Genomic DNA, 115343 nt, shown 5'->3' on the forward strand with positions numbered 1-115343 from the left:
TATACCCATGCACTGGGTGATCCGGCGGATATCGAGGCAATCATGGCGGCGCGGCAGAATTCGCAGGATCGCGGTGCAGGCAGTGGCGTTTCGGTTGAGCGTATCGAAGAGCTGGAAGCGCGGATTGCCGCGCTGGAAGAACGCCTGGCGCGCCTCGAATAATCCCGACAAATACATTGTAGGAGTGAGCCTGCTCGCGATAGCGGATTGTCATCCAAATCTGATGTGCCTGACACACCGCTATCGCGAGCAGGCTCACTCCTACAAGGGATCTGCGTTTTACTCGCCTTCCCAGTAATCAACGCCATCCGCCTGCCGTGCCACGGCAACGAAGCCCGAGGCATTGCCCTCGGCATCAACCGTGAAGTTATCCATCACCGCGTATTTGTTCGAATCCGGGTATTCGCAAATTTCCGGCTGCTGCTGAGTACTCACCGCCAGATAGCGCAGTTCGGCCTGGCTGGTATTGATGATCTGATGCGCCTTCTCCGGGCCGCCCGGCGGGCAAGCGATCACGTCGCCTTCGCGGATCGGGAAACGCTCGGCGCCCAGACGTACTTCGCCCTCCCCGGCTACCACGTAGAACATCTCTTCATTGACCCGATGGCTGTGAAACGGACTGCCGCGCATGCCCGGTGGCAAGGCGTACAGGCGATAGCCGAGCTTCTGCGAACCCAGCTGCTGACCCACCCGCGCCATGCGCTGCTGATAACGCCCGGCAGTTTCGCCTTCCGGGGCCAGGGCATCGGGCAGGGGTTCGAGTTCGACCCGATGCAGGTTGAGGATGGGTGGGTGCATGGAGACCTCGGTCACGGTTTTTGTGGTGGGCAAGTCTGTGCTTGCTGGGGAAAGGCAGTATAGGCAAGGTTCTGGTCTGAATCCGTTGTGAGGCCATCGCGAGCAGGCTCACTCCTACAGGGTGAACGCATTCCAACTGTAGGAGTGAGCCTGCTCACGATGGGGCCGGTAAGGCCCCTACACAACTTACTGATCAGCTGCGGGCAAACGCCACCGCCGCCGCAAACTGCGCCTCATTCGGCCGCACGCCGGTATACAGCACAAACTGCTCCAGCGCCTGAATGGCAATCACCTCAAGCCCGGTAATCACCCGCTTGCCCTCAGCCCGGCCAAGCACGATCAACGGCGTCTCCGACGGAATCGCCACCACATCAAACACCGTTTCGGCAGCCTTGATCACCTCAGGCGTAAACGCCAACTGCCCCGCTTCCGGCCCGCCGTCCATGCCCACCGGCGTCACGTTGATCAGCATCTGCGGGCGCTCATCACCCAGCTCAGCCTGCCAGCGATAACCCAACGAATTCGCCAGCGCACGCCCGGCGCGCTCGTTGCGGGCGACGATCAGACCGTTTTTGTAGCCGCCATCACGCAAGGCACTCGCCACCGCTTTGGCCATGCCCCCGCTGCCACGTAGGGCGAAGGTCGATGCCTTGGGCACCGCGTGGGTTTTCAGCAACTGCTCAATGGCAATGTAATCGGTGTTGTACGCCTTGAGATGGCCGTTGGTGTTGACGATGGTATTGATCGACTGGATCGCCGCTGCCGACGCATCCAGCTCATCGACCAGCGCAATGCACGCTTCCTTGAACGGCATCGACACACCACAACCGCGGATGCCCAAGGCACGAATCCCGCCGACTGCGCCGGTCAGGTCTTGGCTGCTGAACGCCTTGTAATAGAAGTTCAGGCCCAATTGCTCATACAAATGGTTATGAAAACGCAGACCGAAATTCCCCGGGCGTCCCGACAGGGACATGCACAGCTGGGTGTCTTTGTTTGGGTTCATCTGCATGAAACTTCTCCTTCAAACGCACTTTCGGATGGACGGGATTAGCCAGCCCATCGGGTTCTGAACGATCATAGAGGCCTGTTTTAAACGTGCTGCGCGGGCCTCGCGCGGCCCGGTAAAGAAGCCGGTACAGACCTTACACAAAATTTACCCAGCGGCTGTGCTGATTTTCCGAATTTCGCTGTCTTAGAAGTATCCCCGCGACAACTGTGGGCCTGGTGCAGGCCCTGCCGCCGGGTCGAAGAACCGAGGATTTATCATGATTCGTAAACTCCCTATCGTGGCCCTGCTGATCGGTGCTTTTGCTGTCGCAGGGCAAGCGGAAGCCCACGGCGGCAATTACTGGCAAGGCCCGGCGGTGTTTGGCGCGATCGTTGGCTCGGCCATCATCGGCTCGGCGCTTATCAATCAGGATCGCCCGGTGTATGTGCAGCAAGCGCCGGTGTATGCCGCCCCGCCGCCACCGGTTTACGTGCAGCAGCCACCGCCACCGGTCTACTACCAGCCAGCGCCGGTGTATGTGCAACAACCGGTCTACGTGCAACCGGCCCCGGTGTATTACGGCCCGCCTCGCGGCTACTACGGTCGGCCACACTACTACGGCGGTCCACGCTGGTAAACGCAACACAAAGCCCCGCTTTTATAGCGGGGCTTTTTTATGACCGTTGGTCGGCCTGCGTCTGAAAAAATCTCGCGAAGGTCGCTGTGAGGACAGTTTCACCGGCTAAAGTCGGCATGATTGACTCGAGCGTTATGGTCTTTTCCACAAAACGGTCATTTATTTGTCATGACGGAACCGCAATCTGAATCCGTCCGTAAACAACAGGTTGATAAGAACAAGGACGATTGTATGCCAACACAGAACCCGCACCGCATCGTCGGCCTGTGCACCTCCAGCAAGGTGTACAGCGCGCTGACCGAGCTCAAGCACCTGGAAGGCCACCGCTGCGCCAAGTTTCTTTCGCTGCTGGCGGAGAATCTGGTGCACAAAGGTTTGCTCAACGAGCGCGAAGTCATGCACATGCTCGATCAAGTGGTCGATTGAGCCCGCCCTCAACGGCGTCAATGACCACTATCGAAAGCGTTGATTGTCCGTAGAAGCGGCAAATCTCTAAGGTAGCTCCATTGATAGATGGAGGTACTCGTCATGGCTCAGGTTCAAATCATGTCCGTTATCGGCAGCGCCGTTCCCGCCTCGCTCAGAGCCTCGGGCTTGCTCGCCTGCTGGTATCTGATGCGCGACGGCGAAGCCATCAGCGGTCCGCTCACCTCACTGCCTGCCGCACAGGCACTGTCGCAAAAGCTCGTCAGCGCGCCGTTTCACGCTTAAGGCAGTTGCACCTTGGGCTTGGTCTCGGCAAACAGCGCCCAGCTCGACATGAACAACGCCGCGATCAGCGGCCCGATCACGAAGCCGTTGAGACCAAACACCGCCAGGCCGCCAAGGGTCGAGATCAGAATCATGTAGTCGGGCATTTTGGTGTCCTTGCCCACCAGAATCGGCCGCAGTACGTTATCCACCAAACCGATCACAAATACCCCGAACAGGCCCAGCACTACGCCTTGCCAGATCATCCCGCTGAGCAGGAAATACGCCGCCACCGGCGCCCATACAATCCCCGCGCCGACCGCTGGCAGCAAGGACAGAAACGCCATCAACACCGCCCACAGCAACGCGCTGGGGATGTCGAGAAACCAGAAAATCGCTCCACCCAAAGCGCCTTGAGTCACTGCAACCACCAGGTTGCCCTTCACCGTCGCGCGAACCACGCGGTTGAATTTCAGTTGCAAGCGCCGTTTGTGATGTTCTTCCAGCGGCACCGCACTGCGCACCTTGCGCGCCAGCTCGGCGCCGTCACGCAGAAAGAAAAACAGCAGATAGAGCATGATGAAAAAACTCACCACGAATTCGAATGTGCCCTGGCCAAAACTGAAGGCCTGACTGGCCAGCACCTGGCTGCCCTGCATGGCCGATTTGACGATTTTCTCGCGCAGGCCGTTGAGTTCACCCATGCCAAAACGGTCGAGCAAGTGCTGAAAGTACGGTGGCAGGCTGTGCTTGAATTGCGCCAGATACGCGGCGATGTCCAACTCGCCGCTTTCGATGTTCTTGTAGACCGCCGCCCCCTCCTGCACCAGCAGCACACTGAGAATGATCACAGGCAGAATCGCGATCACCAGGCAGACCGCCAAGGTACACAAGGACGTCAGGTTGCGTTGCCAACCGAATTTCGCTTGCAGCCGGCGCTGCATCGGCGCAAACACAATGCCGAGAATCACCGCCCAGAAGACCGCACCGTAGAACGGCAGGAGGATCCAGATAAACGCCACCGTGACCAACAACAGCAGTACGGTGAGGGATTTGAATTGAAGGCTTTTTTCGTTCATGTCCGATCCATGTCAGTCAGGCGTCGTGCACGCCCCGATGCTTAGTCAACCGGGGCCTGCACGAGTGCCATCTTTATTCATGGAGCATAGTTGCGGATCAGCGCTAGCCGGTCAGCGAACCGGCAATTTGACGATTTCAGCGGTGCTCAGCACATCGCCGAAGGTGTCTTCCACTTCCGCCAGCGCAGCCTTGTGCAAGGCATCCTTGTCGATAGAGTCACCGTTGGCGCGGGTGATCGCACGGGTTGCCGAAGCATCCGACGCGACGATCACCTGATAGCCTAGCGGCGCTGCGTCCCGTGCAGCACCGGCGACACAGGCGTGTGTCATCAGGCCGGCAACAATCACCGTCTCGATGCCCGATTTCTTCAGCCGTTCGTTCAAGTCAGTGCTGCCGAACACGCTGACCGTGGTCTTTTGCAGCACGACATCCTTGGCACGTGGCTGCATGTCCGGGTGAAATTTCACGGTTTCGCCATCAATGGCAAATACCGGCGAGCCGGCCGGGGCCACATGCTGAACGTGGTACACGGGGATCTTGTGGCTGTCGGCAAACGTGATCAGTTCACGGGTATTTGCCAGCGCTGCGGCACCATCCGGGATCGGCATCTTGCCGGTGAAATACTCATTCTGAAAATCGATTACCAGCAACGCGGACTTGCTGGCCGGTAACTGGTTGACCGGCGTGGCACCGGACATGGCGCGGATGGTCGGGTGGCTGTCTGCCAATGCGCCAGTGCTGGCCAAGACGCCAGAAAATGCACAAGCGCTGAGAAAACGACGAGTAAAACGCTGCATGGAGTTTGCCTCTGTTCAGTTGAGTGATGAAGCAAGCTTAAGCAGGCCACTGCAGATCGAACACAGTGAAACCGGCACATGATCTGTGCTGTTTTTGCACAGATACGCCGCTCGACCTAAACATAGATCCAGATCAATAAGCCTCGCCAGGCTCCGCATTACCCTGCCGCGCTTTTGCGACCGACACCGCCATGACCCCGACCCTCGCCGCACCCGAATTGCTCGCCCCCGCTGGCACCCTGAAAAACATGCGCTACGCCTTTGCCTATGGCGCCGACGCGGTCTATGCCGGCCAGCCGCGATACAGCCTGCGGGTGCGCAACAACGAGTTCGATCACGCCAACCTGGCGCTGGGTATTCGTGAAGCCCAGGCGCAGGGCAAGCGCTTCTACGTGGTGGTCAACATCGCCGCGCACAATGCCAAGTTGAAGACCTTCCTCAAGGATCTGGCGCCGGTGATCGAAATGGCGCCGGATGCACTGATCATGTCTGACCCGGGCCTGATCATGCTGGTGCGCCGGCATTTCCCGCAGATGCCGATCCACCTCTCGGTGCAGGCCAACACGGTGAACTGGGCGAGCGTCGAATTCTGGCAGCAACAGGGTTTGAGCCGGATCATCCTGTCGCGGGAATTGTCGCTGGAAGAAATTGGCGAAATCCGCGAACAGGTGCCGGGCATGGAACTGGAAGTGTTCGTTCATGGCGCACTGTGCATGGCCTACTCCGGGCGTTGCCTGCTGTCGGGCTACATGAACAAACGCGATGCCAATCAGGGCAGTTGCACCAATGCCTGTCGCTGGAAATACTCGGCAAAAGAGGCCACGGAGAATCAGCTCGGCGACATCGTCCAGACCTTCCAGCCCGAGCCGACCCTGGGCCTCGGTGCGCCGACCGATCAAGTGTTCCTGCTCCAGGAAGCCAACCGCCCCGATGAATTGATGCCGGCATTCGAAGACGAGCACGGCACCTACATCATGAACGCCAAGGACTTGCGCGCGGTGCAGCACGTCGAGCGCCTGACGCGCATGGGCGTGCATTCCCTGAAAATCGAAGGCCGGACCAAATCGCACTTCTATTGCGCGCGCACCACCCAGGTGTATCGCCGGGCGATTGACGATGCGGTGACCGGGCGTGAGTTTGATCGCAGCCTGATGACGGATCTTGAGTCACTGGCGCAGCGGGGCTACACCGAAGGTTTTCTGCGTCGGCATGTGCATGACGAATATCAGAATTACCAGAACGGCAGTTCGGTGTCGCAGCGTCAGCAGTTTGTGGGTGAATTGACCGGGGAGCGGCGCGGGCGGCTGGCCGAGGTCAAGGTGAAGAACCGTTTTGCCCTTGGTGATCATCTGGAATTGATGACGCCCAAGGGCAACTTCCATTTTGATCTGCATGAACTGCTCAACCTCAAGGGTGAAGCGATTGAGGTGGCGCCGGGGGATGGGCACACGGTGTATCTGCCGATTCCGGATGCGGTGGATCTACGCTTCGGGTTGTTGATGCGGGATATCGGTAGTGCCTAAGGAGCTCCTCACCCTAGCCCTCTCCCAGAGGGAGAGGGGACCGACTGGGGGATATTGGAGAAATCCACTCGGTTCTGCGGCTGATACAGTCTTCGCGAGCAAGCTCGCTCCCTCAGGGAAATGCGTTCCAATGTGGGAGCGAGCTTGCTCGCGAAGGGGCCGGTAAATCCAGCACAAAACCCAGGTTCAGCGCCGATCATCGGACAGCGGCGTAGGCTCATCCGCCGGCGGTACCTCTTCATCATCCGCCGCCGGATCCTTCCAGTCCTCCGGCCGGTCGGCATCACTCAGCGGATCGCGCCCCGGACTCATCCCCGGCGGCGCATCGTGATCGGCCAGTGTCGGTTCATCCGTGCCGGGCAGCGGCCGGGTCGGATCGGTCGGTAGCACGCCACCCTGAAACAGCAAATCATTAGCCATCACACACCTCACCAAGGAAGTCCGGAAAACCCGGGCCGTACAACTTGGAATCAGCCCTGCCGGCAGCGTGCTATCGAACAGACCGACGGCGATCAACCCCGAGCGGAAAACCGGTCGCGGCTGTTGGTCAGGTGCAGCCACATGGCAGCCCGCGCGGCATCCGCATCCTGGCGCGTGATCGCATTCAGAATTGCCTCGTGTTCAAGATTGGCCAGTTGCCCCAGTTTGCTCAGGTCTGCCGCACCGCGCTCGGCGGCGTTAAGCCGGTGACGCGGGATCATCGCGCTGCCCAAGTGCTGCATGATCTCGCTGAAGCAGACATTGCCGGTCGCCTCGGCGATCAGCAGATGAAAGCGCCGATCGGCCTCGACGCAACTGTCGTTGTTGTCCAACAGGCGCTGATAGTCATCCAGCGCCTGACGCATTTGCAGCAATTGCTGCTCCGTACGCCGTTGCGCCGCCAGCGCCGCCGCCTGCGTTTCCAGACCAAGGCGCAGTTCGAGAATGCTGCGCACGCCGAGCGCCGTGTCGACGTTTAGGCGCAAGCCCTGCTCCGCCGCGCGCTCGATGACGAACGTGCCGATGCCGTGGCGCGTCTCGACCAGCCCCGAAGCCTGCAATTTGGAAATTGCCTCGCGCACCACGGTGCGGCTGACACCGTGTTCCTGAACGATGGCGTTTTCCGACGGCAGTTTGTCACCGGGGGACAACTGGCCGAGCAGGATGCTCTGGGTGAGTTTCTCCACCAAATCATGCGCGAGGTTGTGCGCACGTTTACGGGCGGGGGCGTCGAGGTCTTCTGGCATGGTCAATTCCGGTATTCGGTGCTTGCGGATCGTAGCACCGCGCAGATGCTGGCGAGATTGATTTTAGCGCAGCAACTTGTATGACAACACTCAAATACAAGTATACAACCTCAAACCATCCTGACGATTAAGGCGCCGCCCCGATTGATCACACCGTCCGATAAAAACCAATAAACATTGGCGATAAACGCAATAAAGCATAAAAAATGGCCACACAGACGAAAATAATCGGCCCTAACCACTTGTAGGACAAAAAATCTCAGTTGTATGATGTCTATCAACAACGCAGCACCTGCCCTACCCCGCATAAAAATAATCAGTGGGAGAAAACCAAGTGAAAACCTCCATCTCCGGGATGAACGAGGGCGTCGATTCGACACTCGCGTCCGCCATCTCGAAAGTCAAACGCCACGTCCTGCCGCTCTTCGTGATCATGTTCATCGTCAATTACATTGACCGGGTGAACATCGGTTTCGTCCGCACCCATATGGAACACGACCTGGGCATTGGTGCCGCCGCTTACGGCTTCGGCGCCGGGCTGTTCTTCATCGGTTACGCGCTGTTCGAAGTCCCTTCCAACATGCTGCTGCAGAAAGTCGGCGCACGCATCTGGCTGACTCGCATCATGCTCACCTGGGGCCTGGTTGCCGCCGGCATGGCGTTCATCCAGAACGAAACCCACTTCTACGTGTTGCGCTTTTTGCTTGGTGTGGCCGAGGCCGGGTTCTTTCCGGGCGTGATCTATTACTTCACCCGCTGGCTGCCCGGCGCCGAGCGTGGCAAGGCCATTGCGATCTTCCTCAGCGGCTCGGCCGTGGCCTCGTTGATCTCCGGCCCGTTATCCGGCCTGCTTCTGCAGATCAACGGGCTGGGCATGCACGGCTGGCAGTGGATGTATTTCATTGAAGGGATGTTCTCGGTGGGCCTGTGCGTGTTTGTCTGGTTCTGGCTCGACGCCAAACCTCACGACGCGAAATGGCTGAGCCGTGCCGAGCAGGACGCACTGGTCAACGCCATCGACGCGGAACAGAAAGCCCGCGAAGCCGCGACGCCGATCCGGCCATCGATGGGCAAATTGCTCAAGGATCGCCAGATCATTCTGTTCTGCCTGATCTACTTCTTCATTCAGTTGACGATCTACGCGGCGACTTTCTGGCTGCCGAGCATCATCAAGAAAATGGGCGAGATGAGCGACTTCCAGGTCGGCCTGTTCAACTCGATTCCGTGGCTGCTGTCGATCATCGGCATGTACGCCTTCGCTTCGTTCTCGGCCAAGTGGAAACACCAGCAGGCGTGGGTCGCCACCGCACTGTTGATCGCCGCGGCGGGGATGTTCATGTCCACCACCGGCGGGCCGATCTTCGCTTTCGTTGCGATCTGCTTTGCCGCGCTGGGTTTCAAATCCGCGTCGTCGCTGTTCTGGCCGATTCCGCAGGCGTATCTGGATGCACGTATTGCCGCGGCGGTAATCGCGTTGATCAACTCGGTGGGCAACCTCGGCGGGTTCGTCGCGCCGACCACGTTCGGCCTGCTCGAAGAACACACCGGCTCGATTCAGGGCGGCCTCTATGGCCTGGCTGCGACCTCGATCATTGCTGCAATCATCGTGTTCTTCGCGCGCACTGCACCGAAACCTGTTGCTGAAATTCCCGTGGTCGATGCCGCGCCAAAGCATGCCTGACTTTCACTTTTAAAGAATGCGCCTTAAAAGGATAAAAACATGACCGCACACGACACCGCCAAAGCCCCGATCATCTCCGACATGCAGGTCATCCCGGTGGCCGGCCATGACGGCATGCTGCTCAATCTGAGCGGCGCCCACGGGCCGTTTTTCACCCGCAACATCGTTATTCTCAAGGACAACGCCGGCCACACTGGCGTCGGTGAAGTGCCCGGTGGCGAGCGCATTCGCCAGACCCTGGAAGACGCGCGCAGCCTGGTGGTCGGCAGCCCGATCGGCAGCTATCAGAAGATCCTCAATCAAGTTCGCCAGACCTTCGCCGACCGCGATGCCGGCGGTCGTGGTCTGCAGACGTTTGACCTGCGCATCACCATCCACGCGGTGACGGGCCTCGAAGCCGCGCTGCTCGACCTGATCGGTCAACATCTCGATGTACCGGTGGCGGCTTTGCTTGGCGAAGGCCAGCAACGCGACGAAGTGAAGATGCTCGGCTATCTGTTTTACGTTGGCGATCAGCGCGAAACTGACCTCGCCTATCGCAGCGAACCGGATGCCGACAATGACTGGTTCCGCGTGCGTCACGAGAAGGCCATGACTGCCGAAGCCGTGGTGCGCCTCGCCGAAGCGGCCCATGGGAAATACGGTTTCAAGGACTTCAAGCTCAAGGGCGGCGTACTCAGCGGTGATGCGGAAATCGAAGCGGTAACGGCACTGGCCGAGCGCTTCCCGGAGGCGCGGATTACCCTCGATCCGAACGGCGCGTGGTCACTGAAAGAAGCCATTCGTTTGTGCCGCGATCAGCATCAGGTGCTCGCCTACGCCGAAGACCCGTGCGGCGCGGAAAACGGGTATTCCGGTCGCGAAGTGATGGCCGAATTCCGCCGTGCCACGGGGCTGAAAACCGCTACCAATATGATCGCCACTGACTGGCGTGAGATGGGTCATGCGATCCAGTTGCAGTCGGTGGACATTCCACTGGCCGACCCGCATTTCTGGACGATGCAGGGTTCGGTGCGTGTGGCGCAGATGTGCCATGAATGGGGCCTGACCTGGGGCTCGCATTCCAACAACCACTTCGATATCTCGCTGGCGATGTTCACCCATGTCGCCGCTGCCGCGCCGGGCGAGATCACCGCCATCGACACCCACTGGATCTGGCAGGACGGCCAGCGCCTGACCAAGGCCCCGCTGCAAATCGTCGACGGACTCGTGCAAGTGCCAAAAAAACCGGGGCTGGGCGTGGAGCTGGACATGGACCAGGTGGCCAAGGCCCACGAGCTGTATAAAGGCATGGACCTCGGCGCGCGGGATGACAGCGTGGCGATGCAGTTTTTGATTCCGGGATGGAAGTTTGATAACAAGCGGCCGTGTCTGGTGCGCTGATGCCTCACTGATAACTGTAGGAGCTGCCGAAGGCTGCGATCTTTTGATTCTGTTTTGAAGATCAAAAGATCGCAGCCTTCGGCAGCTCCTACAGGGTTTGTGTCAGCTTGATAGTTGCAGCAGCCAGTTTTTGAAGGCGAGCATCGCCGCTGTTTCAGGGCGCGACTGCAAGCGCGTCAACCAGTAACTCCCCGTCGTAATCTCAATCGCAAACGGCTGACAAATCGCATCCGCCGCCAGTTGCCGGGCGAACATCAGTGGCGGCGCCAATGCCACCCCACTGCCCTGCAACGCCGCTTCCATCATCGCCAACGAAGAATCGAACACTATGCTTTGCGGCGGTGCTGCATGAGTCGCCAACCCGGCTGCCTCAAACCACTGCGGCCATTCATCGGTGCGATAGGAGCGCAGCAACGTCTGCTGCAAAAGATCACCCGGCGAATGCAATCGCCGGGCGATGTCCGGCACGCACAACACCGACAGCGGTGCATCGAGCAAACGCGTCGCCTCAATGCCATGCCACGCGCCTGCACCGAAGCGAATTGCGTAATCGAGACCTTCAGCGGCGACATCCACGCGATTGTTGTTGGTCGACAGCCGCAAATCTATGAGCGGATGTTTCGCCCGGAAGTCCGCCAGCCTCGGCAACAGCCAACCCACGGCGAAGGTGCCCACCGCACCGACCGTCAACATTTCGCGATACTGTCCACCAGCGAGGCGTTCGAGGATCTGCGCGATGTGATCGAACGACGTGCTCAGCACCGGCAGCAAGGTTTCGCCTTCGCTGGTCAGCATCAGCCCACGGGGCAGGCGTTTGAACAGCGTGACGTTGAGTTGCGCTTCCAGGCTTTTGACCTGATGGCTGACAGCCGCTTGCGTGACACACAGCTCCACAGCAGCGCGGGTGAAACTCAGATGACGCGCGGAGGCTTCAAAGGCGCGCAGTGCGTTGAGCGGCAATTGCGGTCGAATCATGCCCAGTCCCAAATTTTTCTAATGGCTCGTGCGAGTTTTCGTCGTTTGTCGATTGGTGCCGCTCTGACTAAATTGGCGGCGCTGATCAGTCACCCAACCCGGAAAACGCCCGCAGTGTAGCGGGATAACACTATCAACACTCATGGAGAGTGGTTCATTCATGCCATCCATTCAATCGAGCAAAGTCATTTCCTGTGCTGCTTTCAGTCTGCTTGTTGGCGCCAATACCTGCCTGGCCGCCGTGCCCGGCGATGCGCAACTGTCTGCGCTGGTCGACGCCGCAGTGACCCCGGTGATGCAACAACAGAACGTTCCTGGCCTCACCGTGGCGCTGACCGTCAACGGCAAAGCGCATTACTTTAACTACGGCGTCGCCAGCAAAGACACCGGGCAGAAAGTCAGCGAAAACACCTTGTTTGAAATCGGCTCGGTAAGCAAAACCTTCACCGCCACCCTCGCCGGTTACGCCCAGGCCACCGGCAAACTGGACCTGTCGACCAAGGCCAGTCAGCTCTGGCCTGATCTGAAAGGCAGCGCCTTCGACAACATCAGCGTGCTGCAACTGGGCACCTACAGCGCCGGCGGTTTGCCGCTGCAATTCCCGGACAATGCGGACTCGTCTGACAAGATGCTCGGCTATTTCCAACAGTGGAAACCGGTGTATCCGGCAGGCAGCCATCGCCAGTATTCAAATCCAAGCCTTGGGTTGTTCGGTTATCTGGCGGCGAAAAGCCTCGGCCAGCCGTTTGATCAGGCGATGACACAAACCCTGCTGCCGAAACTCGGTTTACAGCACACCTATCTCAGCGTGCCTGCCGAGCAAATGGACCTGTATGCGCAGGGCTACGACAAGAATGGCAAACCTGTGCGCGTCACACCGGGTGCGCTGGACGCACAAGCTTATGGGGTGAAAACCAGCGCCGTGGACATGCTGCGTTACGTGCAGGCCAACCTGAAACCGCAATCGCTTGAAGCGTCCCTGCAAAAAACCATCGCCAATACCCACACCGGTTATTACACCGTCGGTGACATGACTCAGGGTCTGGGTTGGGAAATGTATCGCTACCCGATCAGTCTCGAGCGCTTGCTGGCCGGCAACTCGACGGAAATGGCCATGGAAGCGCACAAGGTGCAGTGGCTGAATCCGCCGCAACCGCAGCCGCACGATGTGTTGATCAACAAGACTGGCTCTACCGGTGGTTTTGGCACTTATGTGGCGTTTGTGCCGAGCAAGGACATTGGCATCGTGATCATGGCCAACAAAAACTTCCCGATTCCTGAGCGGGTGAAAATCGCTCACAAAATTCTTAGCGCTGTTGCTGACTGAAAATCAAAAGATCGCAGCCTGCGGCAGCTCCTACATTGACCGAGTCAAAACCCGGTCCTGTAGGAGCTGCCGCAGGCTGCGATCTTTTTGCTGGCAAAAAAATGAGCGATCCTGGTGAGATCGCCCATTTTTCAGAGCTCGCTTACGCGATCAGTCATCCGGCATTTCCGGCGGCTTGGCGGGTTTCGCAGGCTTGGCGGGTTTGGCGTTCTTCGCGCCTTTGGCAGGTTCCGGCGTAGCAGCAACCGGCGCCTGAGCCGCAGCGGCCGCTTCCTTCTCGGCCATCGGCATGGCATCGATGGTGTCGAAGATCTTCTTCAGATCCACCGACTTCGCTTCATCCCCCGACGCCGAGAGTTTGGTCTCGCCGTCCTTGCCCACCAGAAACACTTTCGGATACGCCCCGGCACCGAGCTTCAGCGAGCGCAGCAGCGCCATGGTGTCTTGCTGGCCCATGTCCTTGCCGTCGAGCTGGCCGGACATGTTGAGGATGGTGTAGACCTTGATGTTGCGGTCGGTGACGCCCTTTTTGTTGGCCGGATCCTCCAGCGACTTTTTAAGGGCTACCCACACAGGGTCGACCGTGCTTTGTGCGATCACGATCAGCGGTCGGGCGCGGCCCAGGTCCCCGGCGATGGGCGAATCGTTGTCAGCGGCGAACAAGGGGCCGGCAATCGCCAGCAAGAGTGTCAGGGTCAGTGACCTGATGAGCATGCGCATCTCCTTTTGATATCCACGCTCTAATGATTGCGCATCGTGGCGATTGTTCCGGGACAGCCCGGCAAATATCTTCCGCCTAGTCAGAAGCTTAGGACAGGCGCGACATTGCGCAACATATCCGAGGTGATCGCAACGCGGATTTGATTACCTTTTATGACCACATTAGGGTGGTGGTTCTGCCAATGGAATGGAGTTGACCCGTATGCACATCGATTACCTGTGCGATCACCCCGAATTGATCGAAGAACTGGCCACGCTCAACTTCAAGGAGTGGGGCGAGTTTCGTCCCGGGCAAACCGTCGAACACCGCATCGAACACATGCGCGATTCCTGCGGCAAAGGTGCCGTGCCGAGTGTCGTGGTAGCGCTAGAGGGTTCGCGGCTCCTGGGCGGTGCGCTGCTGATCGAAAACGATTTGAAGCTGCGCCCGAACCTGACGCCTTGGCTGGCCGGGGTTTACGTGAAGGCTGAGGAGCGCGGTCGCGGGATTGCTTCGCAACTGGTCAATCGAGTGGTCGCGGAAGCGACGGCGTTGGGTGTGCGGGAGTTGTATCTGTACACCGACACGTCGCAGTCGCTGTATGCGCGGCTGGGCTGGGAAGTGGTTGAAGAATTGGTCTACGACGAGTTGCCGGTGACGGTGATGAAATACACCACTCGCAATCCCTCATGACAAATAACCTGTAGGAGCTGCCGAAGGCTGCGATCTTTTGATCTTGATCTTAAAAACAAGGATCAAAAGATCGCAGCCTTCGGCAGCTCCTACAGGGGACATTGTCAGCAGGCGTTAAAAAGCCAGTTTGTAACCGATCAGTACCAGCATCGTCGCCAGGCACGGGCGCAGCACTTCATCGGAGATGCGTCCGGTCAGGTGGCTGCCGAGCCAAATGCCTGGCAACGAACCCACCAGCAAGAAGCCCAGCACACTCCAATCCATGTTGCCCATGCTCGCGTGGCCGAGACCTGCGACCAGCGTCAGCGGCACGGCGTGAGCGATTTCAGTGCCGACCAGACGGCGGGTCGGCAGCAGCGGATAGAGAATGAACAGCGCAACAGTGCCGAGGGCGCCTGCACCGATCGAGGTCAGGGCGACCATGGTGCCGAGGATCAGACCGGTGATTACGGTCATCACGTTCAGGCGCGAACCACTCGGGTTGTAGTTGCCACCGGCGCGTTTGTGGGCGAACTCGAGCAAGCGTTTCTTGAAGAAGATCGCCAGCGCCGTGGCGAACAGGACGAAGCCCAGCGCCTGTTTGATGATGGCGTTCATCGCGTCCGGCGCGGTGTGCAGGGTGCTGAGGAACCACAGGGTCATGGCCACCGCCGGCACGCTGCCGAGGGTCAGCCAGCCGGTGATGGCCCAGTCGATGTTTTTATTCTTGCGGTGAACGAGCACGCCACTGGATTTGGTAATGGCGGCGTACAGCAGGTCGGTGCCCACCGCCGTTGCCGGGTTGATGCCGAACCACAACAGGATCGGCGTCATCAACGAACCACCGCCGACACCGGTCATGCCGACAATAAAACCCACCACCAGCCCGGCAATCACCAGGCCGAAATTCGCCAATTCCATTAACACGTCCAGAAAAACGACAGGAAAAATCTGGCCCGCAGCATAGCGATTTTTCTTATAACCACATATATCGATGCGGTCTATCGTTATGCCATATCGAACTCACCACTCTTTCCACTGTGGGAGCGAGCCTGCTCGCGAATACGTTGTGTCAGTCGACACATGAGTTGAATGATCCACCGCATTCGCGAGCAGGCTCGCTCCCACAGGGGTCGTGGGGGTGGCTGATGAATCAATGCACCCGCCGCCCCGGTTTGAAGCTATGGTTTTTGTTGATCCACACCGTGGCCAGTGCGATCAGCGACAGAATCAGCAACGCCCACGGAAACGACATCGCCCCCGCGCGATCCAGCAACAACCCACCAAACAAGCCGCCACCGGCAATCGCCACGTTCCATGAGGTGGTGAGCATCGCCTGCACCACATCGACATGTTCACCGGCCGAATCCGCCGCCGAGGTCAGCAGCAAAGTGGCCGAGCCGCCAAACGACAGCCCCCATACCGCCATGCACATATAAATGACCAGTGGTGACGGCGCTGCCAGCGCCAACACCAATGCGGTCAACGCAAACACCGCAAGGCTGATCAACGTCAGCCAGCGCAGCCAGCGATCCACCAGCACGCCGATGATCCAGATCCCCACCAGCGAACACAGGCCAAACACCAGCAGCACCAGATCAACCCGATCAGCCAGCCCGGCCTGCATCAGAAACGGCGCGATGTAGGTATAGAGAATGTTGTGCCCGAGCATCCACGTCAGCACCACGAACAGCACCGGTCGCACACCCGGCAAACGCATCGATTCGAGCAGCGGCAGACGCTCCTCGCTGGTTTGCCCCGGACGATCCGGCACGGCGATGACAATCCACGCCGCCAGCACCAGAGCCAGCGCCGACATGATCCCGAAAGACGCGCGCCAGCCGATCAGATTGCCCAGCCACGTCCCTGCCGGCGTGCCCAGTGACAGCGCCACCGGCGTACCGAGCATGGCCATCGCCAGCGCCCGCCCCTGCTGATGCACCGGCACGATGCCGCGCGCATAACCGGCCATGATCCCCCACGACAACCCGGCCGCCATCCCGGCGAGGAAGCGCGAGGCCAGGGTCAAACCGTAATGACTGGAAAACGTGGTGACGGTGTTGAACAGCAAAAATCCGCCAACGGTCATCAACAACACCCGCCGCCGTGGCCAGCCGCGCGTGGCCACGGTCAGCGGAATCGCCGCGACAATCGAACCCAGCGCATACAGCGTCACCAGTTGCCCGGCGAGCACTTCACTGACGTTGAGCCCGGCGCCGATTTGCGGCAGCAGCCCGGCGGGCAGGGTTTCGGTGAGGATGGCGATGAACCCGGTCATGGCGAACGCCAGCAACGCGGCATAGGGCAGTTTGTCCACTCGGGCGGTGCGGTCGACGCGAGTGAAATCGGCGCTTGCGGGGTCGGTCATGACGGGTGCAGCTCCTTTTTGATCAATAGTGGCGACGGATTGTATACAAAAACAACTTTCACTATTGGATCAATGTGGGAGCTCCGCACTCATTGCACCGGCAAGAAATTCAGGAACAGCAAACTCTGCGCGTAGTTAAGGCCGATCCGCCGATACCGCTCATCAAGCATCTGCGTGATCAGGTCCAGTCGCGCAACGATTTTGCCGAACTCGGTGGCAAAACTCAGGTTGCTGCCCTCCTCCGAGATCTCGTTGGAAAACAGCAGCGGCTGGCCTTCCTTGTTCTGTCGCTGGGACAAAATCCACGTGGCTTTTTCGATATTGCGAGCAGCGTTGTGAACGAACGTCGGGTTGATCGCATCGGTCATGTAGAACTCGGTGCGATTGCCATGGGCGGTAACGAGCATGCTGCCGATCGCATAGATAAATGCACCGACGCGGTCACCGAGAAACTCCGGGCTCATCGCATAGCTGAGCGCCGCCAGGTCCTTTCGGCCACCCAGCACCGGCAGCGGCTGTTGCTGCTCGATGGCCAGGCGAACCTGTTTCACCGCGGCATGGATGTTGAGAAAACCCGACTTGCGCAGCTCATCCGGGTTGCGCAAGTACAGCTTGCCTTGCAAGCGGTAGAGACTGCTGAGGTTGTCGCGCATCGCCAGCGTGGCCATGCGGTCGACGCTGGTCTGCAGGAACTCCTGCGGCTTCCCTTCACGCATCTGGTTGAAGAAGCCGTTGCCGTCCTGGTGACTGCAACCGCTGAAAAACAGCGTCGACAAACACGCCAGCAACAGGCACGGGCGGCGGAAAAAAACAGCGATCAGGGCAAAAGCTCTCGGCATGAAATCTCGAACGGGCACATTCCTGTGCGGCGGGAGTCACCGCATCCTGGCCATGGATAGAGCCGCCGATTGCGAAAAAGTGCAGTGGTGCATGTGATCAGCCGACCTTCGGCACTTTCCCTTCCGCTAATTAGTCTGTCTTTATTGTTGAAATAAACGATTAATCAGCTATAAATCTTCACTGCGCATACAAATAGCATGACTAGTTATCCTGTAGGAGCTGCCGCAGGCTGCGATCTTTTGATCTTGATTGTCAGAAGCAGGATCAAAAGATCGTCCCAACGCGGCCCGAGCCTTCGGCAGCGCCTACACGGCATCGGCGCCATTTTGAAAACAACAACAAAAAGGAAGGTCAACCATGCTTCAATCCCGTCACCTGCTCTCCGGCCTCGGACTGTCCCTGATGATCGCCACCCTCTCTGCCAACGCGGCCGGCCTCAGCGCCGAACACAAAGCCTTCGGCAAAACCAATGACGGCACGCCCGTCGAGCAATACATCCTGCGTAACAGCCACGGCATGCAAGCCACCGTCATCACCTACGGCGCGACCCTGCAATCGCTGAAAGTGGCCGACAAGCACGGCAAGTTCGACGACGTCGTGCTCGGCTTCGACGATGTGCAGGGCTACCAGAAAGGCACCGCGTACTTCGGCGCGACCATCGGCCGCTTCGGCAATCGCCTCGCCGAGGGCGCGTTCGAACTCGACGGCAAGCGCTATCAAGTGCCGCAGAACGACAAGACCAACGCGCTGCACGGCGGCACGCAGGGCTTCGACAAGAAAGTCTGGAAGGCACAGGAAACCAAGAACAAGGACTCAGTCGGCGTGACCCTGACCTATCTCTCGGCGGACGGTGAAATGGGCTTCCCCGGCAACCTCACCACCGAAGTGACCTATCGCCTCACCGACAACAACGAACTGCGCATCGACTACAAGGCCAGCACCGACAAACCGACCGTGCTCAACCTGACCAACCACAGCTACTTCAACCTCGCCGGCGCCGGCAATGGCGACATCCTCAAACAGGTTGCGACCCTGCACGCCAGCCATTACACCCCGGTCACCGCCAAACTGATCCCGACCGGCGAACTGGCACCCGTGGCGGGCACGCCGATGGACTTCACCAAGCCGACCGCAATCGGCACGCACATCAAGGCGGATCATCCGCAGTTGAAATTTGCCGAGCCGAAACAGGGTGGGTTCGATTTCAACTGGGCGCTGGATACCAAGGGCGATATCGGCAAAGTTGCTACTGAGGTGAGTGACCCGCAGTCCGGTCGCGTCCTGCAGCTGTTCACCACGGAACCGGGTGTGCAGTTCTATACCAGCAACTTCCTCGACGGCACGGTCAAGGGCAAGGGTGGCAAGGTCTATCCGCATTGGGGCGCATTTACCCTGGAGACCCAGCATTATCCGGATTCACCGAATCAGCCCGACTTCCCGAGTACTCGGCTTGATCCGGGGCAGACTTACAGCCACAGCGTGGTATTGAAGTTCTCCGCGAAATAACCTGCCATCACACAATATTGTGGAGAGGGAGCTTGTTCCCTCTCCACAAGTACTTAATCGTGCCCAGGCGTTGATCGCAGCCAACCAGAACTCCCCTCAAACCAGTCAGCTCTGCAGCCACCAATTCAGAAGCGTTTCATCATCTTCGTCATCAATACTTTTATAGATATTGGCGTAATACCATTCGAGCCCCGTTTTCTCGCGAAACCGATCAAAAAACTCATTGATTTTGTCCATGCCGTTGCTTGAAGGCACAGCCAGCGAGAGATTGCCTTCGAAAACGCCATCAAGCGTTCCACCCAGCTCACGGCCAACATCAGTTTCGAGTTGTGCAATGACCTCCTCGGGAATGTAGTCGGCGTAGATATGAATACAAAAATTCCCTCCGCGCTTCAGGACTTCGGCGTGGGTGTTTTTGTTCTTGATCGAGATGACGTCACCTCGAGCCAAATTCAACGCAAGACCAGGTGAAGACAGCAGCTCATAAGTATCCGAGCCCATCGCAATAGCAGGGAGTTCCTCGAATACAGGGCTATCGTCATTTGATACAAACACCTGAATCAGAACAGGCAATTCTTTATCGTCCATATGGCGCTCCACAACTTCCACGTTCGACACATGACATGCCTTCTTTCACGTAACCGCTATTTCCCGCACTCAGGTTACACGATGCGCCCTCAAGATCTACGTTGACATCGGCCAGGTTGCCGCCATTTGAGGTGGCCACATTTTTATGCCCCAAGTGCATGTCATCAGGATTTGTTGAGGTATGCCCGCACCGCCAGCACTTGTAAACGCCCACCGGCTTACTTTTATCGATGAGTTTTTTGCGACATGCCCCCTGCCCTTTTCGACTGCCTCCGCCGACCTTACTCGCAGCGATATCTTGAGGCGAGGCTCCGGCGCCGTCTTTCAGGGCGCGCTTGGATGGCGGTTTCTTCACCAGCCCCAAAAGGTCTACCCATTGGGTTGGGTTAGGCGCGTATTGATGAAGGTTTATGCCACCCATCAGACCTATAGGGTCCTTTGAGATGAAGCGACCTACATGGGGGTCGTAGTACCTGTATCGGTTGTAGTGCAAGCCTGTTTCATGATCATGGTACTGACCTTGGAAACGAATTGGATTGCTCAGCGACCTGCCGGGTCCCACTTTTGAATCTGGCGCAGCCGATTGCCTTGATGACGAACGACCTCACGATGTAGATCATCTCGCTCCAATCAAATTGATGCCCAGACTCACCCAGTCGAGTAGTTCGCGCTGCTTGCTTTTGGCGAGGGTCACAATATCGCCAAGCGCATCAACCAGCGCCATGATGTTGCCGACGACAGGCAGCCGCAGGCTGCGATCTTTTTTGCTTTTTGAACCCCTGCGCTATCCTGCTGCCCACTAAAAGGTATCGACACATTCAGCAAGGAGGTTTGCATGCGTACCCTCGAATTGGCCGGCGTTCAGGTTCCAGTCATCGGTCAGGGCACCTGGCGCATGGGCGAAGACCGCTCGGCGCACCAGCGTGAAGTCGCCGCGCTGCGCACGGGTATCGAGCTGGGCATGACCCTGATCGATACCGCGGAAATGTACGCCGAGGGCGGCGCCGAAACCGTCGTTGGAGAGGCCATCGCCGGCCTGCGCGATCAGGTATTTCTGGTGAGCAAGGTCTACCCGCACAACGCCAGCCGCAAAGGCATCCCGCAAGCTTGCGAGCGCAGCTTGCGGCGGCTCGGCACCGATTACATCGACCTCTATCTGTTGCATTGGCGCGGCCAGTATCCGCTGGAAGAAACCGTCGAGGCGTTCGAACGCCTGCGTGAGGACGGCAAGATCGGCCGTTGGGGCGTGTCGAATTTCGATGTCGATGATCTTGAAGAACTGTCGAGTTCAGCCTGTGCTACCAATCAGGTGCTCTACAACCTCGAAGAGCGCGGTATCGAATTCGACCTGCTGCCGTGGTGCCAACACCAGCGCCTGCCGCTGATGGCCTACTGTCCAATCGGCCAGGGCGGCGCGATGCTGGCTGAACCGGTGCTGAATGAAATTGCCGCTCGTCATGGTGTAACCCCCGCACAGGTTTCGCTGGCGTGGATTCTGCGTCAGGATGGTGTGATTGCGATTCCCAAGGCTGTGCGACCGGAGCACGTGCAACTCAATGCACAAGCCGCGCAACTGCAACTGGAGGTCGGGGATCTGGCGGCGCTGGACCAGGTATTTCAAGCGCCACAACGCAAGCAGCGGCTGGCCATGGTTTGAGCCAGCGGCTGGCGAGGGCTTCGCGATGAGAAGCACTGATCAGTACGACCCATTCAACCTGCAACGTTTTGTCCAGGCCCAGGACCCGGTGTTCGAGCGCGTGCAACGCGAACTCGATGAGGGCCGCAAACGCAGCCACTGGATGTGGTTTGTGTTCCCGCAGTTCGCCGGCCTGGGCGGCAGTGAAATGTCGAGGCGCTACGCCATCGGTTCGGCCGAGGAAGCCCGAGCCTATCTGGCTCACGAGTTGCTCGGTGCGCGCCTGCGTACTTGCACGCAGTTGGTACTGAAGGTGCAACAGCGCTCGATTGCGGAGATTTTCGGCCATCCCGACGATCTGAAGTTTCACTCCTCGATGACCCTGTTCGCCCAGTTTGCCGCTGATGACAGCGTGTTCACGCAAGCACTGGAACGCTACTTCCACGGCATTCTCGATGAATGGACACTGCAACTGCTCGACTCAAAACAAGCCCAGTTGCCCCCCGATCAGGGTTGAGAAATCGTCGTCGACAAACGGCAGAATCGCGTCCGCCACCGGTTGCAGTTGCCGGGTGATGTAGTGGTCGTAATCGATGGCGGCGCGGCGCACTTCCAGCGGCTCCGGCCCGGCCAGGGTGATGACATAGCTGATCCAGCCACCGTTCTGGTATTGGCGCGGCCGGCCATGCCGGGCGTTATAGTCATCGGCCAGCCGCGCCGCACGCACGTGCGGCGGCACGTTGCGTTCGTAATCGTCGAGGGTGCGGCGCAGGCGCTTGCGGTAGACCAGGCGATCGTCGAACTCGCCGGCGAGGGTTTTGCGCACGTAGTCGCGCACGTAATCCTGATAGGGCTTGCGCTGGAAGATCCGCTCGTAGAGTTCCTGCTGGAATTGCCGGGCCAGCAGCGACCAGTCGGTGCGCACGGTTTCCAGGCCTTTGTAGACCATTTCGTCGTTGCCGTCAGCGCGGGTGACGAGGCCGGCATAGCGCTTCTTGCTGCCCTCCTCCGCGCCGCGAATGGTCGGCATCAGAAAGCGTTTGTAGTGAATTTCGAATTGCAGTTCGAGGGCACTTTCCAGGCCATATTCATCCCGCACATGCTCGCGCCACCAATCGTTGACGTGCTTGACCAGCGCATGACCGATGTTCGCCGCTTCTTCCTGTCCGTGCGGGCGACGCAGCCAGACAAACGTTGAATCGGTGTCGCCATAGATCACCGCGTGGCCCTGCTCTTCGATCAACTTGCGCGTGCGCAGCATGATCTCGTGACCGCGCAGAGTGATCGATGAGGCCAGCCGCGTATCGAAAAAGCGGCATCCGCTGGAGCCGAGCACGCCGTAGAAGGCGTTCATGATGATCTTCAGTGCCTGCGACAACGGCGCATTGTGTTCGCGCTTGGCGGTCTCGCGGCCCTCGGCAACGCGCGAGACAATCGAAGGCAGGCAATGCCGGGTGCGCGAGAAACGCGCGCCACGGAAGCCCGGCACCGAGTCGGCGTCATCCGGGTGCTGCAAGCCTTCGATCAGACCGACCGGGTCGATCAGAAAGGTACGAATGATCGATGGATAAAGGCTCTTGTAATCGAGCACCAGCACCGATTCGTACAGGCCCGGTTGCGAGTCCATGACAAACCCACCGGGGCTGGCCTGCGGCGGATTGGTGCCGAGGTTCGGCGCAACAAACCCCTGTCGATGCATCAACGGCATATACAGATGGGTGAACGCCGCCACCGAACCGCCGCTTCTATCCGCCGGCAGTCCGGTGACGCTGGCGCGCTCCAGCAAAAAGGTCAGCAGTTCGGTCTTGGCGAAGATCCGCGTGACCAGTTCGCAGTCCTTGAGGTTGTACTTGGCCAGCGCCGGTTTGTCCTCGGCGAACATGCGGTTGATTTCGTCCATGCGCTGGTACGGGTTGTCGATGGCCTTGCCTTCACCGAGCAGGGTCTGGGCGACGTTTTCCAGACTGAACGAGGGGAAACTCCAGGTCGCCGAACGCAGGGACTCGATGCCATCGATGATCAACCGCCCCGCCGCCGAGGCGAAGTAGTGATTGCGGCTGCCGTGTTCGCGCCATTGCATTTCTTCGCCGCCACGGCCGATCTTCAGCGGCACGCCGAGGCGCCGCGCGTGTTCGTGGAGGATGCGCAAATCGAATTGCACGACGTTCCAGCCGATGATCGCATCGGGATCGTGGCGGGCGAACCAGTCGTTGAGCTTCTTCAGAATGACGGTGCGCGAGTCGCAGTATTCGAGATCGAAATCGACCCTGCTGTCGTCGCCGTTCGGCGCACCGAGCATGTACACCTGACGTTCACCGCAACCTTCCAGGGCGATGGAATACAACTCGCCGGTTTCGGTGGTTTCGATGTCGAGCGAGACCAACCGCAGCTTCGGCCGGTAATCGGGGTCAGGTTTGAGATGGGCGTTAAGCAACACGCCGTCGGCATCGGGCGTGCCGCTGAACCGCACCGGCGCGGTGATGAAGCGCTCCATCAGGTAGCGCTCCGGCGGACGCACGTCGGCCTCGAAGACATCAACACCGTTGCGGTCAAGCGCGGTTTCCAGGCGCATCAACTGGCCGTGTTGCTGGCAATACAGGCCGAGTACCGGGCGATGTTCGAAATCCTGCAGGGCCAAGGGGCGCAGTTCGACATTCTTTTCGTCGTGCAGCAGGCGTTCGGCCGCTTCGCGCTGCTCGGCAGGGATAAACGCCACCGACGGCTGATGCGGCAGGCGCACACGGCGCGGCCCGGCGTCGGTCGCCAGCCAGAACTCGACTTCGGTGCCGGCCGGAGTGTCGCGCCAATGCCGGGTCAGGACGAAGCCCTGCTGTAAATCCACCACTGCGACCTCAGGAATTGAATCAGAGGGGCATTCTACGCGGCATTGCGCGGGATGGCCCTGACGATAAATCGCCACCGGCTGCGGAAAAAACCGGCAAATGACGTTTTTTGCGTGTTATCTGCCGCTTTGCCACCTTGCTCTGCGCGCTTGCGTCTACGATGCTTGGATAACAACGACAACACCTGAGTAACCGCCATGAAGACCGTCGCCCAACTGCTCAAGCTCAAAGATCAGAAAAATCAGGAAGTGCACCAGATCAAACCTGATCACATGGTGCTCGAAGCGCTGATGAAGATGGCCGAAAAAAACGTCGGCGCCTTGCTGGTGGTCGAAGACGATAAGGTGGTCGGCATCATCAGCGAACGCGATTACGCGCGCAAACTGGTGTTGCACGGCCGCTCATCGGTCGGCACGCCGGTGCGCGACATCATGGTGGCGAACGTGATCACCGTCGACACCCATCAAACCGTCGACACCTGCCTGGGCATCATGTCGGACAAACGCCTGCGCCACTTGCCGGTGGTAGAGAACGGCAAGTTGATCGGCTTGCTGTCGATCGGTGACCTGGTCAAGGAAGCAATTGCCGAACAGGCGGAGTTGATCAAGCAGCTGGAGCAGTACATCCGCGGGGAATAAATCCCTCAACATCCCCCAATCCCCTGTGGGAGCGAGCCTGCTCGCGAAAGCGGTCTGTCAGTAAAAAATGTTACGACTGACAAGACGCTTTCGCGAGCAGGCTCGCTCCCACATTTGGTTTTGTGGTGGATTCAGGCGGGCCAATGCCGGGCGAAGACCGGCGCCAGCACCGGGTGCCGATCAATCCGTTGCAACCACGCATAGAAACCCGGTCGCGCCTGACGCAAATGCTCGCGGCTGCCGGCCCAGCGCGTCACCACCGCCGCCAGCACATCCAGTGCCCCCGGTGTTTCGTCATCCAGATACAACTCGGCGGAAAACTGGTCGGCAAACACCTCCCAACTCCAGTGCAAGCGCTCACGCGCACCAGCCATCAGGTTTTGCCGTGACGCTTCATCAGGCATCACCAGCCAGCGCTCCGGATAATCGATGACACCGATCGCTGCGTAACAATTGCTGACGATGTAGACCAGACCACGAATCGCCTGATCACGATCATCCGCCTGGGCAGGCAGCAGGCCTGACTTGGGAAACGTCAGGCCCAGATGAATCAGGATCGCCGCGCTCTCGGTGATGGCGCTGCCATCGGGCAGTTGCAAGGTGGGTATCTGCTTCAGTGGATTGAGCTGGGCCAGCGCCTCGGCGGCTTCGGTGCTGGCTTCGATATCAATGAAGCGGTAAGCGATCTGGCACAGCTCCAGCGCCGCTTCGATGGCGGCGGCGCCTGAGTTTCTGTGCCCGTAGAGCTGGTACATATCCAATCCCCCCGAAAAGGCCATTGCCACAGGGTAGATGGCTGTAGCGTGGGTGTAGAAATAATCTGCCTGTGTATCGGTTTTGGCACGGTTTTCCCATGCACTCGCGACTTGCGAATTCAAACCTCGCAAAACAGCGCTGGCGGTGCCCATCCCGCACCAAGAGCAATCATCGAACGCTATCCGCGTTCTTGTAAGGTGCGATAGCGAACCAAAAGTTCGCGTATCCGAGCTGGCAACAAGGAGTTCACCGCGTGCATCTTCAAACGCTTTGCCCCGCCTCTGTCTTTTTGCATCTACTCGCCCAACGCCAGGTTCAACTGAACAGCGGCGATCGCCTGAACGTTTACTTTATTACCTGAGCCCATCGGCCTAGCTATGTGCTCGGTGCCTTATTGAGCGCCGAAACAGCGAGCTATTTATTTTTTAAATACAACCAAGAAAGCTGTTGCGTGAATGCGCTTTGACTGAACAACAGCGTGATTGTCGAACAATAACTTCAACAACAATTACAACTGCACCAAAAGCGCTCTCGCCACTGCAACTAAGCAGAACTTCAACGCTTGATTTCATTTAAACAAAAACAAGGAACATGCCCTGTGACCCGCTAAAACATTGAGCCGCACCAAATCAGTCCGCCGCGCACCATCTCGTACCCCGGCCGACAACAGAGCAGCCGCTCTATCCCGCTGATCAGCGTGATACCGCGTTCCGTCTGACTCGCCTCTGAAAAAGCCCCGCGCAACGGGGTAATGGAAACTTGTGCGCCGCAGAAAATTCCGCGAGCCAATAAAACTTATATAAATGCGACATGGGTAACACTCATGAAATAACTGCTCTACATTTCGGCAACATCTGGCACAGCGGTTGCAAAACAGAATTCGAGCAATCAACTGTAGGAGCTGCCGCAGGCTGCGTTCTTTCGATTTTGCCTTTAAAGATCAACATCAAAAGACCGCAGCCTGCGACAGCTCCTACATAGAACAGCACCAGGGAATGGCCAATGAACAGCCAAAGTCGATAGCTTTAAGCCAGTAAGTTTGCACAAGCCTTGTTTACCGGATAGTTGAACTATCGGCTTCTGCTCACCTTGAAGAAAGTTGCACCCACCCACTCGAACATCCCCCGGATGTTCGGACGGCACCTTATTGCCCTTCATCAACCCGAGGGAGCTTTAATGAACGATGCGGTAAAGCACAGATCCCTGCCGGGGCCGTTACGGGAAGCGCCGATCCCGCCGGTTTCGGGCAGGCCGGCCTTTAAAGCCAATACCTCGCAACCCGGCGGTCTGAATAAACAGCAGATGGTGTTGCTGGTGGCTGTGTCCGCGCTGATACACGGCGGCGCCTGGTGGTTTCTCCAGCAGTCCAGGACAGAGCCATTGCCAACGCCGCCGCAGATTCCGGAAATGACCGTCGAGCTGACCAGCCCGACACCACCGGCACCGCCGACACCGGAACCGCCACCGCCGCCGCCTCCCCCGCCGGAACCGGAACAACCGGTGGAAGACGAGGACGCGGTCAAGCCACCGCCCAAACCGGTGGAGAAGCCCAAGCCGATCGAAAAACCGAAACCGGTCGAGAAGCCGAAACCGGTGAAAAAGGTCGAGCCGCCAAAAGCTCCGCCCGCTCCGGCACAACCGGCAGCACCTGCTGCGCCGACCACACCGAGCGCGCCACCGGCCCCCGCCGCCGCGCCGGGGCCGGTCAAGGAGTCGGCAGCGATTTCCGGTCTCGCCAGCCTCGGCAACCCGCCGCCGGAGTACCCGTCGCTGGCACTGCGGCGCAACTGGGAAGGCAGCGTGGTGCTGCGCATTCAGGTGCTCGCCAACGGTCGCGCCGGCTCGGTGACGGTGACCAAGTCCAGCGGCAAGCCGCAACTGGATGACGCTGCCGTCGCTGCGGTGAAGAACTGGAAATTCATCCCGGCCAAACGCGGTGACACGCCGATCGACGGCTTCGCCACCCAGACCATCGATTTCAAATTGCCGCAATAACCGAACGCTCAATCAACGCACAACCGAATAACGCAAGCGAGGTGTAACCATGAACGATTTGTCTTCGATGATTGTCCCCGGTGTCCTCTGGGGTCTGGTGCTGTTTTCCGTGGTCAGCTGGGCGATCCTGCTGGTCAAGTCGGCGCAGTACCTGCGGCAGAAAGCGCAGAACAAACAGTTCAGCAAAGCGTTCTGGGGCGCGCCGGATCTGCTCACCGCCGCCGAACACGCCAGCCAGTATCCGGGCTCGCTGGCGCGCATCGCCAGCAGCGGTTTCGAAGCCTTGCTGGTGGAAGAATCGCCGCGCACCACGCAGCAATTGGCGCACACCATCAACCGCTCGGATCGCCTGGAACGCAACCTGCGCCAGCAGATCCAGAAGGAACGCCGCTCGCTGGAAAACGGCCAGGCGATCCTCGCCAGTATCGGCAGTACCGCGCCGTTCATTGGCCTGTTCGGCACCGTGTGGGGAATCATGGAAGCGCTGAAAAGCATCGGCGAAACCGGTTCCGCCAGCCTGGAAGCGGTGGCAGGTCCCATCGGTCACGCGCTGATCGCCACCGGTGTCGGTATCGCCGTCGCAGTGCCGGCGGTGCTGATTTACAACTTCTTCCTGCGCCGTCTGAAGCTCGCCTCGGCAGACATGGATGACTTCGCCCACGACTTCGACGCCCTCGCCTCGCGCAGTGCGTTTTCCATCAGCCGTCAGGCCATCGCCAGCAAAACCACAGCCGCCGTGCGGGAGGCCAGCTGATGTCGTTCTCCACTCAAGACAGCGATGAAGTGCTCAGCGAAATGAACGTCACGCCGCTGGTCGACGTGATGCTCGTGCTGCTGGTGGTGTTCATCGTCACCGCACCGCTGATGACCAACGCGATCAAGGTGAACCTGCCGAAAACCGACGCCGTCGCCCCCGCCGAAAAGAAAGACCCGGTGGTAGTCAGCGTCGATCAGGACGGCAAGTTCTATCTGGCCAAGACCGAACTGGCCCCTGAATCGCTGGAAGCCAGCCTCAAGGAGGTCAAGGCCAAAGACAGCGAGGTGCGCGTGCAGTTGCAGGCCGACTCCGCCGTCAATTACGGCCAGGTGGCCAAGGCCATGGCGTCGATCGAACGCTCGGGCATTACCAAAATATCGGTGATGACCACCCACTGAGTGCGGTGGCGGACGCGCCTTTCGAGACGCGTCCGCCACCGCCCGCTGAATCCTGTCGCAATCAGCCGACCGAAAAAACGCCCTGCGTCTTCGGAGGGGATCGGCTTGCTTGAAGAAAGTGGTTTTCCGCACGCGGTATCACCGAAAGCGGAGCAATGAGGGGCTCACAAGGCCAATTCGATAACGTCTAAAAAGTCGGAAATAACCATGCTGATGAACACTCCACGCTTCACGCTCAAACCCTTGGTGGCCACGATTTCTCGCCACCGTTTTGTTCCGTTGTATCTGGTGGCCATGGGGATGGGCGCCGGCACTGTGCAGGCGGCCGAGGACGACAACGCTAGCGTCCCGGCAGCAGCGGCGGTGGTTGCGCCGACCACGCAACTGCAACGGGTGGAAGTGACCGGTTCGGCGATTCGCCGGGTCGATGCGGAAACGGCGGTGCCGATCACCATTCTCAAGGCCGATGAGCTGCGCAAACAGGGCGTGACCACCACCGCCGAACTGGTGCAGCGCATCACCGGCAGCCAGTCGATCAACAACAGTGCCGGCTCGGTCGGCGCGGCCACGGGTGGTGCTTCGTTCGCCGACATGCGCGGTATCGGCGCGAACAAGACGCTGGTGCTGCTCAACGGGCGGCGCCTGGCCAACAACGCCTTGTCGGGCACCAACTCGGCCGGCGGCGCGGTGGATCTGAACATGATCCCGTTTGCCGCCATCGAGCGTGTGGAAGTGCTGCGTGACGGCGCCTCGGCGCTGTACGGCACCGACGCCATCGGCGGCGTGATCAACTTCATCACCAAAAAATCCCTGACCGACGGCCAATTGACCCTCGGCGGTGAAACCCCGACCCACAGCGGTGGCGGCCAAACCAAAGACATGAGCGCGAGTTGGGGCTACGGCGATCTGCAAGAAGACCGCTTCAACGTCCTCGGCGTGTTCAACTACAACAAACAGCAGAACCTCGACGCCAACGACCGCTCCTTCGCCACCGACTACGCCCCCCGGCGCGGTCTGGATCAGACCTCCGGCACCGCGTTTCCCGGCAACTACAGCCAGAACGGCAACGCCACCAACCCGTTGGCCAACAGCAATTGCAACGGCCCCAACCTGATTGCCCGCGACGGCTTGTGCCGCTACAGCACCCGTGAATTCATCGACCTGGTGCCACAGACCGAGAAGACCTCGTTCTTCGGCAAGACCACCGGAAAACTGGCCGACGATCACAACGTCAATCTCGAATACTTCTGGTCGCGCAACAATAACGCCACGGCGGTCGGCCCTGCGCCGCTGACCGGCCTGAGTCTCGACGGCTCATCGCCCTATTACCCCGGCAACGGCATCACCCCGGCGCCGACCGACTTCGCCCTCGACCCGACCCAACCGGTCGATGTGAACTGGCGTGAAACCGCGGCCGGCCCGCGCGAATCGAAAGACCAGAACACCAGCCAGCGCTTTTTGCTCAGCTTCGATGGTCTGGTCGGCGGCTGGGATTACAACGTCGGCGCCTCGTACAACCAGAACAAAATCGTTTCCAGCGTCACCAGCGGTTATGTCAGCGATCAGGCGATGATCGCCGGTCTGGCCAGCGGTTTGCTCAACCCGTTCGGCCCGCAGTCTGCCGCCGGTCAGCAGTACATCGACAACGCGGCGTACCACGGCGCCTATACCACTGCTGTGGGTCGTGTAGCCGGTTTCGATGGTCGTATCAGTCGTGAAATCGGCGACTGGTTCGGCGCCGGCCCATCCGGTCTGGCGCTGGGCGGCGAGTACCGCAAAGAGAAATTCCATCAGGACTTCGAACAGTTTGCCGGTGACATCCAGAGCCTCGGTATAGACCCGGCCGGCAGCGTCGAAGGCGACCGCAGCGTGAAAGCCGCCTACGCCGAAATCAACGTGCCGGTGCTCGACAGCCTCGAACTGTCCGCCGCCGTGCGTCACGACAAATACAGCGACTTCGGCAGCACCACCAACCCGAAATATTCGTTCCGCTACCAGCCGTTGAAAGAGCTGGTGGTGCGTGGTGCCTACAGCGAAGGCTTCCGTGCGCCGTCGCTGTACGAGCTGTATTCGCCGCGCAGCATCACCTTCACTCAGGGTTACTACAACGACCCGGTGCTGTGTACCGGCGGTGTGGTGCAACCGGGCGGCAACGGCGGCCGCGATTGTGGTCAGCAGTTCCTCAACCAGATTGGCGGCAACGAAGATCTGGCGCCGGAGAAGGCGCGCAACGTGACCCTGGGCTTTGTTTATCAGCCGATCAGCAACCTCTCGGTGGGTCTGGATTTCTGGTGGATTCACATTTCCAACCAGATTCAGCCATTCCCGGAATCCACTGTGTTTGATCAGGCCGGCAGCTACCCGGATCGCTTCGTGCGCAACGCCGACGGCACGCTCAACTACATCGTCACCGGCAACGCCAACCTCGGCATCGTCGAAACCAACGGTGTCGATGTGTCACTCGATTACCGCTTCCCGAACACGCCATACGGTCAATTCGGTCTGGGGCTGCAAGGCACCTATGTTGACGAGTACGACTTCCAGAGCACCATCAAAGGCCCGTTCACCGACAAGGTTGGCGACTTCGAGGGTGACGGCGTGATCGCGCGCTGGAAGCACAACCTCACCGGCAGCTGGACCTTCGGCGCGGCGCGGGCGGCACTGACCAACCGCTTCACCACCGGTTACAACGACTACGATCGCGATACCCACGCGCGCGTGGCGTCGTATTCGGTGTGGGATCTGTCGGCCGGTTACACCTTCAACAAGGTGCTGGATGTCGATGCCGGGATGAAGAACGTGTTCGACCGCAACCCGCCGTTCTCCAACCAGGCCTACAACTTCCAGAGCGGCTACGACCCGCGCTACACCGACCCGCTGGGCCGCACCTTGTTTGCGCGCATGACTTACCACTTCTAACCGGAAACAGAACACATCTCCCCCTGTGGGAGCGAGCCTGCTCGCGAAAGCGGTGGATCAGCAAGAGAGATGTCGGCTGACAAGACGCCTTCGCGAGCAGGCTCGCTCCCACATTGGGTCCGTGGACTTTCAGGGATTTTCAGGAGTGATTTCATGAGTTTTTTGCGCAACATGACTGGCCTGCTGCTCGGCAGTGCGCTGCTGTGCACCGGCACCTCGGCGCTGGCCGGTGGCAGTTATGCGCTGACGGTGTACGGCGAGGCGCCGAAGTATCCGGCGAACTTCCAGCACTTTGATTTCGTCGATGCCAACGCGCCCAAGGGCGGTTCGCTCAGCCGCGCGTCGATGGAAATCGGCCAGTACAACTACATCAGCCCGTATGCCGATCAGGGCATCTCCGTGGTGCAGGTCAACGACTGGGTGTACTCGCCGCTGGCGTTCCGTTCACTCGACGAGCCGTACACTGTTTACGCATTGGTCGCGCAACAGATCGAGCGCGACCCCGAAGGTTTGTGGGTGCGCTTCACCCTCAATCCAAAGGCACGTTTCGCCGACGGCACGCCGATCACCGCCGAAGACGTGCGTTACACCTACAACCTGCTGATGACCAAGGGCAGTCTGAGTTATCGCCAGCAATACGCCGACGTGCAGGACGTGTTGATCGAAGGCCCGCGACAGGTGCGTTTCACCTTCAAGAACAACCTCAACCGCACGTTGGCGCTGGATCTGGCGACCATGCGCATCGTCCCCGAGCATTGGTGGCAAACCCGCGACTTCGCCAATGGCGGCGGTTTCGAGCCACCACTGGGCAGCGGCCCGTACCGCGTGAGCAAAGTCGACGCCGGGCGCAGCATCAGTTTCCAACGCGACCCGGACTGGTGGGGCAAGGACCTGCCGGTGAGTCGCGGGATGTACAACTTCGACACCCTCACGGTGAATTTCTACGGCGACACCGACGTCGCCCGGCAGCTGTTGCAGGCCGGCGCGTTCGACTACAACCGTGAGTTTTCCTCGTCCGGTTACGTGGTCGGCTACGACAGCCCGGCGTTGCGCGACGGTCGTTTGCAGCAGTCGATTCTGGCGCCGGAAAAACCCACCGCCGCTCAGGGCTTCGTGTTCAACCTGCAGAACCCGATCTTCCAGGATCGCCGCGTGCGTCAGGCGATCAGCCTGCTGTGGGATTTCGAGTGGACCAACAAGCAGATGATGCGCGGCTTCTACGTGCGCCAGAACAGCTTCTGGCCAAAGAGCGAAATGGCCGCCACCGCGCTACCTGATGCCGAAGAATTGAAAATCCTCGAACCTTTGCGCGGGCAGGTCCCCGACGAGGTTTTCACCACGGTGTATCAAGCGCCGAAAACCGATGGCAGTGGCTACATCCGTGACAAGCAACTGCAAGCACTAAAACTGCTCGCCGAGGCTGGCTGGACACCGCAACACAATCGCCTGGTCAACGCTGCCGGTGAGCCGCTGGAGTTCACCTTTCTCGACGGTCAGGGCGGCTTCGACCGCATGCTGCTGCCGTTCAAACGCACCCTCGCGCAGATCGGTATCACGCTGAATCTGCGCCGGATCGATTCGGCGCAATACGTCAACCGCCTCAACGCCCGCGACTACGACATGATCGTCACCAGTTTCCCGCGCAGCGGCGATCCGATCGTCTCCCCTGGCCGCGAGTTGTACAGCCTGTATGCCTCGCAAAGTGCTACGCAAGTCGGCAGTTCCAACTCGATGGTGCTGGCCAATCCGGCGGTCGATCAACTGATCGACGGGCTGGTCCAGGCCAATACCCGCGAAGCCATGGTGCATTACGCGCGCGCCCTCGACCGGGTGCTGCAATGGGGTTATTACATGATTCCCAACTACTACTCCAAAGGCACGCCGACGGTGTATCAGAACCGCTTCGGCATGCCGCCCGTACAACCGGCGTACGACGAAGGCCTCAACACCTGGTGGGAGGTATCGGCCAAGGCGCTGACCACCCAGCAGATGCACACTCAGCTTGCGGGGGGGCCAGTGACATGCTGCGTTATTTGAGTCGACGTTTGCTGCTGATCATCCCCACGCTGTTGTGCATTCTGGTGGTGAACTTTCTCATCGTGCAGGCTGCGCCGGGTGGTCCGGTGGAGCAAGCTATCGCGCGCCTGCAAGGCTTCGGCGGGCACAGCATGGGCGGCGGTGGCGAGGTCGCTGCGATTGGCGGTGCGGGCCGCAGCAGCCGTGGCCTCGACCCGGCGCTGATCGAAGAAATCAAACACCATTACGGCTTCGACAAACCGCTGCACGAACGCCTGTGGCTGATGCTGAAAAACTACGCGCAACTGGATCTGGGCAGCAGTTTCTTTCGCGGCGCCAAGGTCACCGACCTGATCGTGCAGAAGCTGCCGGTGTCGCTGTCGCTGGGCTTGTGGGCAACGCTGATCACCTACCTGATTTCGATCCCGCTGGGCATTCGCAAAGCGATCAAAAACGGCAGCGCGTTTGATGTCTGGAGCAGCACGGCGATCATCATCGGCTACGCGATGCCGGCGTTCCTTTTCGCGATTCTGTTGATCGTGGTGTTCGCCGGCGGCAGCTACGTCAACTGGTTTCCGGTGCAGGGCCTGGTCTCGGATAACTTCGACAGCCTCAGCACGTTGGGCAAGGTCGGCGACTACCTCTGGCACCTGGTGTTGCCGGTGACGGCGCTGGTGATCGGCGGCTTCGCCACGCTGACGATCCTGACCAAAAACAGCTTCCTCAACGAGATCAGCCGCCAGTACGTGATCACCGCGCGGGCCAAGGGTCTGACCGAGAGGCGAGTGCTCTACGGCCATGTGTTTCGCAACGCGATGCTGCTGGTGGTGGCCGGTGTGCCGTCGGCGCTGATCGAGGTGTTTTTCGCCGGTTCCCTGCTGATCGAAACCATCTTCAACCTCGACGGCCTCGGGCGCATGAGCTACGAAGCGGCAGTGTCGCGCGACTATCCGGTGGTGTTCGGCGCGCTGTTTCTGTTCACCCTGTTCGGCCTGCTGATCAAGCTGATCGGCGACCTCTGCTACACCCTGCTCGACCCGCGCATCGACTTCTCGGCGAGGACTGCCTGATGTTCACACTTTCTCCTCTCGGCCAGCGCCGCGTGGCGCAGTTCAAGGCCAACCGGCGTGGGCGCTGGTCGTTGTGGCTGTTTATCGGTCTGTGCCTGATTTGCCTTGGCGGTGAGTTGATCGCCAACGACAAGCCCTTGGTGATCCGCTACCACGATGCTTTTTACTTCCCGATCCTCAGCGATTACCTGGAAACCGACTTCGGCGGCGAGCTGCCGTTTCAGCCGGATTACGCCAGCGGTTACGTGCACAAGCTGATCGAGGATCAGGGCGGCTGGATGCTGTTTCCGCCGATTCCGTTCAGTTACGACACGGTCAATTACGACCTCAGCGAACCGGCGCCGAGCCCACCGTCCTCAAGCAACTGGCTGGGCACCGACGATCAGGCGCGCGACGTATTGGCGCGGGTGATTTTCGGCACGCGGATTTCGATTCTGTTTGCGCTGATTCTCACCGTCATCAGTGCGTTTATCGGCATCGTCGCCGGGGCGTTGCAGGGTTATTACGGCGGTTGGGTCGATTTGCTCGGGCAGCGTGTGCTGGAGATCTGGTCGGGGTTGCCGGTGCTGTACCTGCTGATCATTTTGTCCGGATTTGTCTCGCCGAGTTTCTGGTGGCTGCTGGGGATCATGGCGCTGTTTTCCTGGCTGGCGCTGGTTGATGTGGTGCGCGCCGAGTTCCTTCGTGGGGGCAATCTCGAGTACGTCAAAGCCGCGCGGGCACTGGGCCTGACCGACAACGAACTGATGTGCCGGCACATCCTGCCCAACGCGATGACCTCCACCCTCACCTACCTGCCGTTCATTCTGACCGGCGCCATCGCCACCCTGACCGCGCTGGATTTTCTCGGCTTCGGCATGCCGGCCGGCACCGCGTCGCTGGGCGAATTGATCGGGCAGGCCAAGCGCAATCTGCAAGCGCCGTGGCTGGGGCTGGCGGCGTTCTTTGCCTTGGCGCTGATTTTGTCTTTGTTGGTCTTCATCGGTGAGGCTTGCCGTGATGCGTTTGATCCACGATCTTGATCCAAGGAGCTGAGATGAACGACAACCTGATTGAAATTCGCGATCTGCGCGTGGCCTTCGCCGGGCAGGAAGTGGTGCACGGGGTGAACCTGGACATTCGCCGTGGCGAGTGCCTGGCGCTGGTCGGTGAATCCGGCTCGGGAAAGTCGGTAACCGCGCATTCGATTCTGCGTTTGTTGCCGGGCAAGAACGTCAGTAGCAGCGGCGCGATCCGCTACAACGGCGTGGATTTATTGCACGCCAGCGAGCAGCAGATGCGCGGCTTGCGCGGCAACCGCATTGCGATGATTTTCCAGGAGCCGATGACCTCGCTGAACCCGTTGCACACGGTGGAAAGGCAAGTCAGCGAAGTGCTTGAGATTCACAAAGGTCTGAAGGGCCGCGCTGCACGTGAGCGGACGTTGGAGCTGCTGAATCTGGTCGGCATTCGCCAGCCTTTGCAGCGTTTGAAAGCCTACCCACATCAGCTTTCCGGTGGTCAGCGGCAACGGGTGATGATCGCCATGGCGCTGGCCAATGAGCCGGAACTGTTGATCGCCGATGAGCCGACCACGGCGCTGGATGTCACGGTGCAGCAGAAGATTCTCGAGTTGTTGATCGAGTTGCAGCAGCGGCTGGGCATGTCGTTGTTGCTGATCAGCCACGACCTCAATCTGGTACGCCGCATCGCCCAGCGCGTGTGCGTGATGCGCCAGGGCGAGATCGTTGAGCAGGCCGATTGCGCAACGCTGTTTGGTGCGCCCCGGCATCCTTACAGTCGTCTGTTGATCGACGCGGAACCGAGCGGCGCGCCGGTGCCGAGTGAGTACGCTCACAACCTGCTGGAAGTCGATGATTTGAAAGTCTGGTTTCCATTGCCAAAAGGGCTGTTCAGCCGCCAGCAGGATTACATCAAAGCGGTGGACGGGGTCAGTTTCACCCTGCAACGCGGCAAGACGTTGGGAATTGTCGGCGAGTCGGGTTCGGGCAAATCGACACTGGGTCAGGCGATCCTGCGACTGGTCGAATCCGAGGGCAATATCCGTTTCGGCAACAAGCAATTGAGCCTGCTCAATCAGCGTCTGATGCGGCCATTGCGGCGGCAGCTTCAGGTGGTGTTTCAGGATCCGTTCGGCAGCCTGAGCCCACGGATGTCGGTGCAGCAGATCATTGCCGAAGGCTTGCTGACTCACGGTATCGACACCGAGGCCGAGCGAGAAGCAGCGGTGATTCGCGTGCTGGAAGAAGTCGGCCTCGATCCGCAGAGCCGGCATCGTTATCCCCACGAGTTTTCCGGTGGCCAGCGCCAGCGCATCTCGATTGCCCGTGCACTGGTGCTGGAACCGGCGCTGATTCTGCTGGATGAGCCGACATCGGCACTGGATCGCACGGTGCAGAAGCAAGTGGTGGAGTTGTTGCGGCAATTGCAGATCAAGCATGGGTTGACCTATTTGTTCATCAGCCATGACCTGGCGGTGGTGCATGCGTTGGCGCATGACTTGATGGTGATCAAGGATGGCAAGGTGGTGGAGCAGGGTTCGTCGCGGGAGATTTTTGCTGCGCCGCAACATCCCTACACTCAGGAACTGCTGAAAGCCTCCGGCCTCAAGCCCGATAAAAATCCCTGTGGGAGCGAGCCTGCTCGCGAATACGGTGTGTCAGTCACATAAGTGCTGGCTGACCCGACGCCTTCGCGAGCAGGCTCGCTCCCACAGGGGTTATTGTCGGGTTTGAAATTTATTTTTCAGGCACTGCATCCAAACGCCTCCGCCACGGGTAGTCCCTGTAACAGCCCACTTCGGCTGTCAGCGGTCTACCCTTTTCGGAGATAACACTGATGAACATTACCCAGCTGATTGACCTCACCGGTTTGCTCGCCCTGTCCTCGACGACTTTTGCCCAAAGCAGTTACCCCGACGCGATCAAAGTCCCGGACGGTCACAAGATCGCGATGGAAACCACCGGCGTCGGCGAGATCACCTACGAGTGCCGCGACAAGCCCAACGTGGCCGGGCAGACCGAGTGGACCTTCGTCGGCCCGAAAGCCGTACTCAATGATCGCAGCGGCAAACAGGTCGGCACCTACTTCGGCCCGCCAGCAACCTGGCAGGCCAAGGACGGTTCGAAAGTCACCGGCACGCAACTCGCGGTGGCGCCATCGAGTCCGGGCAACCTGCCCTATCAACTGGTCAAGGCCAATCCCGCCGAAGGTAAAGGCGCCATGAGCGGCGTGAGTTACATTCAGCGCGTCGCACTCAAGGGCGGCGTGGCGCCGGGCAGCGAATGTACGGCGGCGAACAAGGGCAAGCAGGAAGTGGTGAAGTATCAGGCCGATTACATTTTCTGGGCGGCGAACTGATCTCCGGACTTACCGAGATCCAATGTGGGAGCTTGCTCGCGAAGGCGGTGTATCAGTTACACATAAGTTGCCTGACGCGCCGTCTTCGCGAGCAAGCTCGCTCCCACAGGGGGCAACTCGGTTGTCTGGATGTTTGAGGAATGTGAGCTAGATTGCACGCCATGCCTTTAGCCGAATCCGCTTTCGATTACGAAGCCCGTCTCGCTGCCTGTGCCCGTGGCGAGCGCGCGGCCCTGCGCGATTTGTACGTGCAGGAAGGTCCGCGTCTGCTCGGTGTGGCCAAGCGTCTGGTGCGTGACACGGCGCTGGCGGAGGACATCGTTCATGAGGCGTTTATCAAGATCTGGAACGGCGCGGCGGGGTTTGACCCGGCACGCGGTTCGGCGCGCGGCTGGATGTTCAGCGTGACCCGGCATCTGGCGCTGAATCTGCTGCGTGATCAGAGTCGCGAGACGTCGCTCGGCGCTGAGCATGAAACGACCGGGGATGCTGATGTCGTTGATGCCCAGGCTCATTCGGCGCGTATTCATCGCTGCCTGGAACAACTTGATCCGCAGCGGCGACGCTGCATCCTTCACGCCTACGTCGATGGCTATTCTCACGCGCAGATTGCTACGCGTCTCGACACGCCGCTGGGCACGGTCAAGGCGTGGATCAAGCGCAGCCTCAACGCATTGCGGGAGTGCATGGGATGACCACTGAATCGGCGCAGGACCGTGATGAGCTGGCCGGTGAGTATGTGCTCGGCACGCTGTCGATCGAGCAGCGCATCGAGGTGCAACGCCGGTTACAGAATGAGCCCGAACTACGTGCGGCCGTGGATGCCTGGGAGCGACGTCTGCTGGAGCTGACGGATATGGCTGAACCGCAGCAACCGTCGGCGCAGTTGTGGCCGCGCATTGAGCGCAGCGTCGGGCGACTGGCGCGGGAAGCAACTGCAACGTCATGGTGGAATCTGCTGCCGCTCTGGCGCGGCTTGAGCGCGGCCGGATTGGCGGCAACGTTGATTTTGGGTTCGATTCTGTTGACCCAGACCACGCCAAAAACAAGTTATCTGGTGGTGTTGGTCGCGCCGCAGGACAAGGCCCCGGGCTGGGTGATTCAGGCGAGCAATTCGCGCGAGATTCAGCTGATTCCGCTGGGTGTGGTCGAAGTGCCAGCGGACAAGGCACTGGAATTCTGGACCAAGGCTGACGGTTGGCAGGGGCCGGTGTCACTAGGGCTGGTCAAACCGGGACAGGCCTTGTCGGTGCCGCTGGACAAACTGCCGCCGCTGCAACCCAATCAGTTGTTCGAGCTGACACTGGAAGGCGCCAATGGCTCGCCAATCGGCAAACCGACCGGGCCGATTCAGGCGATCGGGCGCGCGGTGAAGGTGCTGTGAGGCTCTGATCTGCGGGTTCCAGCTACCATCATCGACGTCGATGTTCACCATCACGGCAATGAAGTTCTCATAAAAAATCTCCGGCGTAACATCAGCTCCATACCAACCAATAACACCCCGGAGCACACACTCATGAAACGCCAAACTCTTCTCGGTCTCGCTTTCTCGGTCTTCGCTATCAACGCTTTCGCCGCTACACCGGCCCACACCATGATCGCCGAAGGCGGCTCGGACAAACTGATCGAAAGCCGTGTGGCTGAAGGTGGTTCGGACCGTCTGCTGGAACGCCGCGTTGCCGAAGGTGGCTCGGATCGCCTGCTCGAACGCCGCGTTGCCGAAGGTGGCTCGGATCGTCTGCTGGAACGCCGCGTCGCTGAAGGTGGCTCTGATCGTCTGCTCGAACGCCGCGTCGCTGAAGGTGGCTCGGATCGCCTGCTGGAACGCCGCGTTGCCGACGGTGGCTCGGATCGTCTGCTCGAACGCCGCGTTGCCTGAATGAAAGGCTGCAAGCGCAACACCCCAGAGAAACCCGGCTCCCCCAGCCGGGTTTTTTATGTCGGTGTGTTTTATCCGGCCTTGGCCATGCAGCGCTTGTAGCGCTCATCCACGCGTTTGGCGAACCACGCCGTCGTGAGCTTGCGGGTGATCTTCGGACTCTGCAGCACGATCCCCGGCAACACCGCGCGCGGCAGCTTCTTCCCCTCCGCTTGCTCCGCCAGTTCGAACACCCGTTGATAGAGCTTGGTCTCTTCGAATTCCAGGGTTTTGCCCTTCTCCAGTTGATCGCGAATGGTCGGGTTGCGCATGCCCAACGACTTGCCGAGGGTGCGCACCGCCAGTTCCGTGCCGCCGGGCATGATCGAGTCGTAGCGGATCAGGTCGCCATCGAGTGCCAACGGAATGCCGGACGCACGGCTGACTGCATTCTGAAAAGCGGCATTGCGGCTGGCGTACCAACCGGCATTGAAATCGGCAAACCGATACAGCGGCTCGCGATAACTCACCGGATAACCGAGCAAATGCGCGATACCAAAATACATGCCACCGCGGCGGCTGAACACTTCGTGGCGGATCGTGCCGTCCACCGGGTACGGATAGTCCTTGGCGTGCTGCTCGGCAAATTCGATGCTGACCTGCATCGGCCCGCCCGTGTGCACCGGGTTGAAGCCGCCGAACAGCGTGCGGCCCATCGGCACCCGACCGATGAAGTCGTCGAAAATACCGCTGAGTTCTTTCTCACTGCGTGCCGCATTCAGACGTTCGCTGTAGGTTTTGCCGTTGGTTGAACGCACTTGCAGCGCGCCGCTGACCAACAGGCTGGGGATGTGCACCTTGGCGGCGCGACGGTCGATTTCGTCGCGGGCGATTTTGCCCAGGCCCGGCACGGTGGGGTCGGCCTGGAAGGTCGATTCCTGCTCGGCCACGGCCAGCACGGAACACAGATTCTGCGTGGTCGGGCTGATGTTCTGCGCGGCAAATGCGGCATAGATGTCGGTGGCCCAGCCTTGGCGATCGGCAGTCTTGGCCGGCATCAGCCGTACGATCTCGGCTTTCACTTCGGCAGGCGCACGAGGCACCGGCTCCTGGCTGCGCTGCCCCGCGCAACCGGCGAGCACCAGCAGTGCGGCGAGCGTGATCGGTAATCGAGGGTCGTGCATGTTGCTCCATCCAGTCCATTAAGCCCGAACCACCATACACAATCCGTGTAGGAGCTGCCGCAGGCGGCGATCTTTTGACTTTGAAAAACAAGATCAAAAGATCGCCGCCTGCGGCAGCTCCTACAGGGGGATGTGCGTTTTGAAGGGGTGATGACAAACAGATTGCAAAGCGTTACTGAGAAAATCTATCATTTGCACCTGGAGTCGCATTTGCGCAAGGAGTTCCCGCGCCGCCCTTATTTTTCTCACCGGCCGTGCGCCTCCAGGTATCTACATGCCCGCTTCAGCTCGACTCGCCGTCCCGTTTCGCCCGACGCTTCTCGCCCTGCTGTGCTCCCTGACTGTCACCGCTCACGCCGCCGACGGCGATAACAAGGCGCTGGTGCTGGACGACGTCAACGTCAACGCCCAAGCCCCGACGCCCAACGCCCTGCCCCCGGTCTACGCCGGCGGTCAGGTCGCCCGTGGTGGCCAGCTTGGTGTGCTCGGCAATCAGGACATGATGGACGTGCCGTTCAGCGCCGCGTCCTACACCGAACAGCTGATTCAGGATCAACAGGCCGAAAACGTCGCCGACGTGCTGCTCAACGATTCGTCAGTGCGTCAGGCCTCGGGTTTCTCCAACCAGGCACAGGTTTTCATGATCCGCGGCCTGCCGCTGAACGGCGACGACATTTCCTATAACGGCCTGTACGGCGTGTTGCCACGGCAGATCATTTCCACCGACGCCCTGGAGCGCGTGGAAGTGTTCAAAGGCCCGAACGCCTTTATCAACGGCGTGACCCCGACCGGTTCCGGCATCGGCGGCGGCGTCAATCTGCAGCCCAAACGTGCCGGTGACGTGCCGTTGCGTCGTTACACCACCGACATCAACAGCGAAGGCCGCATCGGTCATCACTTCGACATCGGCCAGCGTTTCGGTGAAGACAACCGCTTCGGCGCACGGGTCAACCTGTCCCAACGCGAAGGTGACACCGGCATCGATCACGAGAACCAGCGCTCGAAACTGTTCGCCATCGGCCTCGACTATCGCGGCGACGCGCTGCGCCTCTCCGGTGATTTCGCCTATCAGAAAGAACGCGTCAACGGTGGCCGCAACTCGGTCAACCTCGGCACCGCCACGCACATTCCGGACGCGCCATCGGCCGACACCAACTACGCGCCGAAGTGGGGCTACACCGACATCGAAGACACCTTCGGCATGCTCCGCGCCGAGTACGACCTGAACGACAACTGGACCGCCTACGCGGCCGGCGGCGCCAAGCACACCCGCGAAGTCGGGCGTTACAACTCCACCACTTTGGTCGGCAACAGCGGCGCGTCGGTCACCACCGGCTCGTTCATCCCCCACGATGAAGACAACACCAGCGTGATGGCCGGCCTCAACGGCAAATTCAATACCGGCGCGGTCAGCCACAAGGTCAATTTCGGCCTGACCGGTATCTGGGCCGAACAGCGCAGCGCCTATGATTTTGACCTGACCCAATACGCCAACAACATCTACCACCCGGTGCAGACGCCGGCGCCGGAGGGCAATTTTGCCGGCGGCGACTTGAATGATCCGGGTATCGTCGGCAAGACCTTCAACCGCAGCATCGCGCTTTCCGACACCCTCGGTTTCTTCGATGATCGCTTGCTGGTCACCGCCGGCTTGCGTCGTCAGCAATTGGTGGTGCAAGGCTACAACTACGCCAGTTGGGGCAGCGGCGGTCGCAAGTCGAGCTACGACGAATCGATCACCACCCCGGTGTACGGCGTGGTGTTCAAGCCATGGGAACACGTGTCGTTCTACGCCAACCACATCGAGGGCCTGGCCCAGGGCCCGACGTCGCCGACCAGCACCGGCGGCTTACGCGTGACCAACGGCAACGAAGTCTACGCCCCCGCCCGCTCCAAGCAGTCCGAAGTCGGGGTGAAAGTCGACATGGGCACTTACGGCGCGAGCCTGGGTGTCTATCGCATCGAACAGCCGAGCGACGGTTACTGCAACATCGAAAGTGCCACCACCTGCACCTACGTGCGTGAAGGCGAGCAGGTCAACAAAGGCGTGGAAATGAACGTGTTCGGCGAACCGATTCAGGGCCTGCGGCTGATCAGCGGTCTGACCCTGATGGACACCGAACTGAAGAACACCCTCAACGGCGCCAACGACGGCAACCGTGCGATCGGCGTGCCGACCTTCCAGTTCAACGCCGGCGCCGACTGGGATGTCCCGGGTCTGCAAGGCGTAGCGCTGAACGCGCGGATGCTGCGCACCGGCGGTCAATACGCGGATGCGGCGAACAACCTCAGCCTGCCGACCTGGAACCGCTTCGATGCGGGTGCGCGTTATGCGTTCAAGGTCTCGGAGAAGGACGTGACGCTGCGTCTGGGCGTGGAGAATCTGGCGAACAAGAAGTATTGGGAATCGGCTCAGGGTGGGTATCTGACTCAGGGTGAGCCGCGGGTTGCCAAGTTGTCCGGCACTATCGATTTCTAAGGCTGAAAAGCCCCTCATCGGAACGCCGCCCGCCTAACCCTCTCCCAGAGGGAGAGGGAACTGATTGCGTTGTTCTTTCGAAGTACGCCGACGTGTGCCACCGAGTCGAACTCAGGTTTTGAAAGGCACCCAAATCGGCTCAGGTTTTGAAAGGCCCCCAATCGGCTCCCTTTCCCCCTCGCCCCCTTGGGGGGAGAGGGCTGGGGTGAGGGGGGGAAATTTCACTGTCACCAAAATCTCCCGCCGAACACCCGAAAAAGGCCCCACAGCTTCACCGCTGCGAGGCCTTTTTCCGTCTGGCCGATCAACTGGCCACCCTCTCCTTCTGATCCATACTTGCTGCACAGCAAATGGAGAACAGGCCCATGAACCGCAGCGACGTCCTGATCATCGGCGCCGGCCCGACCGGGCTGGTGCTGGCCCTGTGGCTGAGCAAACTCGGCGTGCGCGTGCGCATCATCGATAAAACCTCCGCGCCCGGCACCACTTCGCGAGCGCTGGCGGTGCAGGCGCGCACCCTCGAGTTGTACCGGCAACTGGACCTCGCCGACACCGTGGTGCGCAACGGCCATCGGGTGGCGGCAGCGAATTTCTGGGTCAACGGCAAACCGGTCGCACAGTTGCCGCTGAACCGCATCGGCGAAGGCCTGACGCCCTATGCGTTCGTCGAAATCTTCCCGCAGGATGAACATGAACGGCTGCTGATCGAACGTCTCGAAGACTATGACATCACGGTCGAACGCGACACCACGCTGGAAAGTTTCGAGGAGACCGGCGACGGCCTCACCGCGCATTTGCGCTTGCCCGATGGCCAGCAGGAAATCTGCCAGGCGTGTTATCTGGCCGGTTGCGACGGCGCCCGTTCGGTGGTGCGCAAAAGCCTCGACGCCGGGTTTCCCGGTGGCACCTATCAGCAGATTTTCTACGTGGCTGATGTCGAGGCCAGCGGCCCGGCGATGAACGGCGAGCTGCATCTTGACCTGGACGAGGCGGACTTTCTCGCCGTGTTTCCGCTGGCCGGCCAAGGCCGCGCAAGGCTGATCGGCACCGTGCGTGACGAACGTGCGGATCGCGCCGAAACCCTGGAATTTTCCGATGTCAGCAGCCGCGCCATCGAACATCTCAAGGTGCACATCGAAGACGTGCACTGGTTCTCGACCTACCGCGTGCATCACCGCGTAGCGGAGCATTTTCGCAGTGGCCGCGCGTTTCTGCTCGGCGATGCGGCGCATGTGCACAGCCCGGCGGGCGGCCAGGGCATGAACACCGGCATCGGCGACGCGATCAATCTGGCGTGGAAACTTGCCGCTGTGCTCAGCGGCGCTGCCGAACCACGCCTGCTCGACAGCTACGAAACCGAACGCATCGCCTTCGCTCGCAGATTGGTTTCGACCACCGACAAGGTCTTCAGCTTCGTCACCGCCGAGGGGCGTATGGCGGACTTGCTGCGCATGCGCGTGGCACCGTTTCTGATCCCGAAAATGGCGTCGTTCGAGGCCAGTCGCGAGTTCCTTTTTCGCACCGTTTCGCAGGTCACCCTCAACTATCGCGGTATGCCATTGACCCAGGGCGCGGCCGGCCACGTGCACGGCGGCGACCGCTTGCCGTGGGCGCATGATGGTGAGGGCGATAATTACGAACCGCTCAGACAGCCGTGCTGGCAGGTGCATGTCTACGGTGACACCAGCGACGAAATGATTGCCTGGTGCCAGGAGCATCATTTACCGCTGCACGTGTTCGACTGGCGTCCGGCGTTTGAAACGGCGGGGTTGGGGCGTAACGGCTTTTACCTGCTGCGCCCGGATACCTATGTGGCGATTGCCGAAAACAGCGCGGATCCGAAGGTGATTGAACGCTACTTCCGCGATCACGGGATCCGGCCTTTTCAGTGACCTTCACATTTCCTTGGCCAGCCATTCGTCGGAAAGACCTGAACACCTGTCAACTCTGACAGTAGACGCTTTCCGCAGCGCCACCTCTAATCATTGCTCACCGTTTGTAAGGAGCAATGAAGATGGAAGTGTCCACCGCAGATCAAGTGCAAGACATAGAGGTCACTGGAACATTAAACGCACTGTTCGAAGTCCCCGACCACCAACCTTTAAATGCTGCTTTGATCGAGTTGCGTTCAACCCAGTGGGTAAAATATGAGTTCCGAGGGAGAACGGCGGCCAACGACAGGTCTTTTATATTTCAAATTTTCAGCGATCTAGAAGATGGAACATATGAAATACCTTCGACCTACTACCAGTACGCCGCAGTGTATCTTGCAAGTCATACAGGTTGGACGTACGCATCGCCCAATCAATCGATCTTGTATCTAACGATTTCTGAGAATAAAACTCGTTTCAGTGGAGAAATCAAAGCTGATTTCGATCCCATCGAACACAAAACTGATTCTTCAACGCTGCATGTCACTGCGTCGTTAAACGTCAAACTCAGCAAAGCGCTTCCCTGATAAAAATCGAGTTATGCAGACGATCGCAACCTGACGCATCTGCCTACAAGGAGCACCCACTCCATACAGGCAATGCTGCAAGTTGCGATCCTTTTCTCAGATCCCCGCCAATGCCAGATCCATCGCAAAGTAAGTGAAGATCAGATCCGCACCCGCACGCTTGATCGCGCCCAGGCTCTCACGCACCACACGATCTTCATCAATCGCCCCGGCCTGCGCGCCGAACTTGATCATCGCGTACTCGCCGCTGACCTGATACGCCGCCAGCGGCAGGTTCGAGGCTTCACGGATATCGCGGATGATGTCGAGGTAAGCGCCGGCCGGTTTGACCATCAGTGCGTCTGCGCCTTCCTGTTCATCCAACAGCGATTCGCGCAGGGCTTCGCGGCGGTTCATCGGGTTCATCTGATAGCTTTTGCGGTCGCCCTTCAGCGCGCTGCCACCGGCCTCGCGGAACGGGCCATACAGCGCCGAGGCGAATTTGGTCGAGTACGCCATGATCGGAATCTGGGTGAACCCGGCCGCATCCAGCGCCTGGCGAATCGCCCGCACTTGTCCATCCATCGCTGCCGATGGCGCAATCACGTCAGCACCGGCGCGGGCCGCCGCCACGGCTTGTTTGCCGAGGTTGATCAGGGTCTGGTCGTTGTCGACTTCATGGTTGTGCATCACGCCGCAGTGGCCATGATCGGTGTATTCGCAAAAGCAGGTGTCGGACATCACGATCATTTCCGGCACGGCGTCCTTGGCGATGCGCGACATGCGCGAGACCAGGCCATTCTCGCGCCAGGTGTCGCTGCCGTTGCTGTCCAGATGATGCGACACGCCGAAGGTCATCACCGACTTCACACCGGCGCGAGCATAGCGCTCGATTTCGCTGGCCAGTTTGCGCTCGGGAATACGCATCACCCCGGGCATGCTCTTGATCGGCACGAAGTCATCGATCTCTTCTTCGACGAAGATCGGCAGCACCAGATCGTTGAGCGAAAACTCGGTTTCCTGGAACAGGCTGCGCAGGCTCGCATTGCGGCGCAGACGGCGTGGACGTGCTTCGGGGAACTGACTGGACATGGGGCCTTTCCTGAAAACGGCAGATGAGACGAAAGTCGTAGGGGGCGAAGCTTATGCCTTGCGGGGGGCGGGGTACAAACCTGGATCAATCAAGAGTGCATTACCGGGGGTGCAATAATCCCTGTGAAACAACAAATCCCCTGTAGGAGCTGCCGAAGGCTGCGATCTTTTGATCTTGCCTTTAAAAATCAACATCAAAAGATCGCAGCCTTCGGCAGCTCCTACAGGGGTTTAGTGTTGAGTCAAGAAGGAATGGTCAGGCCCCGGATGACAGCCGGACGCGCAAGGAAACGCTCAAGCACGCGGGTAACATTCGGGAAGTTCTGAATGCCTACCAGATCACCGGCCTCATAAAACCCGATCAAGTTGCGCACCCACGGGAACGTGGCGATATCGGCAATGGTGTAGCGTTCGCCCATGATCCAGTCACGGCCCTCGAGCCGACCGTCGAGCACTTTGAGCAGACGTTTGCTTTCGTCGACATAACGATCACGCGGACGCTTGTCCTCGTAGTCCTTGCCGGCGAATTTGTTGAAGAAACCCAGTTGGCCGAACATCGGGCCGATGCCGCCCATCTGGAACATCAGCCACTGCAGGGTTTCGTAGCGATGCGCGCCTTCCTGTGCGAGCAACTGGCCGCTCTTGTCGGCCAGATAAATCAGAATCGCACCGGATTCGAACAGCGGCAGCGGCTTATCTTCGGGACCATGGGGATCGAGAATCGCCGGGATCTTGTTGTTCGGGTTCAACGAGAGGAACTCCGGCGACAACTGATCATTGCTGTCGAAAGCGACCTTGTGCGGCTCGTATGGCAGGCCGATTTCTTCGAGCATGATCGAGACTTTGACGCCGTTGGGCGTCGGCAAGGAATAGAGCTGAATCCAGTCAGGGTACTGCGCCGGCCATTTCTGGGTAATCCGGAACGCGGACAGATCGGTCATGGGAAGCATCCAGTCACAAATTAAAGGCTGATCATAATGTAGGCGCTGCCAAAGGCTGCGATCTTTTGATTTTGACCTTTAAGCAAGATCAAAAGATCGCAGCCTTCGGCAGCGCCTACAGGAACCGTAACATTCAGTGATTAATCTCCTCCGCAAGCCGATCCTGGTTGCCGTTAGAGTGCCGCGCACGCTTGCGGATCGAACCAAAAGGGCCTCAGGGGACTCTGAGCTATGCCTTGGTTGCAGTGGAAGCCGTTGACGACATGGAAAACACCCGGTGCTGGGAGCGCGCGGTGTAAAGGTTTGTCAGCCTTAACCGAATTTGCTGAAGAACCTTTTATTTCATGACGATCCTTATGCGATTCGCCAAACGTTTCAAACACCGCGCGTATGTGGCCCTTCCCTCCCTGCTGGCCGTCAGTGCGCTGTTCCTGTCGCTGGAGTCCAGCGAAAGCCGCGCGCAACCGGTGGACGGCACCCAGACGCTGGTGTTCCTGCGTCACGCAGAGAAACCCGAAGGCGGGCTCGGCCAGCTCAACTGTCAGGGTTTGAACCGCGCCATCGAGCTGTCGACGCTGCTGCCGGAAAAATTCGGCAAAGCCGATTACGTGTTCGCCGCCAATCCGACGCGCAATGTTGAGGAAGGTGAGCTGGACAACTCCTACAGCTACATCCGCCCGCTGATGACCATCAGCCCCGCCGCGATCAAGCTCGGCCTGCCGGTGAACATCGAGTTCTCGGCCAACGACACCAGCGATCTGGCCCGCGAACTGCTGGAAGACAAGTATCACAACTCGACGATTTACACCGCGTGGTCCCACGGCTATCTGCCGGAGTTGATCAACAAGGTGGCGGGCAAAGCGGTCGGCGAGAAACAGAACATCACCGAGGATTGGGCGGGCAACGATTTTGACTCGCTGTACGTGCTGACGCTGACCTGGCACAACGGCAAGGCCAGTCTGCAGAGCCACAGCTACAAGCAGGGGCTGGATCATGGCAAGGAAACCTGCCCGACCTGAGTCTTGTGTGGCCTGACGCGGCCCCTTCGCGAGCAGGCTCGCTCCCACATTGGATCTTCATTGAACACAAATGATGTGCCTGACTCCGATTCCTGTGGGAGCGAGCCTGCTCGCGAAGAGGCCAGCCGCAACAACCTCAAACCTTCTGATTCACCCGCTCACGCAAATACTCCAGCACCGCCCCGCGCTCCCCGGCAAACTCGATCCGCCCGCCTTTCTTCTCGCGCTGAAACACATACATCGGGTCGTAATACTCACGCAGCAACCCTTCGATCCAGCCGCGATGCAAATCCACCGCGCCGCTTCGCCCCTGCTCGATCAACGCCTCTTCCATCAACAACAGCATTCGCCGATGACGCTCGCCACCGAGGCGCTTTTGCACATTGTTGAGGCTTTCCAGCAGGCGTTCAGAGAACAACGTAAAGCCCTCCTCGCCGTGCACCGCAGCAAACTCCGCTGACAGATCCACCACATAATCACGCAGGATCCGCGCCACGCGATCGTCAAAACCGTCTTCCAGCCAGACCATCGGGTACTGCTGCATGCCCTGATACAGCGGCAGCGGCAAGGCGCAACTGCCGACCACCCGGCTCTCGTCCTCCAGCACAAACTGGGTGATACCCGCGTCGCGCTTCTTGAGAATATCGATGGCCAGGCGATTTTCGAAATCGATGTTCGACGGCTGCCCGGTGGCGCGCTTGCCGAAGCTTGAGCCGCGATGGTTGGCGTGACCTTCAAGGTCCAGGCCGTTTTGCAGTTGTACCAGCACCTCGGTCTTGCCGGTGCCGGTCATGCCGCCCAGCAAGACGAAATCACATTGCGTGATGGCCTGCTCAAGGGTGTCGATGAGGAAGTTGCGCATCGCCTTGTAACCACCGCCGACACGCGGATAGTCGATGCCGGCCTCGTCACGCAGCCACTGCTGAGTGATTTGCGAACGCAGCCCCCCTCGAAAACAATAGATATACCCATCAGGATGGGCCCGGGCGAAATCGGCCCAGGCCTGGATGCGCTCGGCCTTCACCACGCCGGACACCAGTTGATGGCCCAACTCGATGGCAGCCTGCTGCCCGTGCTGCTTGTAGCAGGTGCCGATTTTCTGCCGTTCAACGTCGTTCATCAGCGGCAGATTGATCACGCCGGGGAACGCGCCTTTATGAAACTCGACCGGCGCGCGGGCATCCATCAGCGGCCGGTCGTTGAGAAAAATGTCACGGTAGTCGGTGCAGTCGCGGAGCATCAAATCACCTCGACTGCGTTTGTCTGTCGCTCAACCAGCTCGCCGATTGGCGCAAGGCTCAGACCCAGTTCGGCGGCGACGGCAAGGAACTCGTCATTGCCCTCGGGGGTGACGGCGATCAACAAACCACCGCTGGTTTGCGGGTCACAGAGCACGCGTTTATGCAGTTCCTGCACGCGGCCGACCTTGCTCGCATAGCTGTCGAAATTGCGCAGCGTACCGCCGGGCACACAGCCTTGATCGAGGTAATACTCGACGCTGTCCAGACGCGGCACGCGGTCGTAAGCGATGCGCGCGGTGAGCTGGCTGCCGTCCGCCATTTCCACCAGATGCCCGAGCAGACCGAAACCGGTGACGTCAGTCATCGCCGTCACGCCAGCGAGTTTGCCGAAACGGCTGCCGGGTTTGTTCAGGGTGCACATCCAGTCGCGGGCCACGCCGACATCGGCGGCGCGCAACTTGCCCTTCTTCTCGGCAGTGGTGAGGATGCCGATGCCCAGCGGTTTGGTCAGGTACAACAGGCAACCGGCGGTGGCGGTGTCGTTGCGCTTCATGTGGCGCTTTTCGACCAGCCCGGTAACGGCGAGGCCGAAGATCGGTTCCGGCGCATCAATCGAATGCCCGCCGGCCAGAGGAATGCCCGCCGCGTCGCACACGGCACGGCCGCCGCGAATCACTTCACGCGCCACTTCCGGCGCCAGCACATTGACCGGCCAGCCGAGAATGGCGATGGCCATCAATGGATCGCCACCCATCGCGTAGATGTCGCTGATCGCGTTGGTCGCGGCGATGCGGCCGAAGTCGAACGGGTCGTCGACGATCGGCATGAAAAAGTCCGTGGTCGAGACCACACCGCGCTCGGCATCGACCTCATACACCGCCGCGTCATCACGCGAGGCGTTGCCGACCCACAGTTTCGGATCAAGATTCTGCGCGCCGCTGCCGGCCAGAATCACTTCCAGCACCTGCGGGGAAATTTTGCAGCCGCAACCGGCGCCGTGGCTGTATTGGGTCAGACGGATGGGCTCGCTCATGGGGAGTCTCAGGCTGTGGAATGGGACCGATTCTAGCAGAGCACGAGGCAGCAGTTTTTCGATCGTTCCCACGCTCCACGTGGGAATGCACACCGGGACGCGGAGTCTCTAGAGGCGTTCCCACGCAGAGCGTGGGAATGAGCAGCTTGAGGCAAGGCAAAAAAAAACCGCCCTTGCGGGCGGCTAAAAGTGCTTCGACCCTAAATCAGAAGCCCAGGCTGAAGCTGATGGTCATCGCATGGTCGTTGCTGTCGTTCGACAGTTGCCCCGAGTAGCCGACGCCGAGTTTGCCGGTCGGGCTGATCTGGAAGTCGACACCTGCTTCAACAATGGCGCTGTCCTTGGCGATCGGCACACCTTGCGTGCTGAACGAGGCGCCGCCATCGATGAAGGTCAGGTCGGCATCAGGCTTGGTGTCGCCGAAGGCATGGCGCCAGCCGATGGCCGCGCGCGGGGTGAACTGCCCGCCGTTGGCCAGGGTGATGACTTTGCCGGCGCGCACGCCGAGGGTCGAGAAGGTGATGTCTTGATCGGCATCCGCTTCCAGGCGCCCTACTCCGCCTTTCTCCCTGGCTTTGTCGGTGTCGTAGTTGACGTACGCCAGACCGGCGAACGGCTCAAGGGCAATGCCGGCAGCGTCGATGGTGTAACCGACCTCACCGAACACTTGCGCGCTGCGCGCATCGTAATTGGCCTTCAGGCGATCGTTGTAGCTGCCAACGCTGACGTTGCGTTTGGTCTCGATGTCGTGCCAGCTGTAAGCCGCGCCGAGGCGCACCGCCAGTGCATCGAACTGCGAGTTGAGGTACGCCGCCAGGTGGTAGCTTTCAACGGTGGCGTCCGAGCGACGGTCATGGGCGTCGAGGTCGCTGCGGGTGTAACCGGCGGCCATGCCCACGCGCCACTGGTCATCGAGTTGCTTGTCAGTGCCGAGCATGAAGCCGCTGAGGTTACGGTCGAGTTTCGCCGCATTGCTGTCGCCATCCGACTCACCCCAGGCACCGAGTGCCCGGGCCCAGCCGACCATTTCGCCGTGGCAACCATTACTGCTCAATTGGTTGTCACTTGGCGCCAGGGCACGGCGTGGATCATCCGCCGCGCTGCACGCCGGTTGGCGCATGCGATCGTTGACCGCGTCACGGACATAACGCGAATCCTCGAGAATGGCGCTGGCGGTGCTGGCGTGAATCTCACCCGACAGGCTGTCGAAGGCATTGCGCGCACCGGCGACACTGAGGTTGACGATCTGGCTCTGCAACGCTGCACCCGCCGGACCGTTGTTCGACAGTGCGGTGGCGGTCCTGAACTGGTTGCCGGTGGCGGCGACATCGGCGAAGGAATTGCCGTTGCGGTTGACCACCAGATTGACCGCGTTGGCGTCGTACACCAGAGCGCTGTCGAGGAACGCGTATTGCGGCAGGTCTGCAGCACTGAAGGTGCCATTCACACCGCCGCCCGCCGTAATCAGCGAATACGTAGTGTTACCGGTGAACGGCGCCAGCGAGTTGACTTGCAGGCCACCGCCCAGGGTCGCTGTGCCACCGACTGCCAGCGGTGTCGCGGTAGGCGAACTGACGGTCAGCGCCAGCACACCATCCGAGGCGTTGGTCAGGTTACCGGCCACGCTCAGGGTTCCGGCGTCGGCGCCGGAAGCCACCACACCATGGTTGATCACCGAACCGACGCTGCCATTACCGCTCAGCCCTGCACCGTTGGCCACGGTAACTTGCGCGCCCAGCGAAGCTCGCGCGGCGCGGCTGCCGACTTGCAGTACACCTTGATCGACCGACACGGTACCGCTGAACGGATTATCACCGGTCAACAGCAACGTCCCGCTGCCACGTTTGGCCATCGCCCCGAGACCGCTGAGGATCCCGTTGAACTGACCATTGGCGTTCTGCTGGAACACCAGCGTGGCGTTGTCGAGGATGTTGCCTTGCAGGCTGGTGGTGTTACCGATCAGCGTACCGCCGCTGACTGTGGTGCCACCGCTGTAGGTGTTGGCACCGCTCAACACCAACGTGCCGGAATCAAGCTTTTCGATACCCCCCGTGCCCACCAGTGGCGTGGAAATTTCCGCACTCGCGCCGGCATTGACCCGCACCGGTGCAAGGCTGCCGTCGGCGCCATTGACCGGCGTCAGCGTACCGCCAGCCCCCGGAACCAGGCTGTAGCCGCCGGAGAGGAATTGCAAACCGGTGAAGTTCTGATTGCCCTGCACGGTAACCGTACCCGCCTGACCACCGAACACCGCGAACTGACCATTGGCTGCCAGGGCCTGAGTACCGCTCGGATCGGTCCAGTTGGTGCCAGGGCCCCACACGCCGCTGCCGCCACCGATGCTGCCGTCCGGGTTGGTGGTGCCACCGTTCCAGAACTGCACCTCACCCGGCGTGCCTTGCACCAGCAGGTTGATCTGGTTGGCGATAGCCGTTTGCAGCGTCAGATTGGCCGCCGACACCGGCAGGCTGCCATACACCAGACCGTTGTCGGTCAGGCTGCCGCCGTAGCGGAACAGTTGATAAACGCCAGTGCCGAAACCGCCGGCATTGCTGATGTTCAGCGTACCGTCGAGGGTCAGGTTACCGGCGACATTGACCACCGTGTTCGAGCTGGTCGCCGCGCCGAGGCTGAAGTCCAGGTTGGTCCCCGAGGACAGCGCCAGCGAACCGACTGACAACGGCGTTGCCGTACCGCCACCGGCCAGCGTCGCACCGCTGGCCAGTTGCACGGCGCCGCCGAGTTGGCCGCCACCGCCGATGCCCGCGCCGCTGGCAACGTTGACGTTGGCGCTGTTGAGCGCGCCGTTGACGATCAGGTTGCCGGCCTGCACCGAGGTGTTGCCAGTGAAGGTGTTGTTGCCGGTCAGCAACAATTGCCCGTTGCCGGTTTTGTTCAGCGTGCCGGCGCCGGTGAGGTTGCCGGTGTAGCTGCCGTCGGCATTTTGCTCGAAGGTCAGCGTCGCGTTGTTGACGATCGCACCTTGCAGGCTGCTGGTGTCACCGCGCGTCGTGCCGCCGTTCAGTGTGGTGCCGCCGCTGTAGGTGTTGGCGCCACTGAGGACGAGATCGCCGCTACCGTTTTTCACCAGGCTGCCGGCGCCGGTCACGGCACCGATCAGCGTGGTGTTCTGGTTACCGGCGAGGGTCAGTTGCCCGCCGAGGTTGATGGCGTTGGCCAGTTGCAACGCCGAGGTGCTGTCGAGGGTGCCATTACCGGTCACGTTGAGCGCACCGCTGCTGATCGCACTGTTGTTGCCGAGGATCAGCGAACCGCCGGCCAGTTGCGTGCCGCCGCTGTAAGTGTTGCTGCCGTTGAGGGTCAGGCTCGATGCGCCGGCCTTGATCAGGCTGCCACTGCCGCTGACCACGCCGTTGAGGGTCAAGGTGTTGGAACCGGCAACGGTCAAGCCACCGTTGAGCAGTACATCGTTGCTCAGGCTGACGGCCGCATTGCTGTCCAGCGCGGTGCCATTGGCGGCGGTCAATACACCGGTGCCGAGCGCCGCGTTGTTGCCAACCACGATCTTGCCGCCATTGAGCGCCGTGCCGCCGGTGTAGCCGTTGGCCGCGTTGAGCACCAGCGTACCGCTGTCGTATTTGCCCAGCGTGCCGCTGCCGTTGAGCGCAACGCCGAGGGTTGCCGTGGCATTCGGGTCAACCCGCACCGTGGCATTGCCCAGCGAACCGTTGACCAGGTTCAGCGCACCCGCCGTGCCGTTCACCAGGCTGTAACCGTCGGTGACGAACTGCATGCCGGTGATGGTTTGTGCGCCGTTGACGGTGACCGTGCCGGCCGCGCCCTGGAACACCGCAAAGTTATTGGTCCAGGCTTGGTTGGTGGTGCCGTTGACGTCGGTCCAGTTGGTGGTGCCGGTGCCCCAGGTGCCACTGCCGCCGTCGACCGAACCATTGGCCACCAGTTGGTTGCCGTCCCAGAACTGCACGGTGACGCCCGGTGCGGTGACCAGCAGGTTGATCTGATTGGCCAGCGCGGTTTGCAGGGTCAGATCGCCCGGCGTCACGCTGCCCGGCACGGCGCCGATCAACATGCCGTTGTCGGTCAGGCCACCGGTGTAGTTGATCAGGCGATACACGCCGCTGCCGAACCCGCCGATGTCGCTGACATTCAGGGTGCCGTCGAGGGTCAGGTTGCCGCCGACACTGACCAGCGCATTGCCGCCGGACACCGGGGTGCCGAGGCCGACGTCGAAGTTCGAGTTGCCGCTGAACACCAGCGAATCCACCGACAGGGTGCTGCCGGTGACGCCCGCCAGATGACCGCCATCCGCCACCGTCACGGCACCGGTCAACGTACCGCTGCCACCGAGGGTGCCGCCGCTGTTGACCAGCACGTTGCCGCTGGCCAGTGAGCCGTTGACCTGCAGCGTGCCGGCGTTGACGTTGGTGTCACCGGTCAGGTCGCTGATGCCGCTGAGGATCAGGGTGCCCGTGCCGAGTTTGCTCAAGCCGCCATCACCGCTGAGTATGCCGGCAAAGGTGCTGCTGACGTTGTTGCCACCGAGGCTCAGCGTATTACCGGTGCCGATCAGCGCAGTACCGTTGCCGGTAAGGCTGGCGAGGCTGCCGGAAGCACCGAGATTCAACGCCGCGCCCGCCGCGAGATTGACCGTGGCGTTGTTGCCCAGCGCCCCGCCACTCAGCGTGGTCAGGCTGCCGGACGCCACATCGAAGGTGCCGCTGAAGGTGTTGCTGCCGCTCAGGGTCACGTCGGACAGACCGTTCTTGGTCAACGTGCCGGCGCCGGCGATGATGCCGCCGAGTGTCAGGTTATTGTTGCCGGCCAGAGCCAGATTGGCATTGACGTTGAGGTTGTTGGCCAGCACCAGTGGTGCGGAATTGTCGAGGGTCGCAGCGCCGGCCACGGTCAGCGCGCCGCTGCCCAGAGAGCCGCCAGTGCCAAGGGTCAGCGTGCCGGCATTCAGCGTAGTTCCGCCCGAGTAGGTATTGATGCCGTTGAGCGTCAGGTTCGACGCGCCGTTTTTGATCAAGCCAGCCGCGCCGCTGACTACCCCGGCGAGGGTCAGGTTGTTGCTGCCGGTGTTGCTCAGATTGGCGTTGAGTACGACGTTGTTGCCCAGGCTCAGCGCGCTGTTGCTGTCCAGCGCCGAGGCGCCGGCTACGGTGAGATTGCCCAGACCCAGCGCCGAGTTGCTGCCGGCGGTCAGCGTGCCGGCGTTCAGGGTGGTGCCACCGAGGAAGTTGTTATTGCCGCTGAGGGTCAGGTTGCCTGCGCCGTTTTTGCTCAGGCTGCCGGCGCCGTTGACCGTACCGGCCAGGGTCAGGTCCGCCGTGCCGCCAATGCCGAGATTGCCGGCCAGATTTACCGCGTTGTTCACCGACACCGCCGTGCTCGCATCCAGCGTGGTGCCGCCCGCCGCGTTCAACGTGGCGGAACCCAGCGCCGAGTTCGACGCCAGAATCAGGCCACCGGCGTTCAAGGCTACCGGGCCGAGGAAGGCGTTGTTGCCGCCGAGGGTCAGGTTGGCCGCGCCGTTTTTGATCAGGCCACCGGTGCCGCCAATCACGCCGTTGAGGGTCAGCGCATTGCTGCCGACCACGGTGAGGTTGCCATTGAGCGTCGCGGCGTTAGCCAGAGTCACCGCCGCGTTGCTGTCGAGTTGCGTGCCGGCATTGGCGGTTAACGTGCCGGTGCCGAGCGCGGTGTTGCTGCCGACGATAATCTTGCCGCCGTCCAGTTGCGTACCGCCGGTGTAAGCGTTGGCACCGCCGAGCACCAAGGTGCCTGCGTCGAGTTTATTGAGAATGCCGCTGCCATTGATATTGGCATTGATGGTCGCCGTCACGCCCGGATCAACGCGCAATGCAGCGGTGCCGCCCGTGCCGTTGACTGCCGTGAGTTGCCCCGCCGCACCGTTGACCACGTTGTAGCCATCGGTAAGGAATTGCATGCCGGTGAACGCTTGCGTGCCGTTCACCGTCACGGTGCCGGCGGTGCCCTGGAACACCGCGAAATCGCCGGCCCACGGCTGATTGACCAGACCGTTGGCATCGGTCCAGTTGGTGCCGACTGCGTTCCAGGTGCCGCTGCCGCCATCGACCACGCCGTTGGCGATGGTCTGGCTGCCGTCCCAGTAACGGATGTTGACGTTCGGCGCCGACACTTGAATGTTGATCTGATTGGCCACGCCGGTCTGCACCAACAGGTCGCCGAGGCCATAACCGACCGGCACGCTGGCGACATCAAGACCGAGATTAGTCAGGGCGCCGGTGTAGTTGAACAGGCGATACACACCAACGCCGAAACCGCCGGCATCGCTGACGTTGAGATTGCCGTCGAGGGTAAGGTTGCCGCCGACATTCATCAGCGACGCGGTCGACGGTGTGCCCAGTGCCACATCGACGTTGCTGCCGGCAGCGAGGGTCAGCGCGCTGGCGGACAGTTGGTTGCCCGACGACAACGCCAGATGACCGCCACTGTTGACGTTGACGCTACCAATCGCCGAACCGGTGCCGGTGAGGGTACCGCCGGTGTTGACGTTGACCTGTGCACTGGCCAGCGAACCGCTGAGGTCGACGATACCGCCATTGATCGCGGTGTTGCCGGTGATGCCGTTGATCCCGGTGAGGTTCAAGGTGCCGGTACCGACTTTGACCAGGCCGCCGCTGCCGCTGAGATCGCCGTCAAACGTACTGGTGACATTGCCGCTGCCGACGGTGAGGGTGTTGCTGCCGGTCAGTTGCACACTGCCGCTGCCGGTCAGCGCGCCGAGGCTGGCGTCGCTGCCCAGATTCAGCCCGGCGCCGGCGCTGATGTTGACGCCGGAGGTGTTGCCCAGCGCATTGGTGTTGAGCGTGGTGACGCTGCCGGACACGATGTTCAGCGCACCGGTGAAGGTGTTGTTGCCGGCCAGAGTCAGATCCGACAGGCCGTTTTTGCTCAGGCTGCCGGCACCGTCGATGATGCCGTTCAAACTCAAATCGTTGTTGCCGGCGACGGTCAACCCGGCGTTCAGCGTGATTGCATTGCCGATGCCGAACGAGGCGCTGTTATCCAGAGTCGCCGCACCGCCGACGATCAATCCGCCACTGCCCAGACCGTTGGCATTGCCCAAGGTCAGCGTGCCGGCGTTGAGCGTGGTGCCGCCGCTGAAGGTGTTGTTGCCATTGACAGTCAGGTTAGCGGCGCCGTTTTTGATCAACTGGCCCGTGCCACTGGTGACGCCGCCGAGGGTCAGGTTCTGCGTACCGCCCACGGTCAGCGCGGCATTCAGGGCGACATCGTTGTTGAGGCTGACCAGCGGCGAATTGCTGTCCAGCGTGGCGGCGCCCGCGACAGTCAGCGCACCGGAGCCCAGCGCCGAACTGTTGCCAACGGTCAGGGTGCCGGCATTCAGCGTGGTGCCGCCGAGGTAGGTGTTGGCGGCGTTGAGAATCAGATTGGCCGTGCCGTTTTTCACCAGACTGCCGGCGCCACTGACCAGACCGGTCAGCGTCATATCCGCCGTGCCGCCGATGTTCAAGGCACCGGCGAGTGCCACGGCATTGTTCAGGCTGACGGCCGTGTTGGCGTCCAGCGTGGTGTTGGCTGCCGCGTTCAACGTACCGGAACCCAGCGCGGTGTTGCTGCCGACGGTCAGTTTGCCGGTGTTCAGTGCGGTGTTGCCAAAATACGTGTTGGCGCCGTTGAGGGTCAGATCGGCAGCGCCGTTCTTGGTCAGTCCACCGATACCGGCGACTACGCCGCCCAAGGTCAGCGCGTTGCTGCCGCCCAAGGTCAGGGTGCCGCCGAGGTTGACGTTATTGGCCAGCGTCGCGGCGGTGCTGGCATCAAGGGTGGTGCCGTTCGAGGCGTTGAGTGTGCCGGTCCCGAGGGCGGTGCTGGAACCGACAATCAATGAACCGGCATTCAGCGCCGTGGTGCCGGTGTAGGTGTTGTTGCCGTTGAGAGTCAGGCTCGATGCGCCGGTCTTGATCAAGCCGTTGCCGCCGCTGATCACCCCGCCGAGGGTCAGCGCGTTGGCGCCGCCAGCGGTGAGGTTGGCGTTGAGAATCACGTTGTTGTTCAGCGTCACGGCCGAACTGCTGTTGAGCGTGCCCGCACCTTCCACCGACAAGGCGCCGGTGCCCAGTGCGGCGCCGTTACCGACCGTGAGGCTGCCGGCATTCAGCGTGGTGCCGCCGCTGTAGGTGTTGGTGCCGGTCAGGGTTAGATTGGCGGTGCCGTTTTTCACCAGTTGGCTGGCGCCGCTGATTACCCCGCCGAGGGTCAGCGCGTTGCTGCCGCCGATCGCCAGGCTGTTGTTGAGAATGACGGCGTTGTTCAGGGTTACCGCTGCATTGCTGTCGAGGGTAGCCACGCCACCGACGGTGATGTTGCCACTGCCCAGTGCCGCGTTGGCGCCAGCGGTGATCGTACCGGCATTGAGCGCGATGGCACCGAGGAAGGTATTGGTGCCATTGAGTATCAGGTTGGCCGCGCCGTTTTTGGTCAGCCCGCCACTGCCGCTGACAATTCCGCCCAGGGTCAGGTTGGCGCTGCCGCCGACAGTCAGGTTACCGCCGAGGGACACTGCGTTGCTCAGTGCAACCGCGGTGCTGGCGTCGAGGGTGGTGCCTGCCGCCGTGGTCAAGGCACCCGTCCCCAACGCGGTGTTGGAACCGACAATCAGCGTACCTGCGTTGAGCGCGGTACCGCCGGAGAAGGTGTTGTTGCCGCTGAGGCTGAGGTTGGCGGTGCCATTCTTGATCAGGTTACCGGCGCCGCTGACGACGCCGCTCAAGCCCAATGCCTGCGTGCCGCCGAGGGTTAACCCCCCGGTCACTGCGATGGCATTGGCCAAGGTTACCGCCGCCGTCGCATCCAGTGTGGTTCCGGCGGCGGTACTCAGTGCGCCGGTACCCAGCGCGGTATTGCTGCCCACCAAAAGGCTGCCGGCATTGAGCAACGTGTTGCCGCTGTTGCTGTTGTTGCCAGTCAGGGTCAGGCTGGCACTGCCGCTTTTGGTAATGCCGCCGGTGCCGCTCAACACGCCACCGAGTGTCAGGGCATTGCTGCCAAGCACATTGAGCGCGCCAGTCATCGCGATGTTGTTGGCGAGGGTGACGCTGGTGGTGCTGTCCAGGCTGGTGCCGGCGGCGGTATTCAGCGCGCCGCTGCCCAGCGAATTGTTGTTGGTCACCAGCAGGCTGCCGGCGCTCAGGGTGGTGGTGCCGGTGAAACCCGTGTTCGCGCCGCTGACGGTCAGGCTGCCGCTGCCGGTTTTGGTCAGGCCACTGCTGCCGCTGATCAAACCGCCGAGGGTCAGTGCGCCCGTGCCGCCGGCCGTCAAGGTGCCGCCGAGGCTGATGGCGTTGGCCAGGCTGATGGTGCCCGGCGCGCTTAGCGTCGTCGCGCCGGTCACGTTGAGGGTGCCGGTACTGAACGCCTGATTGTTGCTCACCTGCACCGTGCCGCCATTGAGCGTGGTGTTGCCCAGATAGGTGTTGGCGGCACTGAGGTTAAGCTGGCCGGTACCGGCCTTGGTAAAACCGCCGCTGCCGGAAATCACCCCGCTCAGGGTGGTGGCATTAGTGCCTTGCACCGTGACGCCGCCAGCGCCGAGGGAAATCAGGTTGGCGATGTTCAACCCGGCATTGCTGGCCTGCAGAATCCCGCCGTTGGACGTGAGCACGCCGCTGCCGAACGTGGCGTTGTTGTTGAACTGGGCGATACCGCCATTGAGCGTGGTCGCGCCGCTGACCAGTGGCCCCTGCAAGGTCCAGGTGCCGCTGTTGAGGGTCAGGTTGTTGAAGTTGACGTAGGTGGCGCTCGACGCCGTGCCAGCCCCGGTGATACCACCGCCGACGCCGCTGGGGTTTTGCAGGATCAGGCTGTTGGTACCGCCCGCGCCGCCATCGACCGTACCGGTCGGGGCGAATGTCAGGTTGATGCCGATCAGTCCGCCGAGGCCGACGCTGACCTGCACGCCGTCACCGACCTGCACCGAAGAACCGGTCACCGCCGTGAAGGTGTTGGTGCTCGCTGCGCCCATCGACACACCGCCGGTAATCGCACCGGCGTTGGTGAAGGTGTTGCCTGCCGCCGACGTTTCGAACGCGATCCGGCCGTTGATCACACCGGTGCTGCTGTTGGTCATGTTGACCTGCGAGCCGCCGTAGACGCCGACTACCGGGGTATCGGCCAAGGTGATGCCACCCACGGAAAGCCCGGTTGAGGTAATGGTGCCGTTGTTGGTGATGCTGGTGGTGCCGGCTGCGGCATTGTTTACCGCAATGCCGAGACCATCGACGCTGGTCAGATTAAGCCCGAGCAACATGCCCGTACCACGAATAATCCCGCTGGCGTTGTTGAGCACACTGACCGTGCTCGTCGCACCGGTGCCAATGAATGCACCACCGCTCAACACTGAGACCAGGCCGAGCAGCGCCGGGTCGATAGTCCCGGAGTTGTTCAGGGAGATGTTCACCCCGGTCAGGTCCACCACATGGCCGCCGAGGGTCGCGTTCATCTGTGCGCCGCTGTTGACGTTGACCGTCAGGCCGTTGGTGGCACTGGAGAAATTGTTCAGAAACAGCGGCAGCGACGGCACACCGGTACAGGTCACTGTCGATCCTGCCGTGGAGCACGTGGCATAGGCAGGCGTGCTGATCCCGCCGAACAACAGCCCGGCAACGCTCAGATGCACAGCAAGGGAAAGTGGGGAAAAACGCGATACGAGGGCTACTGCAAACCTTGCTTCCACGGGCTACTCCTTGTCGTGGCCAATTTCTTCCTTGAAGGCGTGCAAAGCCGTGCTTATTCCACACGCGACTCAAGACTGCGACGGTCATCACAAAACCGTTGATTGGGGACAAAGCTAGTAGACGCCCCGCGATGGGGCACTGATTAAATGGTGTTAATACTTTAAGACTAGGCCCTTCTAAACCGGGGCTTTCAGCCAATAAACACAAGGCTTTGAACACGCCACAGGCCCCTGTAGGAGCTGCGGCACGCTGCGATCCTTTGATCTTTATCTTTAAAGCAAAATCAAAAGATCGCAGCGTGCCGCAGCTCCTACAGGTGTACTTGGTACGGCTTGTGCAAACGTTTGCGAACCGTCAATCCCGGCATTTTCCCGACAAACCCCTATAGGTCCGCAGAATCCGGGCCTCGATCCGCAAAAAAGGACTTTGAATGCACTCCGCTTCTTCGCTTCGCGCCCCGTTTGCGCGCACGTTTGCTGTTTCCCTGCTACTGACCGGCGTTACCGGACTTCTCAGCCACAACGCTGTGGCGCAACCGGCAACCAAAGAAGAATCCGCCCAGGGCGAAGCCCTCAGCCCCGAAGCCAGCCCGCCGAAAAAAGGTGCGTACCTGTCGGACTGGTACAACCAGGACCTGATGCTGATCGGCAGCAAAGACATCAGCTTCGGCCCGCAACCGGCCGATGACATCTACCTGGAGTACGAGTACTTCGGCCGCAAAGGCCCGTTCGAACTCTACGGCTACATCGACATTCCGAAGATCTTCAACATCGGCAACAGCCACGACAAAGGCGTATGGGATCACGGCTCGCCGGTGTTCATGGAACACGAACCGCGCATCTCCATCGACTACCTCGCCGGCCGCAGTCTGGCCATCGGCCCGTTCAAGGAATGGTATGTAGCGTTCGACTGGATCTACGATCACGGCAGCCGCAAAGAGAATCGCGCCAACACCCTCTACAGCGGTTTTGGCACCGACATCGACACCCATTCGCGGGTCAATCTGTCGGCCAACCTGTACGGTCGCTATCAATGGGAAAACTACGGCGCCAGCAACGAATATTCCTGGGACGGCTATCGCGCGCAGCTGAAGTACATCGTGCCCATCGACAAATTCAGCAACGGCGCGTCGCTGACTTACATCGGTTTTACCAACTTCGATTTCGGCTCGGACATCCACAAGGACAACCCGGCGCGCACCGCCAACGCGACGGTGGCAACCAACGTCTTGCTCTACTCCTTCACCCACTTGCGCTTCACTTTGGTCGGCCGTTACTTCCACAACGGCGGCAACTGGGAAGACGGCAGCGAGCTGAATTTTGGCGATGGCAATTTCCGCGCGCGTTCCAACGGCTGGGGTTACTACGCCGGCGTCGGTTATCAGTTCTGATTCGAGGAGTTTTTCATGCCAGCAATGATGCGTTTGACCCTGGCCGGCGCGGCCCTGCTCTCTTCCACCGCGTGGGCTGCCGAGGCACCGATCCAACCGAAAGTCGTGCTGATCACCATGTTCGCCCCCGAGGCGCAACACTGGATTGATCGCCTGGAACTGAAGCAGGAAATCCGCGTACCGGGCCTGTCCGCCGAGTACCCGAGCATCCGCTGCAACGCGCAGCAGGTGTGCCTGCTGACCACCGGCATGGGCCAGACCAACGCTGCCGCTTCGACATTGGCGTTGGCGCTGTCGCCGAAATTCGACCTGCGTAAAAGCTACTTCCTGATCGCCGGCATTGCCGGGATCAGCCCGAAACACGGGACCATCGGCACCGCCGCGTGGGCGCATTATCTGGTGGAATTCGGCACGCAATGGGAGATCGATTCGCGCGATGCGCCATCAAGCTGGCCGACCGGGTATCTGGGCATCAACACCAAGGGGCCAAACGAAAAACCGCCGCTGGACTACAAGACCGAAGTCTTTGAACTCAACCCGAAGTTGCAGGCCAAGGCCTTCGCCCTGAGCCACAAGGTCGAACTGAGCGAGAGCAAGGAATCGGCAGCGTGGCGCCTGAAATATCCTTCGGCACCGGCCAATCAGCCACCGGTGGTCACTCGCTGCGACACGTTAGCGGGCAACACCTGGTTCTCCGGCACGCGTCTGAGCGAACGGGCCGAGGTCTGGACCCGATTGCTGACCGACAACAAGGGTGAATACTGCACGACGCAGCAGGAAGACAACTCGACCTATGAGGCCCTGCTGCGCGCCAGTCGCGAAGGTCTGGTCGATGTGCAACGCCTGGCCGTGGTGCGCGCCGGCTCCGATTTCGACCGTCCTGAACCGGGCGGCAGTGAAGTGGACAACCTGCTCAAGTACGCCGATCAGGGCGGTTTCGTGCCGGCGCTGGAGAACCTGTATCGCGCGGGCAATCCGCTGGTGCAGGACATCCTGAAAAACTGGTCGGCATGGGAAAACGACGTCCCGCAATCCTGAGCCCAACACAAATCAACTGTAGGAGTGAGCCTGCTCGCGATAGCGGTGTGTCAGTTTAATCATGAGTGACTGACACACCGCTATCGCGAGCAGGCTCACTCCTACAGGGGTTTTGCGGAGGGTCAGGGGATGAGGATGACCTTGTCACCGCTGCCCTGATTCACATCGGCGTAGCGCGCAAGCCCCTCAGCCAACGGTGCCTCGACCAACCCTTGCGGCAACGGCAACAACCCTTCATCAAAGAACCGCCCGAACTGCTCGAGCATCGCCGCACAGGCTTCAACGCCATACAACAATGAATTGATCCCGACCACCGAACCGCCCTTGCGATACAAGGCCAGTGCCGGCAATTGCACATGCCCGTCCACCGGTGCCGCGATGATCGCGATCCGGCCGAAAGTGGCCAATGCCGCCACCGACGCCGGCAACCAGAAACCGGTGGTGTCGAAGATCACATCGGCACCGCCGCGATACACCGCGTTGACCTGCGCGCCGAGGTCTTCGGGCTTATCCAGTTGAATCGTCTGATAACCCTGCGCTTGCAGCTCCGCCACCTGCTCAGGGCGCCGCGCCGCTGCCAGCAACTGCGCGCCACGCACCTTCGCCAGCGCCAATGCTGCGGTGGCCACCGCTCCGCCGCCGATCACCAGCAAACGTGTGTCGGCCGTCACCAGACTGCGTTCCAGCGCATCCCACGCCGTGGTGTACGGCACGCCGAGGCTGGCGGCCTGGGTGAAACTCAGGTGCGACGGTTTGTGCGCCACGCCGTTGGCTGGCAGTTTGACGAATTGCGCATGAGTACCGTCGGCGAAAAAGCCCAGCTCACGGCCGGTGCCCCAGACTTCCTGACCGATCAACGCTTGCGGACCTTCGACGACGACACCCGCAAAATCGCGACCGGGAATCCGTGGCAGCGTGGTGTAGGGAAAACGTCCAAGCACGTTCTTCACGTCGCTGGGGTTCAGGCCGGCAGCCTTGATCTGCACAAGTACTTCGTTCGCGCCTGGAACGGGAGTCGCCACGTCAACGAAGCGCAGGGAAGACAGGTCGCCGGTTTTATCGAATTGCAGTGCTTTCATGGGGACATCCACCGAAGGAAAAGAGGAAATTCAGGACAACCAACCCGCAACCAGCTGTCGGCCCATCGGCCACAACTGCTCGCCGGCCAACATGCCGAGCAAACCGACCAGCGCGATGGCCGGTGGCGCCGGAGAACGGAAGTCGAGCGCGCCATACAACAGGCCGACGCCGAGGCCGATGGCCAGTGAAATCAGGTAGTTCATGGGAGAACTCCGCCGCGTGGGAATGGGCAGAGTCTAGGGAAAGCCTGCAAACGGTACCGGCCAAGGACTTCTGATTTTCGGCCAAACCTCAGGTAATGCATTCCCCTGTAGGAGCTGCCGAAGGCTGCGATCTTTTGATCTTGTCTTGCAAAAACAAAGTCAAAAGATCGCAGCCTTCGGCAGCTCCTACGGGGTTTGCGTTCAGGCAGTGGTGAATTGCGAGGGGGCGACACCCAGCTCCCGGCGAAACATGTCGCTGAAGCTGCTGGGCGAATAGCCGAGTTCGCGGGCGATCACACTCACCGCCACGCCCTGAATCAACTCCGCCACCGCCGTCGCCAGTTGCACCTGCCGCCGCCACTCGGCGAAGCCCATACCGAGGCTGTCTTTGAACAACCGCGCCAGGGTGCGCACGCTGGCTCCGGCATTTTCCGCATGCTGCTCGAACGAAATCTCCAGCGACGGCGCCGCCATCACTGCCTGGCACACGTTCATCAGACGCCGGTCGGAGTCATCCGGCAGCGGGATCTTCAGCTGCGAACGCCTTGCGCGTTTGAGCTCCAGCAACGCCAACCCGACCAGCGCCTCGTAGTAAGCCGGTTCCCCACTGTCGCCCTGCTCCACCAGCCCGACAATCAACTCGCGCAGCAACCCACCGACTTCGATCACCTGCACCGTCTGATCCAGCGTCGCCGCCAGTGCCGGGCGCAGGTAGATATTGCGCATCTGCAAATCCGACACCACCCGAATCCCGTGCGGCACACCCGGCGGCAACCACACCGCCCGCTGCGGCGGCACCACCAGCGCTTCGTGCGGCGTCTCGACCCACATCACCCCGCTCATCGCATACAGCAACTGCCCCCAGACATGCTCGTGCGGCTCGATAAACAACCCACGCGGGTAGGTGCGCGCCAGCGGTTGCACGGGCACATCGGTATCACTCAGATCAGGGGGTGCGGCAAGGGCCATGGCGAGCAATCATTGGGCTTGGCGGAAGCGCCATGGTAACCAGTGCGCCGTTTCGTCGCCAACGGTAGAAACCGTCGGACAATCCGAGTGAATTTTCCACGCCCACCGCGATCCCTCTATTACCACAGGGAGGAATACGGGCTTTATGAACAACGCAAAACTCTATGTCATCGAATACACCCTTCACGGCACGCCCAAGTCCTTCATTATCCGCTCGGACAAAATGGACAACGCCGAGGCGTGGCACTGGGCGAGCTGCGATGCCGGCGTCGGCCGCATCCCGCGCTTCGGCCGTGAAAAAGTGCAGAAGACCAGCAAACCGATGGCGGAAAAATTCGGCGTGGAAAACGTCGTGTGGCGACCGACCAGCTAAGCTCGGCTGGCGATCGGCATCATTCGGGGGAATGCACCATGAGCAACATCATCAGCCCGGCGCACCTGGACTACGGCCTCGATACGCTGTTTGGGCGGATCACCAAAAGCGCGGACTGCCGCGTTGGCCTGGAGGCGGTCAAAGATGACCCGTTTCGCTTTGCCCTGCGCGTGCCGGCACCGCTGCCGGAAGGCCTCGATCAGGCGAAAACCGTGGTGGTCAGGGTTGACGGGCGAAGGCTGCAAGGTACGGTGCGGCATGCGGAGCGGCTGGATGATGAGAGCCTGAAACTGGAAGTGGAGCCTGATTAGGCTCCACTGTTTTTATGCGTCGCTTGTCATCCGTGGGCGCACTTACAGCCCTTGGTTGCACATTCCTCGCCACTCTTGTGGTGGTGAGCGCAGGCTTCACAGCAATAGTGTTTGCCGTGCACGGCGTAAGCATGTTCGCCTTCCTTGATCGTGCACTTGCATCCGGGGCAATCGCATTTTCTATCAGGCATGGGACAGACTCCTTGGGTGGTGGTTGTCTGGGGCTTGAAGGGCAAGCCTTAAGAACCAGTGTAGGAGCTGGCGCAGATCTTTTGATTTTGTTTGGGGTTGGGGTTTGGGTTTGGGGGGCATATCCGTTGCTGCGGGTGTTGCCGCTGGCGGTTTCGCTCTTACAGCGACTCACTTTTCCAAACGCCGAAAAGTAAGCAAAAGGCTTTGCCCCTGGCGTACGGCACTTCGCTGAGGCTCAGTGTCCCCTCGCTACGGTGTCCATCCGGGGGCATCGCCTACGGTTTGCTTCGCTGCACCTCCTCTCGATGTGTTCGACTTCGTCGAACGGTGCTGCGCGCCTACCCCCGGATGAACACCTCCGCTCGGCCTGCCGATGGGGCAAAAGATCAAAAGCCAAAGCAAGATCAAGAGCCAGATCAAGAGCCCCTCACCCTAGCCCTCTCCCCGAGGGAGAGGGGACTGACCGAGGTGTTTGGGCGGGCGACGCCGACGTGAAATACCGAGTCGAACTCAGGTTTTGAAAATCCCGAAAATCGGCTCCCTCTCCTTGGGGAGAGGGCTGGGGTGAGGGGCAAATCCACCACAAAACCAAAGCCGACCACGCTGTGCTCCTCACCACTCAACAGGATGAGCGTTAGCTCGGCTGAGCTCTTGATCTGTAAGGCGACGTCGGAAGGCTGAGCGGAGGGATTGATCCGGGCGTGGGAGCGCAGCGACCGTTTGGCGCAGCCAAACACAGCGAGAGGAGGTGCAGCGAAGCAAACCGTAGGCGCTGCGCCCGGATCGATCCCGCAGCGAAGGAACCCCGAGCCCCAGCGAGCGGGCCGCACGCAGGAGCATGAACGGGACAACCACATAGGTAACAGTTAAGTTCAGGCACATGGGTAACACCTGATCACTTATTTTTGATTACTTTGAGCGTCAGATAACCATCCTTAGCGTCTCGTTCATCAACACGTCCCAGTAGAACAGGCCCAAAGATGATGTCCCAAACACCCTCGCTGATGCTCTCCAATCCGACTATCTGATGTTTCAGGACATAGCCCACATAGATTCTGAGCCTTCCTTTGTTCACTACGCCGTTGGAGTCCGTTCGGTATGCCTCAACATGGCTGGGGTATTTCATCTCCGGCAACTTTCTCGGAAATACCCGTGAAGAGCTGATGTAGCAAGAGGCCGGGGTTTTCTGCCCCAATGCCTCATGAAAACGCTCATGATTATAGTGCTGCATGAACAGATCAAAATGCTTCTGCTGAGCTCCCCACTCAATTTCCGGCGGTCTTGGCAATGTACTTTTAAGCGTGCGGTGCATGCGTTCATGCCGTCCGTTTTGCTCAGGTCGCCCAGGTTGAGTCCGCTCATGAATGATGCCTAGACGAGCCCACCAAATGGATAATTGTGATAACCCCGCACGCCCGCCGCTGGCAAAAGGGACACCGTTATCAGTGCGGATCCGCTCAGGCATCCCATACGTCTTAAATAACCGTTCGAAGGTGGCTTTGGCGTCCTTGAAAGTCGTGCTCGGCATACTTTCACAAGCCAGTAAAAATCGACTGGCGTGATCCATTACCGTCAACGGGTAACACCAGACACCGTCTCCTGTCAGGTATTGGCCTTTGTAATCAGCGCTCCAGAGCTGATTAGGAAGGTCGGCTTTCTGGAGTGGTTTTGGATAGACAGCGACACGCTGACGCAACCGTCGAGACACCACTAGCCCCGCTTTTTTAAGCACGTTGTAGATCGTGGTTTTGGAGGGCGGCGGCTGATCTGGAAACCGCTCTTGCAGGGCTGTCTGGATCTTTTTCGGGCCCGGCGTGGTTTGACCTTGGCGCCGCAGCTCAAGAATGGCTTCTTTGACCGCAAACGGCACAGCCTGTGCTTGAGAATGACGCTTGCGACTGCACTCCGCCAAGCCATTGATGCTGTCCGCGTTGTAGCGGGCCACCCACTTGTAGCCAGTCTTGCGACTGATGCTGTGAGCCGCACAGAGTTGACTGAAGTTGAGCCGACCGGACAGATAGTCGGCGATGAACATCACTTTAAGGTCCATAGGTTTCAGCTCTCGCCACGGCATGGTCAGATCCTCGGAATCGACCAGTGCCAGTTAAAAACTGTTACCTATGTGCTTGAACTGTTTTGTTACCTATGTGGGTGAGTCATACCAGCAAGCCTTTTTGGTTACTTTTTCGGCGTCTGGAAAAAGTGACCCGCCGTAAGGGCGGAACCCTAAGCCGCCGTCACCGCAGCAACGGATATGCCCCCAAACCCAAATCAATCAGCGGCACGCGAACTCCTATACATAAACACCAAAGCCACCCCCAAACACACCATCGCCAAAATCCGACTCGAAGAAAGCTCAATCGCCGGATTCCCCAACCAGCCAAAATTATCAATCAACATCCCCATCCCCAACTGCCCGACAATCACCGCCACCGTCGCCACAGCCGTCCCCACCACCGGCACCGCCCCCACCATCACCATCATGTACACCACCCCAAACAACGCCCCCGTCAACTGCCACTTCGGCACATCCAACAGGCTCACCGCCTGCGCCGGCTCAAAAAACAAAATCAACAACCCGGTCGTCACCGCGCCCACAACAAACGTCAGCAAACTACTGCGCAACACCCCAACGGTCTCACCCAAACGCCCATTGATCGCCGCCTGCACACTCAATACCGCACCGGCCAACACCACCACCGCCAACAAAATAACCAGACCCATCACTCACCCCCGCGCAATCAAAACCAAAGCCACCACAATCAACCCCAACGCCAGCCATCGCTCGGCATTGACCTTCTTGCGCGTCGCGCCGAACCAGCCGAAATGGTCGATCAACACACTCTTGCCCACCTGCCCGGACAGAATCGCGATCATCGTCATGGCAATCCCGATATGCGGCGTCGCCAAGGTCAGCACCACCACATACATCGGCCCCAGAAACCCACCGATCAACTGCCAACGCGGCAGATCAGTCAGTGCCGGGCCTTTTTGCGGGCCAGCGAACAACAACAGCAAAAACAGAATCGCCGAGCCCACCCCAAAGATGCTCAAGGTCGCCCACAGATGCCCGACCTGTACGCCCAACGGCCCAAGCAACCCCGCCTCCACCGACAGCCCCATGCCCGCCAGAATCACCAGCGGCAGCAATAACAAGCGCAATCCCGATTTCGTCGCCGGTGCGCTAACGCTCACCTCATCCAACGCCTGCATAAACAACCTTCCACTCAAGTAAACGATGGCGCGGATTATCGGCTGGCGAAGCTGTGCGATAAATGGGAGCATCCGGACAACACTTTTGCGCAACTCGCACAGCAGGATGACCCCATGCTCGGGCTCAACGAACTCGGATTCAAGGCACTCAGGCTGTTTGTGGCCGTTCTCGATCACGGCAGTTTTTCCGAAGTCGCCCGCCGCGAAGGCGTGGCGCCGTCGTCGATATCCCGGCAGATTCAATTGATGGAGCAGGCACTGAACCAGCAATTGCTCTATCGCCACACCCGCGCCGTGACGCCAACCGAAGCCGGGCGCATGCTCGGTCACCATGCGCGGCTGGTACTGGTGCAACTGGAAGAAGCCGAACAGGCGCTGCAGGAACAGCAAAGCGAACCCACGGGTCTGGTGCGCATCAACGCCCCGGTGGTGTTCGGCCAGCGGCATCTGACGCCATGGCTGGGCAAGTTGTGCGCGCGCTATCCAAAGCTGCAACTGGATATTCAACAGACTGACCATTACATCGACCCCTTGCAGGAAGGCGCCGATCTGCTGTTCCGCATCGGCCCGCTGCATGATTCGAGCATGCAGGCACGGATTCTCGCGCCGCATCGCTTTCAGGTCGCGGCCAGTCCGGCGTATCTCAAGCGCCACGGCACACCGCTAAAGCCTGAGGATCTGGCGCAGCACCAATGCCTCGCCTACAAAGGCGCGGCCGGCCAGCAGCGCTGGTTTTTCCGCCGCGAGGGCGAAGACTGGACGCCGTACTCGGTGAAAGGCCCGATCACCGGCAACCACGCCGACACGCTCACCCAAGCCGCCGAGCAAGGCCTGGGGCTGGTGATGTTTCCGTCGTGGCTGATTGGTGAAGCGGTGCGCGACGGCACGTTGGTGCCGGTGCTGGGCGAATATCAGGTGTCGAACAGCCTGGAGCCGCAGCAGATTGCGGTGTTGTGGCCGGGGAGCCGGCGGTTGTCGGTGAAGGTGCGTACGGTGATTGATTTCTTTGTCGAATGCTTCGGTGAAGTGCCCTACTGGGACAGACCTTGAGGGACGAAGATCAAGAGCCCCTCACCCTGGCCCTCTCCCGGAGGGAGAGGGGACTGATTGGGGGATGCTATGGAACTGCGCCGACCTGAAACAGCTTTACCGAATCCATAATCGACTGAATCTATCAGGTCGACGGATGACGCGAGACACCTCGGTCAGTCCCCTCTCCCTCTGGGAGAGGGCTAGGGTGAGGGGCTTTTCAAGCGGTCAGATCCGGAACTGACCGACCAGTTTGCCCAAGCGCTGCCCCAGCTCCGCCAGACTGCGCGACGTCTGCGCGCCCAACTGCGTTTCATCAGCCACGCTGTCCACCGCCACCGCAATCTGATGCACGCTGCGGTTGATCTCCTCCGCCACCGCCGTCTGCTCTTCCGCCGCACTGGCAATCTGCGCGTTCATCGAGTTGATCGTCGCGATCAGCTCGGCCATGGCATCCAGCGAAGCCCCGGCCTGATTAGCCTGCTGTGAAGTGCCGTCACCCGCTTCGCTGGAACGGCGCATCGCCTCGACCGCCGACTGCGTACCCGCCTGCAAGCGATCGATCATCCCCTGAATTTCCTGGGTGCTGATCTGCGTGCGACTGGCCAGTGCCCGCACCTCATCCGCCACCACGGCAAAGCCACGTCCGGCCTCACCGGCCCGCGCCGCTTCAATCGCCGCGTTCAATGCCAACAGATTGGTCTGCTCGGCAATCGAACGAATCACCCCGAGCACACCGACAATCGACGTCACGTCCTGCTGCAGACTGTCGAGCGACACGCCGCTGCTGCGAATATCATCCACCAACGCATGAATCTGCTTGATGCTGCCGGCCACCACACGCTTGGCGCTCTGGCCTTCTTCATCGGTCTGCTGGGCGGCGACGGCGGCGTTCTGTGCGCTCTTTGCGACTTCCTGTGCAGCGGCAGACATCTCGTTGATCGCCGTGGCGACCTGATCGGTCTCGTGGCGCTGACGCTCCATTGCCTGATCGGAGCGCTGGGCCTGATCGGACACTTGCGTCACCAGCCCGGTCAATTGCGTGGTCATCTCGGTGATCTGCCGCACCAGACCATGGATCTTGTCGACGAAGCGGTTGAACGAGCCGGCCAGTTCGCCGAGTTCGTCCTGGCTGGTGATGTTCAGGCGCCGGGTCAGATCGCCCTCGCCCGCCGCGATGTCATCGAGGTTGGCTTTCATCAGGGTCAACGGACGCAGAATGGTGTTGGCCAGCAACATCCCCGCCGCCGCGATCACCAACAGCACCACCACCGCCACGCCGACGATGCTCAGCACCACGCCTTGCATACGCTCCTGCACTTGCGCTTCAACCAGCGCCACCTGCGCTTCGATGCCGTCGAGGTTGACCGAGGTACCAACGGCCATGTCCCACTTCGCCAGGTATTCGGTGTAACCGAGTTTCGGCACCAGCACCTGCGCGTTGCCCGGCAGCGGCGAGCTGTATTGCAAATAGTGCGTGCCGTCCTTCGCCACACTCACCAGGCCGCGGTTGACGTAAACGCCGTTCGGGTCGCGGTTGTCCTTGAAGCTTTTGCCCACGCCTTCGGGGTCGTTGGCCTTGAACAGGCGTACGGTCTCGGAGTCGTAGCCGAAGAAGTAGCCGTCCTTGCCGTAGCGAATGCCGGAGAGCAGTTTGATCGCCTGTGCGCGTGCCTCGTTATCACCCGACGCGGCCGCGTCGTACAGCGGTTTGATCGTGGTCATGGCCACGGCGACGTAACTTTGCAGGGTGGCTTTGGCGTCGCCGAGCAGGCGTTCGCGGGTCTGTTCGACCTCTTTGTGCGCCTGTTCCTGGAGGATGAACAGCGTGGTCAGGCTGATGACCAGCGCAAAGAGCAACACCGGGAGAACGGCGAGGGACAGGACTTTAGCCTTGAGGCTCAGGCGCATTGTGGGGGCTCACTCTTTTGGTTTTATTGGCGTGGTTAAAGGCTTTAACGGCACGCAAAAGCAAAAGTTGAACCCGCAAAAAAAGATCGCAGCCTTCGGCAGCTCCTACATCGAGCTCTGTAGGAGCTGCCGAAGGCTGCGATCCTTTGATCTTGATCGTTCCTACGCTCTGCGTGGGAATGCAGCTCCGGACGCTCCGCGTCCAACGGCGTGACGCAGAGCGTCACGAGAGGCATTCCCACGCAGAGCATGGGAACGATCATAGAACGGAGTCAGAGAACCATCGCGGCCACCCAGCCGAATGCCAGCAACGGCAAGTTGTAGTGCAGGAACGTCGGCACCACGGTGTCCCAGATGTGGTGATGCTGGCCGTCAACGTTCAGACCCGAGGTCGGCCCCAGCGTCGAGTCCGATGCCGGCGAACCGGTGTCGCCCAACGCCCCGGCGGTGCCGACGATGCACACGATGGCCATCGGGCTGAAGCCCAGTTGCACGCACAACGGCACGAAAATCGCCGCCAGAATCGGCACGGTCGAGAAGGAAGAGCCAATACCGATGGTCACCATCAAACCCACCAGCAACATCAACAGCGCACCAATGGCCTGACTGTGATCAATCCACGCTGCCGCACTTTCAACCAGCGAGCGTACCTCGCCGGTAGCTTTCAGCACTTCGGCGAACCCTGAGGCCGAGATCATGATGAAGCCGATCATCGCCATCATCTTCATGCCTTCGGTGAACAGGTCGTCGGTTTCACGCCACTTCACAATGCCCGATGCCGAGAAGATCAGAAAACCGGCCAGCGCGCCGATAATCATCGAGTCCAGCAGCAGTTGAATGATGAACGCGGCCGCAATGGCCAGGCCGGCGATACCGATGGTTTTCGGGTTGTAGGCAACGCTGACCTGCTCGACCTGTTCAATTTTCTCCAGGTCGTACACGCGCTTCTTGCGATAGCTGAAGAACACCGCCATCAGCAGACCAAAGACCATGCCCAGCGCCGGAATGGCCATGGCGTGCATGACATTGATCTGGCTGATGTCGACGCCGGCCTTGCTGACGTTGGCCAGCAGGATCTGGTTGAGAAAGATATTGCCGAAGCCGACCGGGAACACCATGTACGGGGTGATCAGGCCGAAGGTCATGACGCAGGCGATCAGGCGGCGATCGAGTTGCAGCTTGGTCAGTACATATAAAAGGGGCGGCACCAGCAGCGGAATGAACGCGATGTGGATCGGCAGAATATTCTGCGAGGCGATCGCCACTACCCACAACAGGCCGATCAGCAGCCATTTGACGCTGCCACCGCCGCTCGAATGCTGCCGGTCAACCATGGCCAGCGCCTTGTCGGCCAGCGCATGGGCCAGGCCAGACTTGGCAATCGCCACGGCGAAAGCGCCGAGCAACGCGTAGGACAACGCCACCGTTGCGCCGCCGCCCAGGCCGCTGTTGAACGCCTTGAGCGTGGCGTCGATGCCCAGGCCACCGGTCAGACCGCCGACCAGCGCGCCGACGATCAGAGCGATCACCACGTGCACGCGGGACAGGCTGAGCACCAGCATGACGCCGACCGCCGCTATGACTGCATTCATTTCATTACCTCAAAAAACACTGCGGTGGAAAACCGGCCGCCAGACAGGATGAGTCCGCCAACGGTTCACCGGCGGATTTGCAAAGAGGGTCTTATTAGAAGGGCGCGCACTGTGAATGAAGCAGCGGCAAGCTGCAAGTCACAAGCGGCAAGCTTTTGCGTTTTTTCACTTGCAGCTTGCGGCTGGAAGCTCAAGAAAGCTGCTCTTGGGCCGTTAAAGTGCAAAGTCTCAGATATTTATCGAATAAGGACGTCTCCATGTCGCTCAGACAACTTTCCATCCAATGGAAAATCACCCTGCTCGCCGGCCTCTGCCTGGCCGGTATCGTGACCCTGTTGGTGGGTCTTTCGCTGTATCGCATGGAGCACAGTTCTGAACTGGTGAAAGCTTCCAGTATGGAAATGCTCACCGAGTCGGCGCAGGCGCGCATCGAGTCGCAAGGTGAAGTGCAGGCCGCCGGCATTCGCCAGCAATTCATGGACGCCTATCAGTACGGCCACGGCTTTTCGCGGCAGGTGCTGTTCCTGCGCGAACAGGCCGAGAAGCGCTTCCTCGATGCCTTCGACCTGCGCGAAGACATGACCCGTCAGGTCAAATCGGCGCTGCAAGCCAACCCGGATCTGCTCGGCCTGTCGCTGGTGTTTGAAGCCAACGCACTGGACGGCAAAGACGAACTGTTTGCAGGGCAAGCTGAACTCGGCAGCAATGACAAGGGCCGTTTCGCCCTGTACTGGTCGCAACCGACCCCGGGCAAAGTCACCTCGATGGCCCTGCCGGAAAGCGACATGGCCGACACCAGCACCGGCCCCAGCGGCCAGGCCGCCAACGCCTGGTTCACTTGCCCTCGCGCTACGCTCAAGCCGTGCGTGATCGAACCGTACTTCTATGTGATCGACGGGCAAAACGTGCTGATGACCAGCATCGTCTTTCCGCTGATGGTCAACGGTAAAGTCATCGCTTCGCTGTCGGTCGACATCAACCTCAACAGCCTGCAAGCGATCAGTCAGGGCGCCAGCAAAAAGCTCTACGACGGCCAGACCGCCGTGAGCATCATCAGCCCCGCCGGTTTGCTCGCCGGCTACAGCCCGGACGCCGGCAAACTCAGCCAGCGTCTGGATGCCGTGGACAAAATCAGCGGCGCCGAACTGCTGAGCAAACTCGCGTCCACCAGCAGTGTGAGCAGCCTGCACAGCAACGGCCAGCTGAAGGTGCTGTCGCCGTTCCAGCCGATTCCCGGCGGCCCGGCGTGGGGCGTGTTGCTGGATGTGCCAGAGAAAGTGCTGGTCAGCCGCGCTGAAGCCCTCAAGCAACAACTGGACGCGAGCAATACCTCCGGCACCTTGATCGAATTGAGTCTGGGCGTACTCGCCGCGTTGATCGGCCTGCTGCTGGTGTGGCTGATGGCGCGCAGCGTGACCAAACCGATCCTCGGCGTGGCGCACATGCTTGAAGACATCGCCAGCGGCGAAGGTGATCTGACCCGCCGCCTGGCCTACGACAAGCAGGACGAACTCGGGCAACTGGCCGGCTGGTTCAACCGTTTCCTCGACAAGTTGCAGCCGATCATCGCCGAGGTGAAACGCTCGGTGCAGGACGCGCGCAACACCGCCGACCAGTCTTCGGCCATCGCCACGCAAACCAGCGCTGGTATGGAGCAGCAATACCGCCAGGTCGATCAGGTCGCCACCGCGTCCCACGAAATGAGCGCCACCGCGCAAGACGTCGCGCGCAGCGCCGCGCAGGCTGCCGAGGCCGCCAAGGATGCCGATCGCGCCACCCGTCAGGGCCTGACCGTGATCGACCGCACCACCGCGAGCATCGACACCCTCGCCGCCGACATGAGCGCAGCGATGGTGCAAGTTGAAGGCCTGTCCGCCAACAGCGAGAAGATCGGCGCCGTGCTGGAAACCATCCGCGCGATTGCCGAGCAGACTAACTTGCTGGCGCTCAACGCCGCGATCGAAGCGGCGCGTGCCGGCGAGGCGGGACGTGGTTTTGCCGTGGTCGCCGACGAAGTCCGCAACCTCGCCCGCCGCACGCAAGAGTCGGTGGAAGAAACCCGTCAGGTCATCGAGCAGTTGCAAAGCGGCACCCAGGACGTGGTCGGTTCGATGAGCAACAGCCATCGTCAGGCCCAGGGCAGTGTCGAACAGGTTGGTCAGGCCGTGACCGCGCTGCGCCAGATCGGCGATGCGGTGACGGTGATCAGCGACATGAACCTGCAGATTGCCAGTGCCGCTGAAGAGCAAAGTGCGGTGGCGGAAGAGATCAATAACAACGTGGCGACGATTCGCGATGTGACCGAGTCGTTGTCCGTGCAGGCGAACGAGTCGGCGCGGGTGAGTCAGTCGCTCAATAGTCTGGCGAATCAGCAGCAGAGTTTGATGGATCAGTTTCGCGTCTGATTTGAAAGTTGCGGGGTGTCCGTGAGATTCCCCCCTCACCCCAGCCCTCTCCCCCCAAGGGGGGCGAGGGGGAAAGGGAGCCGATCTGCATGTCATTCAAAACCTGAGCCCGGCTCGATAACTCAGATCACGGGAAGCTTTCAAAGCCTGAGTTCGACCCGGTATTACAGGTCACAGGATGGCTTTCAAAACCTGAGCTCGACTCGATATTGCAAGTCGGTGTAGCTCGAGCAAACACCTCGGTCGGTCCCCTCTCCCTCTGGGCGGTCCGACGTTTCGGGAGGGTTAGGGTGAGGGGCCTTTAGAGGTTCACCGCCGAGGCAACTCGATCACCACTTTCAACCCGCCCCACTCACTCTCGCCCAACACCAGCAATCCGCCCCACGTCTCGACGATGTCGCGCACAATCCCCAATCCCAAGCCATGCCCGTGAGTCTGCTCATCCAGCCGCGTGCCCCGGCTGAACACCTCGACGCGCTGTTCTTCGGGAATCCCTGGCCCATCATCTTCCACGCTGAGGGCAAAACCATCCGTACGCTCGATCACACTCAAGCGCACTTCGGCATCCGCCCATTTGCAGGCGTTGTCCAGCAAGTTGCCGAGCAATTCGAGCAAGTCCTCACGATCCCACGGCAGTTGCAACCCTGCCGGCGCGACATAACTCAACGCCAGATGCTCGCCGTGGATCATGTTCAACGTCGCCAACAACCCCGGCAGCTCCGCATCGCAATCAAACAGCGCACCTGGCAACGCATCACCGGACAGCCGCGCACGGTTCAACTCGCGATTAAGCCGTTGCTGCACCTGCTCCAGTTGTTCCTTGAGGACCTTGCGCAACTCGGGATGCGCATCGAGTTTTTCGCTGGACGCCAGGCTCAACAACACCGCCAACGGCGTTTTCAACGCATGCCCGAGATTACCCAAGGCATTGCGTGAACGCTTGAGGCTGTCTTCGGTGTGGGCAAGCAAATGGTTGATCTGCGCCACCAGCGGTTCCAGTTCCACCGGCACCTGTTCATCGAGTTGTGAACGCTGGCCCTGCTGCAATTGCGCAATCTGTTCGCGGGCCTTTTCCAGTGGTTTCAAGGCGCGACGCACGGTCAGCCGTTGCAGCAGCAGAATCAACAACAACGCCGCCAGCCCCATGCCCAGCCCGATCTGGCGCATGCGCTGAAAGCTCTGGCGCACCGGCGTGTAATCCTGCGCGACGCTGATCGAAATCGATTGACCCAGGCGTCGGTAGTCCGAGCGCAGCACCAGCAATTGCTGACCGTCCGGCCCCAACTGCAGATTGCTGTGCAGACCGGGATGGTCGAGCAGCGGCAGATCCTGATCCCACAACGATCGCGAGCGCCAATGGCTGTCGGCAAAGTCGATCCGGAAGTAATGCCCGGAAAACGGTCGCTGATAGGCCGGCGACAGATGCCGCTCATCCAGTTGCAGGCCTTGCGGGCCGCGCACCAATGCCACCAGCAGACTTTCACTGTCGTTGCGCAGACCGGCTTCGAGGTAGCGCTGCAAACCCACTTCGAACAACCACAGGCTGGTTTGCGCCACCACCACGCCAACGATCACCATCACGCTGATCAAACCCAAGCTCAAGCGGCGCTGGATCGACCTCACGAAGCTTGCCCGCCGAACAGGTAACCCTGACCGCGACGGGTTTCGATCACGCTTTTGCCGAGCTTGCGGCGCAGGTGATTGACGTGCACTTCAAGGACGTTGGAGTCACGCTCGGTTTCGCCGTCGTAGAGGTGTTCGGCGAGGTGGCTTTTGGAAAGGATTTGCTCAGGGTGCAGCATGAAATAGCGCAGCAGACGAAATTCGGCGGCGGTCAGTTGAATGTCGGCGCCATCACGCACCACGCACTGACGGCCTTCGTCCAGGTGCAGACCGGCAGCCTGCAAAGTCGGCTGATTGGCCTGGCCTTTGGAGCGGCGCAGCAGCGATTGAATTCGCAGTTGCAGCTCTTCAGGGTGGAACGGTTTGGTCAGGTAATCGTCGGCGCCGGCCTTCAGGCCTTCGATGCGCTCGGCCCAGGAATCGCGCGCCGTGAGGATCAACACCGGAATCGCCAGACCACCGGCGCGCCACTGCGCCAGCACTTCAAGCCCCGGCACACCCGGCAGGCCGAGGTCGAGAATGATCAGGTCATAGGGTTCGCTGCTGCCCTGATACAGCGCATCGCGGCCGTCCGCCAGCCAATCGACTGCATAGCCCTGGCGCTGCAGGCCGGCGAGCAATTCGTCGGCCAGCGGTACGTGGTCTTCCACCAATAGCAAACGCATCGATCAATCTTCCTTGTCTTTCACCAGTTCACCGGTATCGGCCTTCAAGTGCAGCTCGCGGGCGACACCTTCGACAGTCAGCAGCTCGACTTCATAAATGTAGACGTCGTGTTTTTCTTCCAGCTCGACTTCCAGCAGTTTCGCCCCGGGATAGCGGTCCATCGCCTGCTGCAGCACTTGCTCCAGCGGCAGGATCACGCCCTGCTTGCGCAGATTAAGGGCTTCGTCCGGACCGAGGTCCCGAGCCATGGCCGTCGAGCAACACATCACCAGCGCCAACGCCGTGCGGCGGGTGGCGCGAACATTAACCTTCATTACGTATCCTGATGATCCTTGAGAACCTGCCCAGTCACTGCGTCTAATTCCAGATCCCACTCCAGCCCCTGCGGATCACGCATTTCGATCTGGTAGATGTACTTGCCGTACTGCTCTTCCAGCTCGGTGTCGGTGATCGTCGAACCCGGATGTTTGGCCAACGCAGTGGCGTTGAGCTTCTCGAAGGAGACGATAGTACCAGCGTCGCGCAGGCGCAGTGCTTCGTCAGGGCCGAGATCGCGGGCGTGGGCGAGGCTGGCAGTGAAGCCGATGATCGCGGCAATGGACAGGGCAGTCAGGGTTTTCATGGTGTCTCCGTATTTTTATGTGTTGCTTACGGTGGGCACCTTAGCGGGATGAACTTAACTGAAACTGAATGGCCATCATTGCTCTCAGTCAACACACATCCCCTGTAGGAGCTGCCGAAGGCTGCGATCTTTTGATCTTGTCTTTTAAAAACAAAATTAAAAGATCGCAGCCTCCGGCAGCTCCTACAGGATTTTGCAACATGTGCCTATAATCCTTCGCTTGCTAACGATCGAGACCGGTATGACCGCCATCCACATCAAATTCCCCGCCCTCACCCTCAAGGCCGGCCCACGGGCCATGGCGCGCATTCGTGCCCAGGGCCTGAACGCCGCCGACGTCGGCACCCTGCCAGGCGCCGCCGGTGGACCGAAGGCGTTGGGCATTCAGGGACTGGATCTGGCGCTGTTCGGTGAATGGCTGCCGAGTGCGCCGCGCGAGCGTTCGCTGATCGGCGCCTCGGTCGGTTCCTGGCGCTTCGCCAGTGCCTGCCTGCCCGACGCCGCCGAAGGCATCCGGCGCCTCGGTCATCTGTACGCCGAGCAGAACTTCAACAAAGGCGTGACCATGGCCGAGATCAGTCAGAGCTCGCAGCGCATGCTCAACGACCTGCTCGACGGCCGCGACGCGAGCATCCTCGACAACGTCCATTACCGCTTGAACATCATGGTGGTGAAAAGTCAGGGGCGTCTGGCCGATGACCATCGCGGGCGACTGGGTCTGGCACTGGGCTCGGTCATCGCCGACAACTTGCGCGGCCGCGCGCGGCTGTCGCGGCACTTCGAACGCCTGATCATCCACGACCCGCGCCTCGCGCCGCCGGTCAATGCCCTGAACGATTTCCCGTCGCGCTTCGTCGCCCTGAATGTCGGCAACCTGCGCCAGGCCCTGCTCGCCTCGGGCTCGATCCCGATGGTCATGGAAGGCGTGCGCGACCTGCCGGGCGCCGGTGCCGGCACGTTCCGCGACGGTGGTCTGCTCGACTATCACCTCGACCTGCCCTACAGCGGTGACGGTATCGTGCTCTATCCGCATTTCACTGATCGGGTGATTCCGGGCTGGTTCGACAAGACCTTGCCGTGGCGCAAGGCCTCGGTGGAGCGCTTGCAGGACGTACTGTTGCTCGCGCCGTCGAAGGAATATCTGGCGCGCCTGCCCTACGGCAAACTGCCCGACCGCAATGACTTCAAACGCTTCATGGGTGATGCGCCGAGCCGGCAGAAATACTGGCACGCGGCGATGGACGAAAGCCGCCGCCTGGGCGATGAGTTCCTTGAATTGACTGCCAATGGTCGCCTCGCCGAGCGCTTGCTGACCCTTTAGTCAGCACGGCCAAACACAAGCTGGTAAACTCGCCGCCTGCCCGAATCGCTGCGGCGAACGCCATCTGAACAGAGCCGAAAATACTGTGGAAATCTTCAAGGAATTTACTTTCGAATCCGCCCACCGCCTGCCGCACGTCCCGGACGGCCACAAGTGCGGGCGTCTGCACGGTCACTCGTTCAAAGTGGCGATTCATCTCAGCGGCGACCTCGATCCGCACACCGGCTGGATCCGTGATTTCTCCGAAATCAAGGCGATCTTCAAGCCGCTGTACGAGCGTCTGGATCACAATTACCTGAACGACATTCCCGGTCTGGAAAACCCGACCAGCGAAGTACTGGCCAAATTCATCTGGAATGAAATGAAGCCATTGCTGCCGGAACTAAGCGCGATCCGTATTCACGAGACGTGCACCAGCGGTTGCATCTATCGCGGCGAGTAATGCAACGTAGATCTCCCTTGTAGGAGCTGCCGAAGGCTCGGGCCTTCGGCAGCTCCTACAGGGAAATCGTGTTTTGTCAGGGATGTAGTAAACAGCCTTCACGGCTGTTTTTTTACGCCTATGCTTTTTGGCTCCCACCCGCCAAGAGGACAAGCCCATGACGGACTGGCTGCTGGACCAAGTCTTTGACTTCAATGGCCGACAGGTGCGTTATGCCGTACACGGCGACGGTCCGCCGCTGGTGTTCGTGCATGGCACGCCGTTTTCGTCATACGTGTGGCACCGGATCGCACCGCACTTTTTTGCCACACACCGCGTGCATTATTTCGACCTGCTGGGCTACGGGCGCTCCGAGCAACCTGACGCCGACGTGTCTCTCGGCGTGCAAAACCAACTGTTCGCGCAGCTACTCGATCACTGGAATCTACAACGCCCGGACGTGGTAGCCCACGACTTCGGCGGCGCCACCGTACTGCGCGCGCATCTGCTCAACGCTAAGGATTACCGAAGCCTGACGCTGATCGACCCCGTTGCACTGACGCCGTGGGGCTCACCGTTCGTGCAGCACGTGCGCCAGCATGAAGCGGCGTTCAGCGGCTTGCCCGATTACATCCAGCGGACGATTGTGCCGACCTACATTCGCGGCGCGATTCACCGCGATATCCCCGATGCGGAACTGGCGCCCTACGTGCAACCGTGGCTCGGCGACCCCGGGCAAGCGGCGTTCTATCGGCAGATTGCGCAGATGGACGAGCGCTATACCCGTGAAGCCGAAAATTTGTACCCGGCGATACGCTGCCCGGTGCAGATTCTCTGGGGCGAGGAGGATCAGTGGATCCCCATCGAACGGGGTCGTGCCTTACATCAGCTGATTCCGGGATCGCATTTCCACGCCATCGCCAACGCCGGCCACCTTGTTCAAGAAGACGCCCCGGAAGCCATCGTCGCCGCCCTGCTGCGCTTCCTCTGACCTTGATCGTTCCCACGCTCTGCGTGGGAATGCCTCAACGGACGCTCCGCGTTCGGCTTTGGAGTGGGACGCGGAGCGTCCCGGGCTGCATTCCCACGCAGAGCGTGGGAACGATCTACACAGAACGTATTCGCGAGCAGGCTCGCTCCCACATTGGGCCTGAGTGCATTCGGTTGCACCGCTTTCGCGCCAATCTACAAGACTCGTCTATACATAACCCGCGCCAATCGGCATTTGGCACGACCACTGCAACCCTCCCCCGCGTCTCCTCTATTCCAGCAAGGACCGCCCCATGACGCAGAACGATCCCGGCAACGATTACCCCCTCAGCGAAGTCCCCATGCATGCGCGCAAAGGCCTGGCCTCGACGGCGATGGTGCTGCTCGGTTTCACGTTTTTCACCGCAACCATGTTTGCCGGCGGCAAGCTCGGCGTGGCGTTCAGTTTTGGCGAAATGATGGCGGTGATCATCGTCGGCAATCTGCTGCTGGGTCTGTATGCGGCGGGCCTGGGTTACATCGCCTTCAAAAGCGGCCTCAACTCAGTGCTGATGGGCCGCTTCTGTTTCGGCGAAGTCGGCAGCAAGCTCAGCGACCTGATCCTCGGTTTCACCCAGATCGGCTGGTACGCCTGGGGCACCGCGACGGCGGCGGTGGTGCTCGGCAAATACTTCGCTCTCGACGAAGGCACGGTGCTCGGGCTGATGGTGCTGTTCGGACTGGTGTTCTGCGCCACGGCCTATGTCGGTTATCGCGGACTGGAAATTCTGTCGTACATCGCCGTGCCGGCGATGATGTTGCTGCTGATGCTGTCGATGTGGGTTGCGACGGTGAAAGTCGGTGGTTTCGAGGGATTGCTCAGCGTTGTGCCAAGCGGTTCGCTGGACTGGTCGACGGCGATCACCCTGGTATTCGGTACCTTCGTCAGTGGCGCAACGCAGGCGACCAACTGGACGCGCTTCTCGCGCTCGGCGCGCGTTGCCGTACTGGCCAGCCTGATCGGCTTCTTCATCGGCAATGGCCTGATGGTATTGATCGGCGCGTACGGCGCCATCGTCTACCAACAACCCGACGTGGTGGAAGTGCTGCTGTTGCAAGGATTCGCCATGGCCGCCATGGCCATGCTGTTGCTGAACATCTGGAGCACCCAGGACAACACCATCTACAACTTCGCAGTTGCCGGTTGCAACCTGCTGCGCACCGGCCGACGCAAAACCGTGACCCTCGCCGGCGCAGTGATCGGCACCCTGCTCGCCTTGCTCGGTATGTACGACATGCTGGTGCCGTACCTGATTCTGCTCGGCACGGTGATCCCGCCGATTGGCGGAGTGATCATGGCGGACTTTTTTTACCGCTGGCGCGGGCACTATCCGCGTCTGGCCGACGCACGGTTGCCGGCGTTCAACTGGCCGGGCCTCGGCGCCTATGCGGTCGGTACTATCGCCGCGTTCAGCTCGCCATGGGTCGCGCCGCTGGTAGGGATCGCCGCTGCCGCGCTAACGTATGTCATCGTCACCGGCGTGCTCGGCGCTCGCAGCGCGACCGCGCCACTACAAGACTTATAAAAAAGGATTCGCCTGATGCATATCATCAACGCCCGTTTGCGCAACCAGGAAGGTTTGCACGAATTGCACCTTGAAGACGGTCTGATCCGCAGCATCGCCCGACAGACCGAAGCACCCACTCTCGGCCCGGATGACCTCGACGCCGGCGGCAATCTGGTGGTGCCGCCCTTCGTCGAACCGCACATTCACCTCGACGCCACGCTGACCGCTGGCGAGCCGCGCTGGAACATGAGCGGCACATTGTTCGAAGGCATCGAATGCTGGGGCGAACGCAAGGTCACCATCACTGAAGAAGACACCAGGACCCGCGCCAAAAAAACCATTCAGGCGCTGGCCGCGCACGGTATTCAACACGTGCGCACCCACGTCGACGTCACCGACCCGCAACTGACCGCGCTCAAAGCCATGCTCGAAGTGCGCGAGGACAGCCGCCACCTCATCGACCTGCAAATCGTCGCGTTCCCGCAGGAAGGCATCGAATCGTTCCGCAATGGTCGCGAGTTGATGGAAGAAGCAATCCGCATGGGCGCTGACGTGGTCGGCGGCATTCCGCACTTTGAGTACACCCGCGATCAGGGCGTCAGTTCGGTGAAGTTCCTGATGGATCTGGCCGAGCGCACCGGCTGCCTGGTCGACGTGCATTGCGACGAAACCGACGACCCGCACTCACGCTTTCTTGAAGTACTCGCCGAAGAAGCACGCAGCCGCGACATGGGCGCCCTCGTCACCGCCAGCCACACCACGGCGATGGGTTCTTACGACAACGCTTATTGCGCGAAACTGTTTCGTTTGCTCGGTCACTCCGGGATCAGTTTTGTCTCCTGCCCGACCGAAAGCATTCACCTGCAAGGGCGCTTCGACAACTTCCCGAAACGCCGTGGCGTGACCCGTGTGAATGAACTGCTCGAAGCCGGAATGAACGTGTGTTTCGGTCAGGACTCGATCGTCGACCCTTGGTATCCGCTGGGCAACGGCAACATCCTGCGGGTGCTCGAAGCCGGCCTGCACATCTGCCACATGCTCGGTTACCGCAACCTGCAAAGTGCGCTGGACCTGGTGACCGACAACAGCGCCAAAGCCATGCACCTGGGTGAGCGATATGGGCTGGAACAGGGGCGTCCGGCGAATCTGCTGATTCTGTCGGCGGATAGCGATTACGAGGTGATTCGCAGCCAGGGCTTGCCGTTGTATTCGATTCGCGGCGGCAAAGTGTTGATGAAGCGGCAGATGCCGGTGGTGGAGTTCAGTGGTGAGCTGAGCTGAAATTCTGTTGGGCTGATGGCCTCATCGCTGGCAAGCCTGCGATGAGGCCGACGAATTCAACCCATCAACCGCGCCGCACCAAACAACCTGACCCGCACCAACTCGCCACCTGCAGCTTCGAGCAAAATCGGCGCCGTGCCGCCGGGCATGACCACCTGCACTTCACCAGCCACCACCCAACCCACCCGCCAGGCCGCGCAGGCCACCGCACTGGCACTGGTGCCGGAGGACGCCGTCGGCCCCTCGCCGCGCTCGAACACTCGGGCGAGGATTTTCTGTGCCGACTCCAGCACCGCCCATTGCAGATTGACGCCTGCCGGGCATGGATCTCCGGCACCGGTGGGCATGGCGTAGGCGATGTCGGTCAACCCTTCGTTCAGCGGTGATTCACGCATCTGTTGATTGCTCGGCAATGCCGTCCTGTCATCCAGCAGCGTCACACAATGCGGATTGCCGATACGCACAAACTGGCTGTGTGACCAGGCCGGATCGAGTATCGCCAGTGGCTTTACCAGACTCAACTCTCGTTTATTGAAGTCGAGGTTTTCGACGTTCTGCGCACCCACCGCGCGCGGCCCGAAACCGGGTTGGCCGAGATCGAGCCAAAAGCCTTGAACGCCGTCGACTCCAGCCGGTTTCACCGAAGTTTCCAGCGCGTCACCCTTGTCGTGATGCACGCACAGCAACGCGCCCTCCTCCGGCAGTAAACCTTGCTCGGTCAGCGCCTGAGAAAAAATTGTCAGGCCGTTGCCACTGCGCTCGGCGAGGGTGCCGTCGGTGTTGACGATCAATACGTCGAACGGCGCCGATGTCTGGAATGGGCCGATCAGCAGGCCGTCGCTGCGGTGGGATTTGCTGTTCGCAGGGCGCTGGTCTTCGGGCCAGTCACAGCAGAGTTTGATCGCAGCCCTGCTCCACGACTGACGCGAAGCCGCGCATTCAGTGGCGCTGGCGGGCAAGGCAATGCCCGCCTCGCGCAATGCCTGTGGCGCAATTACCCCGTAGATATTGCCCCGTGCATCGTAGAACTGCGTCATCACTCGCCCCCTGGCCATGTCGATGCACTCACTTTAAACCACGATCCTCTGTAGGAGCTGCCGAGTGGAACGAGGCTGCGATCTTTTGATCTGGATCTTCAAATAGAAGATCAAAAGATCGCAGCGTGCCGCAGCTCCTACAGGTCTGGGTGTTCAACACAGGTTAGGATGTCGTCTGCACGTTCCCGAACACCCGCGATCGAACCTCGTCGCCCTATCACTGTCCTTCGGGGACGCGAAGTTTTTTTGCCAAGGATCGATATGACCAGCCTCAACCCTCAAGACACCTTCGTCCCCGGACGCCTGCAACAGATGTCCACGCGCATCGCCTTTTTCATCGCCGGGCTCGGCATTGCCGCGTGGGCGCCCTTGGTGCCTTACGCCAAGGCCCGCGCCGGACTGGATGAGGGCACATTGGGATTGTTGCTGTTGTGCCTCGGCGTCGGTTCGATTCTGGCGATGCCACTGGCGGGGATTCTGGCCACACGCTTCGGCTGTCGGCGCGTCGCCACCGGCGGCACCTTGTTGATCTGCGCGGCCTTGCCGTTACTGGCCACGGTGTCGTCGATACCGGCGCTGATCGCTACCCTGTTCATGTTCGGCGCAGGCCTCGGTACGGTGGATTCGACGGTGAACCTGCAAGCGGTGATCGTCGAGCGCGCCAGCGGCAAGAACATGATGTCGGGTTTCCACGGCTTGTTCAGTCTGGGCGGGATTGTCGGCGCAGCGGGTGTCAGTGCCTTGCTCGGTCTGGGTTTGACGCCGCTCGCGGCGATGCTGGTGGTGGTCGTGGTGCTGATCGCGGCGTTGTTCAAGTGCGTACCGCACATGTTGCCTTACGGCAGTGAAAGTTCCGGCCCGGCATTCGCCATCCCGCACGGCATCGTGCTGTTTATCGGCGGGATGTGCTTCATCGTGTTCCTGACTGAAGGTGCGGCGCTGGACTGGAGTGCGGTGTTTCTGGCGCAGGAACGCGGGATCGACACGGCGTACGCGGGGTTGGGTTATGCGGCGTTTGCATTGACCATGACGGCCGGACGTTTGATGGGTGACCGGATTGTGCGGATTGTCGGTGCCACGCGGATCATTTTGTTTGGTGGTCTGTTGGCAGCGGCAGGCCTGTTTCTGGCGACATTCGCGCCGAGCTGGGAAGCGGCGCTGGTCGGTTACGCGCTGGTCGGCGCTGGCTGCTCGAACATTGTGCCGGTGCTGTACACGGCGGTGGGCAAGCAGACGGTGATGCCGGAGAGCATCGCCGTGCCGGCGATTACCACGCTCGGTTATGCAGGGATTCTGGCTGGGCCGGCGGTCATCGGCTTTGTCGCCCATGCCAGCAGTTTGAGTTTCGCGTTTGGCTTGATGGCGGTGCTGCTGGTCGCAGTAGCCATCGGCGGTAAAGTCCTGAAGGTATGAGATCGTTCCCACGCTCTGCGTGGGAACGCATCCAGGGACGCTCCGCGTCCTTCGCGAGGCGGACGCAGAGCGTCCATTGAGGCATTCCCACGCAGAGCGTGGGAACGATCAGTTAAAAGCCGACGCTGGCCTGCACAAAGAACGTCCTCGGCGCGCCGACATACATCCCCGAATTGTTGTCGCTGGAGCGGGTGAAGTACTGCTTGTCGAAGATGTTTTTCACCCCGACGCCGAGCTTGAGGTTCGACACCTGCGGCCCAAAGTCATACCCACCACGCACGTTCCAGGTCACGTATCCCGGAATGTCGCCATACTGCCCGTCTGCCGTGCCTTCGGTGATGTAGTTGCCGTTGAAACTGCCGTCGGCATTTACCCCGGTACCCGGCGAGCGCTGTTTGGACTGGGCGAAACCGTCGATGTTGTAGGTCCAGCGGTTGATGTCATAACGCAAACCGACGGTCGCCACCTGACGCGAATAGAACGGCAGATCACGGCCCTTGAAGCCCGGAATCTCACCTTCGTAGGTGGCGCGGGTGTAGGTGAAGCCGGCATTGGCGGTCAAGCCATCGAGACGCGGATCCAGCGCCGCCATGTCGTAGTGCACCGAGGCTTCGATGCCCTGGTGCTTGGTCGCGCCGAGGTTGGTCCAGCCCACATCATTGCTGATGTATTGCAGCTCGTCGTCGAAGTCGATGTAGAACAGCGTCACTTCACCGCCCCACACATCATCGTTGTAGCGCGTGCCGATCTCGTAGGTCTTGGCCTTTTCCGGCTCCAGACCGTTGGCGGTCTGATCACCCGAGCCGCCCTGCCCCAGTTGGAAATACTGCAGGCTGCCGAACGAGGTTTCGTAGTTGGCGAACAGTTTCCACGCGTCCGACAGGTGATACATCACACTCAGCGCCGGCAGCGGTTCATTGCTTTCGATGCTGCGGTTTTTCGCCTGTACCGGTTTGCCGGCCGTATCGAGCACCGCGCGGTCATGCCAGTCGGTGCTGATGTGTTCGAAGCGGATGCCCGGGGTGACGGTCCAGTTGCCGACGTCGATTTTGTTGTCGATGTAGACCGAGTTGGCCTCGGTGCCGCCCGTGCGATCCTGGAAAATATGGCCATCAGACGTCGGCGTGAGCACCGGCTGGTTGTTGACCAGCGCCACTCGGCTCGACGATTCGTGCATCGCCTCTTTCAGGTAGCGATAACCGACGCTGACTTCCTGCGTGGTCGGGCCGACATCAAAGACCCGCGACACCCGTGGCTCGATACCCAGGGTGTAGTAGGAACGCGGGTAGGAGCTGAGGGTTTTCTGGTCGCGGGCGGCGATGGTGCTGCCACGGAAACTGTCGGTGTAGTAGGTGAGGATTTCCGCCTGGGTGCGGTCGTCGATCTGGCGGATCCACTTGAACGACACGTCTTTGCGCCGACCGGTGAATTGGTCGTAGTCACGCACCGAGTCGTACGGCTTGTCATCGTATTGTTGCTGCGTCAGACCGCCGGGCATATCGGCCGTGGCGTCGTAGTAGTGGAAGTTGAGGCTGAAATCGTCCTGATCGGTCGGCGCCCAGTGCGTCTTGAGCAGCACATCGTCGATGTCGTTGCCGTTGTTGCGCTCGCGGTAGCCGTTACCGTTGACGCCGGAATACAGCAACGCCACGCCCATGCCGTTGTCGGCGGTGCCACCGAGGAATGCCGTATCGATGTGTTTCCAGCCACCGTACTGAGTGGTTTCCAGCGTGGTGCCGATTTCGCCAGTGGCTTTTTCCGGGATCGCCCGGGTGACGAAGTTGATCACGCCGCCGACGTTCTGCGGCCCATAACGCACCGAACCGGCGCCGCGCACCACGTCGATGCTGTCGAGATTGCCCGAGGAAATCGGCGCCATCGACAGTTGCGGCTGGCCGTACGGGGCGAACGCCGCCGGTACGCCGTCGATCAACACGGTGGAGCGCGGCGACAGACGCGAGGTCAGACCGCGCACGCCGACGTTGAGGGAAATATCGCTGCCGCCGGTGCCGTTGGAGTCCTGCACCTGCACGCCCGGTACACGCTTGAGCACATCGCTGACGTTCATCGCGCCCTGCTCGACCATCGCTTCGCGGCGGATCACCGTGCGCGCGCCCGGGTGGTTCTGCACAACGGAGGCGTTGGCATCACCGAGCCAGTCGCCGACGACCTTGATGTCAGTCACGCCCAATTCCAGCGGGCCATTGCCGGCGGCGGAAGCCGCGGCCGGCGACAGCGTTACCGAACCTTCGTTGATCTGATAATCCAGACCGCTGCCCTGCAGCAATTGGCGCAGAGCCTGCTCCGGCGAGATATCACCGTCGACTGCCGGCGCCTGTTTGCCGGCGACCAGGTCCGGGCTGAAAAACACTTGCAGCGATGTCTGCTGACCCAGTTCGCTGAGGGCCTGACCCAATGGCTGCGCGCGGATATGAATCGCTTCGCCCGCGAAGGCCAGCGGCATGGCAGCGTTAACCGCCAGCGCGAGGGCCAGCGGCAGCCAAGGGGATTTTTTGTTGTGGGCAGTGGTGTTTTTCACGTCGTACGTAGTCCTGTGGATCGCAAGAGTGTGCGGCTGTTAATGCAAACCAGTTGCAGTTGAACAGGAAGACGATGAACTCGAAAAAAACCTGAATTTTATTTTGCGATTATTTCCTGACTACCATCGGCAAGGGTGCGAACGGCCACCGGCAGGATGCTCGGCAAGGCTTTGAGCAACGCGTCGGTGTTGTCCGATTTGAACACGCTGGTCAGGCGCAGACTGGCCACGGCCGGGTTGACCACGGTCAACGGTTTCTCGCGATAACGCGACACTTCGGCCGCGACTTCGCTGAGGCTGGCGTTGTTGAACACCAGTTTGCCGCCGCGCCACGCTGTCAGTTCCGCCGGGTTGACGGCATAGGCGGCGGCGACTTTGCCTTGCGCATCGACATAGGTGCCGAGACCGGCGGTCAGGTTGATGAATGGGTGATCCGGCGCATCGCGCCCCTGCACTTGCACCGTGCCCTGCTCCACCGCCACGCGGGTTTGCGCGATATCGCGACGCACGTCGAAACGCGTACCGGTGACGGTGATCTTGCCGCTGCCCGCCTCGACCACGAATGGTCGGGAAGTGTCGTGCGCAACGCTGAACATCGCTTCGCCTTCGCTCAACTCGATCAGCCGACGATCCTTTTCATAGCGCACTTGCAAGCGGCTGCGGCTGTTCAGATCGATCACCGAACCGTCCGGCAGCGCCACATGTTTGCGCTCGCCCAGCGCCGTGGCGAATTCGGCGCTGTACCCGCCCGGATGATTCAAACCACTGAACAAACCCAGCCCGAGCGCCACCGCCACCACACTGGCGGCCACGGCATAACGCAACAATGGACGGCGTTCGCGGCGGCTCGGCGCAGTTTGCACAAGGGCTTTGAGGCGTGGCGCCGGGAGCAAATCTGCCGCCGACCACAAGCCCTGCAGCAACTGGAATTCGTCACGGTGCTGCGGATGTTCGTTCAGCCAGGCGTCAAAGCGCTGCTGCTCGTCGGCATCAATGGCCGGCTCCTGCAAACGCACAAACCAGCGAGCCGCATCATCGCGCACCGTTGTTTGCCCGCACGCGCAATCACGGGTATCCATCATGGAATGTCCTGTTTGGCCGGGAATATAAAGACACACAGCCCCCTGTAGGCGCTGGCGAAGGCTGCGTTTTTTTGCCATGACGCACAGTCACGATTGCAACCCGTCCAGTCGATCACGTAGATGCCGCAGGGTGCGGATCATATACTTTTCGACCATGTTCTTGGACAGCCCCAGGCGTTCGGCGATTTCCGCCTGGGTCAGGCCTTCGATCTTCTGCCAGACAAAAATCTTCCGGCAATTGACCGGCAGCTCACCGAGCGCCCGTTCAATGGAGTCGGCCAACTGGATCGCATGCATGTAATGCTCCGGGTCGCCGGATGACGACTCACTGTGATCAATGGCCTGCGACTCCATGGCGCCGCGCCGATCCTCACGGCGATAACCGTCGACCGCTATATTGCGCGCGGTCTGGTGCAAATACGCCCGTGGCTGCTGCACCGCCGCCGAATCGGACTCAAGCACCCGCACAAAGGTGTCGTGCGCCAGATCCTCGGCCTGCGCGCGATTGCGCAGGCGGCGAGTCCAGGTGCCGATCAACTCTTCGTAATGCTCGAAAAAGCCGGGTCTGCGGGGACGCATAGGGGTTGGGCGGCGTGCTGAGGAAAGGGGCGTGAATAGTAATGGTTACCATTAAGCCGAAGCAATGGATTCCTCGACCGACTGTCCGGGTCGTAACTCGCGATCAGCGTTTTACCGCAATCACGCCGCTCATGTAGTCATGCAAGTCGCGCAGATCCTTAATGCTCCAGGCATGCGGCGGTATCTTTACCCCGTTTTCCTGCAACGTTTTCGGAATCAGGTTGCCGTTCGGGCGAAGGATGATCGAGGACACAATCACACCCGGATACTCATTCAATCGTTTTTTGAACGCGGACGTTGTCAGGTCAGGTGTGGGCGGATTGCTTTTATGTGCCAGTGGCCCTGTGCCTTTTATATCGGCTCCATGGCACACGGCGCAGCGCTGCACATAGAGATTTTTGCCATTGCTGTTATCCGCGAAGGACGCTGATGTTTGAGTGATCAGCAAAGTCCCGAGTAAAACGGCAGATGCTGTTTTCATTGCTTGCCTCCCTGGCGTCTTTAAGGTCGCGCATGATGCGCGAGATTTAACGCCTGGCGCAAAACAAAGTGGGAGCGAGCTTGCTCGCGAATGCGGTACATCAGTCACTTACTGTACTGACTGAACGGACGCTTTCGCGAGCAAGCTCGCTCCCACAGGGTTGTGTTGTGAATGCAGGTTCAAGTGCATCCACCACTGGCCAGTGAATCAGCCTTTTTCGTCGATGCCTGCTTGCAGGGTCTGGGTGTCCAGATGGCCGCTCATGGTGACCGGGCCGACTTTCAGGTTGCCGTTTTCCAGGGAAACCTTCGGTGCGTTTTCCTCGGCTTTATGGGGCAAGTCCAACCCGGCCTTCACACCATAATCGCGATTACTCAGATCAGTACTGATGACCTTCGAACCACCCAGATCGACCTTCCCTCCCGTCGCTGAAATCTGCGCGCCAGTCAGTTGAGTAGTACCGCCAACAGCAAGGTTTACACCTTGGCTGGCACTGATCCCGGACGCCTGCGCAACGCTGTCCTTGTGCGCGTACTCACCCTGCGCTTTCAGTGTCGGCTTGTAGTCAGTGCCGGCGAGCTTGTCTTTGTCGCTCGGTGGGTTTTTCTTCGCAGTCAGGCCCAGATCGACATCGACCTTGGCGTGGTTGCTCGAGTCCCGACGGCTTTCGACGGTCAGATCACCCGCGACCTTGCCGCTGACATCTTTAGCGTCGATCCGCGCCCCCGCCAGCTGCGCATCTGCACCGCTGTTCAACACCACGCTGTCAGCCTTGATCTGGCTGTTCTGCTGGGTGCTGCCTTGCAGGTAATCCACGCCAACCTTGGCCCCGGCATTGAAGCCGTGGTCGCTGCTGGCCTTCTCATCAGCGGCGGTCGGGGTTTTGCTGCTCAGGTTGCCGCCGGCATTCAGGGCGACATTCCAGTTATTGCGGTTGTCGGTGGACTGCGCCGACGCCTGCACGTAACCGCCCTTTTGCGCATCGATGCTGACGCTCGGTGCGCTGACCTGAGTACCTTGCAAGTGAATCGAGTCACCGCTCAAGGCGACGCCGTTCTGGCTGCTGAGCTGGCCACCGGCAAGGGTTTTAGAATCCTCGTTGACCCGACCGATGTTGAAATTGCCGCTCAGATTACCGCCCTGATCGCGGCTCTTCTCGCTGCTGGTTTTGCTGCCGCCGCCCTTCAAGCCGCCGCCGAGGTTGCTGCCGGTGGCGGTGTGGGTGTCGGTGGCCGCTTGCAGCTCGAGCTTGCCGTCAGCGTGCAAATCGATGGCGCCAGCGCTGTCGATTTTCGTGCCTTGCTGGGTCTGATTGCCGCCGCTGCTCAGTTGCACGCCGTTACCGCTGATGCTCGCGACGTGGGCCTGCGTGTCAGTGCTCTGCTTGCCGGTGTGACCGAGCTGGAAACCGGCGCCGAGATCAACGTTGGTGCCATCGGTGCCCGGCAAGGTGCCGACCGTGAGCGAGGCATTGCCGCGCAGGCTGGACTCATTGTTGTGCTGGCGGTCAGTGGCCTGATTCAGCGCCAGATCGCCGCCGGTCTTGATGCTCACACCACCCTGCCCGCCATCGAAACGGCTGCCTTCGAACTGCGCGTCACCTGCGGTTTTGATGTTCACACCCTGGCTACCGGCGTAACCGCCGACCACGGCCGTGGAGCTGTTTTTGCTGGACTGGCTGCTGCCACCCGCGCCGCTGCCGGCGACATTCACGTCTTCACCGGTTTTGGTATAGACGCGCACATCGACCTTGGCATCCACCGCGTTATCGTTGCTGCTGTGAGTGTTGCTCGCCGCATCGGCGACCAGTTTGTCGGCGCTGATGTTCACTTTGCCGGCGCCGGCGTTGTACTGGGTGCCTTGGTCATGCAGGGTGCCGGTGGTGTTCACATTGACGCTGTTGCCGTCGAAACGGCTGACCACTGCGTTGCTGCTCTGCTCGGTTTTACTGGCACTGCCATGCCCGATCGCAACGTCGATTCCGACGTTCGGTTGACCCAGATTGCTCAGCGCATCCTTGTCCGGCACCTTGCCGTTGAGCACGTTCTTCACCGCACCCGCGATTGGCCGGGCGATGTCTTTGTATTCAACGTTGGCGCCGATGTCCGCCGACCAGTTACTCTCGCTATGCGTACTGCTGTCAGTGTTGCTGGCCGCGCGATTGTCGATCTCGTTGACGGCAACATTCAGACCGTCACCCGCCTTGAGCTGCGCACCTTCAGTAGACAGTTTGTCGGCATTGATTGTCAGCCCGCCACTACTCTGCACACTGCTGGTTTGCGCGGTGGTTTTGCTGGTCGAATCCTGCGCCGTGCTGTGGGCGAAATCGACGCCGCTGCCCGCACGGTCGAGGCCGCCGGTGTAGTAGAAACCACCGCCGGTGCTGCTCTTGTCACTGGTGGTTGTGTGGCTGTCTTCTTCCGCCAGCAGCGAGACGTTTTTGCCGCTCAACGTCGTGTCGCCAGCGGTGGACTTCACTTGCGCGCCTTTGAGCGTGACGTCGCCGCCGGCCTTTACCTGCACGCTGCTGCCGCTGAGGCTGGAGCCCTGCTGGGTGACGTCGTTGCGAGTGACCGTTTGCTGTTTGTCTTCGTAGTGAATCCCGGCTCGGTACTGCTCTGGCGTCTGCTCTTTCGCGTAAGCATCGAAGCCGCGCGTTTGGGTGCTATCGGTACCGTCGTGAGTGTTCTGCGCCGAATGCACATTCACATCGCCCGCCGCGTCTGCGGTCAGCGCACCATCAGCCTTGACCGTCGAGCCAGCCACTGCAATGTCCTTGGCGCTCTTGAGCCTGAGGTTGCTGTCGGACACCAACTCGCTACGCACGGTGCTGCTGTCTTTGCTGTTCTGCCGCGACTCGTCCTTGGTGATGCCGAAGAACTTGCTGTCCTTGTCGTGGTTGTTGCTGTGCAAGGTGTCCTGCACGCCATCGATCACCAGCGAACCTTTGTCGCTGATCACGCTGGCGTCGGTGCCGCCACGCACCTGGCTGCCGCTGATGCGCACATCGTCAGCCTTGACGATCAGTTTGCCGCTGGCGTTGATTTTGCTGCCTTGATGCTGGGTCTTGCCCTTGTCGGCATCGCCGGTCTTGCCGAAGAAACCACCGCCGACCAAATCACCCGAATAGCGATTGTCGCTGCTGCGGTTGGTGCGCGTGGCCGTGGTGATTTCCACCTGCTTGCCGGCCAGTTGCACATCGCCGGCGCTGCTCAATTCGGCGCCTTCTGAGCGCAACAACGCGGCGGTTTGCAGGGCAATGTTGCCGGCCTTCAGCTCGCTGATGATGCTGCGCTGCTCTTCGCTGCTGCTGTTCCAATCGGCTTTCCACAGATGCTTGCGATGGTTGCCTTGATCGGTTTGTGTGTGGCTTTCAGTGGCGGCGGTCAGGCGCAGATCACCGCCGCTTTGCACGTCGAGATTGTTCGCCGCTTCGACCTTGGCGGCTTTCAGTTCGGTGTCTTTGCCGGACGCCAGTTTGGCGTCGCGGCTGGCGATAATCTGGCTGCCGTGCTGACGCGATTCACTGTCGGTCTGGGTACGGTCGTAGGTTTCCCAAGTGATGCCGATGGTGCTGTTGTTCCAGTTTTCGCGCTTTTCCTGGAGCTTGCGGCTTTCGACTGTCGACAGGGTCAGGTTGCGCTTGGCGTCGAGCGTGACATCGCGAGCACTGACATCCGTAGCGGCCAGGGTCAGGTCCTTGCCGCTGTGCAAGGCGACATCACCCTGACTGCTGCGGATACCGGCGCGGGTCACGTCGAGGCTGTTGGCCACGGCCTCACCGCTGACACTGAGGTCACCGGCCGAGCGAATCTGCACGCCGTCGCGCCCGGCCACTTGCACCGCACCCACCCGCACGCCTGCACCTTCGGCGGTGCTGACAATATTGATGCGCCCGGCCTGCATCGCACCGAACAGGCTGGCGTCGATGCGTTGATCGCCGGTATTGCCGGCCGGCTCGACGGTTTTCACCTGGCCGCTGGCGTAATCGACCTGATTGCGCCCGACCGTAAGGTTCAACTGCTCGCGCGCAGTGATCGCGCCCTGGCTGTCGATACGCGGCGCGATCAGGTTGATCGAGCCTTCGCCATTGCGCAGGCCACCGCTCTGAATCTGCAACTGACCATTGGCGTCGCGGGTATTCAGGCTTTGCAATTTGCCGTCGTTCAATTCCGGGCGACCGACCAGCAGATTGGCATTCGGTGTGTTGATGAAGCTGCCGCCATTGACCGAGATGCCGTTAGGGTTGGCCAGCACATAATCGGCGGGCCGGCCGAAGATTTCCTGCGCACCGTTGATGGCGGACGGATTGCGGCTGATCACTTCGTTGAGGATCACGCTCGCGGCCTGGCCTTGCAGTTGCGGGTTGGCCGCCAGTTGCCCGGCCAGTTGCGATTGCCCGGCCTGCAAGGCGTTGTTCAGGACCAGGCCCTGGCGGTCGACGTTGTAGTCGAGGAACTGGTTGTGCGACAGGCCCGAACCGTTGGGCGCGACGATATTGACGATGGGCACACCGCCCTGGGTCTGCAATTGCGCAGTGCCGCCGGGGCCCGGTGCAACCACGACGCCGCCGGCGATCGCGCTCGGCAGGTGCACGGCGAAGAACAGGCTGGCAATCGCCCAGCGCAATTTGCCCCGAGGCGAAAGATGAAATGCAAAGGTGTGTGCTGGCATAAAAACGTCTCCATGTGAGTACGGCATCACGTCGCGCGTTTAGTCTTGGCCGTGGCTGACGCGCTCAGATCCGACGGCTGTTGGTTCACTGCGTTGTTCGTTGCGCTAGCGTCATATCTGCACCCCGACGCGCATCAGCCAGGTTGGCGGTTCGTGCTGCAGACCGCTCGGGGTGTTGAGCGCCCGTTGATAATCGACGTCCACTTGCAGGTTCTTCCAGCCCAGATTCAGGCCGACGCTGGCACCGCTCAGGCGTTGCCCCTGAGCACCGTGATCGGCCTTGATCCAGCCGTGGTCGAGGCCCACACGCGGGGTGATCTGCACCGGCCATTCACTGCGCAGCGGCAAGCGCAAGGTGTTGCGCCAGATCGCGCCGCTGGCGCCGGAGGCACTGCTGACCCGGTAGCCGCGCACCGCCGAATCGTCGGTGCCGAGCAACTGTTCGATGGCCGGCAGCGGGTCCGGGCTGTACTGCAAATTGAGTTGGCTCTGCCACTGCCACGCCTGCGCGCCGAGCTGACCGTTGCGCCACTGGCTGAGGCCGGCGCGGTATTTGCGAAACTGCGCCTTGGGCAAGTTGTTGATCGGCTGTTGTGAATCGTCGTCGGCGCCAAACCAGCGCAAACCCTGGGCGTAATTGACGTCGAGGTTCCACACCGCGCGGTCGAGCCAGAACAGATTGAGCCCGGCCTCAGCCACAGTCAGGGTCGGGCTTTGAATGCCGAGGCGAACGTCTTGCAGATAGCTGTCGACATCCTTGTGCGCCAGTTGCAGGTTGGCGCTGAGTTGACGGCTCTGATCGCGCCACAGCACACGGTCGGCGCGCAGACTGACCTGATCGGTGATGCCGGTGCTGTGGAAGGTCACGCTCGGCAGTTTGAATGGCGCGCGATATTCGGCATGGCTGGCGAACACGCTGTAGGTCCAGTAACCGTAGGGAATCGCGTAATACAGGCTGGCGTTGCGGCTGTAGCGGTCGCCCTGATTGAGGGTGTCGCTGGCGCTGAGGCTCAACAAGTCGTTGAGTTGCAACGGGCTGTCGAGACTGAGGCTGACGCTGTCGCGATCACGTCCGGTGCTGGCACTGCCGAGGTTGTCGAGGCCAGTATTCAAGGCCCAGCGTGACGGCGTGGCACTGCGCGAACGCAGGATGATCCGCGAGGCGCCGGGCTGGCTGCCGGGGGCGATGTCGGCAGTGAGATCGATCGAGCGCAGGCGATTCAGTTGATCGAGTCCTTGCTCCAGATCGCGCAGGTTCAGCGGCTCGCCGAGCATTCCCGGAAAAGCACCGCCCAATGAAGCCGGCAGGCTCTGATCGGCCAGTTCGATGGATTCGATATAGCCTTCGTCAACGCGGATATCCAGCGACTGCCCCGCTGCCGGTGCGCTGAGCAGATACGGACGGCTGGCGATGTAGCCCTTGTCGACGTAGCTCGCGGTGATGGTCGCGAGCAGATGATTGATCTGGCCGACGCCCATGCACGGCGCCAGCAGCGGTTTGATCCGTGCGTTGAGTTTGTCGCTGTCGATCAGGGTGACGCCGCCGATGCGCGCCCCGCTCAACGGCCAGCAGCGCTCATCGGGGGTGACAGTTGGCGCGATGGCCGGGGTGAGCGGCGCTGACCCGAACGCGCCGCGCTCCAATTGGCGTTTTCTCTGCTCAAGTTGCAGTTGTTGCAGATCGCGCTGCTGCTGTTGTTGCTGGCGCAGCACTTCCTGGCCCGGCGCGACAGATTCGGCGGCTTCAATCGAGGAGGCACACACACTCAACACAAAGGCCGACAACAGCGGGCAACGCGTGGAACGACGACGAAAAACAGCGCGAAACGGATACGGCACGCAACATCCTTGCGATCATCAAATGGCGTAATGCCATGTCATCAATGATCGTGATAGTCGGAGCCATCCCACACAAATGCAAGACGCTTCCTACAGCGCTTACATTTCTTAAACAATTGCTTTGCCTGGCTTTATTGTCAGCAAAAGCCACGGCGCTGCACGCTACCAGGGTTTCCCCGAGGGCTTGAAAGCTGGCGCCACGCGTTAGTCCCACGCTAACGGGGGCGTCGCGAATCAATTGCATCGCCTTATTGCCGCTGTTAGCAGACGCCTGTTCCGCCATGCTCCAAAACCTGAGCCCCGCGCGAGCCTTCTTCAGCGCAAACAAGCAACTGACGATCGGCACCCGAAATAATTTGCCACTAAATATTACCTACGTCATATTACAACCGTAATAACTACCCGTTTACCCAGGTAATCCGCCATGACCAGCATGCCCACCCTCGAACCCGTTGTGGTGAAGACCAGGCCGCCCCTGTTTAAACGCCTATTGCTTATTGGCGCCGGATTGCTCGCGCTGATCTTCGCCGGTGTGTACGCCGTGCATTGGTGGGGCGCCGGGCGTTTTCTCGAAGAAACCGACGATGCTTATATTGGTGGCGATGTCACGGTGATCGGGCCGAAAGTCGCCGGTTACATCGACGAAGTGCTGGTCAGCGACAATCAGCAGGTCAAGGCCGGCGATGTGCTGATCCGCCTCGACGCCCGCGACTATCGCGCCAACCTCGCCAAGGCCGAAGGCGCCGTTGCCGCCGAAGAAGCCCTGTTGGCCAACCTCGACGCCACCGAACAACTGCAACAGGCGGTGATCGGCCAGGCCCGCGCCGGCATCGATGCCGCCGGCGCGGAAACCGCACGCTCACGGGATGACAACGCGCGCTACAAACGTTTGGTGACCAGCAATGCCGTGTCGGTAGAAAGCGCACAGCGCGCTGACGCCACCTTCAAAACCGCGCAAGCCCTGAGCGCCCGCGCCCAGGCCGAACTGCTGGCCGCGCAACGCCAACTGGCGGTGATCGACACCCAGAAACAACAGGCACGCGCCGCCCTTCAGCAAGCGCGCGCCGAACGCGATCTGGCGCAACTGAACCTCGGCTACACCGAACTGCGCGCACCGGTCGATGGCGTGATCGGCAATCGCCGCGCACGGGTTGGCGCCTATGCTCAGGCCGGCTCACAACAGTTGTCAGTGGTGCCGGCCAGCGGCCTCTGGGTCGATGCCAATTTCAAGGAAGACCAACTGGCCCGGATGAAACCCGGACAACGCGTGAGCATTCGCGCCGACGTCCTTTCCGGACAGGAGTTCCACGGCCGTCTCGACAGCCTCGCCCCCGCCACGGGTTCGCAATTCAGTGTGCTGCCACCGGAAAACGCTACCGGCAACTTCACCAAAATCGTCCAGCGCGTACCGGTGCGTATCCTCCTCGACCCGGCTGATGGCGTGCTCGGTCATTTGCGTCCGGGCCTGTCGGTAACAGCTGAAGTCGATACCCGCGCACAACCCGAAAACACCGCCGTGGCCGTCGAGCCATGAGCACTACCCTCGCCGCCCCGGCGCAGCCGTTCAACGCGGCGGACATGGCGACCGCGACCAAGGTGTTCGCCTTCGCGACCATGTGCATCGGCATGTTCATCGCGCTGCTGGATATCCAGATTGTCTCGGCGTCGCTGCGCGATATCGGCGGCGGGCTGTCTGCCGGCACCGACGAAACCGCGTGGGTGCAGACCAGTTACCTGATCGCCGAAATCATCGTGATTCCGCTGTCCGGTTGGCTGTCGCGAGTGTTCTCCACACGCTGGTTGTTCTGCGCTTCGGCGGTCGGCTTCACCCTCGCCAGCCTGCTCTGCGGCGTGGCCTGGAATATCCAGAGTATGATTGCCTTTCGGGCGCTGCAAGGTTTTCTCGGCGGCTCGATGATCCCGCTGGTGTTCACCACGGCGTTCTTTTTCTTCACCGGCAAACAACGGGTGATTGCTGCGGCGACCATCGGCGCGGTCGCCTCGTTGGCGCCGACATTGGGGCCGGTGATCGGTGGCTGGATCACGGATATTTCCTCGTGGCACTGGTTGTTCTACATCAACCTGGTGCCGGGGATTTTCGTTGCCGTGGCGGTGCCGATGCTGGTGAAAATCGACCAGCCGGAACTGTCGCTGCTCAAAGGCGCGGACTATCTGAGCATGGTGTTTCTTGCGCTGTTTCTCGGCTGCCTGGAATACACCCTCGAAGAAGGCCCGCGCTGGAACTGGTTCAGCGACCAGACCATTCTGACCACGGCGTGGATCAGTGGATTGGCAGGATTGGCCTTCATTGGCCGCACCCTGCACGTGGCCAATCCAATCGTCGATCTGCGCGCCTTGAAGGATCGCAATTTCGCCCTCGGCTGCTTCTTCTCGTTCGTCACCGGCATCGGCCTGTTCGCAACGATCTACCTGACGCCGCTGTTCCTCGGCCGGGTGCGCGGCTACAGCGCGCTGGACATTGGTCTGGCGGTTTTCTCCACCGGCGTGTTCCAGATCATGGCGATTCCGCTGTATGCCTTTCTGGCCAATCGCGTCGACCTGCGCTGGATCATGATGGTCGGTCTGGGCCTGTTTGCGGTGTCGATGTGGGAATTCAGCCCGATCACCCACGACTGGGGCGCGGGGCAATTGATGCTGCCGCAAGCGTTGCGCGGGATTGCCCAGCAATTGGCGGTGCCGCCAGCGGTGACGCTGACCTTGGGTGGGTTGGCACCGGCACGTTTGAAGCATGCCTCGGGGTTGTTCAATCTGATGCGCAATCTGGGTGGGGCAATTGGTATCGCGGCGTGCGCGACCATTCTCAATGACCGCACCAACCTGCACTTCACGCGGCTGGCCGAGCATCTGAACAGCAGCAATGAAGCGATGAATCAGTGGCTGTCGCAGGTCGGTGGCAACCTGGCGAATCTGGGCCAGAGCGGCGACGTCGGTGTCACCGCCAGCCTGCGCCAGTTGTGGCTGCTGACCTACCGCGAGGCACAAACCCAGACCTACGGCGATACCTTTCTGATGATCGGGGTGTGCTTCGTCATCGCCACCGCGATGGTGCCCTTGATGCGCAAGGTGCAACCACCGGCGGCGCCGAGTGCGGATGGGCATTGATGCCGCTGTCTGAAGTTTTCCCGGCCCCTGTAGGAGCTGCCGCAGGCTGCAATCTTTTGATCTTGCCTTTTAAAAGAAAAGTCAAAAGATCGCAGCCTGCGGCAGCTCCTACAAGGGATTGTGGGCAGCTTAAGCCTGTGGGGTTTTACGGAAGCCCACGGCCAGACGGTTCCAGCTGTTGATGGTGCTGATCGCCACGGTCAGGTCGACCATTTCTTTCGGTGTGAACTGAGCGGCGACCACGTCGTAATCTTCGTCCGGAGCGTGGGTCAGGCTCAGTTGGGTCAGCGATTCAGTCCACAGCAGCGCGGCGCGTTCGCGGTCGCTGAAGAACGGCGCTTCACGCCATGCAGTCACCGCGAACAAGCGGCGCGGGGTTTCGCCGCCCTTGATCGCATCGGTGGTGTGCATGTCGATGCAGAATGCGCAGCCGTTGATTTGCGAGGCGCGCAGCTTGACCAGTTCGATCAGGGTCTTTTCCAGCGGCAGCTTCGAAACCGCAGTTTCCAGGGCGATCATCGCTTTCAGTGCGTCTGGGGATGCGGTGTAGAAATCGGTACGAGGTTTCATGGTGGCTCCGGGCAGCAAGTGAATGTGTGGCTACGTTAGTCCTCGTACCGGGTTCGGCAAATAGCCAATATTCCAGAAGATCAGGAGGCCACTCGGTTGACCCGCTGACCGCTCGTCAGCCACTCGGCACCAAGGGTTCTGCGCGTCAGACCAATATCAGGTACATCCCCTTTCTGGAGACGGATCATGATCACGCGCAAACTCACTTCGTTACTGCTCGCGGGCCTGTTGGCCACGGCATCGGCCGCCAGCTTCGCCGCCAATGATGGCGCTGACGCCACCGGCACCAAATCCGGTGGCCCGACCAGCACGACCATGCCACCGGACAACACGCCGGGCGCGCCTTCGGGTGGTAGCGGTTCTTCGGGCACGGGCTCCGGGACTGGCACCAATGGTGGCGCCAGTGGTTCAGGCTCTGGAGCGGGTGGCGGTACCGGTTCGGCCGGCGGCGGGACTGGCGGTGCCGGTGGTGGCACTGGCGGCTGAACGAACAAGAGCCACCCGTGGTGAAGACCCTCGATTGTTGGGTATTCACAAAACCTTTGCTTGATGAAAATACCTGTGGGAGCGAGCTTGCTCGCGAAGGCGGTAGATCAGCCAATATCTTCATCGCCTGACACTGCGCTTTCGCGAGCAAGCTCGCTCCCACAGGGTTTGTGCCAGGTTCTGGGTTAGCGATCGGAGCGCATCAACTCGGCCAGACCGCTGTCCAGCGATAACACCGCCGCACGATTGCGCCCGGCATTTTTCGCCTGATACAACGCCGCATCGGCGCGCTGGATAAACACTTCCAGGCTGTCATTGCCACTGGGGATAAACGAATAACAGCCCAGACTCACCGTCAAATGCCCGGTTGGAGAGCCGCTGTGGATGATGTGTTTTTCGATCACACTGCGCCGAATCTGCCCGGCAATCGCCAGTGCGCCGTTGATGTCAGTGTCCGGCAACAGCACCGCGAACTCCTCGCCACCATAACGCACCGCCAGATCAGACTTGCGCTGACAGCAGGCCCGCAGCACCTGAGCGACCTGGGTCAGGCAATGATCCCCCGCCACATGCCCATAGGCATCGTTGTAGCGCTTGAAGAAATCGATATCGAGCATGATCAGACTGACCGGGCTCACCTGCCGCGCGCCACGGGCAAATTCGATCTCCAGCGAACGCTCGAACAAACGTCGATTGGCCAACCCGGTCAGGCTGTCGTGAGTGGCGATCTGCTCCAGCGTACGCTGGGCCTTGCGCAGGTTTTTTTCGATCCGTTCACCATCGCGCACCTGATGAATGAACACCCAGCCAAACAGGCCAACGCCGAGAATCACCAAGGCGACAATCACACTCGACTGGAATGCCCGTGCGTACCAGCCCTCAAGAATCGTGTCGCGCGAGGTCGCCGCCGACACCACCAACGGATACGCCGACAAGCGTCGATAACCGTACAAACGCACCACGCCATCGACCACCGAGTTGATCATTGCCGTGCCGGCCGCCGCTTCGGGCAGCAACGTGCGATAAATCCGCCCTTGCGCCAGCGAGGTGCCGATCAGGTTTTCATCAAACGGCCGGCGGGCGAGCAACGTGCCGTCGCTCAAGCCGAGAAACATGATGCCTTGGTCATCGAGACTGAAGCTTTCGAAGAAGCGGTCGAAGTACGACATCTTGATCCCGGCCAGCAACACACCTTGAAAATTGCCGGCGTGATCATTGATGCGCTTGGAAATCGGGATGATCCACTCGCCGTTCTCGCGACTGCGAATCGCCGGGCCGATGTGCGCCAGCGTCGACGCGTTCTGCTGGTGAAACTTGAAGTACTCGCGGTCCGCCACGCCATGGCCACGGGGTAAATCGCTGAACGACGTAATCACCCACTGGCCCTGCGTGTCGAAGAGAAACATGCCGTGCAACTGATCGAGTTGCTGCACGCGCCGGGCGAAGGTCTTCTGCAGCCGTGGTCTTTGCGCTGCGCCGTAACCGTCGTCCTGAATCCAGTCGACCAGGCTGGTCATCACCAGATCGGCGGCCAGAAAGGTGTCCTCGGCCTGCTGCGCCATGGCCCGGGTCAGGTTGCTCGAGGCCATTTTCGCCACCGCCAGATCCTGACGACGCGACTGCTCCAGTTGCAGGTACAGCAAACCGGACAGGCACAGCCCCACCGCAACGATAAACAGCACCGCCGCCTTGCGCAGCGGCAGGCGTTTAAGGGTGCCTCCGGGGGCCTGATGCGGATCATGAATAGGGATAGGCAAAAGCAAGTCCTGGGCAGGTACGACAAGGGCGCCAGCGGGAAAACCCTTATGTTTGTGAGCGTAGCCCACCGGAATCTACGGGGCAAACGCCCCGGTCCCGCCCAGTTATATCGGCGCACAACGAGTTTGGATGATCGCTGTTCGCCGATTTATTTTCGATTGCCTCTTTAGGGTTAGTCCGTTGTGAAGGGCCAGGTGCCGCATCGCACTGTGCCCGTTGCGCAATGGCGTGGGGCACCGGTTTCAACTGCGATGAATGTTCAGCCGATCAGTTCTGGCACATCAGCGCGACGGCGGCACGCGAATATCCCCCGCCCGGCACTGGGTTTTCACGCCTTTGCCACACGCACCGAACTGCAGATCCTTACCCATGCACACGCGCACTTCCGACAGTTCCGGGCCGCTGCAAATGACAGCGATGCCATCGGCAGGAATCCCCGGGTTGGCCTTGCGGAACAAGTCGGCGATTTCCTGGGCTTCGAAGTAGTAGGAGCTGCTGAACGGTTGCAGTTCGTCCGGGATTTTCACCGCCGCCACGGCTTTGTCCGCTTCATCCAGATAGCCCATCGCGCCGAGGCCGCTGCAGGTGCCGTGTTTGGACCATTCGTGATCGAGCAGTTTTTTGGTCGGGAACAGTGTCAGGCCTTTGCTGGTCTCCGCCGCGTTCAGCGTGGTCAGCGGCGGGCAGGACTCCGGCCAGCCGCCCTTGGCGTATTGTGGCCACAAGCCGTGCAACACAAAGCCGTAGCCCTTGCCGGAACACTGCACATCATCTTTATGGGTCAGGCAAAAGGTCGGCGACCACGACAGCGTCAGCAGGTAGTAATCGAACACCCCCGCCACCGATTCCGCCTGGGCCTTGCTTGACTGTGATTGCCGCGCCGAACTTAAGCCGATGCTACCGACCGTCAGCGCAATTAACGTCAAAATTGTAAACAGCTTTTTCATTTTCCCACTCCTTGGGACGCCTGCGTCCATGGTTTTCGATCCTGACCAGACTTGGCCAGCGCTGATTTCGACACGCTTGTGTTGCAAGCGCATGACGCAAGGCAAAGCCGTACGCCTTTGAAAGGTCTACGATTAACAGGCAGCCACCAAACCAAGGGAACCAAGATGAGTAAAGCAGACGAACTCGCCGCCAAACTCAAGCAAACCCGGCATACCCACGCGGATGCGGCACTGGAAATCGATTGCTGGCCTGCTCAGGTGTATGACTTGTACCACCGCATTGAGGCTTGGTTACAGCCCGTCACCGAAGTAGGACTGAAGATTCGGCTAAATCCTACGCATGTTTGCGAAACTTCACCGGATGGCGAATCCCACAATTACGCCATCGACCAACTGGTGATCGAGGCCAACAATCAAAGCCTGACATTTGATCCCATTGCCCGCTTCACCGAGGATGGCGCCGGACGAGTGCAGATCTCCCTGCCGGAAAGAAACACTTATCTGTTGCGAACTGTCGATGAACACCACGAAAGCCACTGGTGGTTGCAAACCGTCGAAACCGGACAGGAGCTGGACGCCATCGCCCTGACCGAGAACAATCTGCTGCAGGTGGTGCAGGAAGGCTTAGGACTTTAAATTTTCCCCGTTACAACAAGACCTTCTGCGGAACAACAAGGGCCGGCCATCTCAACGGTCAGACTTCTCGAAGAATTCTGGCCGTGACTTCATAAAAAACACCCCGAAGTTCTTGCATGCGCCTGTTGAAAATCGCCTTTACTCGCCAGCGCCCTGCTGTTGAGCAGCATTGCCCTGGCCCGCCGGAAACTGCTTTCGTCGCGGGATGACATCCGGGAAAACCTTTCACTACACTGGGCCACCGTCCTTTTCAAAAGCCCCGATCACAATGACAACATTAAAAAGCACGATGATCCTTTGCGGCCTGCTGACCTTGGCCGCCGGAGCCCACGCCGAGCCAAGCGCTTCGCACCTCGACAGCATCCAGCAACAAGGCCAGTTGCGCGTGTGCACCACCGGCGACTACAAGCCCTACACGTTCAAACGCACCGACGGCGACTTCGAAGGCATCGACATCGCCATGGCCCGCTCGCTGGCCGACAGCCTCGGGGTCAAAGTCGAATGGGTGCAAACCACCTGGAAAAACCTGATGCCGGACATGCAGGCCGGCAAGTGCGACATCGGCATGGGCGGCATTTCGGTGACGCTCGAACGGCAGAAAAAAGCCTACTTCAGCAACACCCTCGACACCGACGGCAAGATCCCGCTGGTGCGCTGCGCCGATGTCAGCAAGTACCAGACAGTGGAACAGATCAACCAGCCCGACGTGCGTCTGGTCGAACCCGCCGGCGGCACCAACGAAGCCTTCGTCCACGCCTTCCTGCCCAAGGCGCAACTGGCCCTGCACGACAACGTGACGATCTTCCAGCAACTGCTCGACAACAAGGCCGACGTGATGATCACCGACGCCTCGGAAGCGCTGTATCAGCAGAAACTCAAACCGGGCTTGTGCGCGGTGAATCCGCATCAATACATGCAGTATGGCGAGAAGGCTTATTTGCTGCCGCGCGATGACATCAGCTGGAAACTGTATGTCGATCAGTGGCTGCACTTGAGCAAGGTGACCGGCAAGTATCAGCAAACCCTGAGCGAATGGATTGCCGTACCTGCCGCGCAGTAATCCTCAATCGTCATGCAACATCCCGGAGCTGTACTGATTGAGACTGCTGCCAATACTGTTGCCACCAAACTTCAACGTATTGGCACTACGCCCCTCCGGCGACTGACAGTCACTGGAGAAACAATGGGTGGTGGTCAAGCCACCCGTGCCCGAACAGGCACTCAACACCGACACAGCAGCAATCAACAGCACTTTGACGACATTGGCGCTCATGGCACGATTCCCCTCGGGATGAACAGCGACGATCTTGTGCCAACATCCTAGGCCTGCGCCGCACCCGGCAAGATGAAACTTTGCCGATCGACAGCGCCGGTTCAGAATCGCTTACCCGCCGACAAGGACATCCCCATGCAATTCCTGCCCATTACCGACGCCAGCCCCGCCGTCCAGGCCCACGTCCGCACCCTGCGCAACCAGCCGGACGTGCGCAAATTCATGTACACCTCGCATGAAATCAGTGAGCAGGAACATGCCAACTGGCTGGTCTCTTTGCAGGGTAATCCGCGCCAGCAAGTGTTTGTGGTGATCAAGGATGAGCAAGCAGTCGGGGTTGTTTCCCTGAATGCAATCAACGTTTTGCACAAGAGCGCGGATTGGGCGTTTTATCTGGACGTCGGCTTGCAGGGTAAAGGCTTGGGCAGTGTGGTCGAGTTCTGGATGCTTGATTACGCGTTTGGCGTGGCGGGGCTGGAGAAGCTGAATTGCGAAGTGCTGGCGATGAACGCGGCGGTGGTGAAGATGCACCAGAAGTTCGGGTTCGAGATTGAAGGTGTTCGACGGCAGAACGTGGTGAAGGATGGGGTTCGGGTCGATGTGGTGTTGTTGGGGATTACCAGCGCCGAATGGCTCAACAAACGTCCGGCGCTGGTCCCCGTTATCGAGCGGCTCAGTGCTAGCTGAAAGAGATCACCTCTTCAGCCACGCACTTGTCGGGATCTGCGCCAGCGATTTGAACGCGGGTTTGGCAAACCAGTAACCCTGCATCAGATAAATGCCGCAGTCGGCGAGAAAATCTCTTTCCTCGGCATCTTCTATGCCCTCGGCGATCACCTCCACGCCCAACTCGGTACACATGTTTACAACGTTACGCACAATGGTCTGGCGAACTCGGTCACGGTGAATATCGCGGATCAGCGCCATATCCAGCTTGATCAAATCCGGCTGAAAATCCGCCAATAAATTAAGACCGGAATAGCCTGCGCCAAAGTCGTCAATCGCCGTCTTGAAACCAAACTCACGATACTCACGCAAGATATTCATCAAATGCTTGTTGCTTTCAACGTGCTCGCCCTCCACCGCCTCGAAGATCAGGCGCTCCAGTGGGAAGCCGTGAGCGCGCGCCGCTTCCAGCGTGCTGCGAATGCACATTTCCGGACGGTAAACGGCATTCGGCAAAAAGTTGATCGACAGGTACTGCGTCATCCCTAACTCAGCCGCCGTGGAAATCGCCCGCACTCGACACAGTTGATCAAATCGATAACGGTTTTGATCGTCCACCTGCTCCAGAACTGACAAGGCGCCCTCACCCTTCACGCCGCGAACCAAGGCCTCATGGGCAAAAATCGTTTGCGCACGCAGATCCACAATGGGCTGAAAAGCGAAGGCGAAATCCATGTCCGGCACGCCTTTGTCCTTACAGCCCTGGCAGCCTCCGCGAGGCGCGAATGATTCTGGAAATTCGGTCATGACACCCCCTGATAACGGGTTGTAACCTTCCCTGACTATAGGTAAAAAACTGCTGTTGAACCGAGTCACCTGCTCACCACGCCCCAACGGCAGCCCTGCGACGCTTGAATATTCGAAGGCGCCGCAAATTCATCGTTCCAAAAATCAAGTGCGAAAATGCGCAGTCATGCGCTGCAAGTCCTGCCCCAGTGACGCCAATTCAACCGTCGCCGCCGCACTCTCTTCACTGGCAACCGCCGACTGGTCAGCGACATCCCTTACGCTGACGATGCTGCGATTGATTTCGTCGGCCACGGCACTTTGCTGCTCGGCAGCGGCCGAGATTTGCAGACTCATCTCCTGGATCGTACCGATGGACTGATTGATCTCGGTAATGGCCAACTCGGCCTTCTGCGCCAACACCACCGTATCGAGGGTGCGCTCGCGGCTGGAGGTCATCAGTGTAGAAGCTGCTTGCGCGCCTTGTTGCAGGGTGACGATCAGCGCTTCGATTTCCTTGGTCGAGTCCTGTGTCCGCTGCGCCAGCGAGCGCACTTCGTCTGCCACCACAGCGAACCCACGCCCCTGCTCTCCCGCCCGCGCGGCTTCAATAGCCGCGTTCAATGCGAGCAAATTGGTCTGCTCGGCGACGGCTTTGATGACATCGATCACTTTGCCGATCCGCTCACTGTCCTCAGACAGCACGTTCATCGCGCCGCCCAACTCTTCAATGGCCTCAGCGAGTTCACTGATCTGCAACGTCGCCTGCTTCACCACCGTACTGCCGTGGCGAGCCTGTTGATCGGCCAGGGTCGCGGCGGCGGACGCATCGGTGGTGTTACGCGCAACTTCCTGCACCGTCGAAGCCATTTCGTGCATCGCCGTGGCGACTTGATCCACTTCGCTTTTTTGCTGACGCACACCCGCGCTGGTCTGCTCACTCATGGCCGAGAGTTTTTCCGCAGAGGTGGAAATCTGCGTGACGCCATTGCCGATACCTTGCACCAGCGTGTTCAGGTTCTGCGCCATGTCCTGCATCGCATTTTGCAGATCGCCCAACTCGTCTTTGCGGTTTGATTTGGCCTGTACCGTCAGGTCGCCCTTGGCAATACGTCGAGCCAGTTCAACCGTCAGCGCCAGCGGCGCAGTGATCTGGCGCGAGATGACCACCGAAGCAAACAACCCGATCACCAACGCCAACACGGTCAAAACGGCGATCTGAATAAAGGCTGAGTGTTGATCTTCACGTGCCAGACGCTGCTGGGTGTCCATCAGGCCAGTCATGATCTTGTCCATCGCCTTGCTTTCCTGGTCGACCTGCTCGCGCATGTTTTGCTTCTGCTCAAACAGCCCGGCCACTTGCACCAATACTTCGCGATAACGCCGCATCCCGGCATGCGCTTCTTCCAGTTGACTCGACAGGGCCGTCGGCAGGCTGGTGCGCGCCTTGGTGATATCACTCAAGAAAGTATCGATGGTTTCCATCATCAGTTTTTTGTTCACGTCGTTGGGCACCGCAATGTAACGACGCAACATCAGTCGAAACGTGGTCATGCCATTGCGCAAGTCGGCCACCGTGCGCAGATCCCGAACGCGTTCGCCATCGGCTGACGCCAGCGCACTGGTCGTGGTGCCTTCAAGCATGCCGGCAAAAGTTTGCGCGTACTTGTCCGACAGCGCCGTCAGCGGTTTCAGGGCATCGGTGGTCGACTTATCGGCAGCGATCAACTGTTTGACCTTCTGGTCGTAAGCGACAATCGTGGCTTGCAACGCCTTCAAGGCTTGCTGGTTTTCAGCGCGGGTCAACGTTTCCAGCGCCTTGTTCACAAGGCCCTGCAAGACATTCAACTGCGCGTTATAGGATTCAGCGAACGCGGCGTCAGCGGCGGCTTCGTACTGTTTCTCGGACAGCCGCATATCTTGCGTAGCGTCATTCAACGTGCCGATCAGACGCGTCGTACTCAAGCGATCAACCAGCACGCTGTTGCTGCTATAGCCAATGAAAGCAACCGCCAAAACAGCCAGCAAAAGAATGCCGAAGCCGGTTCCCAGCTTGCGGGAAACCTTGATGTCACCCAGGAAATTCGATGCAACTGCCATATTCAGCCTCAAACGCCCTGACGCGAAACGCCAGGCACAAAAAATTGATCTCCGGTAACCACAGGCACCGTCCAGACATTCGGGGGTCGTCATCCAAGGCGTAATACGGGACGCTCCAGCTGTCCCTGAAATGCAAATGCCGATGCTGTTGAATCGTCAAAAAGAACCCGACGCGAGCATCGGCAGACAAACGCGTTACGTCGCAAACAGAGGGTTTGCACGCTGGATTTATCGTTTCAGCAAAGGTGTCTGGAGGGATGCTAGTAATTTTGCGAAAACTTGTACAACTTTATATTTTTGTATAGTCGTTGAACTTTTTGGGTGGGGTGATGACGCATTGCCATCATGGTTTGTGGCACATCGCTATTGGCGTAAAACGCAGGTAAAAATGCTGATTCAAGCGCTTGCCCCTCTGCGGCGAACACCGGCTGCACGCCACAGAGGAGCAAGGGGTTTACGGCTTGATTTCGACCTTATCCAACGCCTGATTCACCGCCAACTCCCCCAACATCACCACCTGCGCAATGCCCAGCGCGGTTTTGCGGTACGAGGGGTCTAGTGTTGCGGCGAAGTTGTTGAGCATTTCCGAGGCGGAACTCAGCGTTTCACTGGCATTGGCCAGCAGGGATTCCGAGTCGTACTTGGGGTTGGCGAGGTACATGCGCTCGGGCTCGTTGACGCTGGCCATGATGTGGGCGGCGGGAAGGAGGTAGTGATCGAGCGCGCGCTCGGCGGCTTCGTGGAGTTTTTTGGGGTTGAGGGATTCGTAGGGGGATGCGGGATCGGTTTCTGGTGGATTCGGTGTTGGTTTGAACATGGTGTAACTCCTGACGGATAAACGAAAAGGAGCCATCACTCTCGCTACCAAACGAAGGGTGGAGGCCATACGCAGGTTGGTAGACCGGTCGTCAGGAACCCCGGCGCATCCGAAGATGCCCCGCGCATGACCACCATAAAACGAAGACGAGAAACGTCGTCGCAAGACAGTAGTCTTGTGCTTCTGACGGAGACGGGCTACCAAACCCGATCACTGGTTTTCAGTGACGTAGGGACGATAGAACCTGCGAGCTAGAGGCACAAGCCGGGGGATTCTGTCTTAGGTGTAGGGGGAGGCGCAAGGTGGTGTGGGCAATGCATTACCTTGATGCTTTTCGATTAAACAAACGCGCAATGCAGGTTAAATTTCTCTGTGTAAAGTGGGGGTATAGGAGCATTAAGATAGTGGGTCGTTGTAGAATTGTTGACGTATTGGTTCTGCTCACGCTATTCCTTCTCGTCTCTCAAATGGGCCGTCTAGCATCAGACACCCATCTCAAGGCAGATTTTTTACATGAGCACGTTACGGAACTCTAGATAGATTTTTATTAGATATGGGAAAAACAATGGCAGCAGGTAATGCAGGGAATGATGCAGTTTCATGGATAGCAGTAGTCATCGCAGCCGCAGTTGCTGCGGGCGGATCTAGCTGGGCAATACAACTCAACAATGTCTCAGAAAGAGATAAAAAAATTGAAGACCGGGACAAACAGATTACAGCTCTGCGAGAAGCTGGTAGTTGGAATATCCCCACAACAATTAAAAGCATGAAAAGTGCTAGCGAAGAAATTATGGCATCTCTTGAGAGTCGCTCAGCCCAAGAGGCTCGTACGAATGACATCAAACACTTACAACAGGAAAATGCTGAGCTTGCGAGTAAATTGAAAGCGACGACTTCTGAGCTCGCATTAGTGCAAGACGGATTTCGCAATTTAAAATCCCAGCTACAGGGGGCAGCAAAACAGCCCATAGTTATTGAGCTAGGCGAAGGTCAAAGTGAAGATATAATTCCAGGAATAGCCGCACTTGGAGTTAAAACCATTTATTCTCGCTCTCAAGTACTTGGAGCTTTTGGCGGTCAAAAATACGAACTACGAGCAGGAGAACGCTCAAGTTTTCGTATAGCCGAGATAGATTGCAAAGTGTATATCAAGACCATCACCATTGATAAAGCAATTCTGTCGGTGACGTGCGAGAAATGATTAAATGGCGGCACTCCAAATTCAAATTCAATTACTACCGACCGCCACCCTTTTCTATCACTTTCAGCGCAACAAAAAAAAACCATTAATTAAATTAAAAGAAAGGGACGGATTTATTTAACACAACATGAACTACCTAAATATACGCGTTTTTCTGTGCTTAAAAGCTCTAATGAGCACAGTGACCAAACCTAAGCCTGTAGCGATCCGCCAGGAACGCTGCGCACTTATTTTTCAAAGAAACATAGTGGACGGATTTATTAACTTCGAAGTACGACACCTGCAAATAAATCCGTCACCTTTTAATCTTGAAAGGCTCCTAGAACAAAATCAAATAAAATTACACACAGACTCAATATGATGTTTCATTGACATCTCCTTAACAATGCCCAATCCGGGATAATGACCTGCTGCATGAGAAACCTTGAACTCGTTCATCCCTAAAGTATTATCAAAAACACCTGGATTCATAGCATCGAATTTAATTAATTTATCAAGGGCCTCCAAATACTTACCTCCGGGGTTAGTCGGAAGCGTCCCTCCCGTCGTGGAAAGAAAGTGCTTCACCTGCATAGAGTACGGCAATAGTGCATCAATGTGAGAGGCGTGGATAGCGACAACATATGCGGGACCACCAGACTCACTATATTCCTCAGCCATAACGGTGAAATCGCCGAACCCTATTGCGTTTGTTCTTTTTTTGTACGATACGTGCAAATTTGAATAGAACGATGAAGCGCTATAATCGGCATTTCGCTTTTTCTTGGCGAAACTGTCCGCGTAAAGCACCACTCTACTCAACTTATCAACAACATCAGAATCTACCTTCTGTTGATTTAAAAGAACAAATGACGCTGTATTCAAGAGAGTTACCGAAGACATCAGCGCATCACTTTCCAGATACACCGCAGCCCCAGGGTAATTGGCAAGCAGGGACAATGAAATCGAGTCTGAAGAGTCACGAACCTTGATACAAGG

At 60.0% G+C, this 115343-nt stretch carries 96 protein-coding genes and 1 pseudogene (2 of these 97 running past the window's edge); 48 read left to right on the forward strand and 49 right to left on the reverse strand.

The window, feature by feature from the left end; translation table 11 throughout:
* Positions 1-162 carry the 3' end of a DUF480 domain-containing protein gene (locus tag P3G59_RS18935; RefSeq protein ID WP_277758501.1) on the forward strand. Its footprint begins 486 nt before the window's first position, so only the last 162 of its 648 coding nucleotides appear in the window; its start codon lies off the left edge, out of view; it ends in the stop codon at positions 160-162.
* Positions 163-279: 117 nt separating this feature from the next.
* Here P3G59_RS18935 and P3G59_RS18940 read toward each other — a convergent pair whose 3' ends face one another.
* Positions 280-798, reverse strand: a complete 519-nt coding sequence (locus tag P3G59_RS18940) for a cupin domain-containing protein (RefSeq protein WP_277758502.1) — start codon at positions 796-798, stop codon at positions 280-282.
* 193 nt (positions 799-991) lie between these two features.
* Positions 992-1810: a shikimate 5-dehydrogenase gene (locus P3G59_RS18945; RefSeq protein ID WP_277758503.1), complete on the reverse strand. Its 819-nt coding sequence runs from the start codon at positions 1808-1810 to the stop codon at positions 992-994.
* A gap of 256 nt (positions 1811-2066) precedes the next feature.
* On the opposite strand from P3G59_RS18945, the gene P3G59_RS18950 reads away from it, so the two are divergent.
* The 3 genes from P3G59_RS18950 (at position 2067) to P3G59_RS18960 (ending at position 3137) form a co-directional block, all read left to right on the forward strand.
* Positions 2067-2426, forward strand: coding sequence for a hypothetical protein (locus P3G59_RS18950; RefSeq protein ID WP_034154666.1), 360 nt, complete (start codon positions 2067-2069; stop codon positions 2424-2426).
* Between the two features lie 231 nt (positions 2427-2657).
* On the forward strand, positions 2658-2852 hold the full coding sequence (locus P3G59_RS18955; RefSeq protein ID WP_016984641.1) for a hypothetical protein: 195 nt from the start codon (positions 2658-2660) through the stop codon (positions 2850-2852).
* A 102-nt stretch (positions 2853-2954) separates the two neighbouring features.
* Positions 2955-3137, forward strand: a complete 183-nt coding sequence (locus P3G59_RS18960) for a hypothetical protein (RefSeq protein WP_277758504.1) — start codon at positions 2955-2957, stop codon at positions 3135-3137.
* On the opposite strand, the gene P3G59_RS18965 is transcribed toward P3G59_RS18960, so the two are convergent.
* Positions 3134-4195 (reverse strand): AI-2E family transporter, encoded by a 1062-nt coding sequence (locus P3G59_RS18965; protein WP_277758505.1) that lies wholly within the window; start codon positions 4193-4195, stop codon positions 3134-3136. The two genes, P3G59_RS18960 and P3G59_RS18965, sit on opposite strands and share 4 nt — an antisense overlap.
* Before the next feature lie 111 nt (positions 4196-4306).
* Positions 4307-4993, reverse strand: a complete 687-nt coding sequence (locus tag P3G59_RS18970; protein ID WP_277758506.1) for an isochorismatase family protein — start codon at positions 4991-4993, stop codon at positions 4307-4309.
* Positions 4994-5184: 191 nt separating this feature from the next.
* On the opposite strand from P3G59_RS18970, the gene yegQ reads away from it, so the two are divergent.
* On the forward strand, positions 5185-6516 hold the full coding sequence (yegQ, locus tag P3G59_RS18975; RefSeq protein ID WP_277758507.1) for a tRNA 5-hydroxyuridine modification protein YegQ: 1332 nt from the start codon (positions 5185-5187) through the stop codon (positions 6514-6516).
* 186 nt (positions 6517-6702) lie between these two features.
* On the opposite strand, the gene P3G59_RS18980 is transcribed toward yegQ, so the two are convergent.
* Positions 6703-6936 carry a hypothetical protein gene (locus P3G59_RS18980; RefSeq protein ID WP_277758508.1) on the reverse strand — a complete coding sequence of 78 codons (234 nt, stop codon included), beginning with the start codon at positions 6934-6936 and terminating at the stop codon, positions 6703-6705.
* A gap of 92 nt (positions 6937-7028) precedes the next feature.
* A complete protein-coding gene (locus P3G59_RS18985; protein ID WP_277758509.1) occupies positions 7029-7742 on the reverse strand; it encodes an FCD domain-containing protein in 714 nt (237 codons plus the stop codon).
* Between the two features lie 334 nt (positions 7743-8076).
* Between P3G59_RS18985 and P3G59_RS18990 the strand changes: the two genes are divergently transcribed.
* Positions 8077-9423, forward strand: coding sequence for an MFS transporter (locus P3G59_RS18990; protein WP_277758510.1), 1347 nt, complete (start codon positions 8077-8079; stop codon positions 9421-9423).
* Positions 9424-9462: 39 nt separating this feature from the next.
* The gene (gene gudD, locus P3G59_RS18995; RefSeq protein ID WP_277758511.1) at positions 9463-10806 is read left to right on the forward strand and encodes a glucarate dehydratase; all 1344 of its coding nucleotides are present in this window, start codon (positions 9463-9465) and stop codon (positions 10804-10806) included.
* A 102-nt stretch (positions 10807-10908) separates the two neighbouring features.
* On the opposite strand, the gene P3G59_RS19000 is transcribed toward gudD, so the two are convergent.
* The gene (locus tag P3G59_RS19000; protein WP_277758512.1) at positions 10909-11781 is read right to left on the reverse strand and encodes a LysR family transcriptional regulator; all 873 of its coding nucleotides are present in this window, start codon (positions 11779-11781) and stop codon (positions 10909-10911) included.
* Positions 11782-11941: 160 nt separating this feature from the next.
* On the opposite strand from P3G59_RS19000, the gene ampC reads away from it, so the two are divergent.
* The gene (gene ampC / locus P3G59_RS19005; protein ID WP_277758513.1) at positions 11942-13108 is read left to right on the forward strand and encodes a class C beta-lactamase; all 1167 of its coding nucleotides are present in this window, start codon (positions 11942-11944) and stop codon (positions 13106-13108) included.
* A 150-nt stretch (positions 13109-13258) separates the two neighbouring features.
* On the opposite strand, the gene P3G59_RS19010 is transcribed toward ampC, so the two are convergent.
* Complete coding sequence (locus tag P3G59_RS19010; RefSeq protein WP_277758514.1) at positions 13259-13822, reverse strand: DUF4174 domain-containing protein; 564 nt, start codon at positions 13820-13822, stop codon at positions 13259-13261.
* A gap of 208 nt (positions 13823-14030) precedes the next feature.
* On the opposite strand from P3G59_RS19010, the gene P3G59_RS19015 reads away from it, so the two are divergent.
* Positions 14031-14501 carry a GNAT family N-acetyltransferase gene (locus P3G59_RS19015; RefSeq protein ID WP_277758515.1) on the forward strand — a complete coding sequence of 157 codons (471 nt, stop codon included), beginning with the start codon at positions 14031-14033 and terminating at the stop codon, positions 14499-14501.
* A 114-nt stretch (positions 14502-14615) separates the two neighbouring features.
* Here the strand turns inward: P3G59_RS19015 and P3G59_RS19020 are convergent, their stop codons facing one another.
* From P3G59_RS19020 to P3G59_RS19030, 3 genes are all read right to left on the reverse strand, one after another.
* Complete coding sequence (locus P3G59_RS19020) at positions 14616-15401, reverse strand: sulfite exporter TauE/SafE family protein (RefSeq protein WP_277758516.1); 786 nt, start codon at positions 15399-15401, stop codon at positions 14616-14618.
* Between the two features lie 232 nt (positions 15402-15633).
* A complete protein-coding gene (locus tag P3G59_RS19025; RefSeq protein ID WP_277758517.1) occupies positions 15634-16848 on the reverse strand; it encodes an MFS transporter in 1215 nt (404 codons plus the stop codon).
* 89 nt (positions 16849-16937) lie between these two features.
* Entirely contained in the window at positions 16938-17687 is a 750-nt protein-coding gene (locus P3G59_RS19030; RefSeq protein WP_277758518.1) for a hypothetical protein, read from the reverse strand.
* Between the two features lie 358 nt (positions 17688-18045).
* Between P3G59_RS19030 and P3G59_RS19035 the strand changes: the two genes are divergently transcribed.
* Positions 18046-19194: an aldose epimerase family protein gene (locus tag P3G59_RS19035; protein ID WP_277758519.1), complete on the forward strand. Its 1149-nt coding sequence runs from the start codon at positions 18046-18048 to the stop codon at positions 19192-19194.
* 105 nt (positions 19195-19299) lie between these two features.
* On the opposite strand, the gene P3G59_RS19040 is transcribed toward P3G59_RS19035, so the two are convergent.
* Together P3G59_RS19040 and P3G59_RS19045 are read right to left on the reverse strand one after the other, a co-directional pair.
* Entirely contained in the window at positions 19300-19782 is a 483-nt protein-coding gene (locus tag P3G59_RS19040) for a DUF4265 domain-containing protein (protein ID WP_277758520.1), read from the reverse strand.
* Between the two features lie 349 nt (positions 19783-20131).
* A pseudogene (locus P3G59_RS19045) lies at positions 20132-20326 on the reverse strand (RHS repeat-associated core domain-containing protein); the annotation flags it as partial.
* 291 nt (positions 20327-20617) lie between these two features.
* Here P3G59_RS19045 and P3G59_RS19050 point away from each other — a divergent pair.
* Both P3G59_RS19050 and P3G59_RS19055 read left to right on the forward strand, forming a co-directional pair.
* A complete protein-coding gene (locus P3G59_RS19050; RefSeq protein WP_277758521.1) occupies positions 20618-21439 on the forward strand; it encodes an aldo/keto reductase in 822 nt (273 codons plus the stop codon).
* A gap of 25 nt (positions 21440-21464) precedes the next feature.
* Positions 21465-21935 carry a DUF1810 domain-containing protein gene (locus tag P3G59_RS19055; protein ID WP_277758522.1) on the forward strand — a complete coding sequence of 157 codons (471 nt, stop codon included), beginning with the start codon at positions 21465-21467 and terminating at the stop codon, positions 21933-21935.
* Here P3G59_RS19055 and P3G59_RS19060 read toward each other — a convergent pair.
* A complete protein-coding gene (locus tag P3G59_RS19060; RefSeq protein ID WP_277758523.1) occupies positions 21900-24260 on the reverse strand; it encodes a DNA polymerase II in 2361 nt (786 codons plus the stop codon). The genes P3G59_RS19055 and P3G59_RS19060 overlap by 36 nt on opposite strands.
* Positions 24261-24458: 198 nt before the next feature.
* Between P3G59_RS19060 and P3G59_RS19065 the strand changes: the two genes are divergently transcribed.
* Complete coding sequence (locus P3G59_RS19065) at positions 24459-24899, forward strand: CBS domain-containing protein (RefSeq protein ID WP_008084932.1); 441 nt, start codon at positions 24459-24461, stop codon at positions 24897-24899.
* A gap of 131 nt (positions 24900-25030) precedes the next feature.
* Here the strand turns inward: P3G59_RS19065 and P3G59_RS19070 are convergent, their stop codons facing one another.
* Positions 25031-25654 carry a glutathione S-transferase N-terminal domain-containing protein gene (locus P3G59_RS19070; protein WP_277758524.1) on the reverse strand — a complete coding sequence of 208 codons (624 nt, stop codon included), beginning with the start codon at positions 25652-25654 and terminating at the stop codon, positions 25031-25033.
* A 1177-nt stretch (positions 25655-26831) separates the two neighbouring features.
* Here P3G59_RS19070 and P3G59_RS19075 point away from each other — a divergent pair.
* From P3G59_RS19075 to P3G59_RS19130, 12 genes are all read left to right on the forward strand, one after another.
* Positions 26832-27650 carry an energy transducer TonB gene (locus P3G59_RS19075; RefSeq protein WP_277758525.1) on the forward strand — a complete coding sequence of 273 codons (819 nt, stop codon included), beginning with the start codon at positions 26832-26834 and terminating at the stop codon, positions 27648-27650.
* A gap of 49 nt (positions 27651-27699) precedes the next feature.
* On the forward strand, positions 27700-28404 hold the full coding sequence (locus P3G59_RS19080; protein ID WP_277758526.1) for a MotA/TolQ/ExbB proton channel family protein: 705 nt from the start codon (positions 27700-27702) through the stop codon (positions 28402-28404).
* A complete protein-coding gene (locus P3G59_RS19085; RefSeq protein WP_093433931.1) occupies positions 28404-28805 on the forward strand; it encodes a biopolymer transporter ExbD in 402 nt (133 codons plus the stop codon). The genes P3G59_RS19080 and P3G59_RS19085 overlap by 1 nt, the downstream gene beginning before the upstream one ends.
* A 207-nt stretch (positions 28806-29012) precedes the next feature.
* Positions 29013-31724: a TonB-dependent receptor gene (locus P3G59_RS19090; RefSeq protein ID WP_277758527.1), complete on the forward strand. Its 2712-nt coding sequence runs from the start codon at positions 29013-29015 to the stop codon at positions 31722-31724.
* A 153-nt stretch (positions 31725-31877) separates the two neighbouring features.
* A complete protein-coding gene (locus P3G59_RS19095) occupies positions 31878-33761 on the forward strand; it encodes an extracellular solute-binding protein (RefSeq protein ID WP_277758528.1) in 1884 nt (627 codons plus the stop codon).
* On the forward strand, positions 33746-34810 hold the full coding sequence (yejB, locus tag P3G59_RS19100) for a microcin C ABC transporter permease YejB (protein WP_150709074.1): 1065 nt from the start codon (positions 33746-33748) through the stop codon (positions 34808-34810). Before P3G59_RS19095 ends, yejB begins: the two co-directional genes overlap by 16 nt.
* On the forward strand, positions 34810-35832 hold the full coding sequence (locus P3G59_RS19105) for an ABC transporter permease (RefSeq protein WP_277758529.1): 1023 nt from the start codon (positions 34810-34812) through the stop codon (positions 35830-35832). Before yejB ends, P3G59_RS19105 begins: the two co-directional genes overlap by 1 nt.
* A 14-nt stretch (positions 35833-35846) precedes the next feature.
* Positions 35847-37481 (forward strand): ABC transporter ATP-binding protein, encoded by a 1635-nt coding sequence (locus P3G59_RS19110; protein ID WP_277758530.1) that lies wholly within the window; start codon positions 35847-35849, stop codon positions 37479-37481.
* A 167-nt stretch (positions 37482-37648) separates the two neighbouring features.
* Positions 37649-38170 (forward strand): DUF3455 domain-containing protein, encoded by a 522-nt coding sequence (locus P3G59_RS19115; protein ID WP_277758531.1) that lies wholly within the window; start codon positions 37649-37651, stop codon positions 38168-38170.
* Positions 38171-38331: 161 nt separating this feature from the next.
* Entirely contained in the window at positions 38332-38865 is a 534-nt protein-coding gene (locus tag P3G59_RS19120) for a sigma-70 family RNA polymerase sigma factor (protein ID WP_277758532.1), read from the forward strand.
* Complete coding sequence (locus P3G59_RS19125) at positions 38862-39554, forward strand: anti-sigma factor (RefSeq protein ID WP_277758533.1); 693 nt, start codon at positions 38862-38864, stop codon at positions 39552-39554. The genes P3G59_RS19120 and P3G59_RS19125 overlap by 4 nt, the downstream gene beginning before the upstream one ends.
* A gap of 132 nt (positions 39555-39686) precedes the next feature.
* A complete protein-coding gene (locus P3G59_RS19130) occupies positions 39687-40049 on the forward strand; it encodes a hypothetical protein (RefSeq protein ID WP_277758534.1) in 363 nt (120 codons plus the stop codon).
* Positions 40050-40120: 71 nt separating this feature from the next.
* Here P3G59_RS19130 and P3G59_RS19135 read toward each other — a convergent pair whose 3' ends face one another.
* On the reverse strand, positions 40121-41212 hold the full coding sequence (locus tag P3G59_RS19135) for a DUF1615 domain-containing protein (RefSeq protein ID WP_277758535.1): 1092 nt from the start codon (positions 41210-41212) through the stop codon (positions 40121-40123).
* A gap of 274 nt (positions 41213-41486) precedes the next feature.
* Between P3G59_RS19135 and P3G59_RS19140 the strand changes: the two genes are divergently transcribed.
* The 3 genes from P3G59_RS19140 (at position 41487) to P3G59_RS19150 (ending at position 46149) form a co-directional block, all read left to right on the forward strand.
* Positions 41487-43691 carry a TonB-dependent siderophore receptor gene (locus tag P3G59_RS19140; protein ID WP_277758536.1) on the forward strand — a complete coding sequence of 735 codons (2205 nt, stop codon included), beginning with the start codon at positions 41487-41489 and terminating at the stop codon, positions 43689-43691.
* A gap of 365 nt (positions 43692-44056) precedes the next feature.
* The gene (locus tag P3G59_RS19145; protein ID WP_277758537.1) at positions 44057-45583 is read left to right on the forward strand and encodes an FAD-dependent oxidoreductase; all 1527 of its coding nucleotides are present in this window, start codon (positions 44057-44059) and stop codon (positions 45581-45583) included.
* A 122-nt stretch (positions 45584-45705) separates the two neighbouring features.
* On the forward strand, positions 45706-46149 hold the full coding sequence (locus tag P3G59_RS19150) for a hypothetical protein (RefSeq protein ID WP_277758538.1): 444 nt from the start codon (positions 45706-45708) through the stop codon (positions 46147-46149).
* Positions 46150-46245: 96 nt separating this feature from the next.
* Here P3G59_RS19150 and hemB read toward each other — a convergent pair whose 3' ends face one another.
* A complete protein-coding gene (hemB, locus tag P3G59_RS19155; RefSeq protein ID WP_095051006.1) occupies positions 46246-47220 on the reverse strand; it encodes a porphobilinogen synthase in 975 nt (324 codons plus the stop codon).
* A gap of 242 nt (positions 47221-47462) precedes the next feature.
* Positions 47463-48161, reverse strand: a complete 699-nt coding sequence (locus P3G59_RS19160) for a glutathione binding-like protein (RefSeq protein WP_277758539.1) — start codon at positions 48159-48161, stop codon at positions 47463-47465.
* Between the two features lie 344 nt (positions 48162-48505).
* On the opposite strand from P3G59_RS19160, the gene P3G59_RS19165 reads away from it, so the two are divergent.
* Positions 48506-49180 carry a histidine phosphatase family protein gene (locus P3G59_RS19165; RefSeq protein WP_277758540.1) on the forward strand — a complete coding sequence of 225 codons (675 nt, stop codon included), beginning with the start codon at positions 48506-48508 and terminating at the stop codon, positions 49178-49180.
* A 136-nt stretch (positions 49181-49316) separates the two neighbouring features.
* Here the strand turns inward: P3G59_RS19165 and mnmH are convergent, their stop codons facing one another.
* From mnmH to P3G59_RS19180, 3 genes are all read right to left on the reverse strand, one after another.
* Positions 49317-50420 (reverse strand): tRNA 2-selenouridine(34) synthase MnmH, encoded by a 1104-nt coding sequence (gene mnmH, locus P3G59_RS19170; protein ID WP_277758541.1) that lies wholly within the window; start codon positions 50418-50420, stop codon positions 49317-49319.
* Positions 50420-51454: a selenide, water dikinase SelD gene (selD, locus tag P3G59_RS19175; RefSeq protein ID WP_277758542.1), complete on the reverse strand. Its 1035-nt coding sequence runs from the start codon at positions 51452-51454 to the stop codon at positions 50420-50422. Before selD ends, mnmH begins: the two co-directional genes overlap by 1 nt.
* Positions 51455-51659: 205 nt before the next feature.
* The gene (locus P3G59_RS19180) at positions 51660-62180 is read right to left on the reverse strand and encodes an autotransporter-associated beta strand repeat-containing protein (RefSeq protein WP_277758543.1); all 10521 of its coding nucleotides are present in this window, start codon (positions 62178-62180) and stop codon (positions 51660-51662) included.
* A gap of 431 nt (positions 62181-62611) precedes the next feature.
* Between P3G59_RS19180 and P3G59_RS19185 the strand changes: the two genes are divergently transcribed.
* Both P3G59_RS19185 and P3G59_RS19190 read left to right on the forward strand, forming a co-directional pair.
* Positions 62612-63571 carry a nucleoside-specific channel-forming protein Tsx gene (locus P3G59_RS19185; RefSeq protein WP_277758544.1) on the forward strand — a complete coding sequence of 320 codons (960 nt, stop codon included), beginning with the start codon at positions 62612-62614 and terminating at the stop codon, positions 63569-63571.
* A 15-nt stretch (positions 63572-63586) separates the two neighbouring features.
* Entirely contained in the window at positions 63587-64609 is a 1023-nt protein-coding gene (locus tag P3G59_RS19190) for a purine nucleoside permease (RefSeq protein ID WP_277758545.1), read from the forward strand.
* Positions 64610-64731: 122 nt separating this feature from the next.
* Here P3G59_RS19190 and P3G59_RS19195 read toward each other — a convergent pair whose 3' ends face one another.
* From P3G59_RS19195 to P3G59_RS19205, 3 genes are all read right to left on the reverse strand, one after another.
* Positions 64732-65688 (reverse strand): zinc-binding alcohol dehydrogenase family protein, encoded by a 957-nt coding sequence (locus P3G59_RS19195; RefSeq protein ID WP_277758546.1) that lies wholly within the window; start codon positions 65686-65688, stop codon positions 64732-64734.
* A gap of 30 nt (positions 65689-65718) precedes the next feature.
* Complete coding sequence (locus P3G59_RS19200; RefSeq protein ID WP_007969534.1) at positions 65719-65892, reverse strand: DUF1427 family protein; 174 nt, start codon at positions 65890-65892, stop codon at positions 65719-65721.
* A gap of 201 nt (positions 65893-66093) precedes the next feature.
* The gene (locus P3G59_RS19205) at positions 66094-66861 is read right to left on the reverse strand and encodes a helix-turn-helix transcriptional regulator (RefSeq protein ID WP_277758547.1); all 768 of its coding nucleotides are present in this window, start codon (positions 66859-66861) and stop codon (positions 66094-66096) included.
* 145 nt (positions 66862-67006) lie between these two features.
* Here P3G59_RS19205 and P3G59_RS19210 point away from each other — a divergent pair, with 145 nt between their 5' ends.
* Together P3G59_RS19210 and P3G59_RS19215 are read left to right on the forward strand one after the other, a co-directional pair.
* On the forward strand, positions 67007-67234 hold the full coding sequence (locus tag P3G59_RS19210; protein WP_008081484.1) for a DUF6555 family protein: 228 nt from the start codon (positions 67007-67009) through the stop codon (positions 67232-67234).
* A 38-nt stretch (positions 67235-67272) separates the two neighbouring features.
* Positions 67273-67545: a hypothetical protein gene (locus P3G59_RS19215; RefSeq protein WP_277758548.1), complete on the forward strand. Its 273-nt coding sequence runs from the start codon at positions 67273-67275 to the stop codon at positions 67543-67545.
* 26 nt (positions 67546-67571) lie between these two features.
* On the opposite strand, the gene P3G59_RS19220 is transcribed toward P3G59_RS19215, so the two are convergent.
* From P3G59_RS19220 to P3G59_RS19235, 4 genes are all read right to left on the reverse strand, one after another.
* Positions 67572-67736: a metallothionein gene (locus P3G59_RS19220; protein ID WP_277758549.1), complete on the reverse strand. Its 165-nt coding sequence runs from the start codon at positions 67734-67736 to the stop codon at positions 67572-67574.
* Positions 67737-68632: 896 nt separating this feature from the next.
* Positions 68633-69811 (reverse strand): IS481 family transposase, encoded by a 1179-nt coding sequence (locus P3G59_RS19225; RefSeq protein WP_277758418.1) that lies wholly within the window; start codon positions 69809-69811, stop codon positions 68633-68635.
* Positions 69812-70008: 197 nt separating this feature from the next.
* Complete coding sequence (locus tag P3G59_RS19230; RefSeq protein ID WP_277758550.1) at positions 70009-70461, reverse strand: DMT family transporter; 453 nt, start codon at positions 70459-70461, stop codon at positions 70009-70011.
* A 3-nt stretch (positions 70462-70464) separates the two neighbouring features.
* A complete protein-coding gene (locus P3G59_RS19235) occupies positions 70465-70950 on the reverse strand; it encodes a DMT family transporter (RefSeq protein WP_277758551.1) in 486 nt (161 codons plus the stop codon).
* 114 nt (positions 70951-71064) lie between these two features.
* Between P3G59_RS19235 and P3G59_RS19240 the strand changes: the two genes are divergently transcribed.
* Positions 71065-72000 carry a LysR family transcriptional regulator gene (locus tag P3G59_RS19240; protein WP_277758552.1) on the forward strand — a complete coding sequence of 312 codons (936 nt, stop codon included), beginning with the start codon at positions 71065-71067 and terminating at the stop codon, positions 71998-72000.
* Between the two features lie 207 nt (positions 72001-72207).
* Here P3G59_RS19240 and P3G59_RS19245 read toward each other — a convergent pair whose 3' ends face one another.
* Both P3G59_RS19245 and P3G59_RS19250 read right to left on the reverse strand, forming a co-directional pair.
* Positions 72208-73890, reverse strand: a complete 1683-nt coding sequence (locus tag P3G59_RS19245; protein WP_277758553.1) for a methyl-accepting chemotaxis protein — start codon at positions 73888-73890, stop codon at positions 72208-72210.
* A 272-nt stretch (positions 73891-74162) separates the two neighbouring features.
* Entirely contained in the window at positions 74163-75482 is a 1320-nt protein-coding gene (locus P3G59_RS19250) for a Na+/H+ antiporter NhaC family protein (RefSeq protein ID WP_277758554.1), read from the reverse strand.
* 257 nt (positions 75483-75739) lie between these two features.
* Between P3G59_RS19250 and P3G59_RS19255 the strand changes: the two genes are divergently transcribed.
* Positions 75740-77887: a methyl-accepting chemotaxis protein gene (locus P3G59_RS19255; RefSeq protein WP_277758555.1), complete on the forward strand. Its 2148-nt coding sequence runs from the start codon at positions 75740-75742 to the stop codon at positions 77885-77887.
* Between the two features lie 309 nt (positions 77888-78196).
* Here P3G59_RS19255 and P3G59_RS19260 read toward each other — a convergent pair whose 3' ends face one another.
* The 4 genes from P3G59_RS19260 to P3G59_RS19275 are packed head-to-tail and all read right to left on the reverse strand — an operon-like array spanning position 78197 to position 80798.
* Complete coding sequence (locus P3G59_RS19260; protein WP_277758556.1) at positions 78197-79510, reverse strand: sensor histidine kinase; 1314 nt, start codon at positions 79508-79510, stop codon at positions 78197-78199.
* Positions 79507-80175 (reverse strand): response regulator transcription factor, encoded by a 669-nt coding sequence (locus tag P3G59_RS19265; protein WP_007915592.1) that lies wholly within the window; start codon positions 80173-80175, stop codon positions 79507-79509. Before P3G59_RS19265 ends, P3G59_RS19260 begins: the two co-directional genes overlap by 4 nt.
* A gap of 3 nt (positions 80176-80178) precedes the next feature.
* On the reverse strand, positions 80179-80490 hold the full coding sequence (locus tag P3G59_RS19270; protein ID WP_064118601.1) for a PepSY domain-containing protein: 312 nt from the start codon (positions 80488-80490) through the stop codon (positions 80179-80181).
* Positions 80490-80798, reverse strand: a complete 309-nt coding sequence (locus tag P3G59_RS19275) for a PepSY domain-containing protein (RefSeq protein WP_277758557.1) — start codon at positions 80796-80798, stop codon at positions 80490-80492. Before P3G59_RS19275 ends, P3G59_RS19270 begins: the two co-directional genes overlap by 1 nt.
* Positions 80799-81039: 241 nt before the next feature.
* On the opposite strand from P3G59_RS19275, the gene P3G59_RS19280 reads away from it, so the two are divergent.
* From P3G59_RS19280 to codA, 5 genes are all read left to right on the forward strand, one after another.
* Positions 81040-82119: a patatin-like phospholipase family protein gene (locus P3G59_RS19280; RefSeq protein ID WP_277758558.1), complete on the forward strand. Its 1080-nt coding sequence runs from the start codon at positions 81040-81042 to the stop codon at positions 82117-82119.
* Positions 82120-82204: 85 nt separating this feature from the next.
* Positions 82205-82561: a 6-carboxytetrahydropterin synthase QueD gene (gene queD, locus P3G59_RS19285; protein ID WP_003223505.1), complete on the forward strand. Its 357-nt coding sequence runs from the start codon at positions 82205-82207 to the stop codon at positions 82559-82561.
* A 157-nt stretch (positions 82562-82718) separates the two neighbouring features.
* A complete protein-coding gene (locus P3G59_RS19290) occupies positions 82719-83531 on the forward strand; it encodes an alpha/beta hydrolase (protein ID WP_277758559.1) in 813 nt (270 codons plus the stop codon).
* Between the two features lie 292 nt (positions 83532-83823).
* Positions 83824-85095, forward strand: a complete 1272-nt coding sequence (gene codB / locus P3G59_RS19295; RefSeq protein ID WP_277758560.1) for a cytosine permease — start codon at positions 83824-83826, stop codon at positions 85093-85095.
* A 15-nt stretch (positions 85096-85110) separates the two neighbouring features.
* Positions 85111-86358, forward strand: a complete 1248-nt coding sequence (gene codA, locus P3G59_RS19300) for a cytosine deaminase (protein WP_277758561.1) — start codon at positions 85111-85113, stop codon at positions 86356-86358.
* Between the two features lie 56 nt (positions 86359-86414).
* Here the strand turns inward: codA and P3G59_RS19305 are convergent, their stop codons facing one another.
* Positions 86415-87395, reverse strand: a complete 981-nt coding sequence (locus tag P3G59_RS19305) for a diaminopimelate epimerase (protein ID WP_277758562.1) — start codon at positions 87393-87395, stop codon at positions 86415-86417.
* 261 nt (positions 87396-87656) lie between these two features.
* Here P3G59_RS19305 and P3G59_RS19310 point away from each other — a divergent pair, with 261 nt between their 5' ends.
* Complete coding sequence (locus P3G59_RS19310; RefSeq protein WP_160058760.1) at positions 87657-88808, forward strand: MFS transporter; 1152 nt, start codon at positions 87657-87659, stop codon at positions 88806-88808.
* A gap of 112 nt (positions 88809-88920) precedes the next feature.
* On the opposite strand, the gene P3G59_RS19315 is transcribed toward P3G59_RS19310, so the two are convergent.
* The 6 genes from P3G59_RS19315 to P3G59_RS19340 all read right to left on the reverse strand — a co-directional run bounded on the left by P3G59_RS19315 (position 88921) and on the right by P3G59_RS19340 (position 100002).
* The gene (locus P3G59_RS19315; RefSeq protein WP_277758563.1) at positions 88921-91347 is read right to left on the reverse strand and encodes a TonB-dependent receptor; all 2427 of its coding nucleotides are present in this window, start codon (positions 91345-91347) and stop codon (positions 88921-88923) included.
* A gap of 98 nt (positions 91348-91445) precedes the next feature.
* On the reverse strand, positions 91446-92429 hold the full coding sequence (locus P3G59_RS19320; protein ID WP_277758564.1) for a FecR family protein: 984 nt from the start codon (positions 92427-92429) through the stop codon (positions 91446-91448).
* An 87-nt stretch (positions 92430-92516) separates the two neighbouring features.
* Positions 92517-93008 (reverse strand): sigma-70 family RNA polymerase sigma factor, encoded by a 492-nt coding sequence (locus tag P3G59_RS19325; RefSeq protein ID WP_277758565.1) that lies wholly within the window; start codon positions 93006-93008, stop codon positions 92517-92519.
* Between the two features lie 103 nt (positions 93009-93111).
* Positions 93112-93489, reverse strand: a complete 378-nt coding sequence (locus tag P3G59_RS19330) for a c-type cytochrome (protein WP_277758566.1) — start codon at positions 93487-93489, stop codon at positions 93112-93114.
* 207 nt (positions 93490-93696) lie between these two features.
* Positions 93697-98163 carry a hemagglutinin repeat-containing protein gene (locus tag P3G59_RS19335; RefSeq protein WP_277758568.1) on the reverse strand — a complete coding sequence of 1489 codons (4467 nt, stop codon included), beginning with the start codon at positions 98161-98163 and terminating at the stop codon, positions 93697-93699.
* Between the two features lie 111 nt (positions 98164-98274).
* Entirely contained in the window at positions 98275-100002 is a 1728-nt protein-coding gene (locus P3G59_RS19340) for a ShlB/FhaC/HecB family hemolysin secretion/activation protein (RefSeq protein WP_277758569.1), read from the reverse strand.
* A gap of 424 nt (positions 100003-100426) precedes the next feature.
* Between P3G59_RS19340 and P3G59_RS19345 the strand changes: the two genes are divergently transcribed.
* The gene (locus tag P3G59_RS19345; RefSeq protein ID WP_277758570.1) at positions 100427-101536 is read left to right on the forward strand and encodes an HlyD family secretion protein; all 1110 of its coding nucleotides are present in this window, start codon (positions 100427-100429) and stop codon (positions 101534-101536) included.
* Entirely contained in the window at positions 101533-103125 is a 1593-nt protein-coding gene (locus P3G59_RS19350) for a DHA2 family efflux MFS transporter permease subunit (RefSeq protein ID WP_277758571.1), read from the forward strand. Before P3G59_RS19345 ends, P3G59_RS19350 begins: the two co-directional genes overlap by 4 nt.
* Positions 103126-103254: 129 nt before the next feature.
* Here the strand turns inward: P3G59_RS19350 and P3G59_RS19355 are convergent, their stop codons facing one another.
* Positions 103255-103695, reverse strand: coding sequence for a carboxymuconolactone decarboxylase family protein (locus tag P3G59_RS19355; protein ID WP_064120688.1), 441 nt, complete (start codon positions 103693-103695; stop codon positions 103255-103257).
* A 186-nt stretch (positions 103696-103881) separates the two neighbouring features.
* Here P3G59_RS19355 and P3G59_RS19360 point away from each other — a divergent pair, with 186 nt between their 5' ends.
* Positions 103882-104181 carry a hypothetical protein gene (locus tag P3G59_RS19360; protein WP_141126374.1) on the forward strand — a complete coding sequence of 100 codons (300 nt, stop codon included), beginning with the start codon at positions 103882-103884 and terminating at the stop codon, positions 104179-104181.
* A 185-nt stretch (positions 104182-104366) separates the two neighbouring features.
* On the opposite strand, the gene P3G59_RS19365 is transcribed toward P3G59_RS19360, so the two are convergent.
* Positions 104367-105938, reverse strand: a complete 1572-nt coding sequence (locus P3G59_RS19365; RefSeq protein WP_277758572.1) for a GGDEF domain-containing protein — start codon at positions 105936-105938, stop codon at positions 104367-104369.
* A gap of 282 nt (positions 105939-106220) precedes the next feature.
* The gene (locus P3G59_RS19370) at positions 106221-106886 is read right to left on the reverse strand and encodes a ribonuclease T2 (protein WP_277758573.1); all 666 of its coding nucleotides are present in this window, start codon (positions 106884-106886) and stop codon (positions 106221-106223) included.
* A gap of 165 nt (positions 106887-107051) precedes the next feature.
* Here P3G59_RS19370 and P3G59_RS19375 point away from each other — a divergent pair, with 165 nt between their 5' ends.
* On the forward strand, positions 107052-107522 hold the full coding sequence (locus tag P3G59_RS19375) for a hypothetical protein (protein WP_277758574.1): 471 nt from the start codon (positions 107052-107054) through the stop codon (positions 107520-107522).
* Positions 107523-107790: 268 nt separating this feature from the next.
* Positions 107791-108582, forward strand: coding sequence for a transporter substrate-binding domain-containing protein (locus tag P3G59_RS19380; RefSeq protein WP_277758575.1), 792 nt, complete (start codon positions 107791-107793; stop codon positions 108580-108582).
* A 3-nt stretch (positions 108583-108585) separates the two neighbouring features.
* Here the strand turns inward: P3G59_RS19380 and P3G59_RS19385 are convergent, their stop codons facing one another.
* Complete coding sequence (locus tag P3G59_RS19385; RefSeq protein WP_277758576.1) at positions 108586-108795, reverse strand: hypothetical protein; 210 nt, start codon at positions 108793-108795, stop codon at positions 108586-108588.
* A gap of 135 nt (positions 108796-108930) precedes the next feature.
* Between P3G59_RS19385 and pseH the strand changes: the two genes are divergently transcribed.
* Positions 108931-109482 carry a UDP-4-amino-4,6-dideoxy-N-acetyl-beta-L-altrosamine N-acetyltransferase gene (gene pseH, locus P3G59_RS19390; protein WP_277758577.1) on the forward strand — a complete coding sequence of 184 codons (552 nt, stop codon included), beginning with the start codon at positions 108931-108933 and terminating at the stop codon, positions 109480-109482.
* Positions 109483-109488: 6 nt separating this feature from the next.
* Here the strand turns inward: pseH and P3G59_RS19395 are convergent, their stop codons facing one another.
* The 3 genes from P3G59_RS19395 to P3G59_RS19405 all read right to left on the reverse strand — a co-directional run bounded on the left by P3G59_RS19395 (position 109489) and on the right by P3G59_RS19405 (position 113164).
* Positions 109489-110268 carry an EAL domain-containing protein gene (locus P3G59_RS19395; RefSeq protein WP_277758578.1) on the reverse strand — a complete coding sequence of 260 codons (780 nt, stop codon included), beginning with the start codon at positions 110266-110268 and terminating at the stop codon, positions 109489-109491.
* A gap of 144 nt (positions 110269-110412) precedes the next feature.
* Entirely contained in the window at positions 110413-112347 is a 1935-nt protein-coding gene (locus P3G59_RS19400; RefSeq protein ID WP_277758579.1) for a methyl-accepting chemotaxis protein, read from the reverse strand.
* A 454-nt stretch (positions 112348-112801) separates the two neighbouring features.
* Positions 112802-113164, reverse strand: coding sequence for a DUF6124 family protein (locus P3G59_RS19405; protein ID WP_277758580.1), 363 nt, complete (start codon positions 113162-113164; stop codon positions 112802-112804).
* Positions 113165-113729: 565 nt separating this feature from the next.
* Between P3G59_RS19405 and P3G59_RS19410 the strand changes: the two genes are divergently transcribed.
* Positions 113730-114365 carry a hypothetical protein gene (locus P3G59_RS19410; protein ID WP_277758581.1) on the forward strand — a complete coding sequence of 212 codons (636 nt, stop codon included), beginning with the start codon at positions 113730-113732 and terminating at the stop codon, positions 114363-114365.
* 330 nt (positions 114366-114695) lie between these two features.
* Here the strand turns inward: P3G59_RS19410 and P3G59_RS19415 are convergent, their stop codons facing one another.
* On the reverse strand, positions 114696-115343 hold the 3' portion of the coding sequence (locus tag P3G59_RS19415; RefSeq protein ID WP_277758582.1) for a sce7725 family protein. 270 nt of this gene lie beyond the right edge of the window; the window shows 648 of its 918 coding nt (coding positions 271-918); its start codon lies beyond the right edge, outside the window — the gene reads right to left on this strand; it ends in the stop codon at positions 114696-114698.

The sequence above is a fragment of the Pseudomonas sp. A34-9 genome (genome assembly GCF_029543085.1).
GTDB lineage: Bacteria > Pseudomonadota > Gammaproteobacteria > Pseudomonadales > Pseudomonadaceae > Aquipseudomonas.

What these genes read in the sequence shown, in the direction of transcription:
- P3G59_RS18940 (WP_277758502.1), bottom strand. Translation starts at nt 798, where the DNA reads ATGCACCCACCCATCCTCAACCTGCATCGGGTCGAACTCGAACCCCTG.
- P3G59_RS18945 (WP_277758503.1), bottom strand. Translation starts at nt 1,810, where the DNA reads ATGCAGATGAACCCAAACAAAGACACCCAGCTGTGCATGTCCCTGTCG.
- P3G59_RS18950 (WP_034154666.1), top strand. Translation starts at nt 2,067, where the DNA reads ATGATTCGTAAACTCCCTATCGTGGCCCTGCTGATCGGTGCTTTTGCT.
- P3G59_RS18955 (WP_016984641.1), top strand. Translation starts at nt 2,658, where the DNA reads ATGCCAACACAGAACCCGCACCGCATCGTCGGCCTGTGCACCTCCAGC.
- P3G59_RS18960 (WP_277758504.1), top strand. Translation starts at nt 2,955, where the DNA reads ATGGCTCAGGTTCAAATCATGTCCGTTATCGGCAGCGCCGTTCCCGCC.
- P3G59_RS18965 (WP_277758505.1), bottom strand. Translation starts at nt 4,195, where the DNA reads ATGAACGAAAAAAGCCTTCAATTCAAATCCCTCACCGTACTGCTGTTG.
- P3G59_RS18970 (WP_277758506.1), bottom strand. Translation starts at nt 4,993, where the DNA reads ATGCAGCGTTTTACTCGTCGTTTTCTCAGCGCTTGTGCATTTTCTGGC.
- yegQ (WP_277758507.1), top strand. Translation starts at nt 5,185, where the DNA reads ATGACCCCGACCCTCGCCGCACCCGAATTGCTCGCCCCCGCTGGCACC.
- P3G59_RS18980 (WP_277758508.1), bottom strand. Translation starts at nt 6,936, where the DNA reads ATGGCTAATGATTTGCTGTTTCAGGGTGGCGTGCTACCGACCGATCCG.
- P3G59_RS18985 (WP_277758509.1), bottom strand. Translation starts at nt 7,742, where the DNA reads ATGCCAGAAGACCTCGACGCCCCCGCCCGTAAACGTGCGCACAACCTC.
- gudD (WP_277758511.1), top strand. Translation starts at nt 9,463, where the DNA reads ATGACCGCACACGACACCGCCAAAGCCCCGATCATCTCCGACATGCAG.
- P3G59_RS19000 (WP_277758512.1), bottom strand. Translation starts at nt 11,781, where the DNA reads ATGATTCGACCGCAATTGCCGCTCAACGCACTGCGCGCCTTTGAAGCC.
- ampC (WP_277758513.1), top strand. Translation starts at nt 11,942, where the DNA reads ATGCCATCCATTCAATCGAGCAAAGTCATTTCCTGTGCTGCTTTCAGT.
- P3G59_RS19010 (WP_277758514.1), bottom strand. Translation starts at nt 13,822, where the DNA reads ATGCTCATCAGGTCACTGACCCTGACACTCTTGCTGGCGATTGCCGGC.
- P3G59_RS19015 (WP_277758515.1), top strand. Translation starts at nt 14,031, where the DNA reads ATGCACATCGATTACCTGTGCGATCACCCCGAATTGATCGAAGAACTG.
- P3G59_RS19020 (WP_277758516.1), bottom strand. Translation starts at nt 15,401, where the DNA reads ATGGAATTGGCGAATTTCGGCCTGGTGATTGCCGGGCTGGTGGTGGGT.
- P3G59_RS19025 (WP_277758517.1), bottom strand. Translation starts at nt 16,848, where the DNA reads ATGACCGACCCCGCAAGCGCCGATTTCACTCGCGTCGACCGCACCGCC.
- P3G59_RS19030 (WP_277758518.1), bottom strand. Translation starts at nt 17,687, where the DNA reads ATGCCGAGAGCTTTTGCCCTGATCGCTGTTTTTTTCCGCCGCCCGTGC.
- P3G59_RS19035 (WP_277758519.1), top strand. Translation starts at nt 18,046, where the DNA reads ATGCTTCAATCCCGTCACCTGCTCTCCGGCCTCGGACTGTCCCTGATG.
- P3G59_RS19040 (WP_277758520.1), bottom strand. Translation starts at nt 19,782, where the DNA reads ATGGACGATAAAGAATTGCCTGTTCTGATTCAGGTGTTTGTATCAAAT.
- P3G59_RS19050 (WP_277758521.1), top strand. Translation starts at nt 20,618, where the DNA reads ATGCGTACCCTCGAATTGGCCGGCGTTCAGGTTCCAGTCATCGGTCAG.
- P3G59_RS19055 (WP_277758522.1), top strand. Translation starts at nt 21,465, where the DNA reads ATGAGAAGCACTGATCAGTACGACCCATTCAACCTGCAACGTTTTGTC.
- P3G59_RS19065 (WP_008084932.1), top strand. Translation starts at nt 24,459, where the DNA reads ATGAAGACCGTCGCCCAACTGCTCAAGCTCAAAGATCAGAAAAATCAG.
- P3G59_RS19070 (WP_277758524.1), bottom strand. Translation starts at nt 25,654, where the DNA reads ATGTACCAGCTCTACGGGCACAGAAACTCAGGCGCCGCCGCCATCGAA.
- P3G59_RS19075 (WP_277758525.1), top strand. Translation starts at nt 26,832, where the DNA reads ATGAACGATGCGGTAAAGCACAGATCCCTGCCGGGGCCGTTACGGGAA.
- P3G59_RS19080 (WP_277758526.1), top strand. Translation starts at nt 27,700, where the DNA reads ATGAACGATTTGTCTTCGATGATTGTCCCCGGTGTCCTCTGGGGTCTG.
- P3G59_RS19085 (WP_093433931.1), top strand. Translation starts at nt 28,404, where the DNA reads ATGTCGTTCTCCACTCAAGACAGCGATGAAGTGCTCAGCGAAATGAAC.
- P3G59_RS19090 (WP_277758527.1), top strand. Translation starts at nt 29,013, where the DNA reads ATGCTGATGAACACTCCACGCTTCACGCTCAAACCCTTGGTGGCCACG.
- P3G59_RS19095 (WP_277758528.1), top strand. Translation starts at nt 31,878, where the DNA reads ATGAGTTTTTTGCGCAACATGACTGGCCTGCTGCTCGGCAGTGCGCTG.
- yejB (WP_150709074.1), top strand. Translation starts at nt 33,746, where the DNA reads ATGCTGCGTTATTTGAGTCGACGTTTGCTGCTGATCATCCCCACGCTG.
- P3G59_RS19105 (WP_277758529.1), top strand. Translation starts at nt 34,810, where the DNA reads ATGTTCACACTTTCTCCTCTCGGCCAGCGCCGCGTGGCGCAGTTCAAG.
- P3G59_RS19110 (WP_277758530.1), top strand. Translation starts at nt 35,847, where the DNA reads ATGAACGACAACCTGATTGAAATTCGCGATCTGCGCGTGGCCTTCGCC.
- P3G59_RS19115 (WP_277758531.1), top strand. Translation starts at nt 37,649, where the DNA reads ATGAACATTACCCAGCTGATTGACCTCACCGGTTTGCTCGCCCTGTCC.
- P3G59_RS19120 (WP_277758532.1), top strand. Translation starts at nt 38,332, where the DNA reads ATGCCTTTAGCCGAATCCGCTTTCGATTACGAAGCCCGTCTCGCTGCC.
- P3G59_RS19125 (WP_277758533.1), top strand. Translation starts at nt 38,862, where the DNA reads ATGACCACTGAATCGGCGCAGGACCGTGATGAGCTGGCCGGTGAGTAT.
- P3G59_RS19130 (WP_277758534.1), top strand. Translation starts at nt 39,687, where the DNA reads ATGAAACGCCAAACTCTTCTCGGTCTCGCTTTCTCGGTCTTCGCTATC.
- P3G59_RS19135 (WP_277758535.1), bottom strand. Translation starts at nt 41,212, where the DNA reads ATGCACGACCCTCGATTACCGATCACGCTCGCCGCACTGCTGGTGCTC.
- P3G59_RS19140 (WP_277758536.1), top strand. Translation starts at nt 41,487, where the DNA reads ATGCCCGCTTCAGCTCGACTCGCCGTCCCGTTTCGCCCGACGCTTCTC.
- P3G59_RS19145 (WP_277758537.1), top strand. Translation starts at nt 44,057, where the DNA reads ATGAACCGCAGCGACGTCCTGATCATCGGCGCCGGCCCGACCGGGCTG.
- P3G59_RS19150 (WP_277758538.1), top strand. Translation starts at nt 45,706, where the DNA reads ATGGAAGTGTCCACCGCAGATCAAGTGCAAGACATAGAGGTCACTGGA.
- hemB (WP_095051006.1), bottom strand. Translation starts at nt 47,220, where the DNA reads ATGTCCAGTCAGTTCCCCGAAGCACGTCCACGCCGTCTGCGCCGCAAT.
- P3G59_RS19160 (WP_277758539.1), bottom strand. Translation starts at nt 48,161, where the DNA reads ATGACCGATCTGTCCGCGTTCCGGATTACCCAGAAATGGCCGGCGCAG.
- P3G59_RS19165 (WP_277758540.1), top strand. Translation starts at nt 48,506, where the DNA reads ATGACGATCCTTATGCGATTCGCCAAACGTTTCAAACACCGCGCGTAT.
- mnmH (WP_277758541.1), bottom strand. Translation starts at nt 50,420, where the DNA reads ATGCTCCGCGACTGCACCGACTACCGTGACATTTTTCTCAACGACCGG.
- selD (WP_277758542.1), bottom strand. Translation starts at nt 51,454, where the DNA reads ATGAGCGAGCCCATCCGTCTGACCCAATACAGCCACGGCGCCGGTTGC.
- P3G59_RS19185 (WP_277758544.1), top strand. Translation starts at nt 62,612, where the DNA reads ATGCACTCCGCTTCTTCGCTTCGCGCCCCGTTTGCGCGCACGTTTGCT.
- P3G59_RS19190 (WP_277758545.1), top strand. Translation starts at nt 63,587, where the DNA reads ATGCCAGCAATGATGCGTTTGACCCTGGCCGGCGCGGCCCTGCTCTCT.
- P3G59_RS19195 (WP_277758546.1), bottom strand. Translation starts at nt 65,688, where the DNA reads ATGAAAGCACTGCAATTCGATAAAACCGGCGACCTGTCTTCCCTGCGC.
- P3G59_RS19200 (WP_007969534.1), bottom strand. Translation starts at nt 65,892, where the DNA reads ATGAACTACCTGATTTCACTGGCCATCGGCCTCGGCGTCGGCCTGTTG.
- P3G59_RS19205 (WP_277758547.1), bottom strand. Translation starts at nt 66,861, where the DNA reads ATGGCCCTTGCCGCACCCCCTGATCTGAGTGATACCGATGTGCCCGTG.
- P3G59_RS19210 (WP_008081484.1), top strand. Translation starts at nt 67,007, where the DNA reads ATGAACAACGCAAAACTCTATGTCATCGAATACACCCTTCACGGCACG.
- P3G59_RS19215 (WP_277758548.1), top strand. Translation starts at nt 67,273, where the DNA reads ATGAGCAACATCATCAGCCCGGCGCACCTGGACTACGGCCTCGATACG.
- P3G59_RS19220 (WP_277758549.1), bottom strand. Translation starts at nt 67,736, where the DNA reads ATGCCTGATAGAAAATGCGATTGCCCCGGATGCAAGTGCACGATCAAG.
- P3G59_RS19225 (WP_277758418.1), bottom strand. Translation starts at nt 69,811, where the DNA reads ATGCCGTGGCGAGAGCTGAAACCTATGGACCTTAAAGTGATGTTCATC.
- P3G59_RS19230 (WP_277758550.1), bottom strand. Translation starts at nt 70,461, where the DNA reads ATGGGTCTGGTTATTTTGTTGGCGGTGGTGGTGTTGGCCGGTGCGGTA.
- P3G59_RS19235 (WP_277758551.1), bottom strand. Translation starts at nt 70,950, where the DNA reads ATGCAGGCGTTGGATGAGGTGAGCGTTAGCGCACCGGCGACGAAATCG.
- P3G59_RS19240 (WP_277758552.1), top strand. Translation starts at nt 71,065, where the DNA reads ATGCTCGGGCTCAACGAACTCGGATTCAAGGCACTCAGGCTGTTTGTG.
- P3G59_RS19245 (WP_277758553.1), bottom strand. Translation starts at nt 73,890, where the DNA reads ATGCGCCTGAGCCTCAAGGCTAAAGTCCTGTCCCTCGCCGTTCTCCCG.
- P3G59_RS19250 (WP_277758554.1), bottom strand. Translation starts at nt 75,482, where the DNA reads ATGAATGCAGTCATAGCGGCGGTCGGCGTCATGCTGGTGCTCAGCCTG.
- P3G59_RS19255 (WP_277758555.1), top strand. Translation starts at nt 75,740, where the DNA reads ATGTCGCTCAGACAACTTTCCATCCAATGGAAAATCACCCTGCTCGCC.
- P3G59_RS19265 (WP_007915592.1), bottom strand. Translation starts at nt 80,175, where the DNA reads ATGCGTTTGCTATTGGTGGAAGACCACGTACCGCTGGCCGACGAATTG.
- P3G59_RS19270 (WP_064118601.1), bottom strand. Translation starts at nt 80,490, where the DNA reads ATGAAGGTTAATGTTCGCGCCACCCGCCGCACGGCGTTGGCGCTGGTG.
- P3G59_RS19275 (WP_277758557.1), bottom strand. Translation starts at nt 80,798, where the DNA reads ATGAAAACCCTGACTGCCCTGTCCATTGCCGCGATCATCGGCTTCACT.
- P3G59_RS19280 (WP_277758558.1), top strand. Translation starts at nt 81,040, where the DNA reads ATGACCGCCATCCACATCAAATTCCCCGCCCTCACCCTCAAGGCCGGC.
- P3G59_RS19290 (WP_277758559.1), top strand. Translation starts at nt 82,719, where the DNA reads ATGACGGACTGGCTGCTGGACCAAGTCTTTGACTTCAATGGCCGACAG.
- codB (WP_277758560.1), top strand. Translation starts at nt 83,824, where the DNA reads ATGACGCAGAACGATCCCGGCAACGATTACCCCCTCAGCGAAGTCCCC.
- codA (WP_277758561.1), top strand. Translation starts at nt 85,111, where the DNA reads ATGCATATCATCAACGCCCGTTTGCGCAACCAGGAAGGTTTGCACGAA.
- P3G59_RS19305 (WP_277758562.1), bottom strand. Translation starts at nt 87,395, where the DNA reads ATGACGCAGTTCTACGATGCACGGGGCAATATCTACGGGGTAATTGCG.
- P3G59_RS19310 (WP_160058760.1), top strand. Translation starts at nt 87,657, where the DNA reads ATGACCAGCCTCAACCCTCAAGACACCTTCGTCCCCGGACGCCTGCAA.
- P3G59_RS19320 (WP_277758564.1), bottom strand. Translation starts at nt 92,429, where the DNA reads ATGATGGATACCCGTGATTGCGCGTGCGGGCAAACAACGGTGCGCGAT.
- P3G59_RS19325 (WP_277758565.1), bottom strand. Translation starts at nt 93,008, where the DNA reads ATGCGTCCCCGCAGACCCGGCTTTTTCGAGCATTACGAAGAGTTGATC.
- P3G59_RS19330 (WP_277758566.1), bottom strand. Translation starts at nt 93,489, where the DNA reads ATGAAAACAGCATCTGCCGTTTTACTCGGGACTTTGCTGATCACTCAA.
- P3G59_RS19335 (WP_277758568.1), bottom strand. Translation starts at nt 98,163, where the DNA reads ATGCCAGCACACACCTTTGCATTTCATCTTTCGCCTCGGGGCAAATTG.
- P3G59_RS19345 (WP_277758570.1), top strand. Translation starts at nt 100,427, where the DNA reads ATGACCAGCATGCCCACCCTCGAACCCGTTGTGGTGAAGACCAGGCCG.
- P3G59_RS19350 (WP_277758571.1), top strand. Translation starts at nt 101,533, where the DNA reads ATGAGCACTACCCTCGCCGCCCCGGCGCAGCCGTTCAACGCGGCGGAC.
- P3G59_RS19355 (WP_064120688.1), bottom strand. Translation starts at nt 103,695, where the DNA reads ATGAAACCTCGTACCGATTTCTACACCGCATCCCCAGACGCACTGAAA.
- P3G59_RS19360 (WP_141126374.1), top strand. Translation starts at nt 103,882, where the DNA reads ATGATCACGCGCAAACTCACTTCGTTACTGCTCGCGGGCCTGTTGGCC.
- P3G59_RS19370 (WP_277758573.1), bottom strand. Translation starts at nt 106,886, where the DNA reads ATGAAAAAGCTGTTTACAATTTTGACGTTAATTGCGCTGACGGTCGGT.
- P3G59_RS19375 (WP_277758574.1), top strand. Translation starts at nt 107,052, where the DNA reads ATGAGTAAAGCAGACGAACTCGCCGCCAAACTCAAGCAAACCCGGCAT.
- P3G59_RS19380 (WP_277758575.1), top strand. Translation starts at nt 107,791, where the DNA reads ATGACAACATTAAAAAGCACGATGATCCTTTGCGGCCTGCTGACCTTG.
- P3G59_RS19385 (WP_277758576.1), bottom strand. Translation starts at nt 108,795, where the DNA reads ATGAGCGCCAATGTCGTCAAAGTGCTGTTGATTGCTGCTGTGTCGGTG.
- pseH (WP_277758577.1), top strand. Translation starts at nt 108,931, where the DNA reads ATGCAATTCCTGCCCATTACCGACGCCAGCCCCGCCGTCCAGGCCCAC.
- P3G59_RS19395 (WP_277758578.1), bottom strand. Translation starts at nt 110,268, where the DNA reads ATGACCGAATTTCCAGAATCATTCGCGCCTCGCGGAGGCTGCCAGGGC.
- P3G59_RS19400 (WP_277758579.1), bottom strand. Translation starts at nt 112,347, where the DNA reads ATGGCAGTTGCATCGAATTTCCTGGGTGACATCAAGGTTTCCCGCAAG.
- P3G59_RS19405 (WP_277758580.1), bottom strand. Translation starts at nt 113,164, where the DNA reads ATGTTCAAACCAACACCGAATCCACCAGAAACCGATCCCGCATCCCCC.
- P3G59_RS19410 (WP_277758581.1), top strand. Translation starts at nt 113,730, where the DNA reads ATGGCAGCAGGTAATGCAGGGAATGATGCAGTTTCATGGATAGCAGTA.